Below are 89,935 nucleotides of genomic sequence, written 5' to 3' on the forward strand. Positions count from 1 at the left end.
CCAGAACCTCCGCACCGTCCCCGGCCTCGGCCACGACCTCGATGAGTCCGCTCTGGCCGAGCGCCCGGATGATGCCCTCGCGGTATATCGGGTGGTCGTCGGCGACGACGACCCGTACGCGGGTCTCGTGTGTACGCATGCGGCACACCGTCCTGTCCGCCTGTGGCCCGCTCGGAACCACGGGCCTGGACTCATTGTCCTGCCGCCCCCGGACCGTGGTCCACACCGGCCGGTGGTCGCCCCGGCCCGCTCGGCCGCCGACGGGGACGACCCGTCGTCGACGCGGTACGGGGGCGGAGGCAGGGACATGCACTCCTGGCCGTTGCCGGTCACCGAGAGTGACCCTGTGCGGAGCCCCGCCCGGCATGCGGGTCCTCACCACCGTGGGGCGGGGAGACCGCCGCGTCGTCCCGTCGGCTTCGCCGGTGACGACCGCGCCGACGTGCCCGCGTCGCCGGCCGGTGCACGGCTCCGGGTCCACGTGGCGGGCCGGGGGTACGGTTACCGGCCGCTCGGCATCCTGCCGCTGCCCGAGCCGCGGTCACGGCCGTCTCGCCACCGAACGGCACGAGCAGCGGGCCCGTGCCCCGTCCTCCGGACGCCGGCGTCGTCTCCGACCAGGGCAGGTCGTGTCCCATGCGGTCGCGCTTGGTGCGCAGGTACCGCAGGCTGTGCTCGCCCGCGTGCAGGGACGACGTGGCCGGGGCGGACGGAGTCGGCCGCGTCCGCCGTGCCGCCCGCCGGCAGCCGCAGGGTGGTGGCGCGGTCGGCGGCCGAGATGCCCGTGGTCACCCCGTGCGCGGGCCCGGCGTCGACGGAGACGGTGAACGCCGTGCTCATCGACTCGGTGTTGTGCGCCACCATCTGGGGCAGCTCGAGCCGCTCCAGCTCCTCGCTCTCCATGGGCGCGCAGATCAGTCCGCGACACTCGCTCATCATGAACGCGACGATCTCCGGGGTGGCCTTCTCGGCGGCGATGACGAGGTCGCCCTCGTTCTCGCGGTCCTCGTCGTCGACGACCACGACGGGCCGACCGGCGGCGATGTCGCGAATGGCCCGCTCGACCGGGTCGAGCACACGGCGGTGCGGCCGGACCACGACCACGAGGAACATTCCCACTGCCAGCACAGCGGCGACCGCGGTCGCGGCCAGGACCGTCGTTCCGCTCCTGGTCGGGAGGAACTCCGCATCGTCGATCATCAGCAGCGTGACGAAGGCGAGCCCCGCAGCCAGGGCGACACCGAGCGCCCCGACCGCAACCGCCCGGTCCCGGCGACCGGGACGCGCCCGGATCACCCGCTTCAGGGCCAGAGTCCACAGCGCGGCCGTCACCGCGCACATCACCGTCAGGAAGACGGCGTGGTAGACGCCGGCGGCGTTCAGGTGGTGGGGCTCGGGGTGCGCCCAGGTGAGTTGGTGGGCTTCGTCCATCCACCGGACGAGCTGGGTCATGGCTCCGAGCGTGCCGCCCGCCGTCGCCGCCGCCGTCGCGTGGCGTCGCTCGAGCGCTGCCCGTGGGAGGCAGGCGGCGGCGAAGACCAGCGCGCCCGTCATGACCGGCAGAGCCAGGCCGTCGCCCCACGTTTCGCACAGGTCCGCGAACATCCCCGGCAGCCGGGGATCGACCTCCATGGCCAGGTGGAAGACGAAGAGAGTGCCGAAACCGGCGGCCAGCACGGCCAGCCCGGCGGCCGCAGCCCTCAACGTCGGTGTGCATGTCATCGGCGCGTCCTCACAGTGGCTCGGCGGGCTGCCACCAGGGCCGAGGCGGATCGCTCCACACCCCGCCGACCTGCCCGCGGGAGTTTCCGGGTCCGCCGTCCTGCACCTGCACGGATGCTCTCCGACAGCGGCCCCTTCACGGTTGCCCGGCGCACCGCTCCCCCGCTTCGGCCGATGGGCGGACGGGCCGGTGGAGAGCCCGTTGGCCCGAACCGGCGACACGACCTGACACCGCTGCGCGCGCCCGGCCGCTGAACGTCTCCGCCCTGGGCGGAGAAGGCCCCACACCGCCTCGCGAGAGGCCGACCGACGTCCCGCGCAGGCCCGGGGGAGTGGGCCCGTGGGACTGAAACGCCCTCCCGGGCGGACGAACCGACGGACGGCAGGACGGGACGGCCCACGTCACCGGTGCCGACGACCGGTTCCGGTGGCAGCCCCGGCCCGGAAACGGAGGACGAAGAGCGGAGGAACGCGTACACGTCGCCGGTCGGGTGCCTTCACCGCACGGGAGGGACGCGTACGGCCCGGCCATGCAGCGATCCGGGTGCGGCCGGTGGGCCCGGCCGCACGAGGAGGAGCCCGGCGTACCTTGACGGAACATCAGCTCCCCTGGGTCACCGGACGGTACTCGGCCCAGGTCTTCGGGGTCTCCGACACACGCACGGCGCTGAGTTCGGGAATGCGTGGCGACCACGTCTCGTGCACCCACATCGCTATCTGTTCCGCGGACGGGTTCCGGTCCGGGAGGCAGTCGTTCAGATGGCGATGGTCCAGAGCGGAGTCGATCCAGTCCTTGAACTCGGCCAAGTCCCGGTAGTCGCGGACGAATCCGGCATCCGTCAGCTCGTCCGGCGCGGACGACAGTTCGATGACGAGGATGTAGTTGTGTCCGTGCATCCGGGCACACGGATGTCCCTCCGGCAGCCGATCGAGCTGATGGCTCGCGGAGAAGTGGAATTCCTTGGATATGGTCAGCACGGTGAACTCCTGCCTGGTGCTTGACGGATCATGGGACGGGAGCGAAGTACGGCTACGCCGGCCCGCTCCCCGGGGCCGGGGCCGCTCCTTTCAGTGCGCGCCGACGGCGGACGAAGACCGCGAGAAGGAAGAGCGCGGTCGCGAGGACGGCCAGACCGAGGACTGTGAACGTGGCCTGGTAACCCTCGTGCAGGGCCTGGACCTCGGAGGCGAGAGGGTCGGCCCCGGCGGTCCTGGAAGCGGCCAGGCCGGTCAGCAGCGCGAGGCCGAACACGCCTCCGATCATTTTCGCGGTGGTCACCAGGCCGCTGGCCGACCCCGAGTCCTGATGCGGTACCCCCGCCGTGGCAGCCTGCGTGATCTGCACGAACGCGATGCCCAGCCCACCACCGATCAGGAGTGACGGCACCATGGCCTCCTGGAGGAAGGTCCCCTCCCCCGGCGCTCCTCCCAGCCACAGCAGCCCCGCGGCCAGTGCGGCCAGTCCCATCCCCAGGGCCGTAGGCGGACCTGCGCGTCGCGCGAGCCGGGGCGCCAGGGTGCAACCGAGGACCGCGGCCACCGAGAGGGGGATCTGGCACAGAGCGGCGGCCCTCGGGCCGTCGCCGAGGATCTGCTGCTGGTACAGGGAGAGGAAGAAGAACATTCCCGTGATCACCATGCCCAGGACGGCCATGGCGATGTTCGCGGGACCCACGAGTCCTGTGGAGAACACACGGAGGGGCAGCAGCGGACGATCCCTGCGCTGCTCGGAAGCGGCGAAAGCGGTGAGCAGTACGGTGCCGACGGCCAGGGGCAGCAGTACGGCGGGCCGCGTCCAGCCGGAGCGCCCGGCCTCGGTCATCCCGTAGGCGAGGGCGAGCAGCCCGACCAGCATCAGGGCGGCCGCCTTCAGATCGTGGCGGGACAGCCTGCGGCCGTTCCCGGCGTCGGCCGGTACACCCGCCGCACATGCCAGGGCGAGCAGCAGAGCGAGGGCCGACGTCGCGTAGAAGATGCCCCGCCAGCCCACGGCCTCGGTGAGCAGGCCGCCCAGCAGCACTCCCGTCCCACCGCCGAGCGAGGCACCCGCTCCCAGGATTCCGAGGGCCTTGTTCCTGCGGGGTTCGGGAACGAGGGCCATGAGGAGACAGAGCACCGCGGGCTCCGCCAGGGCGACCCCGGCTCCCTGCAGTGCCCGCGCCGTGATCAGCGTTCCGGCACCGCCCGCCAGGCCGGCCATGACGGACGAGCCGCAGAGCACGGCCAGGCCGGTCAGGAGAAGCCTGCGCCGGCCGGTGATGTCCATGGCCGCTCCGGCCGGGAGCAGCAGGGCGGCGATGGCCAGCACGTAGGCGGTGACGACCCAGGACAGGTCCACGGGCGGCAGGTCCATGGCCTCGCCGATGGCCGGGAGAACGATGTTGATGTTCGACGCACTGAACATCACCAGGAACTGCGCGGCGGCGAGTATCGCCAGCGGCGTCCGCAGCGACGTCGGCCCGGACGACGGCGCCCGTCCTCGCCCGGGCGGAAGGGCGGGTGGGGCCGTGGGCACGGGGAACGCGCGGGCGGGCCGATCCATCTGATGTCTCCTCGGATCATCCGGCACATGCCGGTGAGCCTTTCCGGCCGCGGCACCGGCTCCGTCGGAAGGAGCCGTCGGGGGGGCCGGCGCCTCGTCGCGGTCGGTCGGCACACCGCCCGGGACGCTCGGACCTCTGTGTGGCCGCCGGGCGGTCGGACCGAGCGACGGGCAGCCGGCGTGTCAGCCGTTCACCACGGCGACGGCGTCGTGGCTGTGGATGCTCTCCAGGTTCCTCACCGTGACCCGGTGGGCGAGGTCGCGGCTGCGGCAGGCGGCGGACACCTCTCGCGCCATGTCTTCGACGAAGACCGGGTTGTCGTAGGCCTGCATCGTCAGCACACGCTCGTCGGGGCGCTTCACCAGCGGGACGACGGGCGCCGAGGAACAGGCCGTGGCGAGGCCGACGAGCTCGCGCACCCGGGCCGGGTACGCCGAGTCCCCTTCGCCCGTCACACGCAGTGTCACCTCGCTGCGCTGGTTGTGGGCACCGTAGTCGGAGATGTGCTTCGAGCAGGGGCACAGACTGGTGACTTCACAGGTGACGGCGGTGTCCAGACGCACCCGACCCGCGTCCCAGTGCATCGCGAACAGGACATCGTGCACGGCCCAGGACGGGATTCCGCTGGCGGGCGCCACGACCTCGTGGGCGACGCTCGTCGAGAGATGCATCGAGAGTCCGGGGGTGTCGAGGGCTGCGGCGCCGGCCTTCAGGACGGTGCCGACGGCCCTCGGGTCGAAGTCCTGGAGGAATTCGTGCACGAGCGCGACCATGCGGCTCATGTGCGTGCCTCGGCGGTCGTGCTGCAGCCGTGCGGTGACCATGACGTCCGCTATGCCCTGCTGGCGGAGGTCGCCGTCGTCGAACGTCACGGGGTACCGGAGTCCGCTGATACCGACCTGGTCGATCTCGATGCCGCGCCCGTCTCGTTCGCTCTGGACGTCGTGCAGATCGCCGGCCGCGGCGGCGGGGGCAGGGCAGGGCGAGTGAGAGTCGCCTGCGCGGGTTCGGAGCATCGGCCTGTCCCTTCGTGGGGTCTGGGCGAGGTGCCGGAACCGGACTGCTGTTCCCCTCTCGCCCAGAGGCTTCGGGTGGGTGCCACTCCAGGCTCAGGCCTGGCGTCGGCTCCGCATACCGTCGATCGGCCACCCCGTCACCCGAGACGGCCTTCCCCCGGCCGGAGGACACCGGGCAGGCACGAGCAGGACTCCCACCGGCCCGGGCGGGCCGCGGACGGACCGCGAACGCCGCCCGGCCCCGAGCCGTGGGCTTGAGCCCGCCCGGCCGTGGACCGGGCTCGTACCGTCGGCGGACCGCGCCGTACGGGCAGCAGTTCCCGGCGTCGCCCCCGGTGCCGCGGAGCGCCGGGGCCGGCACGGGAGGACGGGGGACGACGGCGGACGCACGGCCCTGTACATCGCACCCTGGAAGTGCTGTCATGCACGCGACACACCGCACGCCGACGCTCCGCTCGACGTGCACCCGAACCCCGAGGAGGACGGTCATGACTCCGAGACCAGCACACTTACGCCTGCCGATGGCAGGGGCCGCGGCTCTGGCAGTCACATGCCTGGCCATGAGCCCCGCTTCGGCCGCCGGCACCACCCTGGACATGGCCTGCCAGGCCAGCCCGCCGATCGGCTCCGCGCAGACGTTCGACCTCTCCGCCGGTGTCGACGCCAGCGCGCCGGACACCGTCACGCCCGGCGGTTCCCTCTCCGTCACGCTGGCCCCCGAACCGATGACCGTCCCCGGGTCGGTGAGCGGCTACACGGTCAAGTCGATCAAGAACATCACCCTCAAGGCCCCCGTCCCGACCAACGCGACACTGACCGACGCCCGCCTCACCGGCGGCTCCGGAATCGGCTCAGGAACCCCCTCCGTCAGCGTGAGCGGCGGGGAGATCGTCATGTCGGTGCCCGGACCGATCGGCGGCGGGCGATCCTTCACCCTGCCGGCACTGACCATGGACCTGACTGCCGGAACATCCGGCGGGGCCATCGAGACGCGGCTCGCCGGCTCCAGCTACAGCAGTCCCGGCCTCACCTTCACCGCCAGCGTCCCGATCCTCTTCGTCACCGTCAGCGTGCCGACAGCCTGCTACCCCTCCCCCAACCCGGTACTCACCTCCACGGCCATCGGCTGACCCGGGAGGCCACCGGGGCCATCGGCGTTCTCCGCGTCACCAACAGGCCGGGGCGGGCGCACCGGGCGCGGACGGCGCGGGAACCGAGCGCACCGCCGCACACGCCCCCGCGGACCTGACGGTGGCGCGGTTCGACGGTCGGTCCGCGGTGGGGGCGGCCCACCGCATCGGCGGGTGGGCGGCGACGACGCGGCGGAAGAGGCCTTGCACGGCGGTGGTCACGTCGGTGTCGGTCCGGGTGTGGTGGCAGGGGCCGGTGTAGGCGTGGGTGAGGAAGTCGGCGGTGAGTTCGGGGTCGGGAACGTCGAACTCACCTGCCGCATGGCCTTCCGCGAGGAGGGTGACGAGCAGGTCGCGGGCGGCGGTCCCGGGTTCCTCGGTACTGCCACGGGGTTCGTGGAAGAGCCGGCGGTAGGACTCGTGGTGGTCCTGTTCGGCGGCGATCCAGGCGGCGACGAGCCCGTCGAGACGTTCGGTCCACGTCAGCCCGGGCTGCTCCAGGGGGGTGGTGGGCTGCTGGAGCATGCGGTCCCACATCTCGGCCTGGAGCGCGGCCAGGAGTTCCTGCTTGGAGTCGAAGCAGAGGTAGACCGTGCCCTTGGCGACCCCGGCGCGAGCGGCGACCCTGCTGACGGTCAGCGCCTCGCGGCCGTCGTCCAGCAGCAGTGCCGCCGTGGCGTCGAGGATCTGGTGGCGGGCGTCCGGGGGCTGGAAGCGTCCGGTCGGCTGGGCGGGGGCGGACCTCTCCGCGGGCACGGTCCCTCCTACGTCGTCGGTCGGCAGACCGACCGGTGACCGGTCAGCCGGAAGCCTCCAGGGCGTCATGCGGCTTGCGGGCGATGACGATGACCGCGTGGTCCTCACCGGGGTGCTGGATCCTCGGCACGACCTGCCGTTCGGCGCGCACGACGTCCAGGCCGAGTCCGGTGAGGGCTTCGGTCAGCTCGGCGAGGGTGACCAGATCGCCGGGCTCGGCCCAGTCGCAGGCCTCCTCGTCCCATTCGCCGAGGGCCAGGGTCCCGCCAGGAGCGAGTGCGGCGGCCAGGACGGCGAGGGTGGCGGTGCGGGCCGGGCCGCGGGGCGGCAGGGCGTAGGAGCTGAGGACGAATGCGTAGGTGGTTTCGGGTCGCCAGGTGGCGCTGTCGGCGACGGCCAGTTCGACCCGGTCGTCCAGGCCGCGGGCGCAGGCGGCGGCGCGGGTGGAGGCGATGGCGCGGGGAGCGAGGTCCACTCCGGTGACGCGCCAGCCGCGTTCGGCGAGCGCGAGGGCGTTGCCGCCGGAACCGCAGCCCAGGTCCAGGGCCCTGCCCGGGGGGAGGTCGTCGGCGGGGGCGAGGAGCGTGGGGTCGGGATCGGAGGTGTCGCTTCCGTCGCCGGTGTAGAGGTCGTCCCACTCGAAGTCCGGGTACGAGGCCGCCCCGGGCCCGTGGGCATGGCCACTGTCGTGCGTACCGCAAGCGTGGCCGGTGTTGTGGGTCACAGTTCCTCCAGCGGGAATGGGATCAAGCGAATGACCGTTGGTCAGTAGTATGACCATCGGTCATTCGTTTTCGTCAATCCCTTCGGAGGCATCCCGTGGACCCCACAGCCCAGTACGACACCGTGATCATCGGCGGAGGTCCCGCCGGCCTGACCGCCGCGCTGACCCTGACCCGCTACCGGCAGCGCACCCTGGTCGTCGAGTCCCCCGCCCCGCCCCGCAACGCCGCCTCCCGCGGCGTGCACGGCCTGATCGGCCTGGAAGGCGCCACCCCCGACGAACTGCGCTCCCGCGCCTGGGAGGAGCTGCGCCGCTACGGACTGGCCCGGCGGCTCGACGCCACGGTCAGCGAGATCACCCCGCTGAACGGCGACGGATTCCACGTGCGAGCGGACGACGGGAACACGGCGTGGGGCCGGAACGTCATCCTGGCCACCGGCGTCATCGACCAGCGCCCCGACGGCGTGGAGGGCTTCGCCGCATGCTGGGGCCGCACGGTGATCCACTGCCCGTTCTGCATCGGCGAGGAGAACGCCGACCGCACCTGGGCCCTGGTCTCCGACGACCCTCACTACCTCGGCATGGCCGCCACAGCCTTCCGCGCCTGGACCGACGATGCCATCGCCGTCGCCCCGCCCTCGCTGCCCGGCGCCGACGAACTGCGCCGAAGCCTGCGCAAGCAGGGCAGCGACCTCGTCCAGGGCGAGATCACCCGCCTGCACCACACCGACGGCGACCTGCACACCGTGGAGCTGGCCGACGGCAGCCTCCTGGAACGGCGGACCCTGCTCTGGCCGCAGCCGCAGCGGCAGGTGCCGCTGGTGGAGCGCCTCGCCGAAGACCACGGCCTGGCCCTGAACGACGGCTACGTCACCGTCGACGACGGTCGCCAGACCAGCATCTCCGGGCTCTACGCCGCCGGCGACCTGACCGGAAGGACCTGGGAACAGGGAGCGGTTCCCGCCGTCACCGCCGGAAGTGCCGCCGCCGACGCCATCCACTTCGCCCACCTGGCCTGACCTCCCCAGCACCCCGGGCGACCGCAGCGGTCACGCTTGCAGCCGCCTGCGGGACGGTCGGGGACGGGAAGGCCCGCACCGGAAACGGTGCACGGCGTCCCGTCCCCGACCCCACACGTGGAAGGCCGTCGTCGACCGCTCCAGCCGACGGATCTCCGGCGCGGGACACCGGCGGCGAGCCGAGGGCGGGATGTGCGCGTGGGCCCCCGGCGAAGGACGTCGACCACATGTGCGATCGGTCGCTATGATCACGCCTGGCAGGACCGTAGCGCAGTGGTCGTCGCGCCCGAACGTCAAGTAGGAGGACGCCGGTTCGAATCCGGTCGGTCCTGCCGCCCTCTCTCCCTGTGGAGGACGCCGAACGCCGGACACCGGCGACAGACACCGGTGGAGTGGTGATGACGCAGCCGACCCCCGCGCGCCGCCCCTCGATCGAGCACCCCGGCATCCCGCTCACCGCCCTCGCCCCGCTGCCGGCCGGGCCGGCAGCCGGTCAACCGGACTGCTCCCATGAGGCGTTCCCGCTCGGTCCCCTGAGCCCCTACGGCCGTGTCGGCCTGTGGAGGCAGGGTCCCCGCCCGAACGGTGCGACCCGTCCGCTGCCCGTGGCCGCCTCCACCCCGCACGCCCCACAGGTGCCGCTCGGCACCAACGCCATCGGCAGCACCGGCACCCGCACGGTGGCCGGTGCCCTGCCCGGCAGCCCGCTGATCCGCCGGGAACCGCGCCGTACCGGCCCCACCCACCGCGGCGCCGAGGCGCTTCCGGCGGCCGTTCCCGACGGTTCGCCCCGGGAGTGCACGGGGCGCGGCCCCGGTCTCCCCCGCAGGGGGAAGCGCCGCCACCACCAGCGGCTGCGGCCCGTCTCGGCACCCCCCGCACACCGCGACCCGCGTGCGAAAGGAAGTGTCCACCGGTGAGCTCCTTCCCGCCCGAAGCAGCAGCGGCCTGGCGACGGATCCGCCACTTTGCCGTGCCCCCGTGGATGATCGAGCAGGCCACCGCACACCGCCTCGCCGGGGACTGGGCCGCCGCCTGCGCCGCCGCCCGCGTCGACGTCGCCTTCGTCCCGGCGGAGATCGCCGCCCGGCACGGCGCCGAGACCGCCGCCGCGCTCCTGGACGACCTGCGCCACTTCGTGCCCGACCTGCTGCGCTGGCATCTGCCCCGTTACGCACGAGGCGGGCACACCCGGCTCGTCCCAGGCAGGACCGTTCTTCTGGCCCGCTACGGTCCGCCCGCCGAACGGCCGGCCGGACCCCTGCTCTTCGTCACGACCCCGAGCCGGCCGGAAGGCCCCCAACGGCTCGCGCTGCACTGCGCGGTCGCCGGAGTCCAGGAGTTCCTCGGCGACACCGGTCCCCGTGTCCACGACTGGACCTCGGCCCGGCACCTGTGGGACGCCCGGCACACGGCCGCGCTCCGCGAGCGGTGCGGCGGCGGCCGGGACCGGGCGCCGTTCTGCCGCGTCGACGGCACGCCTCTGCCGCCGGAGGAGTTGCCCACGGCCGATCCCGGCTCCCACGATCCCGCGGCCCGAACCGAGTGGATCACCCGGCTGCACGAGCACGGCGAACTGGAAGCAGCGTTCGCCGCCGCGGGCATCGGCCTCGACCTGACCCCGCCCGCCACCAGGAGCTGGTATCGCGTCGACCCCGAGTCCCTGCTGCGTGAGTGCCCCCTCAACCTCCCCCGCCTGACCCCCGAGTTCCGGCGCCTCTCCCAGAGGCGAGGGAGCAGCCGCTTCCAGATCCCGCTGAACTACGGAGCCGCCATCCTGCTGGAGCTCTCCGAGCCCGGTCCGGCCGGAACGCTCCGGGCGAGGCTGGCCGCGCCCGACCGGCTCGCAACCGTGCCGCACGTGCCCGAAGTCTTCTGGCGCCGACTGCCCGACCTCGATCTCGTCCGGAGCGGGCAGGTGGCACCCGCGCGGTTGCACCCACTGGTCGCCCGGGCTCTGTTCCCCGCCCTGGAGATCGCCGACGGCGCCGCGGGACCGCCCGGTCCGAAAGCCCCCGAGCCGGTCCGCGTGCGTTGCCGGGGCGAGTGGCACCGGGTCGCCTGGGCCGACGGCGGCCTCCGGATGCCCCACGCCGAGGAGGAACAGCGCCGGGAACGCGCCCTGCGCGCCCTCGGCGGCGCCGTCACCGGCTGCTTCGCCGTGCAGCCGGCCTGGACGTCCGCCTCCGGCAGGCTGCCGAAGGCACTGCGCGCCCAGCGGGCCGATCTCTTCCGGCACGCCGAGCACGGCGACGCACCGGGCGTACTGGCCCTCCTGGACGCGGGCGTCGACCCGCACGTTCGGGACGGTGCCGGGCGCACCCTGCTGCACGCCCTCCACCTCCTGGACCACGAGGAGTTGCTGCCCCGGCTGCTGGCGGCGGGAGCCGCCCTGGAAGCCACCGACAACTCCGGCCGGACGCCGCTGTTCACGACCGCCTCGGAAGGCGGATCGCGCACCCTGGTGGAGGCGTTGATCGCCGCCGGAGCGAGAATCGACACGGTGGACCCGTCGGGCATGTCCCTGGCCCACGTCGTCAAACTCCGCAGGAGGGGCGACCTGGCCTTCCTCCGCGACCGAGTCCGCGCGGAGCATCCCGGCCTCGGCGACGACAGGTGGGAGGCACGGGCTCGCATCTCGACGACCAGGACGACGAAGACGACCGATGAGGACACGCACACGTGACCGCCGCCACCGGCCTGCCCGGCCCGTCTCACCCGGCCGGTCCGCTCGGGGCTGCCGACGCGCCCGACCGCAGTCCGGGCACCACGCGTACCGAGCCGTCCGCCAATCCCGGGCTGGAGGCCCTCGCCCTCGCAGTGACGGCCAACCAGCCGGTGCTGCTGTGGGGCGAGCCCGGCAGCGGCAAGTCCGCCGGACTTGAACAGCTGGCCGCCGGGCTCGGCCTGCCGCCGTGTGGGTGCACGAGGCGTCCCACCTGCTGCGCGACCACCACGGCCGGGCCGACAGGCTCCCCTTGACCGACCGGCTCGACCGCTACCGCGTCAACGTCGCCCAGGACTGCGAGATCAACGACGACCTCCTCGCCGACGGTCTTCCCCTCCCCGAGGGGCGGATGGAGCCTCGCGGCTTCGGCCTGCCTGAAGGGCAGTTGTTCGAGGCGTACGTTGACCGGCTCCCGCCCGGAGTGCGCGCACCCGACTGCGGGTCCGGCGCCCACGGCCAGACAGTGCCGTGGGAGCCGGGCGGACCGCACGACCCCGCCCGCCTCGGCCCGGCCGAGACGGAGGCCCTGCGCCGCGCCACCGCCGAGGCGATGCGGGCCCACCAGCGAGCCCGGGGGCACCCTTCCCGCGGGCTGGCGGCGCTGGGCGGAACAGATCCTGGAACCCACCGTGGACCGGCGGCAGGCGCGGTACGGGCGGCCGCGGCATGGCCGGGCGGCGCCGTCGACTACACCTACCGGCGCCCGTCCCGCCGCACCCCGGCGCTGCGCGGGGTGATCCGGCCGAGCCTGCGCCGCCCGGTGCCGCTCGTGGCCGTCGTGGTGGACACCTCCGGCTCCATGGGCGAGGACCAACTCGCCGCCGCCATGGCCGAGATCACCGGAGTGCTGCGGGAGGTCGGAGTGCGGGGCAACCGGGTCACGGTGCTGGCGTGCGACGCCGATGTGCACACCGTGTCCCGGGTGACCTCGGCCGACCAGGTCGAACTGGCCGGCGGCGGGGGCACTGACATGCGCGCCGGCATCGGGGCGGCCCTCGCCCGGCCCGACTTCGTCGTCGTCCTGACGGACGGTCAAACACCCTGGCCCGACGCCGAACCGTCCTCCTGCCGGATCGTCGCCGCGCTGGTCGGCTCCGCTGCTCCGGCCCCTCCCTGCTGGGTGAAGACGGTACGGGTCCCACCGGACGGGCTCTGAACTCCGGCGAGACGTCGGGCCGCACGGCCCTGGCGCACGCACAGGTCCACGTCGTCGGCGTCCAGGCGCAGCGTCGGGGACGAGCGTTGGCCGACGACGCGTTACCGGACGACGACCCGGTGGCCGACGTCTGTGCGGCACCCGGGTCCGGACGTGAGCCGTGCAACCACGTGGGGAGACGTTGCGGTCGGGTTCCGTACGCGAGGACGCGGCTGCCGTCGGGCAGCCGCGTCCTCGCCTGTGCCGGTCAGACCCCGGCCGTCTCGGGCTCGCGGGCGGGTTCCGAGGACTCGGCGGTGCCGCCGAGTTCCTTGCGCAGCCTTTCGCCCTCGACGTCGACGTTCGGCAGGATGCGGTCCAGCCACGTGGGGAGCCACCACGCCTTGGTGCCCAGCAGGGCGAGCACGGCGGGCACGATGGCCATGCGCACGACGAAGGCGTCGAAGAGGACCGCGATGGCGAGGCCGAAGCCCATCATCTTGATCATGTCGTCGTTCTCCATGATGAAGCCGGAGAAGACACTGATCATGATGATCGCGGCTGCCGCGACGACCCGACCGCCGTGGGTGAAGCCGGTGGTGACCGACTCGGCGGCGGACGATCCGTGGACGTAGGCCTCGCGCATGCGGGTCACGAGGAAGACCTCGTAGTCCATCGCCAGGCCGAAGACCACGCCGATCATGAAGATGGGCATCATCGACATGATCGGACCCGGCTGGTCCACACCGAACACGTCCGCGAGCCAGCCCCACTGGAACACCGCGACCACCGCGCCGAGCGCCGCCGCCACCGAGAGCAGGAAACCCAGGGCCGCCTTCAGCGGGACGAGGACGGAGCGGAACACCAGCATCAGGAGCAGGAAGGCGAGACCGACGACCAGGGCGAGGTAGGGGATCAGCGCATCGTCCAGGGTCTGCGAGAAGTCGATCGTCATCGCGGTCATGCCCGTGACCAGGATGGTCGCGCCCGTCTCGGACCTGATGCCGTCGGACAGCGAGCGGATGTCCCTGACCAGTTCCTCGGTGGCCGCGTCGCTCGGCCCGGTCTTGGGCACGACGGTGAGGACGGCGGTGTCACCCTGCTCGTTGAAGTTCGCCGGGGTGACAGCGGCGGCCTCGCCCAGGTTGGTGATCTCCTTGACGACGGTCGCGGCGGCGGCCTTCGCGTCGTCGGCGCCCCGCGTGTCGACGGTGACCATCAGCGGGCCGTTGAACCCTGCGCCGAAGGACTCGGACAGCATGTCGTAGGCCTTGCGCCGGGTGGTGTCGGGTGCCGAACTGCCCTCGTCCGGCAGGCCCAGCTCCAGACTGGTGGCCGGCACGGCAACGACGCCGAGGCCGATGACCGCGGTGAGCAGCACGGTCACCGGACGGCGCAGGACGAAGCGGGCCCAGCGAGTGCCGAGCTTGGGCTCGGCGGACGCCGTCCGCTGTCCGGCGGCCGCCTTGCGGTCCCTGCGGCTGAGTGCCCTCTTGCCGGCGAAGCCGAGCAGCGCCGGGGTCATGGTGAGCGCGATCAGCACGGCGATGCCGACCGTGGCGGCGGCGGCCAGGCCCATCTTGGTGAGGATCGGGATGTTGACCACCGCGAGGCCCGCCAGGGCCACGACGACGGTGAGTCCCGCGAAGACCACGGCGGAGCCGGCGGTGCCGACCGCGCGTCCCGCGGCCTCCTCGGGGGTGCGGCCCTCGGCGATCTCGGCGCGGTAGCGCGAGACGATGAACAGGGCGTAGTCGATGGCGACCGCCAGGCCGATCATCATGGCGAGCGTGGAGGTCGTGGCGGACAGTTCCAGTGTGCTGCCGAGCGCCCCGATACCGGAGATGCCGATGCCCACACCGATGATCGCCGAAAGCAGCGGCATTCCGGCCGCAACGAGGGAGCCGAAGGTCAGCAGGAGCACGACGGCAGCAACACCGAGGCCGATCAACTCGGCGGTGCCGCCCATCTCCTGCTCGGCCATGACCGCGTCGCCGCCGGTTTCGACGGTGAAGCCGGCGCTGCGCGCGTCGTCGGCGGCCGCGGTGAGCGACTCGCGGGCCTGGTCGGTCAGCTCCATGGCATTGACCGTGTACGTCACCGAGGCGTACGCGGTCGTGCCGTCCTCGCTGACGGCGCCCGCCTCGAACGGGTCGGCCACCGAGGCGACCTGCGGGCCGTCGCCGAGGGAGGTGACCAGCTCTTCTACGGTGGCTCTGCCGGCCGGGTCGGAGATCTTGCCCCCTCCGGGGGCGCGGATCACCACACGCGCCGTGGCGCCTTCCGCGCCGGCCGCCGGGAAGCGCTCGTCGAGGAGGTCGAACGCCTTCTGGGACTCGGTGCCGGGCATGGAGAAGGAGTCTTCGGGAGGGGCGGGCGCGGCGGACGCTGCAACGCCGGCGCCCACGAGTACGGCCACCCACAGAAGGGCGATGAGACCGCGGCGCCGGAACGCGCGTCGGCCGAGTCGGTAGAGGAACGTAGCCACCTGGGACCAATCCGTCGGATACGGGCAGGACGAGACCCGGCAGATGGGATGGAGGGCTTCTGACCGGGCTACCCGTTCATGCTCGCCCGGGTTCTGCCTCATTTGATCCGCCCCTGGGGCTGGACCGGCGTACTGCATTGGGTGTAGCGCGTCTCCGTGCTCCTCTCCCCCGAGGAGTAGATCCGAGGATGGGTGTACGCCACATTTCGTTCCTTCACCGAACCAGTGCCTGTCAGCCGACCACCGGCCGTCGCGTTCCCCCGGGGCCGCACCGGACGATTCGGAGCGTCCCCGATCAGGTCGGGGCCCTCGTGAACGCGGATGCCCCCTGAGGGCGGCCTCGGCGCCGGACACGGTTCCGTCAACTGCACGGTTCCGGACCGGAGTCGGTGGTGACCACACCGCGTGCCCGTCGGGAGAGGGATGAGGTGGCGGCGGAGGCCGGATCGAACCGCTCCTGCCGGCCGGCCAGCATCTCGAGGGCTCAACGAGGCGTCAGGGTCACCGTGCCGGCCGTGGAAGCGCACTTCCGGCCGGCCCCGCCCCGGCCGCCGGCCGCCTTCCGGGACTTCCCCGACCAGCACGGGGTCTCTCGGTTGAAGTCCCGGCGGACCACCAGTGGTTGACCTCGGCGTCCACCGGATCCCGACGGAGTCGAACTCAGGAGGTCGCTCGAGCGGCGGAGACCGTGCTGGAGGAGGGACCGATGCCCGCGCCCGAACCGGTTCCGGCGGTTGGTCCGGTGCCGCCGGAGGGCAGCGCGACGCAGTGCCGGCGGCCCTTGCTCCCCTCGGCCGATCCAACCTCTCCTCGTTCGTACACTCCAGGCGCGCCGGAGCCCGGGCATGGGTGCACAAGGAGGACGTCGGCGTCATGATCAACGCAGGTGGGAGTCCGCGGCCTCAACCGGCGTTGAGCGCCGCCCAGCGAAGAGAAGGGCACGATCATGAACGATTCCGCCCCGGTCCCGGACGGCTCGGGAGTGCCGTCCCCATCTGTCGGCCGCTCGGCTCTGCGGGTGTTCGTCCTCTCCGGCTCGTCCCGGACCGGCTCCCTCAACGAGCGCCTGGCCGAGCTCGTCGGCAGGCTCGTCGGGCAGACGGGCGCCCTGGTCGATCTCGCCGGCCTGCGCGAGTTCGCCGTTCCCCCGTACGACGGGGACGCCGAGGAGGCGGAAGGGCCGCCCCCGGGCTCCGCCGCCCTGCGACAGCGCATCGAGGCCGCGCAGGCCCTCGTCATCGCATCCCCCGAGTACAACGCCTCGGTACCGGGCACCGTGAAGAACGCCGTCGACTGGGTCTCCCGCTTCCGGCCGCAGCCGTTCAAGAACAAGCAGACGCTGCTGGTCTCGGCGTCGCCGTCCATGGTGGGCGGCAACCGGGGCCTGTGGGCCCTGCGCGTACCACTGGAGCACCTTGGGGCTCGCGTCTACCCCGGGATGTTCAGTCTCGCCGCCGCTCACCAGGCCTTCACCGACAGTGGTGACCTGACCGACGGCGGGCTCCGGGAGCGTCTCGCGGAGACCGTGGACTCCTTCCTGGACCTGGTCGAGGCGGACATCCAGTACCCGTGCCTGCAGCATCGCTGGTACGAGTTCCTCGGCGACCGCAGCAGCGCCCCGGTCACCCAGCGCGCCGAATCCTGAACCCGGATCACTGGTCCCGATCCCCGGGATCCCGGTGTGTCGACGGTGGGCCGCCGCCACACGGTCGGGCTCGGCTGCCGGATCCGCGAGCGACGCGACTGCGCACAGCGGGACCGCCCTCCGGACGGCGGACGGCGGACGGCGGACGGCGGACCATCGCCCCGACCGGCGTACGTGCGTGCGGTATCCGGCGGAGACCCATCGGAGGTCGTGACCGGAGCCGCCGGCACAGGGGCCGAACCCGTCGGCGCGGCCGCGGTTTCCGCCCATCCGAGCCCGCTCATGCTGCTCGCCCACCTGATCGCCGGGCTCGGTGCCGCCTGGTGGCTGCGCCGACTTCTGGGCGCACCCCTGTCGGCGGCGCTGCACGCTCTGTTCCTGCTGCGGCGGTGGTCGCGGTTCGGGGCGTTGCTTGCACGCCGCCGCATTCCGCTGGACCGCGGCGCGGACCGCGAGGTGCCGTACCGCACCCGGGTCCTGGAGCACATGGTCGCCCGACGTGGTCCGCCGGTGCTGTTCGCCCACTGATCCGACCGCGGCGGTGCCGACGCACCGCTCGCCCGGCCGGTGTTCCCACCGCCCGTGAAGCCGGACCATCCGGCCGCACTCGGCGGCTCTCACGCGTACCCCGGCTTCCGGGCGGCTCCGCCCGTCGCACCAAGGACCGATCGCTGGCGCGCGTCCTTCCGGCAGTGAACAGCCCCAGCCCCCTTCTGCGTGCGGGCCGGGCAGGACTTCAGGAGCTGAACCCACTCATGAGCACCACATCCGACGCCTCTCCCAGCGGAACTCCAGCCGCCGACTCCCCGGACGAGGAGCCCACGTCCGACCGGTCCGGCAGGGCCCCGTCCGCCACCCCCGCCAACGGACGCACACGCTCCGGCTGGTGGCCCCTGCTGACCCGGCTGCACTTCTACGCCGGCGTCCTGGTCGCCCCGTTCCTGCTGGTAGCGGCGCTGACCGGGCTGGCGTACACCGCCGTTCCCCAGCTGGACCAGCTCGTCTACGGCAAGGAGCTGCGGGTGGAGGGGATGGGTGGGACGGCGAAGCCGCTGACGGAGCAGATAGCGGCCGCCCGGGAGGCCCACCCCGAGGGCACCGTCCTGTCGGTCATTCCGCCCGAGGCTGCCGACCACACCACCAAGGTCGGGCTCTCCGTCCCCGAGCTCGCCGAGCAGGACAAGCAGCGCACCGTCTACGTCGATCCCTACACAGCCGAGGTACGCGGCACCCTGACGACCTGGTTCGGCTCGACGCCCCTGGCGACCTGGCTGGACGACCTGCACCGCAACCTCCACCTCGGGAAGACGGGCCGGCTGTACTCCGAACTCGCCGCGAGCTGGCTGTGGGTGCTGGTCCTGGGCGGTCTGCTGCTGTGGTTCGGTCGACGCCATGGCCCCACCACCGAGACCGACGACGGAGACGGGCGGCAGGCGTCGTGGCGCGCCCATCCGCCGCAGTCCGGCTCGGCCGACGCCGCCCGGCTGTCCGTCATGCCCCTCGAACGCGAAGGCGGACAAGCGCAGTTCATCGTCCACGACCACCCGACCAGCCCAAGGGCTCCGCTCTCGAACCCCTGCCGACCGGGCTGCAGGACGATCTCGGCCGCGACCGTTTCACCCACGCCACGGCGTCGGCCCTCAGACCTGCCGCCGAAAGCTTCGGCTGACACTTGCGTTCTGTGGGGCGGCGTCCGGTGGGACGGGCCGCCGCCCCGCTCGAGCGAGGCGGCGGCACAGGAGGTCAAGGCAGCAGGACGGCCTTGCCCCGGTTGCGGTGGGCTTCCAGGTCGGCGTGCGCCCGCGCGGCTTCCGCGAGGGGGTAGGTGCGCCAGACCGGGACGCTGAGCCCTCCGCCCGCGGCCAGACCGACCAGCTCTGCCAGGGACTCCCCGGTCCGGCTGCCACCGCCCGCGCTGAAGCGGACACCGTGCCGCGCGGCCGTCATGTCGGCGATGGTGACGACGTGCGCGCTGCTGCCGGTCAGGGCGACGGAGTCGGCGAGCACCCCGGCGCCCGAGGCGTCGAAGACGAAGTCGACTCCGTTCGGAGCCACGGCCTTCACCCGGTCCGCCCAGCCGTCGCCGTAGCGGACGGCTCCGGCTCCGAGCGCGGCGAGACGGTCGATGTCGTGTTCGCCGACCGTTCCGACAACGGTGACGCCCCGGGCGACGGCGAGCTGGACGGCGATGATGCCCACGCTGCCTGCGGCGCCGTGGACGAGCAGGGTCTGCCCGGGCCGCACGTCCAGTTCCGCCAGGACGCGTGCGGCGGTCAGACCGACCGTGACGATCGAGGCGGCGACTTCCCAAGGAACCGCGTCGGGCTTGACCACCGGCAGGTCGAGCAGGGCGTACTCGCCGTAGCTGCCGCCGGTGGTCGCACCGAGCACCGCGTCGCCCACGGACGCGCCGGCTCCCGCGCCGACGGCGTCGACGACACCGGCCGCGTCCAGGCCGGGGGTCACGGGGAAGCGGGCCGGAATGCTGCCGGCCATCAGCCCGGACCGGATCTTCATGTCGAGGGGGTTCACGGAGGCGGCCCGCACGCGGACGCGGACCTGGCCAGGGCCGGGCTCCGGAGTGGTGACCTCCGACAGCCGCAGCACGTCGGGCGTGCCGAACTCGGAGAAGGTGATCGCTTTGGACATCAGGAACTCCCGGGTAGAGGTCTTGCCTGGCAACCGTCTGGGTCGTCAGCCGGTCAGGGCGGGGTAGTCGGTGTAGCCGCGGTGGTCGCCGCCGTAGAAGGTGGACGGGTCCGGAGTGTTGAACGGGCCGCCGGCGGCGAGGCGGTGGGGAAGGTCGGGGTTGGCCAGGAACAGCGCCCCGTAGGCCACCATGTCCGCGCTTCCGTCCTCGACCAGCCTCAGGGCGTCGGGACCGGTGGCGTCCGGGTGGGTGAAGGGATTGAGGACGAACGTGCCGGGCCACGCCTTGCGCAGCCGCGGCGTCAGCTCGGGGTCGGGGCCCTCCATCAGGTGCAGATAGGCCAGGTCCACTCCGGCGAGCCGCGCCAGGAGCGCCTCGTAGACCTCGCCGGGGTTGGTCTCGACCATGTCGTTGTACGGGTTTCCGGGCGAGATCCGCAGGCCTACGCGCTCCGCGCCGATCGCCTCCGCCACGGCGGTGGCGACCTCGGCGGCGAATCGGGTCCGGCCCTCGGCGCCCCCGCCCCAGGCGTCGGTGCGCCGGTTGGTGTGGTCGGAGAGGAACTGGTGGATCAGATAGCCGTTGGCGCCGTGGAGCTCCACACCGTCGAATCCGGCCTCGATCGCGTGCTGCGCCGCGGTGGCGAAGTCGGCGATGGTCTGCCGGATCTCCGTGTCGCTCAGCTCCTTCGGCGTCACGAACTCCTTTGGTCCTTCGTGGGTGAAGACCCGGCCCTTGGCGGCCACCGCCGAGGGCCCCACCGGCACCAGGCCGTCGGGCAGCAGACTCGGATGACCGATCCGCCCGGTGTGCATGAGCTGCGCGAAGATCACGCCGCCCTCGTCGTGCACGGCGTCGGTCACCTTCCGCCACGCCCGCACCTGTCCGGGGGTGTGCAGGCCGGGGGTGTCGGGGTAGCCCTGGCCGATCGGCGAGGGCTGGATGCCCTCGGTCACGATCAACCCGGCCGTGGCGCGCTGCGCGTAGTACGTCGCCATCAGCTCCGTCGGCTCGGCGCCGGGCCCGTAGGCACGGCTCCGGGTCATCGGCGCCATCACGATGCGGCTGGCCAGACGCCTGCCGCCCAGCACGATCGGATCGAACGCGGAGGTCGCTGTGGTCATGGTGAGTTCCCTCGGGGTGGGTGGTGATGCGCGGCACGGGCACGACGGGGTATCCGCACCGACAGAGATACCTGTCCGAACAAGTAAATCACCTGTCCGGACAACCAACCACCCCCAACCTCGCCCTTGAGCTCATCCGTGAAGCGACCAACACCAGCGTGACGACCGAGAGAACATGACCTGACCTGCTCTTATGTGAGACCAGGTCGAGCCGTCCCCCGTCACCCGAAGACGCGGTAGGGTTACCTTGACCAAGCAGTAAAAGGAGCTGAGCCATGAAGGAGAGGGCGAGATGACGCGGCTCACGCCGGACGCGGGAGACGAGCCCGCGGCGATCGAGCGGGAAGCCACCGTTCCCGTCCCGGCGGCGGCCAGCGGCGGGCCCGTCAGTCACGCGATCTTCCGCCTGGCCCGCCTGCACCGCATGTTCGCCGGCCCGTTGCTGCGCCGCATCGGCCTGCACCCGGGCCAGGAACTGGTCATGATGCACCTGTGGGAACTCGGCCCGCAGCGGCAGACCGATCTGGTGCGACTGTTGGACTCCGACGCGGCCACCATGACCCGCACCGTCCGGCGCCTGGAGCAGTCCGGCTTCGTTCGCCGCCGGCCCTCCCCCACCGACAAGCGGGCATCACTCATCGAACCCACGACGGCGAGCCATGCCCTGCGCCGTCAGGTCGAGCAGGTCTGGAGCCAACTCGAGGACATCTCCACGGCCGGCCTCACGGACGACGAACGCACGGCCGCCCTGCACACCCTCGAACGGCTGGAGTGCAACCTCGTACAAGCGGCCACCGGCCCCGGCCGAACGACCGACGCGGAGCAGTGAGGGCCGTCCGGGGACGGTTCGGGGACGTGCCAGCGCTCTTGTGCGAGTCGCCTGGTTTCATCGGATGCCGGGCCGGTCCTCGAAGAACAGTGAGAACTGGTTCAGTGCCCCTTTCCCGTGTGCGGCGGCGGGCCGGGCGGCAGGCGCCCGGCACGCCGCCGCATCGGGCGGGCCGATGTCCGGCACTCGGCGGTGCCGCCGGAGACTCTCCGCGGCGTGCGGTGCGGACCGCTCCGCGAACGGGGACGACAGTACGCCGCCGGCCGGAGGCGGTGGCGAGGGACCGATCAGCCGACGTTCCACATGAAGCGGTGGGTGTGGATGCCGAAGTACGGGAAGGTGTCGACACCGGCCACCCCCTCGATGGGCCGGACGGCGTCGTTGACGAAGTCGAGCAGGTCGGCCGGCCCCGGACTGACGACCTCGGCGAAGAGGGCGTAGTGCCCGGCGGTGAGCACCGCGTAGACGACCTCGTCACGGGCGGAAAGAGCGTCGGCGACGGCCCGCGGGTCGCCGTCGACGCGGATACCGAGCATGGCCATGGCCTGGCCGCCCATGGCCATGGGGTCGGTGACGCCCACGACCTGGACGGCCTTCGTGTCGATGAGCCGCTGCAGGCGCTGCCGTGCGGCGGAGGGGGAGAGCCCCACCTTGGGACCGAGGTCTGCGTAGGGGATGCGGCCGTCCGTCTGGAGTTCGCGGAGAATGGCGCGGTCGATGTCGTCCACGGGCGTCAGCCTGCCAGTTCCGCCAGCGCGCCGGCGAAGAGGGCGGTGTGGGCGTCGACGTCGGCCTCGGTGGTGGCGGGGCACATCAGCGCCATGTTGTGGAACGGCGTCATGAGGACCCCGCGGTTTGCCATCCACAGGTGCAGGAAGTCCTCGAGCTCCGGGTCGGAGGCGGCTGCGGACTCTGTACCGGTGCGCGGCGCGGGCGCGGTGAACCGGTACTCCGTGCGGGCGCCGAGGCGGCTGACCGACCAGGGCAGACCGTGCTTGTCGATGCCGCTCCGGACGCCCTGCTCGAAGCGGGCGGAGAGCGCGGACATGGCCGCGAAGGCGCTGTCCGTGAGCACGTGCTCGAGGGTTGCCCGCATGGCCGCGACGGACAGGGCGTTGCCCGCGAGGGTGCCGCCGACCCCGCCCATGTCGACGAGGTCGAGGTCCCCACGGCGGAGAAGTCGGTCGGCGAGGTCGGCGGACAGGCCGTAGGCGCCGGCCGGGACACCTCCGGCGACGGCCTTGCCGATGGTGAGGATGTCGGGCTCCAAGGCCCAGGCGGCGGTGGCGCCACCGGGGCCGGCGGAGAAGGTGTGGGTCTCGTCGTTGACCAGCAGCACGCCGTGCCTGCGGGTCAGCTCCCGGACCCCCTCGAGGTAACCCGGCTCGGGCAGCACGATGCCGATGTTGGTGAGGGCGGGCTCCATGAGGACCGCGGCCACGTCCCCGTGCGCGAGTTCTCGCTCCAGCCCCTCCAGGTCGTTGAACTCGGCGACGCGACTGGTCAGCGTCACGTCGCACGGAGCGCCGACGTTGCCGGGACGGCTGGTCGCACCTCGCCCTTCCGGACCGGTGACGATGAGGGACTCGTCGACGCTCCCGTGGTAGCAGTAGCTGTTGAAGAGGATCTTCTGGCGGCCGGTGACCGCCCGGGCCAGCCGGATGGCCCACCGGTTGGCGTCCGTGGCGGTGAGCGAGAAGGACCAGCGGGGCAGGCCGAAGCGGCGCGCGAGCTCGGCGCCCACCCACTCGGCGTCCTCCGTGGGCAGCATCGCGGTGGCGCCGCCCTGCTCGCGGAAGCGGCGCTCGACGGCGTCGGCGACGACGACCGGGGAGTGACCGGCCATGGCACCGGTGTCGCCGAGGCAGAAGTCGATGTACTCGTGGCCGTCGATGTCGGTCACCCGTGCACCGTGGGCGCCGGCGAGGTAGCGGGGGAAGGTCCCGGCGTTCTTGTTCATCCACGTCATCGGCACCCGTCCGAACAGGTGGTCGGCTGCCTCGTACGCGGCCTTCGAGCGGGGATTGCGGGCCGTCGCCTCGGCCGCCTCGCGGGAGAGCAGTTGCCGCAGCCGGGTGCGATCGATGGACATGGACATGAATGGGCCTCCTCAATGGCGTCTGCGCTTGACGTTACACGCGAATTCGTCGTCCAGGCTAGCTATCACGCACGAAATGAGTGCGATGACGATCGAATCAGCACCTCCCGCCCCCACGCTGCCCTTTCTGGACGTGGCCCCGAGGACGGATCAGCGGATGCGCGTCAACGGTGTGCCCCGGCAGGACACCGGCACCGCCGACCGGGTCCCCCGTGCCGGTCACAGGCGGCTGTCCGGCACGAAGACCACTGGTCAGCCCGCCACTCGGAGCGCGGCAGGAGGAACGCGCGGGAGCGGGTCCGGCGTCTGGGCGGCCACCGCCGCGGCGCCGGGGAGGCGTCGGAACGGCCCACGGCGCACGGGGAAGGCTCCGACGCCCGGCCCGGAGGCCGCGCCAGCCGGGCCGCGCGTCGGCACGGTGAGCGGTGATGCGTCGGAGCGGGACGCGAAGCAGGCGGCCCGGACCGGCCCGTCGCCGTCTACTCGACCCTCTCGATGATCACCATCGCGACATCATCGGCGAGGCAGCCCGCGGAGTGCCGCGTCAGTGCCTGGTGGAGCTCGTCCAGGAACTCTCCGGGGGCGTCACCGCGCACGGCCTCGAAGGCATCGGGAAGCACGAAGAAGTCGCCGTCGCTGTTGCGTGCCTCGATCACACCGTCGGTGTGCAGCAGCAGGCGGTCGCCGCGGACGAACGGATAGGATTCCGTCTTGCCTTCGGAGGGCTCGGGCAGGAGCTCATCAAGGCCGAGCGGCGGCAGCGGGCACCCCGGTATCAGGGCCTCCGCCCTGCCGTGGTGCAGCATCAGCGGCGGCGGATGGCCGCGGTTGACGATCTCGACCACCGGCCCCTGCGGGACCTGGGCCACCAGCGCCGTGACGAACCCCTCCACGCGGGCGTCGGGGTCCACGCCCGGCGACAGGCGCTCCCGCTCCAGGGCCGCCGCGCAGTGCTCCATGACGTCCACCAGGTTCTCCTGGTAGTGGGCCGCCTCCCGGAAGGCCCCCAGCACGGCAGCGGCGGCGCGCACCGCGGGAAGGCCCTTGCCGCGAACGTCGCCGATGATGAGCCGCACCCCGAAGCGGGTTTGCACGGCCTCGTAGAGATCGCCGCCGATCTGGGCACCGGTCTCGGCCGCGACGTACATGCTGCCCGCGCGCAGCGGGCCGATCCGGTCGGGCACCGGTCGCAGCAGCACCTCCTGTGCTGCGACGGCGATCCTTCGGATCTGGTTGAGCTCGTTCTCGCTGCGCGTGCGGGCGGCGCTACTGGTGGTGATGCTCGCGGCAGACACCAGTGCGAGGGCGAGGAGGTTGGTGTACACCTGCTGGTTCTGCCAGGCCTGGTTGTAGGTGGCGGTGATCACGCTGACGACAAGCGCGAAGCAGGCGGCCGCGACCGTTCCCCTGGGGCCCATGGTCACCGCCGCCAATGCCGGTGTCGCGGTCAGCAGCGGTCCCGTGTACATGACGTGCAGGGGCGTGAGCTCGATGACCACCACCAGGACCGCGATCGCGAAAGGCAGGCATTGCGCGAGCACCCAGAGGACCCGGTGGTGACCGTCCACTCGCGGGCGCACGGATGAGCGGATGACCGACCGCATGCCATCAGCCTGCCTGGTCCGGGCACACCTTTCCACTCTTCACGCTCAGCACGCGGGCGGCCGGGCCGGGGGGACAGCGGTGCGAGAGGGACCGTGACCGGCCGCTCGGGATGCCCCGGGCCCGGTTCCCCTCCCCCGTAGCACCCCGACCCTCGCGAGGGCGTCCGCAACCGGCCGTCATCTTCCGGCATCCACTACAGGGAGGGCTTGATATGCAGCGATACATCCTCACCGGCACGGCGGGTGCAGGCAAGGCGTCGATCCTCCGACGCCTGGCCGGCTCGGCCACGAAGTCGTCGAGGAGGCCGCGACCGACGTCATCGAACGGGCGCAGGCACGGGGTGAGAACGAGCCGTGGCTCCGGCCGTCGTTCATCGACGAGGTCACCCGTGTGCAGAGGCGGCGACAGCTCGATGCCTCATCCGGCGCGCGCGTCCAACTCTTCGACCGATCACCGGTCTGCACGCTCGCTCTCGCCACCTTTCTCGGGCAGCCCGTGTCGCCACTGCTCGCCGCCGAACTCGAACGAATCACCGCGGAGAAGGTCTACGAACAGCGGGTGATCTTCGTTCGCAACCTCGGCTTCTGCGAACGCACCGCAGCCCGTCGGATCAGCTTTGAGGAGGCGCTGGTGTTCGAGCGCATCCACGAGCGCAGCCACCGCGGACTGGGCTACGAACTCGTCGACATCCCCACCGGTGACCTCGACCGCCGCGTCGAGGCGGTCAGGGAGGTGATCCCGTCGCTCTCCGGGAGAGGCGGCCGATCACAGGGCGGCCGTGTTCACAGCGATCTGCGAACACGGCGCGGATCGGGCCGGACAAGCGGATCGGGTCCGACAAGCAGGCCCACGACGGCCTGCGCGGCGGGCAGTCCGGCCCTGGAGGTCCTGGCCGCCCGACTGCGGACTTGCCGGTAGCGTCCCTCCGACACCGACGTCCATGGGCGGGGCTCATGGACCTACGCCTCGGACGGCGGACCCTCGTGCTCTTCCCGGAGGCACGGCCGGCTGCTTCGGCGTCCGGGGTGGGGCCGACGGCTGCGCGCTCCGCGTCGGTGTCGGCCGTCCGCCCCCGTGACCGCCGAGCAACCGGTGGCGGCCGCGCTGCCGGAGAGCGAGCTGTCCGGTCATCGAGGAACTGCCGCGAGTGGCCGCAGGTGCCGGCGGGGCTCGTTGGGTGGTGCGGGGCTGGGATCAGGGCTGTCCGGAGCGGCGCCGGGGCCCGCGGACGCCGTGTCGGTGCCGCCGCGCGGCGCCGGCGTCGTTGTCGGCGCCGGGTGTGCCGGGCGAGGAGAAGCCTCCCGGCACCGCGGTGGCGGTCCGGGCGGTGGGGAGCCGGGGCGCACTCTGCGCGGCCGCGCTGGCGGTGGGGCGGGGCCGTGGGGCGTCGGCGACGACGGTGGCGTGCGGGAGCAGCGGGGCACAGCCGGCGCAGACCTCGGCCGCGGTCCAGACGCGTCCGACGGCGGGGTCGTGGCGGAGGATCATGACAACGGATCCGGCGCACTGCACGCGGGTGTCCTGGTGGGCGCCGCACTGCTCGGCGCGGCAGTGGCAGGAGGCGTTCGGGCGGATGGTGGCGGCGCGGGCGTGGGCGGCGGCGTGCCGGGCGGCGAACGCGCGCAGGCTCGCGAGGTCCTTGGAGCGGCGCGGCATCCGGCACGCGGCGGTACTGCAGGAGACCGTGGCGGAGTGGTCCGCGTGGCCCGTCAGCCGGACCGTCCAGGACCGTCCGGGCACGCGCGCGGTGGAGGATTCGCTGTACGCAGTCGTCACAGACACAGGCCGTCCGTTCGTGTTGATCTTCAGGTGCAGGGCTCCACTATGGGCTACCCGCGCTCGGTGGGGCCCGCACATTTACCCGCGGGGCGCCGGACCGGACGGCGTCGCTCGTGTCCCGCCCGGCAGGAGAACCGTCCTCGTGCAGCGGGGAGATGGGCGGCCCGGTGGTACGCGGGAACCAGGCGCACGGCCGCCTGAGCCGCGCCGCCCTGCCGGGGCGGGCCCCTGTGGCCCTTGCGGGGCCCACGGCCTGCGGCGACCCCGGAGGTCCGAGCGGAGGTGACGCCTCCGTCGTTGACGCGTCGTGGGGACCGCGGGGCCGGCGAATGGCGCTGTGGGCTACGCCGGTTCCACCAGGACGGCAGGCAGGGTGCCGCTGACGATCGGTTCCTGCGGCAGCGAGAGCCCGAAGTACCCCTCCACGACGCCCAGTGCGGTGCGGTGTACCTCCCTGCTGTCCCGCTCCGGGTCCGGGAGGCCGGCGGCGGTCAGCAACTCCTGCAAGGGGGCGGCCGTCGCGGGGTCGCCTTCGACCCCCTGATAGCCCCATGAGCCGTCCAGATGCAGATCGCAGGCACTGAGCAGACGGCCGTCGTGGAAGTACGCGAAGTGAGGCGGGACCGGCTTGCCGTTCTCCTCCTCGAACTCCAGGAGGCAGACGTGCGCCCCACCGCGCGACACCGGGGCCGGCGGGCCGAACTCACCCGGCCAGCCGCCGTACGCGACCGCGTATGCCCAGGCACCGGCACTGCCGAGGCGCAGGCCGATGCCGTCGCAGGAATCACCGTAGGTGTCGTCCATGAACTCCAGAAGAGACTCCCCGGTGTGGTCCCCCACTTCCACGACCACGTGTTCGGCGCCGTACGACACGGTCTTCGCGAGGCGCTCGGCGAGCTCTCGTGGGGAGAGCCCGCGGGCGAGCACCACGCGGTAGCCTCCGAAGGCGATGCATCGGGGAGCAGCGAGCCAGGTCGTTCCGTCGGTCATGCCCCTCATCCTGGCCGATCCCTCCGACATTGACCGTGGTGGGGCCGGTGATCGTGGCTCTCCCCTGCCCGGCCCGCTTCCGCGCTCGCCGGTGCTTCCGCGACCGCGCCTGGCAGGTCCCACCGCCAGATCCGACCGCGGGCCAGGGGCTTGACCACTGCGTCCCGTCCGGGCCGGAGGGCGAACGACTCACCCGCGACCGGCATCGCGCCGGCCCCCTCCGCGGCAACAAGCCACCGCCACCGTCTCGGACGGCACTCGCCGAGGAGAATCGCTCCATGCGTATTCTGATCATCACCGCGGGTTCACGCGGGGACGTGGCTCCCTTCACGGGGCTGGGGCGGCGTCTGCTGGACGCGGGCCATCAGGTCGCCGTGGCCGCTCACCCGCCCTTCGCCGCACTCGTCGGCGGGTGCGGTCTCGACTACCGGCCTGTGCCGGGAGACCCGCAGGGGCTGATCCGGGACTGGGCCGGGGCGGCGTCGCGGGCTGAGGCCCAGGCGCTGACGAGGGTGTACGCGGAGGGGCTCGCCGATGGGGTGGCGGAGGCCGTGGAGGACGGGGCCGACCTACTGCTCACGCCCTTCGGCCCGGCACCGCTCAGCCGGACGGCCGGCGAAGCGCTCGGCGTCCCCGTCATCGGCACCTATCTCGTACCGGCGTTCGCCACCGGAGAGTTCCCGCTGCCCAATGCACGGAGCACCGACGGCCCGGGGCCGGAGGGCAACCTCGCCGCGGGCCGGGATGTGCTGAGGCGTGCGGAAGGGGTCTTCACGGGCGCCGTGACCCGGCTGCGTACCCGCCTCGGGCTGCCCGCCGGCGCGCCCTCGGCACCGGTTGCCGTCCGGCCGGTCGTGCACGGCTTCAGCCCGCTGGTGGTGCCGCGCCCCGACGACTGGCCGTCCTGGGTCGACGTGGCGGGCTACTGGTGGCCCGCACGGCCGGACGGCTGGCAACCCCCGGTCGAGCTGGTCGACTTCCTCCAGGCCGGTCCTCCCCCGGTGTTCGTCGGATTCGGCAGTATGGCGGCAGGGCAGGGGCAACGGCTCACTGAGCTGGTGGCTGCGGCGGTGAAGCGGGCAGGTGTGCGTGCAGTGGTGCAGGCGGGGTGGGCAGACCTCGGAGGGGGCGGCGCCGACGTCCTGGCCATCGGCGACGTCCCGCACGACTGGCTGTTCCCTCGCACGGCCGCCGTCGTCCACCACGCCGGGGCGGGTACCACCGCAGCCGGACTGCGGGCCGCAGTGCCCGCCGTGCCCGTGCCGGTCCTGGCCGACCAGCCGTTCTGGGCGTCTCGGCTGTACGGGCTGGGGGTCGCCCCGCGGCCTGTGCCGTTCCGGGATCTCACCGCCGAAGCCCTCGGCGACGCGATTACGGCCTGCCTGTCCGAGCCGTCCCACCGTCGCCGAGCGGCCGAACTCGCCCGAGGGATCGCCGCAGAGGACGGCGCCGCCTCACTGCTCGCCCGCATCGGCTCGGAGAGCGACGGGTGAAGCCGCTTCGCCGTGCTGCCGTACCGGGCCGCCCGAGACGCACTCCCCCACATCCGGTGCCGCCGAAACGCGCGGGCAACCCGAACGCCGGCAAGGCCGGGACCGTGAGTCCGACGGGCGCATGGGGGAACGCCTCCGGCACAGCCGGGCGAGCGGACGACCCACTGCCGACGCGCGGCGGTGCCCAAGGGCTCGCAGGCAATCAGGGTGCTGCTTCCCCGCAAGCCATGGACTTCGGCACATGGAGTGGACAGTCCTCGCAGGAACGGGAGTTGGAGCAGTCGTAGGGGTGGGCGCGACCCTGCTCGCCGATCGTGTGCGCTGGAGCCGGGACAGCCGGGCGCGGGAACGCGAGACGCTCCGGCTGCTGTACGTCGATTACCTGGAAGCGATCGCCTCCGCTCGCGACGAGATATCCCGGGCCAGCGCGGACGTTGGGCGGCCGCTCGCCGAACGCAGCGAGGCCGCGCATCGGGCGATGCGCGAGCACGAGGTCTTCGCCAAGCAGTACCAGCTCGAACTGTCCGCCCCACCCGACGTGGTGGAGCTGGTCGTTTCCGCCACGCAAGGGCTTGTCGACTACCGAGACGCAGTCGTGGGGGGAGCCACCCGCGAGGACGACACCTGTACTGCTGCCCGCCGTGCCTTCCGGGCCGCTCGGAAGACCCTGACGGAAGGTATGCGGGCCACACTCGTCGCATCGGACTGACCCCCACGGTCGCGATCGCCTCGGGCCCCTGGCGCAGGAGGCGCACCGACGTGCGGCCACGGGTCGCACCCGAGGCGGGGAGAAGCCGAGCGAGACCCGTCAGCGACACAGGCGGGCGTTGAGCCGGGCCGCCTGGCGCGTCAGGTGGTCGCGCTCGGCGAGGTTGGGAGCCTTGTGCGCCGCCTCGGCGTAGAGCCGTGCCGCCGTCGCTAGGTCGCCGTCGCGCTCGTGGAGGTACGCCGCCACCGCGGTGCGGCGGGGCAAGGGGTGTCCCCTGCTCGAAGAGCTCGGGGAAGAGGCGTCCAGCGCCGCGAGCGCAGCCAGGCCGGCGCGCGGTCCGTCGGCCTCCCCGACGGCGACCGCGCGGTTGAGCCGGACGACCGGGTTGTCGGTCAGGCGCGTGAGCTCGTCGTACCACTCGACGATCTGCACCCAGTCGGTCTCCTCGGCGGTGGGCGCGTCGGCGTGGAGTGCCGCGATGGCGGCCTGGGCCTGGAACTCGCCCAGCCGGTCGCGGACGAGGGCGGCCTGGAGGATTCCGACGCCCTCGGCGATCAACGCGGTGTCCCACCGGTCGCGGTCCTGCTCGGCGAGCGGCACCAGGCTGCCGTCGGGCGCGGTCCGGGCGGCACGCCGGGCGTGGTGGAGCAGCATGAGGGCGAGCAGCCCGGCCACCTCGGGGTGGTCGACGGCGGCCGCGAGCTGCCGGGTGAGCCGGATGGCCTCGGCGGCGAGGTCGACGTCGCCCGAGTAGCCCTCGTTGAAGACCAGGTAGAGGACGCGCAGGACGGTGGCGACGTCGCCGGGCCGGTCGAAGCGCACGCCGGAGACGGTGCGCTTGGCCCGGCTGATGCGCTGCGCCATGGTTGCCTCGGGCACCAGGTACGCCTCGGCGATCTGGCGGGTGGTCAGCCCGCCGACAGCGCGCAGCGTGAGGGCGACCGCCGATGCCGGAGTCAGCGACGGGTGGGCGCAGAGGAAGTAGAGCTGGAGCGTGTCGTCCACCCCGGGCGCCGGCCCGGGCGCCGGCCCGGGCGCCGGCTCCTCCCCGACGCGCTCCTCACGCCGCCGACGGGCCGCGTCGGCGCGGGCGGCGTCGAGGAACTTGCGCCAGGCCACGGTGACCAGCCAGCCCTTGGGATCCCGCACGGGGTATCCGCTGCTCGAAGAGCCCGGGGAGGGGTCGGCCGCCCAGACCCGGAGCGCCTCCACCAGAGCGTCCTGCACGGCGTCCTCGGCCGCCGCGAAGTCTGCTCCGCGGCGGACGAGGACGGTGAGCACGCTCGGCGTGAGGCTCCTGAGCAGGACCTCGTCCATCGGCGACGTCACTCCGTGATGGTGGGCGGCGCGGTCAGGAAGGGGCGCACCTCCAGCCACTCGTGGATCGGCCTGCCGCCCGCCCCGGGGGCGGCCGACAACTCACCTGCCAGCTCGACGGCGCGCTCGTAGCTGTCGACGTCGATGATCATCCAGCCGGCGACGAGGTCCTTGGTCTCGGCGAACGGTCCGTCGGTGACCGGCGGGCGGCCTTCGCCGTCGTAGCGGACCCAGGCCCCCTCGGGGGCGAGCGCCTGACCGTCGACGAACTCGCCCGTCTTCTCCAGCCGGGCCGCGAAGTCGTTCATGTACTGCACATGGGCAGAGATCTCCTCCGGGCTCCACTGGGCCATCGGTACGTCGTTGACCGGAGCCGGGGCGCCGCGGTAGTGCTTCAGCAGCAGGTACTTGGCCATCGTGGTTCTCCTCGTGCTCGTGCGACCCATTGTGGCCGCGTTCGCCCCTGGGACGGAGCCGGACGCGGGTTCTCGACATCGCCGTCCGGTGTGTTCTCCCGGGCTCTCGCGGATGAGCCCGAAGCACACCGCCGCCCGGCGGGAACGCAGTCTCCGCCGCCCCTGACGCGGGAGCCCCGCCCTGCTGCCCCAAGCACGAGGGGTACGGGCACCGCCGGTCGTGGGGTGCGCCCCGGCCGTACCGCGTCCCCGTCGCCCGGAAACCGGGGACGGGCACCCAGCGTCACCACCGGCTACGGAACGGACACGGCCGGGCCACGTCCGGTACCGCCTCCCGTCGCACTCCGCCCTTCTGCCCGCGCTCCTCGACCGTGCCCTCGCCTCCTCACCCGACCGCGTCGCCCGGCTCACCGGCCGCCGGACGGCGACGACGCCGAAGCGCTCCCCTGCACCCTCCTCTCCGACCACGGCGACCCCGCTCCCGTGCAGCAGTACCGAGCTGCGGGCCATGGCCGCACACGACAGGGACGCAGCTGCGGCCGTTCGCGCCTTACACGACCGGTACGCCGCCCATGTCGTCAGCGTCGACGCTTCCCCGACGACCGCGCGTCCGGTCTCTCCGCAACCACCGCTCGCCACTGTGCCGAAGCCTTCGTGAAGCCGGTGGGAGGCGCCGCTCTGTTCCGCTCCGGCGTCGCCGGGCGGCGCGACACCGCGACGGACACCCGGCTGCGTCACGTCCTGCGCACCATCCTGACGCACGTGCCCCGGAACTGGGACCCCGCGGCCGCACCCGCCGGAGCAGACACCTTCCCCCGGCCCGGGCGGCCATGGTGGCGAGCGCGCAGCGCCGACGAGGCGGAGCGGGCACGGTGGCCGGGGTCGACATCAGTCTCGACGCCGAACTCGTGGTGGAAGTGATGGTTCTGGCCGGGGTCGGCTCGCCCCAGGACGCCATCGAGGCGGTTGTGCGGGACTCCATCGCCCGGGGCCACCGCACAGAGGCCCGCACCGAGCTCAAGGACGGGAGTCTGCGCGAACGAGACCTCAGGCCGCAGGAGCCGCAGGGCTGATCCTCGGCTTCGAGGCACCGCTCGAGCCGTCGGGACGCGCTTCGAAGGGCTCGCCGGCGCTCGCCGGCACAGAGACCGGTCGGCAGTGCGCAGGGGAGGCCCCGGAAGGAATGCGGAAGCGCCTGCGGAACGACGGCCCCGCCCCGCTGCCCGCTCCTCGCCGCTGTCCGGGTTCCCGCCGGCACCGGTGGTTTCGGAGCGCACGGCGGTCGCGGTTCCGAAGCGGCGCCCCGCTCTGTGCCGAACGCCCGCTGGTCCTGCGCACCCGGAACCGGGTGACGTGCTCACCGCCCGGGCCGTTCACCCCGGCTGCCGCCTCCGCTCGGGAAGTCTCCCGCGGCGGCGCCTGCGACCGCAGGTCCGTGGTGAGCCGGGCGGGCCTCGTGACGTTCTCCGGCCCGTGCACCGCTACTGGTTCCGGCTTCCGGTGCACCGGTCCCGGCGGGCGGGACAGCCCTGACCACCCGTCCGGGCTGTCCCGTCCGGCAGGGCCGCCCCGCGCCCGGGTTTCGGGGAGGGACGTCCGCGATGTCAGCCGTGGGCGCGGCCGGGTCCCCCGCCCGGGCCTCCGGGCAGGACGCCGCTCTCCGCGGCCTTGAGGATGGCGTCGGCCTGCTCCTGGGTGAGTTTCCCTTCGGACACCGCCTTCTCGAGACGCTCCGAGAGACGCTGCTCGCGCTCCTCCTTGTGCTCCTGCTGCCTCTCGCTGCGGATCTTCTCGAGCGCCGCCTTCACCTTGTCCTCGGACACGCCCAGTTCCTTCGCCAGAGCGGCCGCCAGTTCCTCCTGGCGCTCCTCCATGCGGTCCTTCCGGGCCTCCCTGCGCTCCTCCCGCGAATTCGGCGTGTCACCGGAAGGCGCGGTCGACTCCGTCGCAGTGGCCGGAGCGCTGTCCTCCGCGAGCGCCACGGCGGGGAACAGCAGCCCCACGCTCGCGACTCCTGCGATGGCGAGACCCACTCGAGCTCTCTTGGTCACCATGGAACATTCCTCCGCTTCCGGGATCCGTGTCGTCTTCGAAGATCGGACACGAGGCTGTGGCGAAGCTGGGAGCGAGATGAGAATCCCCTTTGAAGCACGCCGCGCCCGCGCCGTCACGGTCCGCCCACCGGCCGGCCGCGCCGCGCGCGAAGGACGTCGGCGACCGGTCGAGGGCAGCTCCCGGGATGCGGGCCTGCCCGACCCCGCAACCGAACGTACGAGCGATGCGGCACACTTGGGGCCGGCATATGGCCAAGGGCGCTGAGGAGGCCGTCAGTGAGGGGGCAGGCAGCATGAGTACACCGGTCTGGGAGCGCAGGCTGCGACGGACCCTCGCATCGGAGACGGCCGAGCCGTTGCTCGTCCTTGCGGCCGGAGCCGCCGGCACCGGAAAGAGCCACCTCGCACGGCGTCTCGCCGATCTGCCCGAGGCCACCGGCGCCGAGGTGCTCACCTGGACCTGCGGCGAAGGCGCCGCCGCGCCCGAGCCGGCAGGCGACGGGCCGGTCCTGCTCCTGGTCGACGACCTGCACCGGGCGGACGCCGCCGAACGCAGCGCACTGCGCCGGTTGCTGGAACGCTCCCGGCCCTCGCGCGCGACCGTGGTGCTCTACCGGCCCGAGGAACTGCCCCACCCCGGTCTGCCGCTGGGCACACCGCCACTGCGCTACCCGCCCGAGATGGCCGTCCTCGAGCACCGGGTCACGCCGTGGACCACCGAGCAGGTGCAGCGGGCCGCGGCGGCCGCCCTCGGCGACCGCTGCTCACCCGAGGCCGTCGCCCGGCTGCACGAACAGTCCGGTGGGGTGGCGCAGGTGGTGGCGGACCTGCTGGTGGTGCTGGGCGAACGGGACCTGCAGCGGTACACCGCGGCCGACGTGGACGCCGCGGGCGTGCCCGTCCGCCTCGCCGAACTGGCGCTGAGCCGAACGGCATCGCTGCCCACGTCGCAGCGGGCCGTGGTGTGGGCCGCCGCGGTGCTGGGAGAGCCGGTGACGCGGGAGGAACTGCTGGCGGTCGCCGAGGGGGCGACGTCCGGCCGGCCGCCCGGCGGCGCCTGCGAGCGCGGACCCGCGCCCGCGGGGAGGGCCGGGCGGAACCCCGTGCTCGACGACGCGCTGGCCGGAGCGCTCGATGCGGCCGTGCTCGCCGAGTACCCGGGCCGCCGGTACGGGTTGCTCGTCCCGCTCGCCGCGCGCGCCGTGCGCCGGGTGCTGCCCGGCCCCGTACGGCAGGAACTGCATGCGAGGGCCGCCGACGTGCTGGTGCGCAGGCAGCCCGTGCCGTGGACGTCGCTCGCGCGGCACCGCCGGGAGGCCGGCCGGGTCAAGGCCTGGTTGCGTGCCGTGGAACGGGCCGCTGCCCTGGCCACCGGGGCCGGAGACCACCAGGCAGCGATCAAGCTGCTGGAGGAGGCCCTCGCGTCGCCGGACATACCCCGTGCCGCCCGGGCCGGGCTGGCGCCGCGACTGGCTGACATCGCTGTCAACGGGCTGCGTTCGGACCAGACCGTCGAGGTGCTCTCGCAGATCGTGGAGGACGAGAGCCTTCCCGCCGTGTTGCGCGGCGAGATCCGTCTCGATCTGGGACTGCTGCTGTGCAATCAGGTCGGGATGGGCGGCACCGGGTGGACCGAGCTGGAGCGGGCCGCCGCCGAACTTCGCAGCGAGCGCCCCGGATTGTCCGCACGCGCCATGTCGGCGCTCGCGATGCCCTACTGGCCCGGCTCCTCCATCGACGTCCACCGCGCCTGGCTCGAGGACGCCGCGGTGGCCGCGGACGACAGCGGCGACGAAGTCGTCCGCACGGCGGTGCGGGCCAACCGCGCCGGGCTGGCGATGAGTTGCGGTGACCCCGAGGGCTGGGACCTGCTGAAGTCGCTGCCCACCGATCACCCCGACCCCGGAATCCGCCGGCACGCCGCCCGCGGGCTGTGCAACGCCGCCGACTCGGCGGTGTGGCTCGGCCACTTCGCAGGAGCCGAGGACCTGCTCCGCGAGGGGCTCGAGCTGTCGGCACGCAGTGGTGCCCCGTACACCGAGCACACCGCCCTGGGGGCGAGACTGCTGCTGGAGTGGTTCACCGGGCGCTGGGCGGGGCTGGCGGAGCGCTGCGAGGAGTTCGTCGCCGCGACCGCCGACATGCCGGTCATCAGTGCGGACGCACGCATGGTCCGCGGGATGCTCGCCCTCGCCCAGGGCGAGTGGGGCGCCGCGCTCTCGTGGCTGGCCGGCCCTGACGCGTCCTCGGCCGAGCATGCCGCCGCGCCGCATGCCGCCACCACGTCCGGAGCCCTGATCCGGTTGGCGCTGGCCCGTCAGGACGTGCCGGCGGCGGCCGAGGAGGCCGGGAGCGCCTGGCGGAAGGCCTCGGCGAAGGGCGTGTGGGTGTGGGCCGCGGAGCTGGCTCCCTGGGCCGTCGAGGCGGTGGCCCGCGCGGGCGAGGTGGCGGCGGCCCGTGCCATGGTCGAGGAGTTGTCGTCCGGCTTGGCCGGGGTGGACGCGCCCTCCGCCACGGCCGCGTTGAGCTGGAGCCGGGCGGCACTGGCCGAGGTGGACGGCCGCCCGCTGGACGCCGTCCCCCTGTACCGTGAGGCCGCCGCGGCCTTCGATCGCGCACCGCGCCCCTACGCGCGGGCACTGGCCGCCGAGGGAGCGGCACGCTGCACACTCGAGGCGTTCGGGGCGAACGGCCGTGATTCGTCCGAGCGGCAGGACGGTCCCGGAGCGGACGCCGCCCTCGCCGTCGACGAACTGACGGCCTGCACGGCTCTGTTCACCGAGCTCGGCGCGGTGTGGGACGCCGCCCGCGCCCGCGCCGTGCTCCGCCGTCACCAGCCGGCCAAGGAGGGCCGTCCGCCGGGACGTCCCGCGTACGGCGGTCAACTCTCCCCGCGCGAACGGGAGGTCGCCGAGCTCGCGTCGGCCGGGCTCACCAACAAGGAGATCGCGGGGATCCTGCATCTGTCACCGCGTACGGTCGAGCAGCACGTCGCCCGGGCCATGCGGAAGCAGGGAACGCCCTCTCGCCAGGAGCTCGCCGAGTGGCGGGGGCCGGCCGCGCCGGAGGGGCCGGAGCGGACGCGGACCGCCCCGGTCGGCGCTCCCGGCGACGCCTGACCGATCCGCTTCGTATCCGTGCGTGGCCGCGGCGTCGCATCCCTGCGTGAGCCCGTGACTCCACCCACCGCTGAAGCGGCGGGCTTCCTGCGTCGGTGGCCGAGCACCGTCGCAGAGGACCGGCCCGGCCCTGATGGGGTAGCCGCATCTCCGCGTATGCGCTTGTGCGCTCGGGTCGATCCGCACCATGACGCGCGCATTCGGTGATCAATCGGACAGGCAAGCGCTTGGTCAGAGGTTAATCACGTATCCGTAGTACCCGGGCCCCGGATATTCGTACGCGGACTCCGGCCGTAGGTTCCTTCCACTTGCCCGGTCGACCTGCATCCGCCGCGAGGTACCACCTGATGCACGCCGGCCGGCCTGCGCCGTGTGCGGGGTCTCCCACGAGGCCCTGCCCGGCTCGTCCAACCCCCACATCACCCTGACGCGGCCAGGGGCCGGCTTGTCATGACCGAACCAACCCATTCGGTTCGACCTGCCGGGAGCAGACCGGAAAGGCAACGCCTTGAACCGTTCCAGACCGTTTCGCATATCCGTGCTCGCGGTGACCACCACCGCACTTCTCGCCACGGGAGCCGCAACCTCCGCCGCCGCAACCCCGTCCCCGCAGCCCGCCGCCCCCGCGGCGAACTCCACCGCGGACACACCCGTCGAACGTCTGATCGTCGGATACAAGTCCCGTGCGGCTGAGGCCGCATCGGACTCCGCCGCGGACAAGGACGCCCGGGCCAAGGGGAAGAAGGCCGGTGAGTCGGTCGGCTTCGACCGCCGCCTCGGCACCGGCGCCGCCCTTCTCGACCTCGGCGGCAAGCTGGACGAGGGCGATGCCTCCGACGTCATGGAAGCCTTCCGCGCCGACCCCGACGTCGCCTACGTCGTCCCGGACACCCGTATGTACGCCACGGCCGTCACCCCGAACGACACGGAGTACAGCCGTCAGTGGGACCTCTTCGAGAGCACCGCGGGCATGAACGTTCCCGCGGCTTGGGACAAGGCCACCGGACAGGGCGTCAAGGTCGCCGTGATCGACACCGGTTACGTCGCGCACTCGGACCTCGCCGCCAACGTCGTCAGCGGCTACGACTTCATCTCCGACCCGTTCATCTCCCAGGACGGAGGAGGCCGGGACAGCAACGCGGCCGACCCCGGCGACTGGATGGACCGCGGCGAGTGCGGTGTCGACGAGGACGGCCTGCCCGTGCCGGGGCAGGACACCGACAACTCCTGGCACGGCACGCACGTCGCGGGCACGATCGCCGCGGCCGCGGACAACGGCAAGGGCGTGGTGGGCATCGCCCACGACGCGACCATCCAGCCGGTGCGCGTGCTCGGCAAGTGCGGCGGGATGACGTCCGACATCATCGACGCCATCACCTGGGCGTCCGGCGGCTCCGTGCAGGGCGTGCCGAGCAACCCGTACCCCGCCGACGTCATCAACATGAGCCTCGGCGGCGAGGGCGGCTGCGACTCCGGCACCCAGAGCGCGATCAACGCGGCCGTGGGCCGAGGGACCACGGTCGTCGTCGCCGCGGGCAACGACGACGCCAACGCCGCCTACTTCAACCCGGCCAGCTGCAGCAACGTCATCACCGTCGCCGCGAGCGACCGCCAGGGCAACCGCGCCTACTACTCCAACTACGGCAGCGTCGTCGACATCACCGCCCCCGGTGGCGAGACCTCGCCGAGCAGTTCCAACGGCATCCTCTCCACGCTCAACAGCGGTGCGCGCAGCATCGGGAGCGAGAACTACGTCGCCTACCAGGGCACCAGCATGGCCGCCCCGCACATCGCGGGCCTCGCCGCGCTGATGGTCGACGCGAACCCGTCCCTGACCCCCGCGCAGATCGAGTCGACGATCAAGAGCACCGCCCGCACGCTGCCGGGTTCCTGCTCCGGTGGCTGCGGCGCCGGCCTCGCCGACGCGGGTGCCGCTCTCGGCGCCGGCGGCGGCACGCCCACGGGCTCGAACGTCTTCCGCAACACCGCCGACGTCAGCATCCCCGACAACGGCAGCTGGGTGACCTCGTCCGTGGCGGTGACCGGGCGCAGCGGAAACGCCCCGTCGAGCCTGAAGATCGACGTGGACATCAAGCACACCTACCGCGGTGACCTGATCATCGAGATCGTCGCCCCGAACGGCTCTTCAGCACGCCTGAAGGAAGCGTCCGGCGACAGCACCGCGAACCTGCTCACCACCTACACCGTCGACGCCTCCGGGGTCGCGGCGAACGGCACCTGGAAGCTGCGGGTGTCCGATGCCTACTCGAGCGACACCGGGTACATCGACTCCTGGGGCCTGACCTTCTGACGGTTCCGCCCACTGATCTGCCGGTGCCCTCGGGGCACCGGCAGATCACGCGTTCCCCCGCTTCCGGTCGAGGTCCCGCGGGGACACGCCGTCGCGGCGCGGGGCCGAATCCCCGACGCCACGCTCGCCCCCTGCCCCGTCCCGCCATTGCGCTCCCGGCCCACCGCGGCAGTCCCGGCCCGTCCACCCGGTCATGCGCGGGCGCACGGCCGGGGCTCAGGGGCGGTCCGCGTCGCCGGGGAACGCCGCGAAGAGCACGGCGAGAACGGCGGCGGCGACGAGCGCCGCGACTCCCAGGCTGACCTGGCCGGCCTGGATGAAGTTCCGCTCCGCGATGTCCGCGAGGCGCGCGTCGAAGTGGCGGATCTGAGCGCCGGGGGCGCTCATCGAAACATGCGTGTGCGGATCCGCGTGCAGAATGATCTCCCGGCTGGCGCCGAGCCTCTCGGCCGGATCGGGAATCACCTGCTCGATGTCCCTGCCGAGGGTGACTCCCAACCACACGGTCATCACCGTGCCGAGTGCGGCGAAGCTCATCGCCCCGCCGAGAGGTTGCTGGGTGTTCACGATTCCGGACGCCATGCCCGACCGGTCCTGCGGCATGACCTCCAGCACCAGTGCCACGACCGGAGTGATGACCAGGGCCGAAGCCATGCCGACGACGGCCATGCCGAGCAGGACCGTGCCTCTGCCTACGGGAAAGCCGAACACCATGGTGAGCAGGCCGAGCAGCAGACCCGCCTGACCGGACAGAAGCAAGCGCCGCAGGCCGAATCGCCTCCGCAGCCTTGCGGCCTTCAGAGCGGCCGCCGCATATCCGGCGGCGAACGGAAGGACGAGGAACCCGACCGCCACTGGGGAATACTCTCGAATACTGCGGTAGTACTGCATCACGACGAAGAACGCGCCTTCGTTGCAGAAGGCGGCGAAAAACACCGTGGCCACGGCGAGCGAGTACAACCGGCTACGGAACAGCGAGACGTCGAGCATGGGATGACGGGCACGGGATTCACGGACCACAAAGGCGAGGAACCCCAGCAAACTCAGCCCGAGCAGCGAGAGTGTGACACTCGAGCGCCATCCGAAGGACGGCCCCTGGATCATAACGAAGGCCAGTGACGCCACTGTCGTGACGAAGAAGAACTGGCCCGTCCAGTCAAATCCACGGATGCACACGTCCTGGGATTCCGACACGCAGCGGAGTGTGATGACCTGCACGACGACGCACAGCGGAACCGTGGCGACGAAGAGGCCGCGCCAGCCCATCAGCTGGATCAGGATTCCCCCCACGGGCGGTCCCATGGCCACTGCCACGCTTCCCACGGCGACCCAGGTTCCGACAGCCTTCGTTCTGGCCTCCCGAGTGGTGCTCACCATGCTCACAAGGGCGAGCGAGGTGACAATGACCGCAGCGGCCGAAACCCCCTGCACCCCTCTCGCCACCACGAGGACGAGCACGCTTGACGTTGTGGCGGCGATCAACGAGCACGCGACGTACACGCTCAGGCTCACCAGGTAGACGATTCTCCTGCCGAAGACGTCCGCCAGTGTCGCGCTGATCATCGTGGCCGACGCCATACCGATGCTGTAAACCCCCACGAGCCATTGCAGGTCGGATTCCCCCATGCCCAGACGACGCTGCATGTCGAAGATCCCGACGTAAGTGATCAGGACGTTGACATTGACGACGAACAGCCCGAGATATGCCGCGAGAAGAGTTCTCGGCCGGCGTTTGCTCCAATAGGGGCGGGCCGGCAGGGAAGGCATTTCGGACGACATGGCCGGAGCGTATCAGCGCGCTTGCTCATTCGATCAGACGCAGCGCTCCGCCGTCGTGAATGGCTGCCGTGGAGGATCGAGGGCGGTACCGGTGCAAAAGAGCCGGGCCGCAGGGGTGTTCAGGATTCGGGTGCCGGCCGGTCCGTCGTACGCCGGACCGGCAGCGATCGCGGAGGGGTCGCGGCCCTGGCTTTCGGCCGGAGCGCCGACGACGACCGCGCCGCTCCGCGCGCCGCCCGGTGCGGCGCGCGGAGCGGGAGGTCAGAGGGCCCGAAGGTAGTACATGGTGCGGAACCCACCACTGGTAGAACACGACAGGGTGTTCTGAGTACTGGTGTAGGTGAAGCCGGGCGGGACCGTGCAGGCCCACAGGCCCGTCTTGGGCGCACGCAGGTAGTACATGGTGCGGAACCCACCGCTGGTGGAACACGACAGGGTGTTCTGGGTGTTGCTGTAGGTGAAGCCGGGCATCGTGGTGCAGGCCCACAGGCCGTCCGCTGGGGGCTGCACGTAGTACATCGTCCGGAACCCGCCACTGGTCGAACACGACAGGGTGTTCTGGGTGTTGCTGTACGTGTAGCCGGGCGGGACCGTGCACGACCAGAACCCGGCGGCAGTCGTCTGGGAGGGGGTGCTTGAAGCACCGGCCGCGGTGTACGACGGGAGCGCCGGGGCAGCGGATGCCGTAGTGGGGGCGAGGGCGACACCCACCATGGCGACGGCCGAGCCGACGCCGACTGACAGGGACCGGAGTTTCGAGCGCAGCATGGAGGCTCTCCTGTGTTGGTCGTCCGACGGGCAGAACCAACGGGTGGGGGGGTCGACCGGGGTCTGTCCCGTGCTCCGGTCGCCGCAGCGCGCGCTCGGATGCTCGCAGCAGGGTCGGCCGGGGGGCAAGTGCGTCCCCCTTACCGGGTCGAAGATCGGACGTACCGCGGACGTCTGTGACCTGCGGTTTGTCCAGGGCCCGTGACGAGCCCACGACCGGTGCCGCTGCCCGTATGTCCGAAAGGCCATCGAGGAGGGAGCCCTTCCGGGAGGGGAGGGCCGTGTCAGCCGAGGTCTCCGAAGATGCCCGCCAGCAGGACACCGGAGGCAAGGAAGACGACGGTCAGCGTCGCCATCGCGGCCTTCTGTTCCCCGGTCACCTCGCTCTGCGGCATGTCCGTTCCGGCGCCGGCCGAAACCGGCGCGGCCGTCGCAGCGGGGACCGCTTCGCCACCCTCGCCCAGTGCCCTTACGGTCCCCATGCCGTGCTTCAGATGGTTGGCCACCAGCCAGACGTTCACCGGGTAGGCGAAGGCCAGCCCCGCCAGGACCGCGACGGAGAACGTGGCCCAGAAGCGGACGCTGCCCGCGTCGTCGGTACCCGGCACATGACTCCGGATGATCACGAGCACGGCCACCATGGCGCCCATCACGCAGTTCATCGACAGCCACTCCGCGAACACGGTGGAACGCACTGCCCGGAGGTAGCTTCCGCCGAGCATGTCCCGCATGAAGAGGGCCTGGAAGATCAGCAGCCCGAAGCCGAAACCCACTACGTACTCGAGCACGCTGTCGCCCCAGGGAGGAAGGCCCAGCATCGACGCGATCACCGCGGCCATCATGATGCCGGTGGCATCTCCGGCCACGCAGTGGATGGTGGACCCGAAAGCCTGTTTCCACAGGGGTGCCACGAACCGCTCATGGGTCCCGGGCCTGGGTTCCTTGCAGGAGAGCACGTAGAGTGCCGCGCCGACCGGACCGATGTAGAGCGTCACCAGGACCCAGCCCCACTTCATCACGGTCAGTTCGGGGTTCTTGGTGAACGCGTCGTAGGCAACGTAGGCCGTGGACAGCACGACCAGGAAGAACCAGAAGTACATCAGTGCGTCAGCCGTGGTCCCGCTGACGCCGCTGCCGGCCACATACATCTACGCCGTGCCCCTCATCATCCAGTCGATGGCCGCTGTATCGGGCTTCACCGCCAATCATGATCCGTGGAGGCACGTCTCGGGCGGGCCGACGCACCGCCGCGCCGTCCCGGCGTTCGCTCTCACCCCGGTGGAGGCGCCGGCACGAGTACGGCGACGGCCCGGCGGGTACCAGGCGTGCGCATGGTGAGCGGAGGCGGCCGGCGCTGGAGGCGCCCCTGGGCCGGCTGGAGCCCGCGGCCGTCACGGGCATCCGGCGGCCGATTCCGGGACGTACCGGACCGGCCGGGCCTCCCTCCCGGGCTGCTCAGGGACCGAGGGCATTCCGGTGCGCGCTTGCGCCACCCCGGCGTTCCGGGGCCCGGCACGCTCACGGGCCGTGCGGGCCGGAACAGGTTCGGCAACCGCCGTCCGTGCGGGCGGCCTTCACCCCATCATGTGCTCCGCGCGGTCGTCACTCGCCGGATGCGGCCTCGCCCCGCTCGCCCCGGACCGTGTCGACGAGGGTCGCCGGGTCCCCTGGGAGATCGTCGCCGCGCCAGGCCACATGGCCGTCGGGGCGTACGAGCACGAAGGAGCGCTCGTAGAGTTTGGCGATCTCCGGGTCGCCGCCCTGATGCACGGTCAGCGGCACGCCCCGCCCGGCGAATGCGTCCTCGAATGCCGGAAGGTCGTCGTGGTCCGCGAAGCGAAGCAGGACGAAGCCGCGGCCGAACAGGTCGAGCGTGGAGGTGGAGGCGTCCCACCAGGCGTGCGCGGCGCGGTGGCCGGGCTCGCTGCCGGGCCGCCAGTCGGCGTCCGGCTGACCGTGGCGCACCGGTACGTCGGGGTCGTCGATGATCGCCGGCGAGCGGTAGCGCAGACCGAAGTGGATCTGCGGGGCGTCGAACTCCCGCTGCGCGCCGCTGCTCTCCAGCCGCCCGGCCATCTCGGTGCGGGCTCGCTCGCCCTCGGGCCCGTCCAGGTGGATCTCTGGCGGTACCTCCCTGCCCATGGTGCGCTGAAGGTTGGTGTTGGCCTCGTTGAGGCTCTCCAGGGCGATCGGCCTGCGCTCGGTGTCGTACGTGTCGAGCAGGTGCCGTCCCGCCCAGCCGTTCAGCGTGGCAGCGAGTTTCCAGCCCAGGTCGGCGGCGTCCGCGATTCCGGTGTTGAGCCCGAAGCCGCCCGAGGGCGACAGGGTGTGCGCCGCGTCGCCGGCGAGGAGGACACGCCCGGCCCGGTACCGGTCGGCGACCCGGTGGGTGAGATGCCACTCGCTGTCGCCGAGCAGTTCCACCGGTGTGTGGAAGGCCAGGGCCTCGTGGATCAGGGTCAGTGCGTCGACGCGGGCCCCACCGTCGCCGTCCGCGCCCACGACCAGGTTGTACAGGTCGCTGCCGTTCAGCGAGCGCATGGGGAAGCGCAGCGTGGACGACAGCATGAGGAAGTACACGAGGGCGGCGCGATCGCCCAGTCGCTCCTTGAGTTCGGGGGCTCGGAAGAGGACGTTGCGGAAGACCTGCGTACGGTGACGGCCCGGTGCCTCGATGCCGCAGGCCCGGCGGATGGGGGAAGAGGCGCCGTCGCAGGCGACCAGGAAGCGTGCCCGGACGGTGCCGGTCGTACCGGTGGCCTGGTCGGTGAGGACGGCGTCGACGTGGTCGTCGGCCGGCAGCACGTGGTCGACGGTGGTGCGGAGCCGCAGCGGGCCGTCCGGGTGGACGCCCACGGCCTGCGCCAGCACCGGGCTCAGCCAGTGCGCGGGACAGATCTGGTCGGGCTCGGGGGTGTGGATGAAGGCCGGTCGGCTCGCGGCGGTGCCACGGCGGTACCGGTACACCTCGTGACCGCCCACCCTGGTGACCCAGGCGATGTCCAGAGGGTGGTCGGCGGGCCAGCCCGCCCCCCGGACGGCGTCCGCGACGCCCCAGCGGCGGAACAGTTCCATCGAGCGCGGACCGATCGTGCTGACCTTGGGATGCCGGACCTGTCCGTCGCCGGCGTCGACGACCATGCAGTCGATCCCGCGGTACGTCAGGTCCAGCGCCAGCGCCATCCCGACCGGGCCGCCGCCCACGATCAGCACATCGGTCCGCTCGCCGGAATGCGTCATCTCGTTCCTGCCTCTCCTCTTGGATCCGTCCCGCTCGTTCGGCTCACGGCCCGTCCGTACCGCGCGGGGAGGGTGCGCGGGTGCACCCTCCCCGCGCGCACCCGATCAGGGGCGTTCGGCAGTGACCAGGAGGCAGCCGAAGTCGTCGGCACCCGCCAGGTCGGACGGCTTGAACGCGTCGTCGCCGAAGTCGAAGTTGCCCTCGTCCATGGCCGCGGGGCGGTCCTCGACGGCNGAAGTCGTCGGCACCCGCCAGGTCGGACGGCTTGAACGCGTCGTCGCCGAAGTCGAAGTTGCCCTCGTCCATGGCCGCGGGGCGGTCCTCGACGGCCGCCAGCCTCCCCAGTTCGTCGGCGAGGCGCAGCGTGGTCTGCTCGGTGACGTCGCGGATCTCGCGCAGCCGCAGACCGGAGCGGTGGAGCAGGGCGACGTAGTCGTCGATGTCCGCCGTGGTCGACATCAGGTCGTGGCAGAACTTGTCGATGCCCGGGTGCCGTACCGCCTTGCGCGGATGACGTTCGAACACGTCGGTCAGGACGATCCGGCCGCCGGGCCGAAGCACCCGGCACACCTCGGTGAACACCTGCTGCCGGTCCGGCATGTGGCAGACGGACTCCAGGGCCATCACGGCGTCGAACGACGCGTCCGCGAAGGGAAGTTGCATCGCGTCGCCGTGCTGGAAGACCGCCCGGTCGGCGAGTCCGGCCTCGGCCGCCAGTCGCCCCGCGGTCTTGATCTGCTCCTCGCTGATGCTGATGCCGGTGACCCGTGCACCCGTGTGCGTCACCACCCGCAGACCGGGGCCGCCCACCCCGCAGCCCAGGTCGAGGACGTGGGAGGAATCGTCCACCCTCATCCGCTCGATGAAGACGTCGGTGAGCCGGTCCATCGCCTCCTCGATCGTGGCCTCGGAGTCCGGTGTGTCCCAGTAGCCGATGTGGACGTTGGGGTTGAAGGTGCCGTCGTTCATCGCACTCAGCGTCAGCCGGTCGTACAGCTTGCCGACGGCCTCCGGCTCGGGCAGGGTCTGGACGGGGTCGGTCATGGAAACGGCCTCTCTGGTTGGCAGGTGACAGGAAGCAGGCGGGCGGGGCGCGGACCCGCCGGCCACAGCATCCCGGCGGGCGGGCCACTGAGCCGGGGCGCCGGTCAGGACCCACTCGTTCGCGTGGGGACGGGCGTCCGCCGCCGGACGGCCGGGTGGGCCGGACGCCGAACAACCCATGCGCTCCCGGGTGCGCCGCGGGATACGAACCGCGCGTGGGTGCGCAGGCGTTACGGCACGGGCCTCGCCGGCGCGAGCCAACCCCTCTCGATCTGCCGACAGCGGGCGTAGTCCGGCAGCAGGCCCTGCCGCTGCGCCTCGGCGAGGGTGATCGCCGCGCGGTCCCGTTCGGAGAGGATCGGTTCGGTGTCCTTGGTGATCGGCAGTGCGAGGGCCGGGTCGAGGACGGAGAGGGAGAGCTCGTTCTCGGCGACGTAGCACTCGGAGAGCATGTACGACATGACGGTGTCGTCCTCCAGTGCCAGGAACGCGTGGCCAACTCCCACGGGAATGTAACTGGCCCGGTGGTCCCGCTGGTCCATCAGTACCGCGTCCCAGCGGCCGAACGTGGGTGAGCCGACCCTGATGTCGACGACGATGTCCAGCGCACTGCCGCGGGAGCAGTGGACGTACTTCGCGGTGCCCGGTGGCGTCACCGTGTAGTGGATGCCGCGTACGACGCCGCGCCGGGACACGCTGTGGTTGGTCTGCGCGACGTGGAAGAGCGGAGCGCCGTGGGCCTCGGTGAACGCCTCCTCCTGGTAAGGCGAGACGAACTTGCCCCTGTCGTCGGGGAAAACGCGGGGGGTGAACTCGATGGCTCCCTCGACGGTGAGTGCGCGTGCTTTCACATCTTCTCCCGTGGCTCGGTGGTCGGCTCGGCGGATCCGGGCGGGCGGCTGGGCGTCACAGCGTCCCCAGTACCTCGCGCACGGCATGGATGACCTTGTCCTGGAGGTCGGGGGCGAGCGAGGGGTACATCGGCAGCGAGAAGATCTCGCCGGCCAGCGCTTCGGTGACCGGGAGCGACCCCTTGGCGTATCCGAGGTGGGCGAATCCGGTCATGGTGTGCACCGGCCACGGGTAGCTGATGTTGAGGTGGATGTCGTATGCCTTGAGGCGCTCGATGATGTCGTCGCGCCGGGGGTGGCGGACCACGTACACGTAGTACACGTGCTCGTTGCCGGGCACGGTGCGCGGCAGGACGAGGTCGGTGTCGGCGAGACCCTCGGCGTAGCGCCGGGCCACGGCGCGGCGGCCGGCGATGTAGCTGTCGAGGCGCCTCAGCTTGCGGCGGAGGATCTCGGCGTGGAGCTCGTCGAGACGGCTGTTGTGGGCGGGGGTCTCCAGGGTGTAGTAGCGCTCGTCCATGCCGTAGTAGCGCAGCCGGCGCAGTCGTTTCGCCACGGAGGGGTCCGAGGTGATCGTGGCGCCGCCGTCGCCGTACGCGCCGAGTACCTTGGTCGGGTAGAAGGAGAAGGCGGCGGCGTCACCGGTGGTGCCGGCCATGGTCTCGCCCTGCCGGGCGCCGTGAGCTTGGGCGCAGTCCTCCAGGACGGCCAGCCCGTGCCGGGCGGCGAGTTCCTTCAATGGGCCCATGTCCACGCACTGGCCGTACAGATGGACGGGGAGGAGGCACCGGGTGCGTTCCGTGATGGCCGCCCCCACCTGGCCGGTGTCCATGAGGTGGTCGTCCTCACGGACGTCGACGAAGACGGGAGTTGCGCCGGTGGAGTCGATGGCCACGACGGTGGGTGCCGCGGTGTTCGACACCGTGATCACCTCGTCGCCGGGACCGATGCCGAGGGCCTGGAGTCCCAGCTTGATCGCGTTCGTCCCGTTGTCGACGCCTACGCAGTGGCCCACCGAGTGGTACGCGGCGAACTCCTCCTCGAAGCCGCTCACGCTCGCGCCGAGCACCAGCCGACCCGAGGCGAAGACCGTCTCAACGGCGTCAAGGATGTCCGGACGCTCGGCCTCGTACTCCGCCAGGTAGTCCCATACACGCGTTGTCATCTTCCAGCCTTTCCAGAACGGCGACGCACGGCCGTGCGCCTGCGGTAGGTGGGTGTCGGGGGTGCCGTCACCGGAGGTCGTCCCGCTCCCGGGCCAGGGCGGTCACGGCGCGGCGCACGCCTTCGGGCAGCGGGATCCGGGGGTGCCAGCCGGTGGCCGCGCGGAACGGTGAGGAGTCGAGGGTCACGCTGCGGAAGTCCGTCGAGGGGGCGTGCGCGGGTGCTTCGACGGACACCACGTCGACCGGGGGCCGTCCCACGGCGTCGGCCACGGTACGGGCGACGAGCCGAAAGACGTCGCCGAGTGCGTCGCCCCGGCCGGCGCCGATCAGCCAGTGGCTGCCCACAAGGGAGTCCGGGTGGTTCAGCGCGGCCCTGAACGCCGCCGCGACGTCGTCGACATGGACCAGGTCGCGGCGCACCGTGCCGTCGTGCCACATGGTGAGCGTCTGACCGTCGAGCGCCCGCCGCACCATCGCGGACACGACACCCCGGTCGCCCGCGCCGGGCGCCGCGCTCTCGCCGAACACCGTGGGCAGGCGCAGGCTGATGCCACGTACCCGGCCCTCGGCCGTGGCCTTCAGCAGGAGTTGTTCGGCGGCCAGCTTCTGCCGGTCGTAGGCGGTTTCGGGGCGGTCGGGTTCGGTGCCGTCCAGCGGCTCCCGCTGCGGAACACCGACCTGCGAGGCGGCACCGCCGTACACGACCAGCGGGGGCGTCCCCTCGCCGGGAGCCGGTCGCAGCACGTCGACGAGGTCCCTCATGACCCCGACGTTGACGCGCTCGGCCCGGGGGTCGCTCTCGGCGGCCCGCCAGCCGCCCTCCGCCAGCAGCAGATGGATCACCGCGTCCGAGCCGGCGACCGCCTCGGCGAGGGCTTCCCGGTCGGTGAGGTCGGCGGTGACGACGGTGGTCTCGGCCGGGCCGGGAGCAGGTGCGCTCGGCCTGCGCGCAACGGCCCGCAGCCGGATCCGGCGGCCCGCCAGTGCACGGATGACGGACGACCCGACGAAGCCGGACGCACCGAGTACGGTGACCAGCGGTGTGCGCTTCATGGCGCTCCTCTTCTTCATGTCAGCGGTGCCCTCCTCCATGGCGCTCCCCTCCCCGGGACCCCGCCACGGCGGCGTTGAGACAGGCCAGCAGCGTGCGGGCCTCCACGTTCACGTAGTGGCCGTGCCGGGTGAGGGCCCTGAGCTGGGCCGGGGTGACCCAGGTGTAGGCGGGGGGCGGGTCGAGCGGGGCGTCATCGGCTTCGACGACGAGATACCGGCTCCTCGCGTTGAGGAAGCGCCCGCCCTCCTCGGAGAGGACGGCCTGGTAGAGGATGTGCGACGGCGGGGCGTCGAGGACGGAGTCGAGGAACGGCGGGCGGTCCGCCGGGGGCAGATGGGTGTAGTTGCCGGGGGTGCACTGGACGGTCGGGGCCAGCTCGACGGTGTCCAGGAATCCGCCCTCGGCCCGGGCGTGCACCAGCACATGGGGTACTCCGTCGATCTCGCGGACGAGGAACGCGGCGATCCCCAGTCCCACGGGTTCGACCAACGGCTGGTCCCAGCTGACCACTTCGCGGTTGCCGGCCCGCACGGAGACGGCGACGACCTTGAAGTAGCGGCCGTCCTCGTGCTCGATCGCCTCGGCGCCGCGCTTCCAGCCGCGCACGTCGGCGAGCGGTATGCGCTCGGCGCACACGTCGTGGCGGGAACGCTCGCCCGTGAACCAGGAAAGGAGTTGCGCGTCCGACAGCAGCGCGCCGGGGGACGTGTCCCGGTACGGCAGGCAGGACAGCACGGTCCTGGCGTTCATGTTGACCAGGTCGTCCTCGTGCAGCAGTTCGGCGATCTGCCCGAGGGTGAGCCAGCGGAAGTCGTCCAGTTCGGGGACGTCGTCGACGGTCTCCACGATCATGTTGCGGTTGGTCTTGCGGTAGAACCACGAGCCCTGTTCGGACTGCAGGACGTCGACGACGACGCGGTCGGGATCAGGCCGGAAGAAGTGGTCGATGAGCTTGACGTCCGTGCCCCGGTGGGCCCCGGTGTAGTTGCTGCGGGTGGCCTGCACCGTCGGGGAGAGCTGGAGCAGATTGGCGTTGCCCGGCTCCATCTTGGCCTGCATCAGGAAGTGCAGCACCCCGTCGAACTCCTTGGCCAGGATCCCGAGGATGCCCACTTCGGGCTGTCTGACGACCGGCTGCTGCCACTCCCGGTACGGGCCGTCGCCGGAAGGCCCGTCGAGCTCCACCACATGCATGCCCTCGACGGTGAAGAACCGCCCGCTGCGGTGCACGAGATTGCCGGTGCCCTGCTCGAACCGCCACTCGCCCAGCTCCGCGAACGGTATCCGTTCCACGTGGAAGACGTGGGCCCGGCGGCGCTCGGCCAGCCAGGCGCGCACGTCCTCGGTCCGCACCCGCGCACCGCGCCCGCTCGCGGCCGACAGGGCGATGCGCTCGGACAACCGCCGGTCCTCGCGCGGACGTACGGCCGGGGCGGCGGGCAGTGGAACGATCCGGGACGACATCGAGGGCTCCTTGCCGGTCAGGACCGCTGCGCGGTGATCAGGACATAGCCGGTGTGCGGGTGCTCCCCGACGCCCTCCATCAGATCGGCCGCCGCGGTCATCTGCTCCGCCGCGCCGGGGTCGAGGGAGTCGGCGAGCCCCCGGAAGGCGGCAGCGGCGTGCCCGTAACTCGCGCGGACCTGCTCGCCGACGTCCGTGAGCTCCAGCAGTTCCCAGCCGGCTGCCGCCAGGTGGGCGCGGTGCTCGTCGGGCGTGTTGATCCGGGCGATCTCGTACATGCGCAGCATCCCGTCCAGCACTGCCTTGTCGTCGCCGGTGAACGGCTCCCGCAGGCACAGGTCGGCGACGGCGAGTCGGCCGCCGGGCTGGACGACTCGGCGGAGTTCCTTCAACGCGCGGGTCTGGTCGGTCACGTGCAGCAGCGACTCGATCGCGAAGGCCCCGTCGAAGGAGCCGTCCTGGAAGGGGAGATCCGTGGCGTCCGCCAGCCGGAAGGAGACCCGGCCGCCGAGGCCGGCCCCGACCGCCCGCTCCGCCGCCTCGGCCACCTGCTGCTGGCTGACGGTGACGCCGGTGACGTGCACGCCGTGCGCGGCGGCGATGCGCAGGGCCGGTACCCCGATGCCGCAGCCGACGTCCAGCAGGTGCCGGCCCGGCCGGAGGGCGAGGCGGTCGGCGACGAGATCGGTGAGACGGTCGGTGGCTGCGGCGAGCGGGAGGCCGGGATCGTCGTCCCAGTAGCCCACGTGGATGTTGCCGCCCATGGCGGTGGTGGCCCCGGCGTCGGCGAACTGGTCGTACACCTCGCCCACGGAGTCGGCGGTGGTGTCGGACTGCTGCGTCATGGTCGTGCCTTCCTGTCGTGCGGTGTCGATGCCTCGCTGCGGGTCACGGGAGGTCGGACAGGTCGAGGACCAGCCGCTTCGGGCCGTGGAAGACCAAGTCGTCGGCGTACTCGACCCGGTGACCGCCGCGGCCGAGCCCGGGGACTCCGTCCAGCAGGGTCCTGAGGCCGATCTCGGCCTCGGCGCGGGCCAGCGTCGCGCCCAGGCAGTAGTGGATGCCGAGGCCGAAGCCCAGGTGCCGGTCGGCGGCACGGTGGACGTCCAGGACGTCCGGGTCCGGGAAGCGCGCGGGGTCCCGGTTCGCAGAGCCCAGCAGGGCGACCACGCGGCTGCCGCGCGGCACGTCGTACCCGCCGAGGCGCGCGTCCTCGTACGCCCAACGCGTCACGGCCTGCACCGGCGGGTCGTAGCGCATGAGTTCCTCGACCGCGAGCGGCGTCGCCTCGGGTGCGCCACGCAGCTCTGCGAGGGTCTCGGGGTGCGCTCGCAGGGCCAGCACGGCCTTGGCCAGGAAGTTGGTGGTGGTCTCGTGTCCGGCGGTGAGCAGATGGACGCACGTGCCGACGATCCCGTCCACGCTCAGCCGTGTGCCGGTGTCACGGGCCCGGACGAGGAGGCTGAGCAGGTCGCCACCGTCGCCCCCGCTCCGTCGGTCCACCTCCCGCCGGAAGTAACGCGCGAACTCCCGGGAGGCCGCCTCGGCCCGGTCGTAGCCGCCGGCGCCTCGTGATCGGGTGGTGCTGGCCTCCTGGAGGGCGACCGCGCCAGCGCGCAGCCAGGCACGGTCCTCCTCGGGCAGGCCGAGCAGTTCGGAGATGACGAGGATGGGGAAGGGTGCGGCGAAGCCCTCGATGAGATCGGCCTCGCGGTACCCTCCCAGCCGCTCCACGAGTTGCTGGGCGAGCCGGGTGATGCGCGGGCGGAGATCGGTGACGATCGAGGGCGAGAACCGGGTGTTGAGCAGGGAGCGCAGCTCGGTGTGGCGCGGCGGGTCCAGGAAGACCAGCCAGTTCTCGACGATGGCCCGCAGGGCCCGGTGTTCGGCGGGGATCGGGACGGGGGCCGTGCGGGTGCCGGCGTCGCCGGAGGCCACGCGCGGGTTCCGTCCGAACCGCCGGTCCGACAGGACACGGACGACGTCGTCGTACGTGAAGACGTAGAAGGTGTCCGGCCTGTCCGGGCCCGATGCGGTGCGATGGACCGGCGCGGCCTCCCGGTAGCGCCGGTACACGGGATACGGGTGGCTGACGTCCTCCCTGTCCCAGCCCATGAGGTCGAACCGCGGCAGCGTCGGACGGGGCATGCGGTCTCCTTCGGTCGGCAGTGCGGCGGGGGGGTGGCTCAGGGCACTCTCCGGCTGCGGGGCGGCCGGTCGCGGTCGGCCCGCTAGTGCTGTGGCCGGAAGGGTTTGCCGGGAAGCTCGCGGCGTACGGTGCGGTGCATCGCAAGGCGGAGGACCGCCCTCGTACCGGGCGTACTCGGGCGACTCCGACAACGCCGCGAGGTGCCGTGCGGGGCGTCGCGAGCCGGTGAACCCTTCCGGTCACGGCACTAGGCGGCCCGGCGGCCGGAAGTGGTCGGCCCAGAACGCGCTCATCTCGCCGACGCGCGCGGGCACGACGGGATGTTTGCCGCATTCCGCGGCGAGGTCGTCGAGACGCCGGGCAATACCGCGCCGGGCCACGTCCGGGCGGGAGACGGCCATCGGCTGCTCGATCAGTTCGAACGACGGTCCGGCGGTCATGCCCCGGCGCCCCGACGGCATGGTCACGAGCAGTTCCGCGAGCGGGCGCATCAGGCCCGTCATCATGTCGATCGCCGCGTTCATCAGGTCGGACCGCCGCAGGGCTGCGTCGGGGCACTCGCCGAAGTGCTGGACCATGAGCTGCAGCGCCATGAAGTAGGCGCGGTTGAACAGTTTCATCACCGCCCGGGCGCCGGCATCGGTGACCGTCTCCATCGCCGGGTTCCCCTGACCGAGGGTCGGGTTCCGTACGACGGGGTAGGCCGGGTTCCACCGTTCGGCGCCCGGGTGCGGCCCGTCGGTCGGCGCGCTGCGGAGCAGCTCGGAGATGCGCAGGAACGCGTGGTAGTGGGACGTCTCCTCGCCTCCCGGGTCGAGCACTCCTCCCTCTCCCTGCTCGGTGATGACGTCGATGGCGAACAACGCGGAGGCGAGGTCGTCGACTTCGAGCTGGTAGTCGGGGTGGGTTCGGTTGAGGGACTCCCGCAGGAACAGGTGGTGCTCCCCGCCTCCTCTGCCCTTGTCCACCATGAAGAGATCCGGGACGTTCTGCAGTCCCTCCCTGAGGTCCGCGTAGAGCTCGCTCAGCGAGCCGTACGGGTGCCGTTCGTCGTACGCGGCGGGGGCCGCCGGTCCGTCGCCGCGCCGTACCTCGTCGACGAGGTCCTCCGGACGCTCGATCTGCACGAAGCGCTCCACGCTGCCGGGTCCCAGCCGCTCCAGGGAGAAGTCCAGCGGGACCGCCAGCTCGTGGTTGACGGTGCCGAAGTCGATGCGGGGCACGTGGAACGGCTCGCCCACCGCCGTGAGGATGTTGTTGACGAGCAGGAAGTGGATCATCTCCTCGCGGGCGATGTTCAGGAGCATGCTGCGGATGCCCTCGTCGAGGGTCTCCCCGCCGTCACCGCAGGCGAGCCGGAGCTGCTCGGGCGTCCACAGCCCCCGCCGCACGTACTCGGCCCCGGCGCCGTGGGTGGGCACCGAGTAGGCGGCGTACAGGTACTGGAGCATGACGGCCAGTTCGATCGCGGCGGCGTCGCGCAGCACCTTGACGAGTTGGTCCCGGGTGGTGATCCTCCGTCTTCTGCGGCCCGTGGCCGGCACCGCCAACAGCACTTCGTCGGGCTTCTGCTGGGCCCGCAGGAACGTCAGCAGCAGCTGCGCCTTCGGTTCGGACAGCTCCCGAGTGGGCGGCATGTAGTACGTCTTCGCCTTGTTGCGCGGGTCGCACATCTGCCAGATCAGCTTGGCGTACGTCTCGACCTTGCAGCGGTCCGCGAGGCTGAAGACCTCCGCCTTCATGAACGAGTACGTGTGCTCGTAGAACGCGAAGACCTCCTCGTACACCAGGTCGAAGGTCACCTCGTCCTGGCCTATCCCGGCCAGCCGCCAGTCGTCGGGCAGCACCCGCACCGTCAGATACCCGGCGCCGGGCCAGTAGCCGAGTGCGTCGTCGTGGTCGTGGCCGAGCGTGGCGGAGCCGGGTCGGTCCGGGTCGCACGGCAGGTCGTCGGGGCCGGTGGACAGCAGGACCCGGGCGGTCCCGGCCGCCGCGCCCCGCAGGGTGAACCAGCCCCGGCCCGCGTCGTCCGTGCCGAGAGCGCACGTGCTCGACCATGCGCCGTCACCGCCCCGTCGTCCCGCACGCACCCGGACGACGTCGATGTCCGAGCACCGCGCGTCGGGGGAAGCCGCGGCCGGGTCACGCGGCATGGCCCGGGGGTTGAAGAACTGCCGTACACCGATCTCGTCGACGGCGGCCGGACGGCCCCGGACGAAGGACCGCACGAGCACCTCGACGTCGTGGTCCGCGTCGTCCGCGTCCCGGGGGTGCTCCAGGATGACGGCCGCGTCGTCGACCTGGACGTTGACCTCCTTCTCGCGCAGGTGTACCACCGGGCCGTCGGGACCGGTTCCGACCAGGTGCAGCGCCTCCTCTGCGGCCTCCCCCGCCGGCATCTCGATGGGGACCGTCACCACGCCGCCGGCGAGGGCGTACGCCTCCCCGAGGTAGGTCTGCCGGGGCACCCGGGCGACCAGTCGATCGCTGTCCGCCGTCCGCAGTTCGAGATCGCCGATGTCGAGTGGCACGGCCACGGACCGACCGTCTCGCACCGAGCCGGAGACGGGCACCGCGGTGATCATGTTGAGCACGGCGTGGCAGTCCGTCAGTTCGACGGTGAGGTTGTGCGGCCCTCCGGGCCCGGGGCGCTCCGGAACCAGCAGGCGGCCCGCCGGGTAGGTACGCGGCTCGCACGGACGCCAGGGAGCGACGGTTCCGCGCAGTCGCCAGCGGCCCGGCCGGTCGGGTGCCTCGGGCGGGGACAGCTGGCTGAGTGCGAACTGCACGACCAGCCCTCCGGCCCGCCCGCCCGCCACCGTGTCCCGCAGGAGCCGTACGGCCGGTGAGACGGCCGCCTCGTCGAGCCAGGTCAGTCCGGCGTCCTCGGTCACGACGAACTGGTGGACCACGGACCGGCGCAGCCGGTCGGCCAGCCAGTGCTCCCCGACGCCGCTCATGTGGTGGGTGTTGTGCCACCTCGGGGGGTGGAAGCCGTGGACGGTGCCGGTGGCCATGTAGCCGACGTCGTGGGAGCGGCCGTCACGCCCGAAGCAGAACTGTCCGACCATGAGGGTCGTCGTCCAGTCGGAGGCCGGGTCGACGTCGAAGACGCGGGCTCGGTTGACCGTGGTGCCGAGGTACTCGTTGTAGTGCCCCCACATGTCGACGGAGCGCCCGATCACCGGATCCTCGGTTTCCAGGTCGCCCGCGCGGCGCTCGACGCCGACGATCCGCGCGTCGACGGCGAAGTGTCCGTTGCCGGCGAAGTCCTCGCCCTTGGCCGCGCTGAAGGGTCCGTCGGACGCCGGGCGGCCGGTGACGTCGTACCTCGGCCCGATCCGGTCGAGGTGGTCGTGGTACTCGCCCGGCGGACGGCGGGCCGGGAAGGGCTGCCCGTCGGCGGTGAGTGCCGTGTTGGTGGCCAGGTCGACGAGGCCGCTACGGGCGCCGGTGGGCGCATGGGTCGTGGCGGTTCCCGAGAAGTGCAGCCGGGGCAGGTCGAAGACACTCACGCCGACCGGTCCGAGCGGCTCGGGCGGGAGGCGGCGAACACGCCCCTGGCGCGCGGCTCGCACCACTCGATCTCGTGCGCGGCGTCGATCGCCGACTCGATGGCGCCCTCGATCCACGCGGGCTTCGACGAGCAGTGCTCGCCGGCGAAGAAGAGACCCCTCTGCGGCCGGGCGGCCTCGCGTCGTTCGGCCTCGCGGAGGGCGGCCTCCTGACCCCACCGGACCGTGGCCGCTCCCCAGGACCATCGGCGTGCGCCCCAGGCCCGGCCCGCCACGCCCAGGACCATGCCCGGCCTGCGCAACTCGGGGTGCATCACGCTCAGTTCCTTGGTGACGAGGGCGTTCCGCTCGGCCTCGCTCAGCCGGGCGAGGGCGTCGGCGTCCGGGCCGATGGTGTAGCTGGCGAGCAGCACCGCACCGAGCGCGGGGTCGCCGTCGGCGGGCGGGTAGTACGTCTGCCGGACGTGGCCGCCGGTGAAGGAGGCACCCCCGCTGATGCCGTCCTTCTCCCAGAATGCCTCGCGGCAGTGGAAGGCTATCTTCGTCGCCGGCCAGTACTTCGTCTGGTGGACGATATCCAGTTTGTCCTGGTCGAAGCCGGTCAGCCGCATCTTCCTGAGTACGGTGAACGGGATGGTGCACACCACGTAGTCACAGGTCCTGGTGACCGTCGTGACGCCCTGCCGGATCCGCAGGACCACCTCGTCGTCCCGCACGTCGATGCCCACGACCTCCTGGCCCAGCGAGATCCTTCCGCGGATCCGGGCGGCGAGCCGCCGGGGCAGCGCGTCCATGCCGTCCCGCAGCCGCACGATGCTGGAGCTGGTCTCGTCGAGCACGTCGTCGAGGAAGCGCTCCAGCCGGAGCGGGCAGGAAGACCGTATTCGGGGGTGGTCGGCGAAGAAGGCGTGCAGGTCGATCCTGTTGTGCGCGGTACCGCACCGGTACGGCGTCAAGTCGATGTGGTCGACGAGATCCAGTAGTTCCACGCCGATGTCGTTGTGCAGCCCGTCGTAGAACTGGCGGGGTGCGATGGCCCTGATGCTGGCATCCAGCCAGGCCCCGAACAGCAGGGTGTCGGGCCGGTAGTGCGCGCTCGGCAGTGCGGCGGCGAAGTTGTCGACCAGGGTGTCGTGCGCCTCGCGCACGCGAAGGTATCCGGCGGAACTGGGCAGGTAGGCGGCGTCGTCGGAGAACAGCGTCCGGAACTCGCGGACCTGGTTCTGCAGACCGAGTTCGGCGATGTAGTGCATGGTCAGCCGGTGCCCGGCGGGGATGCGCATGGCGCCGAGCTCGGCGAACGGCCCGGCCTCACCGGCACCGGCGAAGCGGTGGGTGTGAATCCGGCCGCCCACCTCGCGGCTTCCTTCGATGATCTGGACGTCGTGCCCGAGGCGTTCCAGTTCATAGGCCGTCACCAGACCGGCGATGCCGGCGCCGATGACGGTTACCTTCTTCGGTCCACCGATGGCGCCGTCCGGCCCGTCACTGTCCTGCAAGGGTGCCGTCACAGGTTTCCTCCAGTACGCGATGTCCAAGGCCGGGGGCTGTGTGGGATGAACGCGGCGCCTTTCCGTGTTTCGGAAGGGGCGATGCCGGGGATTGCGCATCGGCAATTCTTCGGGTGGCGGCGGTGCGTCCGTATCCCCCGGCGGGCCTGCGCACGAGTGGTTCGACGGACCGCCCGTCGCCGTGACCGGGGCGGCGCGGCGGCGCCATCCTGCGCGAGTGCGCGGGGTTTTCCCACCGCCGCCGTCCAGGCCCCCGACGGGGTGATGCTGGCGTGCGTGGACGGTCGGCCCGGGCCCGATGGGTGCCCTGGTCACTGACGCAACCCGTGACACGAGACCCCTGAGGAGGCGACGTTGGCGCGCGTGTTGATCGCTACCACACCGGCACAAGGACACGTCGTGAGCATGCTCGAGGTCGCATGCGAACTGGCCCGGCGCGGCCACGAGGTGCGGTGGTACACCGGCCGGGCCTTCCAGCGGCAGGTGGAACAGGCCGGGGCGCACTTCGAACCCATGCACCCCGAGGTCGACTTCGGCGGCAGGAGCCGCGAGGAGGCCTACCCCGACCACGCCGGGCTGACCGGACTCGCGAACTTCAAGACCGGTGTCCGTGACATCTTCTACCGGACCGCACCCCGCCAGATGGACGACCTCCTGGCGGTCCTCGAACGGTTCCCGGCCGACTGCGTCCTCGCCGACGACATGTGCTACGGCGCCTGTTTCGCCAGCGAACGCAGCGGCATCCCGCTGGCGTGGCTGGCCAATTCGGTCTACATCCTCGGCAGCAGGGACACCGCCCCACTCGGCCGGGGGCTGGGACCGAGCACGTCGCCGCTCGGCCGGATACGCAACGCGCTGCTCCGCCTCGTCTCGGACCAGGTGGCGATGCGGGACCTCCGCCGGGAGGCCGACCGGGTCCGTGCCTCCGTGAACCTGCCGAGGCTGAACACCTCCGCCATGGAGAACATCGCCCGCCCGCCGGCGCTCTATCTGCTGGGCACCGTCCCGTCCTTCGAGTTCCCCCGCAGCGACCTGCTCCGGGGCACCCATTTCGTGGGCCCGCTCCTCGGGCTGCCCCCGGAGGACTTCGACCCGCCCACCTGGTGGGATGACCTGCACGGCGGCCGGCCGGTGGTGCTGATCACCCAGGGCACCACCGCCAACGACGTCGAAGGGCTGCTCGTCCCGGCCGTACGTGCCCTGGCCGAACAGGACGTCCTCTTCGTGGTCACCACCGGGACCGACCTGGACGTCGACCGGCTCCGGCCGATTCCGGACAACGTACGGCTGGAGCGGTTCATCCCCTACCACCATCTGCTGCCACACGTGGACGTGATGGTGACCAACGGCGGCTACAACGGTGTCAACGCGGCCCTCGCCCAGGGCGTGCCCCTGGTCGTCGTACCGGGTTCGGAGGAGAAGCCCGACGTGGCCGCGCGGGTCGAGTGGGCCGGCGCCGGTGTCGTCCTCGAGCGGCCCGTGTCGAGGGCAGTCCTGCGCGACGCGGTGGCCACCGTGCTGAACGACGGCGGCCACCGGCGGCGGGCACGCGCACTGGCCCGGGAGCACCAGAGCTGCGACGCCCCGCGACGGGCCGCCGATCTCATCGAGTCCATGGCCGATTCCCAGGGCCAGATCCCCACCGGAGGAGGTATCACACGGTGAACACCACGAAGACCGACCTGAAGGAAGCCCCCGAGACCAGCATGCCCGTGGACCCGGGTCCCTTCGACTGCATGCCGGAACTGCTGGCCGCGGCGCGCGTGGCGCCGGTCGTCCGCATCCCCTACCTCGGCGAGCACGCCTGGGTCGTCTGCGACCCCGAGCTGGTGCGGACCGCGCTCGCCCACCCCAAGATGGCCAAGGACATCACCCTGGTCCCCGACTTCATGCGCCGACCCGGTCTGATGGTGGGATCGCAGCCGCCCCCGGAGTACGCCCGCGCCATGATCATGAGCGACGGCGCGGACCATGCCCGGATCCGGCGGGTGCACCAGCCGGTGCTGAGCCCGCGCAACACCGAGAGGTGGGGCGAACGGGTCGGCGTCAAGGTCGGCGGTTTCCTGACCGAGTTGGAGCAGTCGCGGGCCGGTGCGTCCGCCGAGGTCGATGTGGTCACGGACTACACCCACCGGGTCCCGCTGGCCTTCATCTCCGAGATGCTCGGCCTGCCCCTGGAGGCCGAGCGACGGCTGCGCAGCATCACCGACGTCATGCTCTACTCCTCCGACTACCCCGCACGCCGGGAGGCGGTCGGCGCGCTGTTCGGGGCGGTCGAGGGCTGGGTGAAGGACCCGGCCCCCCTGCGGGAGGGGGTGATCACGGGTTTCCTGGCCGCCGCGGACGGGCCGGACGCGGTCACCGAGGGCGAGGTCGTCGTCTGGACCGTGGGCATGATCATCACCGGCTACGAGACGACGGGGAGCCTGATCTCCGCCTCGCTGTACGAGGCGCTGCGCCGGCCACCGGAGGAGCGGCCGCAGTCCGAGGAGGACATCAAGGGCTGGATCGAGGAGGCTCTCCGGGTCCACCCGCCGTTCCCGCACCCGACATGGCGTTTCCCCACCGAGGACATCGAACTCGGCGGCTACCTGATCCCGAAGGGCGCCCCGGTACAGGTCAGTATCGCGGCGGCGAACCGAAAGCCGGGCGAGGGAGCCGACAGCTTCGAGGCCGCACGCGGCGGCCACGGCCACGTCAGCTTCGGCCTCGGCATGCACTACTGCATCGGCGCCTCGCTGGTCCGGCTGGAGGCACAGATCGCCGTGCGCGAGTTCCTGCGGCGCTTCCCGAGGGCGCGGCTGAGCAGCGAAACCGCCGTCGTGTGGGAGTCGGAGTGGATGATCCGCCGGCTGAGCGCCCTGCCCGCCGTACTGAACTGACGACGAGATGCCCGCCGGCGTTCCCTGCCTCTCGACGCCGGGAGGCGGAGGACGCCCGTACGGGCCGCCCGGAAACCCACCCGTGCCGACCGGCCCCGGAGGCGCGGGCGCCGAGCGCTCACCAGGACGGCTCGGGCACCCAGCCCTTCCATGGACAGTTGGGGAGATGATGGCTCCTACCCTTGCGGCCGACGCACCGACGGGGCGCCGATGAAGGCGCTCGTGCTCGCCGGCGGCTCCGGTTCCCGGCTGCGGCCGATCACCCACACGTCGGCGAAACAGCTCGTGCCCGTCGCCAACAAGCCAGTCCTGTTCTACGGCCTGGAGTCGATCGCCCTGGCGGGCGTCCGCGAGGTCGGCATCGTCGTCGGCGACACGGCCGCCGAGATCGAGTGCGCGGTCGGCGACGGCTCACGGTTCGGTCTGGACGTCACCTACCTCCCGCAGGAGGCGCCGCTGGGGCTCGCCCACGCCGTGGGGATCGCCCGGGACTACCTCGGCGACGACGACTTCGTGATGTACCTGGGCGACAACTTCATCGTCGGCGGCATCGGCGCACTCGTGGACCGCTTCCGGGTGAACCGTCCGGATGCCCAGATCCTGCTGACCCGGGTGTCGGACCCGCGTGCGTTCGGCGTGGTCGAACTCGACGGCAGCGGCCGGGTGATCGGTCTGGAGGAGAAGCCGGAGCACCCGAAGAGCGACCTCGCGCTGGTCGGCGTCTACATGTTCACCGCCCGCGTGCACGACGCGGTGTGCGGGCTCAAGCCGTCGTGGCGGGGCGAGTTGGAGATCACGGACGCGATCCAGGAGCTGATCGACTCGGGCTGCCGTGTGGAGTCGACGCTCGTCACCGGCTACTGGAAGGACACCGGCAACGTCGCCGACATGCTGGAGGTCAACCGTCTGGTCCTGGACGGCGTCGAGACCGACTGCTCCGGCGAGGTCGAGTCCAGCGAGCTGATCGGCCGGGTGGTGATCGAGAAGGGCGCGACCGTCACGGGATCGCGGATCGTCGGTCCCGCGGTCGTCGCGGCGGGTTCACGCATCCACAACTCCTACATCGGCCCGTTCACCTCCATCGACAGCGGCTGCTCGGTCGTCGACAGCGAGGTGGAGTACTCCATCGTGCTGCGCGGGGCGTCGATCACCGGGGTGCGGCGCGTGGAGCGCTCGCTGATCGGACGCGAGGTCGAGGTGACGTCGACGCCCCGCGTCCTGCGGGCCCACCGCCTCGTCCTCGGCGACCACAGCAAGGTGCAGGTGGCGTCATGAGAATCCTCGTGACCGGCGGCGCCGGCTTCATCGGCTCCCACTTCGTACGGTCCTTCGCCGACGAGGACGAGCTGACCGTCGTCGACAAGCTGACCTACGCCGGGAACCTGGCCAGCCTGGAGCCCGTCGAGGACCGTTTCACGTTCGTGCACGGCGACATCTGCGACGCGGCGCTCATGGCCGAGGTGGTGCCCGGCCACGACGCCGTCGTCAATTTCGCCGCCGAGTCGCACGTGGACCGTTCGATAGCCGGAGCCGAGGAGTTCGTCCGCAGCAACATCCTCGGGGTGCAGACCCTCATGCAGGCCTGCCTCGACGCGGGTACCCCGAGAATCGTCCACGTCTCCACCGACGAGGTGTACGGCAGCATCGACAGCGGTTCCTGGGACGAGACCGCCCCGCTCAGCCCCAACTCCCCTTACGCCGCCTCCAAGGCCGGCGGCGATCTGATCGCGCTCGCCTACGCCCGCACCCATGGGCTGCCGGTCAGTATCACCCGCTGCGGCAACAACTACGGGCCGTACCAGTACCCGGAGAAGGTGATCCCGCTCTTCGTCACCAACCTGCTCGACGGCCTGACCGTCCCGCTCTACGGCGACGGCGCCAACGTACGCGACTGGATCCACGTGGCCGACCACTGCCGAGCCGTTCGGCTGGTCGCCGACCGCGGGCAACCGGGTGAGGTCTACCACGTCGCCGGCACCGCCGAGTTGACCAATCTGGAGCTCACGGTCCGGCTGCTCGACGCACTGGGCGCCGACCGGCGACGCGTCGAGCGGGTCCCGGACCGGAAGGCCCACGACTTCCGCTACTCCTTGACCGACGCCAGGTTGCGGGCCCTCGGGCATGCCCCGCGCATCCCCTTCGACCAGGGCCTGGCCGAGACCGTCGAGTGGTACACGGCCAACCGCGAGTGGTGGGAGCCGCTGAGGAAGCGCAGGGCGCCCTGAGGGGCGAAGGCCCGACGGCGGCGCGGGGCTGTGCCGACAGGCGGCTCCGCCGCGGAAGTCCCTCCGGCTCGAGCGCGTTCGGGAGCGGAGGAAGCCGGTGCGCACGACGGCGCTGCCGCCGCCGGGCCGCACGAGGGAGCCGCCACACAGCCCCTGCGCACCGGATGCTGATCGCCGCCGCGTGGCGAAGCGCTACGCCCTCAGACGGATCAGTTCCGTACGGGACCGAATCCCGAGCTTGCGGTAGATCTGCCGCAGATGGAACCCCACCGTGTGCGGGGAGATGAACAGATGGCGGGCGGCCTGCTGGTTGGTGAGACCGCCGGCCACCAGTTCCGCCACCTTGCGCTCGGTCTTGGTGAGGCTCTCCCAGCCGGAGACGGGCCGCTTCGCGTGCGTCCAGTGCCGGCGTCGTACACCGAGCCGGCGCAGGCGGGCCCGGACCCGGGCGGCGTCCCGCTCGCCGCCGAGCGCGCCGTAGGCGCTCATGGCCCGGTCCAGTTCGCTGATCGCGTTCTCGTGGTCCCCGCGGTCGAGCAGGAGAGCGGCGTGGTCCTCGGCCGCGGCGGCCTGTGCCCACGGGTTGCGGTGCAGCCGGCCGGCGCGGGCCAGGGCGTCGGCGTCGCCCTCGGCGAGCGCGCGGGCGTGCATGGCGGTGGCCAGCACCGAGGGGAGGCGACGGTTGCGCGCCAGGAGGTGCTCCGTCGTGTCGATCACCATCCCGACGAGGTCCGGCCGGTCCGCGGCGAGCATGGAGCGCACGCACCAGGCAGCGGCGGCCGGGTCCTCCAGGACCGCTTCGCGGAGCGCACCGGCCCGTGCACCGATCTCCGCGAGCACGTCCGCCGCCAGGGGGTCGGCCTGGGCCTCGGCCAGCTGGGCGGTCAGCAGGAGACGCGCGGCCCACCAGGGGCTGGAGGCGTGCTGGGGGAAGTCCTTCTCCAAGTGCCTGATGTGGTCCTCGGCCTGGGTGAGCTTCCCCCGGCGCAGAGCGACGGAGGCCAGGACCAGCCATGCCTGGGGTGCGAGCATCGGGACGTGGGAGCCGTCGGTACCCACACCGGTCCTGGCCTCCCCCTCGGCTTCGTCCAGCCGGCCCTGGGCGAGATGCAGTTGGGCGCGGAGCACGGCCGGGACGGCGGCGGTCAGCGCTCCGGTCTCCGGTACGGATGTCGCGGCGGAACTCTGGATGACGGCCGCCGCCTGCTCGTACTCGTCGGTCCTGGTGAGGGCGAAGGCGAGGAACCAGCGCGGATCGAGGATCTGCCCCTCCTCGCCCGTGCGGTCGAGCGCGACCGCCTCACGCAGGGTGCTCACCGCCTCTCCCACCTCGCCGTCGCGCCACTGCCCGAAGGCCTGGAAGGTCATCGCACCGACCAGCACGGCCCGTGTGTGGCGGTCGGGGGCGTCGAGGATCTTCCGTGCACGGTCCACCGCGGTACCGTCGCCGGTCAGATAGGAAGCGGCGAGGTGGGCGATCATGGCTTCCCGGTGCTGGCCGCCGCCGTGTCGCGCCGCCAGCGCGTCGCCCGCGGCACGCCGCGCCGACTGCACGTTTCCCAGCAGCAGCAGCGCGGTCGACATCGAGGCCTGCAGCGCGGCCACGTCCTCTGCGAGCTCCGCCGGTAACGGGGGAGCCAGTGGCGCCGTGTCGTCGATCGCGGCCTTGGCCAGGGTGATCGCCCGCTCCAGGTGGCCCGCCCTGGTGCACGCCTCGACCGCGGTGCGCGCCAGACGTACGCGTTCGGCCTGCCCGGGGGGCAGCAGTTCCATGCAGCGGGTCGCCAGCGACGCCGCGGTGGACGGATCGGCGATGAGCAGCTTCCGTGCCCCTTCGGAGATGACGCGGATTTCCTCCGTGTTGCCGGGTTGGGCGATGTGGACCAGTTGGAGGGCGGCGCGTTCCACGCCGTCGGAACGCGGCAGCATCATCTTCGCCGCCTGTCGGCGCAACAGGGCGCACACCGGTGGCGGTACGGAGTCGAGCAGGACACGCCAGATCGGCTCGGTCCGGAAGGCGAGGTCGTGTTCGCCGCAGACCAGGAGCCCCCGGTCGACCGCTTCGTCCACCGCCGCGAGCAGGCCGACGGGTGCTTCGCCGAGCAGGGCCGACAGATCCTCCGGCGCGAACGGTGATCCGAGCACCGCGGCCAGCCTGAGCGCCTTCAGGGTGGGCTCGGAGAGTGACCTGAGATTCTGCTGGATGAGCATGGAGAAGCGTTTCGGCACCGGCGCGGGCACACCGCCGCCGAGGAGGGCTCCGCCGATCCGGCCGAACTGTGGCCGGGAGGTGCCGTCGACCACGCACAGGTCGTCGTCCGCGAGCCCGCGCACGAGCTCGATCACGCAACGGGGCGTGTCGTTGACGCTCTCCGCCAGGGCGAGGAGCGCCGGGCCGGGGGCGGCCCCGGTGCAGTCGGCGACCAGATGCGCCAGCGCCTCGCCCTCGATCGGCCCCAACTCCCGGACCGGTTCGACCGGAAGCATGGCCCGGAGCCTGCCGAGACAGCCCTTCAGCGGCTCGGACGGCACGTCGCCCCGGTCCGTCGTGAAGGCGAGCACCCAGAGGATCGGGAGCCCCCTGAGGGCCACCATGAGGTCGCACAACGTTGTCAGAGCGGGAGGGCTCGCCAGGTGCAGATCGTCGAGCACGACGGCGGTGCGGGCGCCACCGGCATGGCGAAGCCGTGTCCGTGCCGCCTCGATCGCGGCGTCGGAGCCGGCCGGGCTCCCGCCCACGACCACGAAGCCGTCGGCGTCGGCGAGCCTGCCGGCTTCCGCGAGGAGGCGGGTCTTCCCCGCGCCGGGTGCCGCCGCCACCAGGAGGACCGTGCTGCGCCCGCTGCGCGCCACCCGGCGCAGCTGCGCGCTGGTCTGGGCCAGCTGCTTTTCCCGACCGCGCACTTCTGCTCGGGAAATGGGATCCCTCGTGGGAACCGGGCCAGAAATCGCTTTCTCGCTTCTCTCCATTACCGACCACGAAGAGGCGTGCATTTCCCCCCTCATCGACCAACTTCGATCACGCAATTTCACATCCGATCATAAGGCCGCCCGGCAGGCAAGACCACCCATGGCGTCTCTTTACCGCGACGACGCCGTCAGGAAATCGCCCGGAAACCGCCCGGAAAACCAGTCGGTGAAAATGGACAGCGAGCCGGCGGGCGCCGACCCACGAGCCATCCTGCAGGGTCATCACCCCATGCGCGCAAGGGATTCGCCCCTCGGCGCGCCGCGTGGGACCTGATCATTGCGGTGACCGTCTTGTTCGCAAAGCCGTTCACTCCCCCATGGAGTCCTACCGAAGACGCCTCGCAGTGACGACCGTTTTCCCGCCACTCATGGCCAATTTTTGTGCGCCACCCGACTGCGCACCTTCGTCGAACGACACGAGGAATTGGCTCAATTCCGCTCGGTCATCGAAGGCCCGGCGGACTCCTTCGCGGTGCTCTTCCTCACCGCACCCGTTGGCATCGGCAAATCGACGCTGCTGCGGTGCTTCGCGGACGGGGCACGGCCGCGACACGAGCCGGCCGTGGGGACGACGCCCCAGCCGTACGTGGCCGGCAGCGGTCGCCGACCGGTCATGGCCTGCGCAGGGAGTGCCCCGGCAGTGTGCCGGGAACGCCCTCGCACGCGCCCCGGAGCACTGACCGCGACCCGGCCGGACGACCCGAGGGCCTCGCGGCCCGGGTCCTCTGCATCATCGCCGCCGGCGCGTCGGCACCCCTGCTGATTCCCGTCGGCGGTGACGCCTACGCCCAAGGGCTGTCCCGCAGTCCCTGGGGACAGCCCTTACCCGGACATCGCCGAGCAGGCGGCGCGAGCGGAACTCGCCGAGGCCCCTGCGCCTCACCCGGGCCGCGCCCCCAGGCCGACGCGTCACGCCGTGGAGGGTGCGGCCGCCGTGTGTTCCGGGCCGCCGCGCGCGGCGCCGTCATGGCTCTCCGCGCCCTCGGGCCGTCTCAGTCGTGTCCCGGCGGCCTCCCTCCTGCGTGCCGCCGCTCGAATCGCGCCCGCGCGGCGTGGTGGGCTTCGTGGAGAAGCCGTACGACCGTGCTCCGCGTGCGCTCTCCGGGATTGACGACCGACACCCAGCCGTGCGCACCGTAGACCGGGTGCGGCATCACCTGGTCGGCTGCCGCGTGGTCGCGTTCCCGGCCGAGACGGCGCGGGTCCTCCCCGGTCAGTTCACGAAAGGTCGCCCGGTCGACGTGGATGTTCACCCGCCATCGGTGCGGTGGGTCGAGATCGGAGGCGGAGTCGTCGGGCTGGTCCTTGGTGACCACGGTCGCGTACGGCTGCTGGTTCCGAGGCATCCGCCCGTCAGGTGCGTAGTAGAAGAAGGCGTCCCCCCACGCAGGCTCGGGAAAGTCGCTCCCCGGCTCCGGGACGAGGACGAAGGCGCCGTGGAAGCCCCGAACGACGGTGATGATCTGCTGGATACTCATGCTTCGAGCATCACCTTCAAGTGCTTGTGTGGGGTTGGCGATGGACGAGCAGCCGAGCGGCCGGCACCAGGGGCCGCTGCGCACCGTGGACGTCGCGAGAGAGTCCGGCTACTCGCTGCAGCAAGTACGCGACCTGGAGCGGCTGGGGGTCATCCCCCCGGCTGCCCGGTCGGCCAACGGCTACCGCTCCTACACACAGGTCCATGTGCGAGCCCTTCGCGCGTACCGAGGGCTCGCGGCCGCCGTCGGGCCCGTCGAGGCACGCCGGATGCTGCCGGGGCTGTGGACCGCGACCGTCACTGAGGCGGCGGCGGCGGTCGGCGCACTGCACGTGCGGCTCGCGCGGGAACGGGAGGAGGCCCTGCGGGCCCAGGAAGCGCTCGATGCGGTACGGGCCGAGACCGGCACCGCGGGAGTCGAGCGGGACGGCGACGCCATGACGATCACCGAGCTCGCCGGAGCACTCGGCCTACGCCCCTCGACCCTGCGGTTCTGGGAACAGGAAGGGCTGCTCGCGCCCGAGCGGGTGACGTCGCTGCGAGCACGTCGGTACGGTCTTCCTGACATCGGGGCGGCCCGGATCGTCGCGGCCCTCCGTAGCGCCGGCTACGGCGTTCCCGCTGTGCGCGAGTTGCTCGGCACCCTGCACCGGCCCGCCGGTCTGGAGGAGACCCAACGCGTTGTGCGGACACGTCTCGACGGGATCGCCGCGCGGACCGTGGCGCTGCTCAGAGCGGGCTCGGACGTGGCGGCCGTCGTCACGACCGGGCGGGAACCGCCGCCGGACTCGGGACGCGCCGGCGTTGTGTGACCCAGGTGCCGGACCGGGGCGTGCATGCCGGCAGCGCGCCGGCAGCCGCTCCGGGCGGTCACCCCTGACAGGGCGCCGGCGGCGGGCCGGTCCGTGAAAGGCCCGCAGTCGGGCCCGAGGCCTCGCCCGCGGCGGTGCCGCCGGAGCCTGTCGATCGAGTACCCCGTCACGGGCGCGCAGGGGCGGTCACGGGTCCGCCGTACGTCTCGATGACGACCTCGACGCGTGCCCGTAGCACTTGAGTATGACCCGGCCCCCCTATCCAGGCCGATATCGCGGCTTCCGCGGAACCTCCGCTCTCCGTCGACATCTTGATCACCGAGTCGACCGGAGAAGAGAGACAGTTGATGGACAGTCAGGTGAGTGGGACGCAGCGGGCGAGGGCTTCCGCCCCGGAGTACCAAGGAGCTCTTGGGTCGTTGTCGGTCAACGCCTCCCTTCCGGAGGTGCTCGCCCGGGGCACCGAGGAACTGCGGGCAGCGGAGCGGGCCGGTGACCGGCAGGAGGTGGCGCGCTGCGGGCTGGCAGTCGCGGAGGCGAACCGGAGGCTGGGGCGGATCGAGGAGGCCGACCGGGCGTGGAAGGCGAGTTACCGGGCGGCTCGTTCGGCCGGCCACGAGGGCGCGATGGCGTGGGCCCTGTGGAGTGGGGGCACGCTGGCCCGCCAGCGGGGTTCGTTCGCTCTCGCGTACCGGCTGCTGCGGCTGGCGGCCGAGATGGGCGAGCGGGGCGACGATGTCGTCGTACGGGGCTACTCGCTGGCGGGACTCGCCGAAACGGGGCGCATTCAGGGCGACTACGAGGCTGTGGGCCGGCTGCACGAGCAGTTGCTGGCCGAGGCCCGCCGTCGCGGTGAGGCCAGGCACACGGTGTGGGCGCTTGAGGGGATCGCGCAGATGCACCGCAACACCGGCGCCTACGACGCGGCGCTGGCGCTGTTCGAGGAGGCGGCGGACACGGCACTGCGTGCGGAGGACCGGCGCGGGTGGGCGTGGGCTCTGCGCGGCATCGCGGATGTGGTCTCCGTGCGCGACGGTGATGTGGAACGTGCACTGTCGCTGCTCTCGCAGGCGGAGGAGGCCTGCCGGGAGATGCGGTTGTCGAGCGCGCTCGCCTACAACCACAAGATGCGGGGCAACGTGCTGTACCGGGCCGGCCGGTATGCCGAGGCGCGTGAGCTGTACGAGCGGGCGCTCGCGGAGTTCCGCGAGATCGAGGAGCCGCGGGGGACGGCACTGTCGCGGCTGGGGCTGGTCAAGGCGCGCGCCCGGCTCGGCCGGGACGCGGTTCGGAGCGCCGCCGAACTGGCTGAACTGCGCTCGGCCCTGGACCGCATCGGGCTGCGGCACGCCCGGGAGATGGTCGAGAAGGCGGCGGCCGAGCTGGGTGTGGGGCCGCTGCCGGACGGCCACGCGGCCACCGGGGGCGGGGAGCCGGTGCTGCCCGCCGGTGGTGCGGAGGCGCTGCGGACTGCGGACGTCGAAGGACTGCGGACTGCGGACGCGGAGGAGCTGCGGTGAGTTCCTCCCTTTCGCCGGTGTACTCCCCTTCCGGACCGTCGGACATCGCTGCGGCAGGTGTGCCGCACGGCCGAGGCACCGCGGTGGGCGGTGTTCTGCGGCGATGCCGGGAACTGGTGCGGCCCGCGCTGGTGGAGACGGTCGGTCGGCTGCATCCGTGGACCGCTGAGATGGCGGCGTACGCGCTGGGCTGGAGCGATGCGGCGGGGACACCGGATCCGGACGGCTCCGAGGGCAAGGGGGTGCGGCAGGCTCTCGCCGTACTCGGGGCCGAGGCGGTCGGGGCGGACGGTGGTGTGGCCGTCGCGGGGGCGGTCGCCGTGGAGCTGGTGCACACGTTCTCCCTTCTGCACGATGACATCATGGACGGTGACGCACTTCGGCGGCGGCGCCCGGCGGTGTGGAAGGCCTACGGGACGGGTCCGGCCGTCCTCGCCGGGGACGCGCTCCACGCCCTCGCCGTGCAGTGCCTGGCCGGGGCGCCGGGTCCCTGGACGGGGGAGGCGGTCCGGCGGCTGTGCGGGACGCTCAACGCGCTGGTACGCGGCCAGGCGGAGGACCTGCGTTTCGAGCAGCAGCCGTGGAGCGGACCCGGTGCGGTGGGGATGGACCAGTACCGGTCGATGGCGGAGCACAAGACGGGGGCCCTGCTGGGCTGCGCGGTCGCGCTCGGCGCGGTGCTGGGCGGCGGGTCCGCCGCGACGGTGGCGGAGCTGGAGCGGGCCGGGCGGCATCTGGGTGTGGCCTTCCAGGCGGTGGACGACCTGCTGGGCATCTGGGGTGAGCCCGCGGTGACGGGGAAGCCCGTCCACGGCGACCTGCGGCAGCGCAAGAAGACCTTCCCGGTTCTCGCCGCGCTCGCCGGGGAGGGGCCGGCCGCAAGGGAGCTGGCGGCGCTGCTGGAGTCCCCCGAGCCGCCGGACCGCGCCACGGCGGCGCGTGCCGCCGTGCTCGTGGAGGAGGCGGGCGGACGGGCCGCGACTCTCGGCGAGGCCCGCCGGCATCTGGACGCCGCGCGCCTGGGGCTGCGGGGGCCGGCACTGGCGCCGGATGCGGCGGGGGAACTGGACGCGCTGTTCGTCTCCTTGCTGGACCGCAGCCGGTGAATCGGGCGGTCGCGGGGGTGCCGACTGGCGCGACCGCGCAGCCGCCCGCGGGCGCGGGACATGTTCGGGAACGGGCACGCGGACTGGGGCGGCCTGTCGCCGGACGCGCGGCGGAGACGGCGAGGTCACCGCCGGGCTCGGCGCGCACCTTCGTGCCGGTCGGCGCGGTCCCGTTCCCGGCGTCGTACGGGGTCGCGCTGCGGGCCGGGGACGGCCTCCCGGGACGGGGACGGGGCGCGGGTGCCCGTCAGACGTGTGCCAGCAGCCGGTCGAGGGGTGCGGGTACGCGTTCGGGGTCGAGGGCCGCGACCAGAACGCGGCCGTAGTGGATCTTGCGTCCCTTCTTCGTACCGAGGAAGCGCCGCAGCTGCTGCTGTGCGGTGCGGCCCCGCTGTGCGGGCTGGCTCAGGAAGGTCCGCAGGGCGCGCAGGTCGCCCTCGGCCCGGACGAGTTCCTCCACCCGCGTCTCTCCCAGCGCGCGGATGAGTTCGTCCTCCAGGTCCGCCGTGCACACGAAGAACCCCTGTCCCGCTTCGCCGGCCCGCTCCCAGCCGCGCGCGTAGTGGCGACGCTCCCTCTCGTCGCACAGCCCGGCGAGGCGCAGCCGCAGACCGGGGGGCCCGAGGAGGGAGGCGAAGCGACCGACGTTCATCGCGCCGCCCATCGAAAGGACGCAGACCCCCTCGGCCGCAAGGTTTCGGCCGCGGCCGGCGGCGAGCGCGCCGACCGCAGCGACGTCGCTCGGCCCTTCGAGCAGGACGACTGCCCGGACGCGCAGCCGCGCGGCCAGGTCCCGCGCGGGGCCGCCGGGGCCGCCTGCCGCCCACGCCGTGACCGCTTCCCGGAACGCCCCCATGTCAGTCATGGGAAGAGTCTCCGCCGGTTCCGGCCGCCGCGGTAGCGAATTACCGCGGGCGCGTTGTCGGCGGTGAGCGGTCGAGGCCGGGGTCCCCCATCGGCCCTCCGGATTCCGGAACGGGGCGCCGGACCGTCCGCCCGGGAGGTTCTCGCGGTGCCGTGACGGGGTCGGCCCCGTCGTCCGGCACGTCCGGGCGAACGCTGCACGGCCGTCCGGCGGATGAACGGCGCAGACCCCTGCGGGCCCTTGGTCCATGGCTGTTGCGCCGCAGGCGCGGGCCCGCACGGCGTCTCCTCATCACGCCCGGACGGAAGCCGGGTCGCCGCCGACGGAAGGGAGCAGCACGGTGCGGTGTCACCGCCGGCGAGCGAGATCGGGAAGTGCGCCGCGCTCCGTCCGGCGCCACGCCTCGTGCCGGGGCAGTGCCCGCCGCTTCAGCGGCCGGCGCGCGGCGGGCTCGCCGAGTCGGGCCGCCGCCGTCCGCCAGGCGGCTGTCACCACGCCGTGCGCCTCCGCCGTACGGGCGGACCGGTCACCGCTGAGGCGCACCGGTGTCCCGACGTGGACGTGGAGGGCCGGGCGGCGCAGTGGAGCGGTGGCCAGCCCCGCGATCTGTTTGGCGGCGCTCCCCGAGGTGATCCGGCGGGCACCTGCCTGGCCCACGGGTACGACGGGCGCACCGGTGCGCCCGGCGAGGCGCGCCAGGCCGCTGCGGAAGGCGACGGGCGGGGCTTCGGCGGCGTCCGTACGGGGCGGGAGCCCGCCCTCGCCGTAGACGAGGACCAGCCGCCCCTCGGCCAGGGCCGCTGCGGCGAGGTCGAGGCATCGGGCGGCGCGCCGGTCGTTGCGGTGCACGGGGATGTGGCCTCCGCCGGCGAGCGCACGGCCCAGCAGGGGGATGCGCCAGAGCCCCGCGGTCGCCATGACGACGGGCTCGACGCCGAGGTGGTGCAGCGCGGCGAGGACGACGGCCGGGTCGGCGAGCGAGGTGTGGTTGGCGGCGACGATGCTGCCCGGTGCGAGGACGGTACCGGCGTCCGTGGTCACGGTGAGCCGTCCGACGGCCGGCACCAGGACCTTGGCGAGGCTGCTGAGCATGCGGGCTCCCGGTCTCGGCGATGGTGGTCCCCATCGTCGGGCCCGGGACGCCGACGGGCATGAGCACACGTACTCACCGTCACCGGTGCGGGATACCCAGACCAGCGGTGCCGGCACGCGCGCCGGCCCCCGGGGCGCGGTCGTCGAGCGGAACACCCGGCACACGGGCACGGTGCGCGGACCACAGCCCCCCACCACCGTGGGGCGGCGCCCGCGTCGGCCGACGCGGGCGGGACGGGTACCGAGATCGGGACTCGTGCGCCACCACGAGGATTCCGGAACGATCGAGACGGAGCGCACTTCGCCGGTCAGCGGCGCAGGGCCGCGTCGAGCTGGTGGTAGAGCGTGTCCAGGCGGCTGCGGCCCGGGCTGCGCGCCGGCATCCGCCGCAGGAGCGCCCGGACTTCCTCCGGGGCGTGCTCGATCGCCCACCGGAGCTCCTCGTCACCGACCCCGGGGTCGTCGCCCGACGCGAGCTCACGGGCCCGTGCCTGATGGACCGCAGGTCCGAGTGCGTGCTTCGACTGGTGAGGGGTGGCCAGGGGGTGGATGTAGGGGGTCGCCGCCGCGTAGCACGCGGCGCGGGCGGCGGTTGCGGCAGCCGGGTCGTCGACTGCGCGTGCGGCCGCGTGGGCTGCCCAGGCGACGGAGCGCAGCCGCCCGGTCCGCTTCCCATCGCGCACGAAGGCCCGGATGCCCTCGATCGCCTCGCGAGGTCGGGTGTCGCCGGGAGCCCGAGCCTCGAACAGCGGGAGCGCCCGCTCGACGCAGTCGGCTGCCCAGCGGCCGAGAAGCCGCCTGTCTTCGTCACTGATGGCCACTTCATCCATCCGCACATTGTGCCCCGTTCGGGCGTTGTCCGTCTTGCCGGGCTCCATCGGTGACGGTGCCGGCCGCCTCGTCCGGACCCGGGAACCGCGAAGCCCAACCCGCCCCCCGAAGCGGCCCGTTCACCGCAGTGCGGCGCCGGGACGCTCGGGTGACGTTGCCTCAGTTTCGATGTGCGGGGTTGCGCGGGGCGTGGGTGGGGTGCGGGTGGGAGGGTGCGGGTCCGGGACCGGTGCAGCAGGTGCTTCCCTGCCGTCCGGTCAGGGTGTCGGCGTCGGCCTTGACGACGTAGACCTCCCACGGCTCCCGGCCGGGGCCGTGGACCCAGACCTTGTCCTGGAGGGCGTAGCAGCAGGTGGTGTCTTTCTCCTCTTCGGTGGACAGCCCCGCTTCGGCGAGGCGGCCCGTGGCGGCGTGGACGGCGTCGGTGCTGTCCACCTCGACGCCGAGGTGGTCCATGCGGGTCGCCTCCTCCGGGCTCCCCTCGATGAGGACGAGCTTGAGCGGGGGATCGGTGATGGCGAAGTTGGCGTAGCCGTCGCGGAGTTTGGCGGGCTCGGTGGCGAAGAGCCTGGTGTAGAACGCGACCGATGCGGCGAGGTCGGGGACACGGAGGGCAAGCTGTAGACGGGACATGATGGAGCCTCCTGGTTGAGAGGGTGGTCAGCAGCCGCCGGAGGCGGCCGGGGCGCCGGCACCGATCCGAAGAGTGCCGGGCGAGGCGCAGCAGCCGCCGCCGGCCTGGGCGGTTTCGGGCTCGTCGAACAGGCCGGCTCCGCCGCAGACGCCGGTCTCGGGGAGGGCGAGTTCGACGCGGGCGGCGGCCTCGTGGTCACCGGCCAGGGCGGCGGCGATGGAGCGGACCTGCTCGTAGCCGGTCATGGCGAGGAACGTCGGGGCGCGGCCGTAGGACTTCATGCCGACGAGGTAGACGTCCTCCTCCGGGTGCGACAGCTCTCCGACACCGTGGGGGTGGACGGTTCCGCAGGAGTGGACGTTCGGGTCGATCAGCGGTGCCAACGCCACCGGGGCCTGGAGGCGCTCGTCGAGGCCGAGACGCAGCTCGGTCAGGAACGTCAGGTCGGGGCGGAAGCCCGTGAGGACGACGACCTCGTCCACCGGGTCCAGTCGGCGGCCGTCCTCGGCGACGAGCACCAGTTGTTCGCCGTTCTTCTCGATCGCATCGGTCCGGAAGCCGGTGACGGCATCGGCGCAGCCCTCGTCCACGGCGGCCTTCGCCGCCAGGCCGAGCGCACCGCGGGCGGGGAGCTCGTCGGCCGCGCCGCCGCCGAAGGTGGAGCCGGAGATGCCGCGCCGCAGGATCCACACCGCGTGCGTGCCCGGGGCGTCCACGGCGAGGTCCGCGAGCTGGGCGAGGGCGGTGAAGGCCGAGGCGCCGGAGCCGATGACGGCGGTGCGTCTGCCCGCGTACCGGGCGCGTACTGCGTCATCGCGCAGGTCGGGCACACGGTAGGAGATGCGGTCGGCGACTGCCCGTTCGCCGAGGGCCGGCAGGCCGTCGCCGCCGAGGGGCCCGGGAGTCGACCAGGTGCCGGAGGCGTCGATGACGGCGCGGGCGGTGACCCGCTCCTCGGTGCCGTCGGCGTGGACGAGGTGGACGGCAAAGGGCTGCCGCCCGCGGTCGGCGTCCACGACGCGGTCGCGACCGACGCGCGAGACACCGGTGACGCGGGCACCGAACCGGACCCTGTCCCCGAGGGCATCGGCCAGGGGCTGGAGGTAGCGCTGCGCCCAGTCGCCGCCGGTCGGGTAGCCGGTGCCGTCCGGCTTCACCCAGCCCGTGGGTGCCAGGAGCTTCTCGGCGGCCGGATCCACGACCTCGGCCCAGGTGGAGAACAGCCGCACGTGGCTCCACTCCCGCACCGCGCTGCCCGCACCGGCTCCGGCTTCCAGAACCAGGGGCTCCAGACCTCGTCCGACGAGGTGGGCAGCGGCGGCCAGACCGATCGGGCCGGCCCCGATCACCACGACGGGCAGGGTGGCGGTGGGTGCGTTCACGATGACTCCCCATTCTGTTTCGACATCCGTCGATGGCTTGTTTCCGCCAGCATGGCAGCTACTTAGACGTGAGTCAATATAGACAGATGTCGATGTCACTCGGACCCGGACGCCGCTCACGATCCACGCCCCGCACGCGAGGGATCGGAGCGGCACGACAGCCCCGTCACACACGCCCGAGCAGACCGGACCGCGCGAGTGGGGAGCGGGGTGACGCAAGGACGCGATCACCACCCGGGAACGGGGCCGACAAGGCGGGCCACACCTGCCACTGGGCTATTGATTCGACGCATGTCAACATAGACGTATGTCGAACGTGAAGACGCTGCCGCTGGTCGAGCCCACCGACGAGGGCGTCGTGCCGTGCTGCCCCCCTCTGACCGAGCGGCCGATGACGGCCGAGGAGGCAGAGACGGCCGCGCGCATGTTCAAGGCGCTCGGCGATCCGGTCAGGCTGCGGCTGTTCTCCTCGGTCGCCTCGCACGACGGCGGCGAGGCGTGCGTGTGCGACATCTCCGACGTCGGCGTGTCCCAGCCGACGGTGTCCCACCACCTGAAGAAGCTCAAGGAGGCCGGGCTGCTGACCTCGGAGCGGCGCGGTACGTGGGTCTACTACCGCGTGGAGCCGTCGGTCCTTGCGGCCATGGGCAAACTCCTCACGACGGCCACGGCCGCGGCCCCGGCCGTGTGACCGCCGGGCGGGACCCGGGGCCGCCGACCGGCCGAGGGCGCCCCTCGGGCGCTCCGGCCGAACGCGGAGACGCCGCGGAGAACCACCCGCCGCGAGACCGCCGGGCGGCGACGGAGCCCCCCTTGCCCGGTGCGGGCCCTCGCCGGAGCCGGCGCGTCGTTCCCGTCTCGAACCGGCGGCCGCGACGGCGGCCACCGCACGGCATCGGGCCCGACTCCGGCGGACACGCCGCCTTCCTCGCCGACGCACTCCACATGGCGGCCTGCGCGGCGGTGTGCCACGCCGTTTCGGCGAGGGGGACGGGAACGGCCGACTCGGCGGCGGGGTGGGCAGCGGAGCAGCCGGCGGCGGGGCCGGACGGGCACGACCGGGACCTCCGCGCCGGCCGGGATCATGCGGCGGGCTGCGCCTGGGCTGTGCGGCCGGGCACGAAGATGAGCGCGACCAGGGCGAGGCCCACGACGGCACCGGCGAGTTGGGCGCCGACGAACCCGGGGACGGAGGCGGGGGCGATGCCGGCGAAGGTGTCGGTGAACGCCCGTCCGACGGTCACCGCCGGGTTGGCGAAGGACGTCGAGGAGGTGAACCAGTAGGCGGCGCCGATGTAGGACGCGACCGCGGCCGGGGCGAAGCGGAGCCGGTCGGTGCGTGCCAGGCCGAAGATGAGCAGGATCAGTCCGGCCGTCGCCACGACCTCGCCGAGCAGCAGGTTGCCGGCGGACCGGTCGTGTGTGGACCACTTCACCAGCGGCTCGCCGAACATGGCGTCGGCGAGGACGGCCCCCGCGATCGCACCCGTGACCTGGGCCGGTATGTAGACCGCGGCCTCGCGGGCGGTGACGCCCCCGCCGCCTCGACGGGCGGTCCACCACTCGGCGAGCGTCACGGCGGGGTTGAAGTGGGCCCCGGAGACCGGGCCGAGCAGGACGATCAGCACGCCGAGCCCGAAGACCGTGGCGAGCGAGTTGGCCAGGAGCTGGAGGCCGACGTCCCGGCTGAGTTCGGTGGCCTGGATACCGGAGCCGACGACGACGGCCACCAGGGCGGCGGTGCCCACCAGTTCGGCGACCGCCCGGGCGAGGAGGGAGGTGCGGGGCGGCGTGGCACCCGGCGCGGGCTGCGGGTCCGCGGCCGGAGCCATGGCGGAACCGGCCGGGCGGGCGGAGGCGGCCTCGGTGGCGCTCAACGGAACTCCTTGATGCGTGCAGTCGCGGATGCGCGGTGATTCAGGGGCAGGAACGCTTGGTGTTCGCCTCGGCCGTGGCGTGCGCGGCCCTGGCCAGATCGGCGAACTGACCGGCCAGCGAGTCGAGGACGTCGGGCTTCAGCCGGTAGTAGGTGAAGCGCCCGCACGGCTCGGTCTCGACGACGCCTGCCTCGCGCAGCACCTTCAGGTGGTTGGAGAGGTTCGTCTGCCTCGCGCCGGTCTCCTCGACGAGATGGGTGGTGCAGAGCGTCTCCTGGGCGAGGAGGGTCACGATCCGGAGCCTGAGCGGGTCGGCCAGAACCCGAATCAGGTCAGCGTCGACTGACGTCATCATGGGCTGATACTGTCACATCAGTGGCCGCTGACGCCACCAGGTGCCGAATGCACTCGTGCCTGATGCCCCCGCGTGACGTGGCAAGGACCGCGACACGGCAAGACACCGTACGCGAGACAAGAGAGAGACCCGCGATGGCCGAGAAGCCCTCCGTCCTGTTCGTCTGCGTCCACAACGCCGGCCGCTCCCAGATGGCCGCCGGGTGGCTGTCCCACCTCGCCGGCGACCGTATCGAGGTCCGCTCCGCCGGATCCGCTCCCGCCGACCAGGTCAACCCGGCCGCGGTCGAGGTCATGCGCGAGGTCGGCATCGACATCTCCGCCGAGACGCCGAAGATCCTGACCGTGGACGCGGTCAGGGAGTCCGACGTCTGCATCACCATGGGCTGCGGCGACACCTGCCCCGTCTTCCCCGGCAAGCGCTACCTGGACTGGACGCTGGAGGACCCAGCGGGCCAGGGGGTGGGGGCCGTACGCCCGATCCGCGACGAGATCAGGAAGCTCGTCGAGGGACTGATCGAGGAACTCGCACCCGGGAAGACCAGGTGAGCGGAGCCTGGCGCCGTCGCGGCGGGCTCCCGGTACGGTCGACGGCCTCGCCCCGTCCCGGGATGCCGAGTCGGAGTCAGGCGGCGGAACCCCTTCCCGGCGCGCTCACCCCACGCCGCGCGAAGAGCGCGCCGCAGATCTCCCCGGCGCGGACCGCGGTGGCCGACAGCAGGGACGACGTGAGACCGCGGGTGTGTCTGTGCTCAGTGCCGCCCTGGAGGCAGACGGCCGCCGTCACATAGGGCGCGGTCTCCACCCGGTGGTCGCGGTCGACCCGGAGAGCGTCCCCCTCGTCCCCGAGGCAGGGTTTGCCGACCTCCCCGAGGTCGTCCCCGAGGCCCCGCGGCCGGTATCCGGTGAGGTGGACGAGCAGGATGAGGCAAGCCGTACCTCTCAGTGGCTGAGGAGGGCTCACATGCGGATCGTCACGATCGGCTACCGGACCTGGGGACACCGGACGCTGCAGGCACTGCGGGAGTCCGAGCACGAGGTCCCCCTGGTCGTCACGCATCCGAAGAACGACCACGCCTACGAGAGGATCCGGAGCGGCTCGGTGGCCGACCTCGCCGAGAAGCACGGCGTACCGCAGTCCGCGCAAGCGCTCAAGAGCCCGTCACGCCGAGGCCTCGGGTCCTCCTTATCCACGCCATAGCCTGGATCGGCGCATACTCGGTACCGAGGGGTGGGGGAACCATTCGCCTGGAGTGTGAGCGATGCCAGGGACCCGTTCTCATTCACGCTATGCGGCCGACCGGGGACTGACCACCCGCATGGTGACGACCATGTTCCTGATCGGACTGCTGTACGTCGTCTTCGTGGGCGTGCTGCTCGCCGTCCTGCGCGACTCCTGGCCCCTCGTCCTGTTGATCGCGGGCGGCCTGTTCATCGCGCAGTTCTGGTTCAGCGACCGGATCGCCGCGTACAGCATGGGCGCCCGCGAGGTCACCCCCGAGCAGGCGCCCGAGCTGCACGGGGCCGTGGACCGCGTCTGCGCCCTGGCCGACATGCCGAAGCCGCGGGTGGCGGTCGCCGACAGTGACATGCCGAACGCGTTCGCCACCGGGCGCAGCGAGAAGACGGCGCTCGTCTGCGCCACCACCGGCCTCCTCCGCCGCCTGGAGCCGGAGGAACTGGAAGGAGTGATCGCGCACGAGCTGTCGCACGTCGCCCACCGCGATGTCGCGGTGATGACCGTGGCCTCCTTCCTCGGCGTACTCGCGGGGATGATGGCCCGGGTCTGGCTCTACAGCGGGCTCGGCCGCAGCAGCCGCGACAGCAACACGGCCATAGCGGTTCTGGTGATACCCCTGGTGAGCGCCGTGGTCTACGTGATCAGCTTCCTGCTGACCCGGCTGCTGTCGCGCTACCGGGAGCTGTCCGCCGACCGTGCCGCCGCACTCCTCACCGGCCGCCCGTCGGCACTCGCCTCGGCACTCACCAAGGTGACCGGCCAGATGGCGAGGATCCCGACGCAGGACCTGCGCAAGGCGGAGCCGTTCAACGCCTTCTGGTTCGCCCCGGCGTTCTCCTCCAAGGAGAGCCTGGGCCGGCTGCTCTCCTCCCACCCGACGCTGGAGCAGCGCCTCGACCAGCTCAGCAGGATCTCCCTGCGGCTCGGCCGCCCGTGACGGGCCCGGCACCCTCCGGCCCGCACCCGGGGGAAGGGCCCGCGCCCGAGGAAGGGGACACTTTTCCATGGGACTCCTCGACGCCATCCTCGGCCGCACCAAGCCGGTGCGGCCCGACCTCGACCGGCTCTTCGGCCTGCCCGCCGCGGCGATCACCCTCCAGGCGGGAGCCGGCTTCTCCCCGACCGGGGCCGGCTCGGTGTGCTTCGCCGGTGTCGAGGGCGCAGCCTTCGCAAGGATCCAGAACGACGTGCGCGAACTGCTCGACGCCGACACCGGCCGGGGCGGCACGCCCGTGGAGTTCACCCGGGACACGTACGGCTACACGTGGCTCCTGGCCCGCCACCCGGCCGACGACACGGCCTCGCTGGTGAACGACCTGCATGCCGTCAACATCCTCCTCCAGGACGCCGGGTTCGGCCCGCAACTGCTCTGCTCACTGGTGGGGTTCCGCGACACCACCGCGGACCGGGACCTCGCCCTGGTGTACCTCTACAAGCGGGGCACCTTCTATCCCTTCGCCCCTCTTCCCGGAGGCGCCGAGAAGCGCGACAACGCCCTGGAACTCCAGGTCCGGGCCCTGCTCGCGGACGACCTGCCCGTCGAGGACGATCTGAGCCGGTGGTTCCCCCTCTGGGGCGCGCCCGGAATCGCCGCGCAGGCGGAGGACGGCGGAAACGGATGACGGGCGTCCGTGCGCAGTGCGATCGCCGGCGGCGTCCGCGGCGGGGAGGCCGCACGGGCGACGGCTCCCGGCGAAGGTTCCACCGGCACGGGCGATGGCCCCAAGATGACGGCCCCTGTTGCCGGCGTACCAGATCGCCCGGTCCGTATGCGGCCACGCATGGGACGGAATCCCGTCGTCCAGCAGGGCCGTGAGCCGCGGCTCGTCCAGCGACGCGGCGGAGAACCCGTAGAGCACGGTCAGCCGTGAAGCGATCAGACCGTAGTCGAGCGTACGGGCGAGGGCGTGTTCGTCGAGGACGGTCTCCTCGACGGGCGTCGTCACCAGGTACTCGGGGCGGGAAGGACCGGCCGAGGTCAGGGAACATCAGGACGTTGCGGTGGCGCGGGTCGGCCATGAGGCCCCAGCGGAGCGAGCCGGCCGAGCGCGAGGCGCGGCTCCGGCCGAGCAGGTGCTGAACTGGTCGGGCCTGCCCGTGGTGCACATCCGCCCCACGTCCTTCCTGGACAACCCGCTCCACCCCTCCGGCCCGGACGACCCAGGAGAGCGGCACGATCGTGCTGCCCTTCGGCGCGGGACGCACCTCACCGGTCGCCGTGGCCGACGTCGCCCGGGTCGTCCCCACGGTGCTCCGCGGCCCCGCCCCGCACATCGGGCACGCGTACGAACTGACCGGGCCGCGGACGGTCGACATGCACGAGATGGCCGAGGAGTTCTCCAGGGCACTGGCCGTTCGGTGGCCTACGTGGACATCCCCCTGGACCGGTGGCGGGCCGAGGTGCTCGCCGGGGTGGGGCTTCCGCCGCACACCGAGCAGCACATCGTCACGACGGCCCGGCTGCACCGGGAGAACCGCCACGACCGCGCCTCCGACGACGTGGAACGTGTGACCGGCGTCGCCGCCCGCCCGGTCGAGGCGTTCGTGGCCGCCCGCAAGGACTTCTACCTGGGCTGATCCGCTCCGGCCGGCTGTCCGGTCGCCGCCCGGGCAACGGTGGCGGCCCGTGCCCCGGCCGACGGCGATCACGCTCGAGGTGTTCGTTCCGGGCGCCGAGACGCCACCTCGCGCCGGCACACCGCCACGATACGGATAAACGGATAAGAGGCAGCCGTCAGTCGCTCCCGGCCGCGCGCTCGGGCACCCGTCGCCGCACTCCGGACGCGAAGGCGCGGCATCCCTCCGACAGCCGGCTGCAGGGATCCCGGAGCGGGACGCGGCAGCACTCAGTGCATGCGCAGCCCGGAGGGGGTCTCGGTGCGCCCGAACACGGGCGCGAGGATCAGCTGGGCCGCCCCCTCGGCGATGCGGTACGCGCTGCCGCCCGCCGGCGCGACCATCAGGTGCGTCCGGGACCGGAGCTCGGCCCGCACGCCGCGTACGAACTCCGCTTCCGCCGCGGCGACGGCCCGGCCCCCGAGCAGCACCTGGTCGATGTCGAGCAGTTCGGCCAGGTTGGTGACACCGACGGCGAGGACACGGGCGGCTTCGGCGACGTCACCACGGTCGATCGCGGCCAGGCACAGCGCTTCGAGGCACCCTCGCTTGCCGCAGGCGCAGGCGGGTCCGTCGAGTTGGACGACCTGGTGCCCGAACTCCCCGGCCCCGGTCCGCACGCCCCGGTACACGGCCCCCTCCAGTACCAGACCCGCGCCGATGCCGGTGCCGAGGTGCAGGTAGGCGAAGGAGCCGCTCTCGCCCTGCAGCAATATCCCCAGGGCTGCGGCGTTGGTGTCCTTGTCGAGGGCCACCGGCAGGCCCAGCCGGCTCGCCAGTTCGTCGCGCAGCCGGTAGCCGTCCCATTCCGGGTAGCCCGTGACCCGCAGCGGAACGCCCGCGCGGTGGTCGAGAGGCCCCGGCATCGCGACTCCGACTCCCAGCACCCGCGGTGCCTCCTCGCCGCCGGCGTCCGCAGTGCCCTCGGGCCCCTGCCACCCCTGGGCGGACTCCCCTGCCTCCGGAGCTCCGCCGGCGCCCGCCCGGCCGTAGCCGCCTCCGGCCCGGCCGCCCAGCGACTGGTCCAGCAGCGCGCGCACCTGGTCCGCCACCCGGTCGGTGACCACGTCCGGTCCCGCGCCGAGGTCTGCGGACACCGCCCGTGTCGCCACCCGCGCACCGGACAGGTCCACCAGGACCGCTGTCATCTCGTCCCGGTCGAGTTGCACGCCCACGGCGTACGCCGCCGAGGGTTCCAGGCGCAACGCCGTGCGCGGCTTGCCCCCGGTCGACGCGTGCCGTCCGGCCTCCGCCAGGAGCCCCGCCTCCCGGAGCCGGGCCGTGATCTTGCTGACCGCCTGCGGGGTGAGGCCCGTGTAGTCGGCGATCTCGGGACGGCTGATGCCCACCTCCCCGGCCGTCCGCAGCAGATCGAGCACCAGCGACGCGTTGTGGCTCCTGAGCAGGGACAGGTTCCCGCCCTGGCCGCTCACCTGGTCGGCGACCGCCGGGACGGCCGCCTCCTCGCCCGACGGGACGATGGGATCTGCCCAGTGCACACGCACACTCTCATTGTGCGCCCGCCCTCCGGTTCGGCAACGGCGTTGTCTAAGAGTTCCGCTCCTCCAGCGTCGCCGGCGCCCGCTGAACGGTCCGTGCCGGATCGGGCAGGGCCGCCGGTTCCGGCCGGTCACGGCTCCCACCGGGGAGCGGCGTCAGCCACCCTCCCAGCCGTCCTCCCGCACCCTCGCCGCGAGGTCGATCTTGGTGTACGTGGGACGGCCGGCCTGCTGGTACTTGTCCTTCACCCGGTCCAGGTAGTACTTGGCCGTGTGGGGGCTGACACCGGCACGGCGCGCCGTGGTCTTCAGCGTGAGCCCGGAGGCGTACTCCACCAGCACCTGGCGTTCCTTCGGGGACAGGCTCGGCCGGGCGGGCCCGTCGTCGTGCGCCCACGCGAAGGCGAGCTCCGCGGAGTGGGCCGTACCGCCCGAGGCGACCTCCTCGACCGCCCGCACCGGTGTCGGCAGATCATGGTCCTTGGTGAGGTAGCCGTCCGCGCCGGCCGCGATCGCGGCGACGATCCGCCTGCGGTCCGCCACGGTACTGATGACGAGGACCCGTGGTCCGGTGGCCCGGAGCCGCCGGATGTTCTCCGGTGGCTGGGATCCGTCACCGAGCACCAGGTCCAGCATGACGACGTCGTAGGGCAGTCGCGCCGGCGCGCCGCCGACGGGGTGTCCCTGGGCGAGGAGTTGCTCCACCGTGCACGCCGTCGCCGCCAGGCGTACGTCCGTTCTCTCGGGGTGGCCCGGAGCGCCAGCCCATGAAGCACGATGATCGTCCAGTTCAGCGGCATGCGCCGGTGTGGGGTGGCGCTCCAGCCGCAGGGTCGGCTCCGGGGGCCGGATACCGGGCATGCCGAGGGAGACTGTGCGGGTCTTGCGCAGGGTGCGGGTGGCTTCTTGATCTGTTCGCGTTCGTCGTCGGTGAGTCCTTCGAGGTCGGTCTCGACGCGGCGGATCAGAGTGCGGATGCGCTTGATCTCTTCCTCAGACGGGGTCGATTCGGTGCGGGCCCAGTCGTCTAGTTCGGTTGCGGCGGCGAGGCGTTCGCGGTCTCGCAGGAGGGTGTCGCGGTAGGCCCGCAGCTCGGGCAAGTATGACGGGTCGGTGCGGAAGTGATCGCAACCGACGCAGCGGAACCGGAACGGGCAGCCATGGCCGCTGGCCTTGACGTTGGTCGGCTCGACGCAGATGCCGTAGGGGACGGAGACCTGGCCGATGCGCAGGCGGGCGTGTTCGTGCTCCAGGAGCTGGCGGGCCTGGGTCCAGATCCGGTTGCCGTGCCGGTCGAATTGGTGCGAGACGAGCTTGTCGACTGCGGACCGGGTCCGCTTCTCGGTCACCCGATAGTAGGTTTGTGCAGTTTGCAATGATCTGCGCCCCATGAGCTCGCGGAGCACGTCGGGCAGGGTTCCGGCGTCCGCGTGTCGTTGCGCGTAGGAGTGCCGGGAGGAGTAGGGAACGACTTCCAGCTCGGGGAACTCGGTGTCGTCGGTGAGGAGCAGGGGTGGCATGGCGTTGACCCAGCGGCGGTGGACGTTGCCGATGTGCTGCATGCGGAACGGCTTGGTGCCCTCGGAGTCCTGCTGGCCGGGGGAAGAGGACCAGCTTGGACAGGTCGGTGTCCGGGAAGCGGGCGCGGACGGACTTCTTCTGCCTGACGATGATCTCAGCGGTGGAGTCCGGGATCGGCAGGCGGCAGCCGGTGCGGTTGTTCTTGAAGTCGGTGCAGATGAGCACGGACTTGCTGTGTTCGTCCGTCTCCAGGCAGTCCCAGGGCAGGCAGCCGATCTCGTCGGGACGTCGTCCGGTGTCGACGAGGATCTCGATCGCGTTGCGCATGTCGTCGCTGCCGTCGCGGATCTGGTCCAGGGTGGGAAGCCGCTCGCAGAGCTGGCTGAGGATCTCCCTCGGCAGGGCTCGGCCTGGTCCCTCTTCGGTGATGACCGGAGGCATGTCGTGCCTGCGTAGCGCGAAGTCGTCGGGCAGGTCGGCGAGGATCTCGCCGGGGCGGGGCAGGCCCATGTCGCGGATCTCGCGCAGGAACCGGCCGGTGAACCGGGAGACCGTCGTGCGGCGGAAGGAGCTGATCTCGCCGGCGTGTTCCAGGTGGGCGACGTACTGGGTGAACGCCTCGATGTCGCTGCGGCCGAGCGCGGCCATGTTCTCCCCGCGGTCCTCGCGGGAGCGGACCAGGCTCTGCCAGAGGAAGCGGAGGCAGAGGATCATCTCGGAGAGGCTGTTGGGGATGTTCTTGCCGTAGCGGCGGGGAATCTCGTCCAGCACCCACGTCTTGCAGGCCCGCCGCATCCACTCCTGGTGCAGCGGAGTGAAGTCCATCCTGCGCCACTGGCCCAGGCCGAAGACGCCCATGTTCCAGACGCCCTTGATCTGTTCCAGCTCCGGTGTGGAGACGGCCGTGGCGAGCACGCGGCGAATGGTGTTGGCCATGCCGGCGAGGTGAGAAGGTCGGCGATCTCGTCCAGGACAGCGCCGGCGTCGGCGGCGTTACTGGCGAATCCGTGCCTTGTGTCCGCAGAGGCCGTGTGCGAGTGAGTTCGTGTAGTGATTGATCGGGACGTTCGCTGAGACCGGTTTCGCTTCGATAGCCGCGCACGGTGTTGCGATTCCCGGGCGGTCGAGGTGATGCAGATCACTCTTTTGTGGGGTTCCTGCTCCATCTTGACGAGACCTTCTGCGGCCGGGCTGTCCGTGGTGTGAGGCAGAGTGGCCGCCATGGGAACGAGTCTTGGGACTGTGGTGATCACTGGTGCGGCCGGGCGCGTTGGGTCGGCGGTGAGGGTCGGTCTGCGTGGTGAAGCGGAGCGTTTGGTGCTCGTCGATCGTGTCGGGCTTGCCGCGCAATCGCCAGCCGAGGAGGTGCGACAGTTCGATCTGCGCGACGCTGAGGCGGTGACAGCGGCCTTGGAGGGGGCGGATGCGGTGGTGCATCTGGGCGGGGTCCCAGATGAAGCACCATTGCCGGACCTGCTGGACGGCAATGTTCGGGGAACTCATAACGTCCTGGAGAGTGCGCGTCGGCAAGGGGTTGGGCGGGTAGTGCTCGCCAGCAGCAACCGCCTCACCGGGTTCTATCCAGTCTCGGAGAACGTCACGCCCGAGATGCCGCCGCGTCCGGATGGTCTCTACGGGGTGAGCAAGGTAGCGGTCGAGGCGCTGGGGCGCCTGTATGCGGACAAGTTCGGTCTGTCCGTGGTGTGCCTGCGTATCGGGAGCTTTGAAGACGCGCCGACCGAGCGGCGACACCTTGCCACCTGGCTGAGCCCGCGCGACTGCCTCGGCTTCGTCCACGCGGCTCTCACCGCTCCCGGTATCCGGTTCACGACTGTCTATGGCGTTTCTGCCAATACTCGCCGGTTCTGGGACATCGAGGCTGGGTCGGCCCTCGGATACACGCCTGTGGACGACGCGGAAGTCTTCGCGTCGCGTATTCCGCCGGAAGGAAACTGGGCGGATAGTAGTGATCTGCAAGGCGGCGCGTACGCCAACGCGGAATACACACTTCGGCACATCTGAGCGAGAGCTGACCGCCGTTGTGGGGCGTCTCAACTGCAGCTCCCGATCACCGTGGTTCGCGGAGCGGCAAGGCTGCTGACCCGGCCCGTCCCGGCGGCGGACTCTCGAAGATGAACAATCCCCTCGTGCTGTGCGGCGAGCCGGGCCAGGGTCTGGGTGCGGAAGTCGGTGAGCTCGTCGATCGTCTGCTCCGACGTGGCCAGTCGCTCTCTGAGCTTGGCGTTCTCGTCCTTGAGACGGATGATCTGGGCTTCGCGGGGTTCGGGGATCTTGCCGAGCTGCTGCAGGGCCTGGAGGCGTCGCTCGAACTCGGTGCGGAGGTGTGCGTAGGGGCGGGTGCCGTCGAAGGCGGTGCGGTCGACGCCCGCTTCGTGGGCGAGGGTCTTGATGTCGCACTTGCCGCCGGGCGGGATCTCGCCGCGAAGGAGCCGGTCCATGGCGGCCCGGATGCGGTTCTCGTTCTCGGTGCGCTGAGCCTGGGAGATTCTCATGCGGACTCCTCGTCCATGGTGTTGGCGGCGTCGATCTCGGCGACGACGCCGAGGGCCCGGGTCGTGGTCGGCTTGGAGCCGGGTGCGTTCGGTCTTGCGTGTGGTGCCGAGCCGGCCGAGGAAGATCTCGGTGCGTTCGGCGTGCTCGGCCCAGACGGGACGGTGGCAAGGATGATGGGCGGCCTGCGGACAGCGGGCGGAGTCACACATCCCGACCAGCGGACGGTCTGCCGTCGGGGTGCCGGCCAGCTTGAGGCAGAGCGCCCGGGACGGATGCGATGCCGGTCACGCGTACCGGCACGGCGGAACCAGGACGCGGCGATCGGCGTTTGATCCCCTGAGCGGCCGGCCGCGCCGCCCATCCGTGAAGGCGAAGGGGACGGGGACGACGTGATGAGCGACAAGGCCCGCAAGCTGTTCGAGGCGCTCGATCTGGACAGCGACGGAACGCTGACCCGCGAGGAAGTGATCACGGCCCTGCGGACGAAGGGCCCGCACCTGGCCGCGGCGGGGGATCTCCCGTTCTGGGGCGTGGGGGACGCCGATGCCTCCTCGGCGCTGTTCGACGCGGCCGACCAGAACGGGGACGCGGTGCTCACCCTCGAGGAGTTCGCCGCGGTGGTGGACCGCCGTTTCGGCTGGCGGTGACATCCGAACCGGCCCGGCTCGCCGCCAGGGCGGCGAACGGGTCCCCGAGCGACACCGCCACGGTCGCCCGCCGGCTGCGTACCCCACCCGTCGGCCTCACAGGGGAGCCGGAGGAGCCGTCCCGTATCGCGCAGGCATGGCCCGGCCCTCGCGGGCAATGCGGTGAGAGCGACGCGAACGTGGATCGTCCACTGGCCGTTCGTCCGCGCACCGGCGGCGTGCCGACACCCGGAAGACCGGCGTGTCGGCGCCGGAAGAACAGTAGGAGGAGGAGCCCGGTATGGAGTCGGGGGAGCACTGGCGGGAGCGGGCGGCCTGCAGCGGCACTGAGGCGGACGAGCTGTTCGCCGAGGCCACCCAGCAGAACAAGGCGAAGGCCATCTGCGCGACCTGTCCGGTTCAGACCGAGTGCCTGGCCGAAGCACTCGACACCGGGGTCCGGTTCGGCGTGTGGGGCGGCATGACCGAGCGGGAACGTCGCGCACTGCTGCGCCGGTCCCCGCACGTCACCTCCTGGCGTCACGCGCTCGAGGCGGCCCGCCGCGACCACACGCGTCCGCGCGCCGGCTGAGCGAGGGCGCCGGCCGGGCACGGGCGCCTCTCCGGTGCGCGGGGGCCGCCGTTGGGCGACCTCCCGAGCCGGCACCGCGGCGACATCGGCAGGGCTCCCGGAGCATTCCTTGCCTCTGAGGCAAAAGATTTGCCCAGGAGGGAATGACTGTGGCTCAATGGCGATATGCCCGAAGACACCACGGCGAGGATCACCGGGGAGACGAGCGCCGCACTGTCCAGTGTCGCATCACAGCTCCGGGACCTGCGCAAACGCGGCGGCCTCACCGTTGAGGCCGCCGCACTGCGACTGGGGCTGTCCCCGGCGCACCTCTCCCGGCTGGAGACCGGGCAGCGCCAGCCGTCGCTGCCCATGCTGCTGACTCTGGCCCGCACCTACGGCACCACGGTCTCCGATCTGCTCGGCGAGACACCTCCCGAGCGGGACCCCGTCATCCGGGCCTCGGCGACGGGGTCGGTGGGAGCGGACGGGTGGACCTACCGACAGGCCGGCGGCTCCCGGCGCGCGATGCAGGCGCTCCGCGTGCACGTCCCGCCGACCGTCCGGGACGAGCTGGTCCGGGTCCACGCCGGCGAGGAGTGGCTCTACGTACTCACGGGCCGGCTCCGGCTCACGCTCGGCGGCAAGGAGCACACCCTCGAGCCGGGCGACTCCGCCCACTACGACAGCCAAACCCCCCACCGGATCAGCGCCGTGCCGCCGGGGGGCGCGGACCTCCTCTTCGTCCACACCCTCCTGCAGAGCCACGCGAGTGATCTGTGCGTAGGAGGAGGGGATCCGACCTCGCTCGGCACCGGACGGCGCACGAGCTCTCCCGAAGGAGACGACCGTGCCGAGTGAGAAGACGGGTGTCGAACGCGGGGACGGCCGGTTCCCCAAGGGGTTCGCGCTGCGCCTGTTCGCCTACATCGTGGCGGGGCACCTCGTGGCCGGCTTCCTCTACCTGCTGTTCTCCGTCGGCGCGAAGTAGGCGGTCCACGAAGCGGCGTGCGCCGCGGACCCGGCACTCGCCTACCGCCCGGGCGCACGGGCCGGGCACGCTCGCCTGCCGTCACAACACGACGGCGGGAGCGGCCGGATGAGAGTCACGGGCGCTTCCGGGGTCGCCCCGCGCTGCGCCGCCGACCGTCCGGCTGTGACTGAGCACGCTAGTTGTCCAGTGAGTGTGCAATCTGGCCAGTTGAGTGCCTTGCCGCTGAGCCGGGACCGATAGGCCAGGGCAGCTGCAAGTTCCCTGGTCGTGTGGTGAGTTCGGGTAGCCGCCGGTTGGGGCGGATAGAGGTGCAGGCACGGGCTTCGTGATCATCGTGGTGTCTTAAGCCCGTTGATCACGAGGTGGCCCGTGCCTGCCGCTGTAT

General features: G+C 72.1%; 74 protein-coding genes, 1 tRNA gene and 5 pseudogenes (1 of these 80 only partly in view). 35 read left to right on the forward strand and 45 right to left on the reverse strand.

What is annotated here, in order from left to right:
• The 5 genes and pseudogenes from QMZ92_RS09820 to QMZ92_RS09840 form a co-directional block, all read right to left on the reverse strand.
• Window positions 1–139 carry the 5' portion of a response regulator transcription factor gene (locus QMZ92_RS09820; protein ID WP_283296861.1) on the reverse strand. It extends 515 nt beyond the left edge of the window, so 139 of the gene's 654 nt are visible here — the first part of the coding sequence; the start codon lies at window positions 137–139; its stop codon lies off the left edge, out of view.
• Window positions 140–591: 452 nt separating this feature from the next.
• Window positions 592–1,113: pseudogene (locus tag QMZ92_RS09825) on the reverse strand (3,4-dihydroxy-2-butanone-4-phosphate synthase); the annotation flags it as partial.
• 1,209 nt (window positions 1,114–2,322) lie between these two features.
• Window positions 2,323–2,700 (reverse strand): 6-pyruvoyl trahydropterin synthase family protein, encoded by a 378-nt coding sequence (locus QMZ92_RS09830; RefSeq protein ID WP_283296862.1) that lies wholly within the window; start codon window positions 2,698–2,700, stop codon window positions 2,323–2,325.
• 52 nt (window positions 2,701–2,752) lie between these two features.
• A complete protein-coding gene (locus tag QMZ92_RS09835) occupies window positions 2,753–4,264 on the reverse strand; it encodes an MFS transporter (protein ID WP_283296863.1) in 1,512 nt (503 codons plus the stop codon).
• Window positions 4,265–4,447: 183 nt separating this feature from the next.
• Window positions 4,448–5,281, reverse strand: a complete 834-nt coding sequence (locus QMZ92_RS09840; protein WP_283296864.1) for a GTP cyclohydrolase I FolE2 — start codon at window positions 5,279–5,281, stop codon at window positions 4,448–4,450.
• Window positions 5,282–5,841: 560 nt separating this feature from the next.
• Between QMZ92_RS09840 and QMZ92_RS09845 the strand changes: the two genes are divergently transcribed.
• Window positions 5,842–6,411, forward strand: a complete 570-nt coding sequence (locus QMZ92_RS09845; RefSeq protein ID WP_283296865.1) for a cyclase — start codon at window positions 5,842–5,844, stop codon at window positions 6,409–6,411.
• Between the two features lie 36 nt (window positions 6,412–6,447).
• Here QMZ92_RS09845 and QMZ92_RS09850 read toward each other — a convergent pair whose 3' ends face one another.
• Together QMZ92_RS09850 and QMZ92_RS09855 are read right to left on the reverse strand one after the other, a co-directional pair.
• Window positions 6,448–7,167: a TetR/AcrR family transcriptional regulator gene (locus QMZ92_RS09850; RefSeq protein WP_283296866.1), complete on the reverse strand. Its 720-nt coding sequence runs from the start codon at window positions 7,165–7,167 to the stop codon at window positions 6,448–6,450.
• 43 nt (window positions 7,168–7,210) lie between these two features.
• Window positions 7,211–7,891, reverse strand: coding sequence for an SAM-dependent methyltransferase (locus tag QMZ92_RS09855; protein ID WP_283296867.1), 681 nt, complete (start codon window positions 7,889–7,891; stop codon window positions 7,211–7,213).
• A 95-nt stretch (window positions 7,892–7,986) separates the two neighbouring features.
• Between QMZ92_RS09855 and QMZ92_RS09860 the strand changes: the two genes are divergently transcribed.
• From QMZ92_RS09860 to QMZ92_RS09885, 6 genes and pseudogenes are all read left to right on the forward strand, one after another.
• Window positions 7,987–8,910, forward strand: coding sequence for an NAD(P)/FAD-dependent oxidoreductase (locus tag QMZ92_RS09860; protein ID WP_283296868.1), 924 nt, complete (start codon window positions 7,987–7,989; stop codon window positions 8,908–8,910).
• Between the two features lie 259 nt (window positions 8,911–9,169).
• Window positions 9,170–9,242 (forward strand) — tRNA-OTHER (locus QMZ92_RS09865).
• A gap of 66 nt (window positions 9,243–9,308) precedes the next feature.
• Window positions 9,309–9,830 (forward strand): hypothetical protein, encoded by a 522-nt coding sequence (locus tag QMZ92_RS09870; RefSeq protein WP_283296869.1) that lies wholly within the window; start codon window positions 9,309–9,311, stop codon window positions 9,828–9,830.
• On the forward strand, window positions 9,827–11,596 hold the full coding sequence (locus QMZ92_RS09875; RefSeq protein WP_283296870.1) for an ankyrin repeat domain-containing protein: 1,770 nt from the start codon (window positions 9,827–9,829) through the stop codon (window positions 11,594–11,596). Before QMZ92_RS09870 ends, QMZ92_RS09875 begins: the two co-directional genes overlap by 4 nt.
• A pseudogene (locus QMZ92_RS09880) lies at window positions 11,593–11,820 on the forward strand (AAA family ATPase); the annotation flags it as partial. The gene QMZ92_RS09875 and the pseudogene QMZ92_RS09880, both read left to right, overlap by 4 nt.
• A 68-nt stretch (window positions 11,821–11,888) precedes the next feature.
• Window positions 11,889–12,794, forward strand: coding sequence for a vWA domain-containing protein (locus QMZ92_RS09885; RefSeq protein WP_349307714.1), 906 nt, complete (start codon window positions 11,889–11,891; stop codon window positions 12,792–12,794).
• A 247-nt stretch (window positions 12,795–13,041) separates the two neighbouring features.
• On the opposite strand, the gene QMZ92_RS09890 is transcribed toward QMZ92_RS09885, so the two are convergent.
• Window positions 13,042–15,261, reverse strand: a complete 2,220-nt coding sequence (locus QMZ92_RS09890) for an MMPL family transporter (RefSeq protein ID WP_283296871.1) — start codon at window positions 15,259–15,261, stop codon at window positions 13,042–13,044.
• 946 nt (window positions 15,262–16,207) lie between these two features.
• Between QMZ92_RS09890 and QMZ92_RS09895 the strand changes: the two genes are divergently transcribed.
• The 3 genes from QMZ92_RS09895 (at window position 16,208) to QMZ92_RS09905 (ending at window position 18,753) form a co-directional block, all read left to right on the forward strand.
• Window positions 16,208–16,906, forward strand: a complete 699-nt coding sequence (locus QMZ92_RS09895; protein WP_283296872.1) for an NADPH-dependent FMN reductase — start codon at window positions 16,208–16,210, stop codon at window positions 16,904–16,906.
• A gap of 210 nt (window positions 16,907–17,116) precedes the next feature.
• Complete coding sequence (locus QMZ92_RS09900) at window positions 17,117–17,434, forward strand: hypothetical protein (RefSeq protein ID WP_283296873.1); 318 nt, start codon at window positions 17,117–17,119, stop codon at window positions 17,432–17,434.
• Window positions 17,435–17,661: 227 nt separating this feature from the next.
• On the forward strand, window positions 17,662–18,753 hold the full coding sequence (locus QMZ92_RS09905) for a PepSY-associated TM helix domain-containing protein (RefSeq protein ID WP_283296874.1): 1,092 nt from the start codon (window positions 17,662–17,664) through the stop codon (window positions 18,751–18,753).
• Here QMZ92_RS09905 and QMZ92_RS09910 read toward each other — a convergent pair.
• Window positions 18,650–19,555, reverse strand: a complete 906-nt coding sequence (locus tag QMZ92_RS09910; RefSeq protein ID WP_283296875.1) for an NADP-dependent oxidoreductase — start codon at window positions 19,553–19,555, stop codon at window positions 18,650–18,652. The genes QMZ92_RS09905 and QMZ92_RS09910 overlap by 104 nt on opposite strands.
• Before the next feature lie 45 nt (window positions 19,556–19,600).
• Window positions 19,601–20,680 carry an alkene reductase gene (locus QMZ92_RS09915; protein WP_283296876.1) on the reverse strand — a complete coding sequence of 360 codons (1,080 nt, stop codon included), beginning with the start codon at window positions 20,678–20,680 and terminating at the stop codon, window positions 19,601–19,603.
• Between the two features lie 292 nt (window positions 20,681–20,972).
• Between QMZ92_RS09915 and QMZ92_RS09920 the strand changes: the two genes are divergently transcribed.
• Entirely contained in the window at window positions 20,973–21,509 is a 537-nt protein-coding gene (locus QMZ92_RS09920) for a MarR family winged helix-turn-helix transcriptional regulator (RefSeq protein ID WP_283296877.1), read from the forward strand.
• A 287-nt stretch (window positions 21,510–21,796) separates the two neighbouring features.
• On the opposite strand, the gene QMZ92_RS09925 is transcribed toward QMZ92_RS09920, so the two are convergent.
• From QMZ92_RS09925 to QMZ92_RS09935, 3 genes are all read right to left on the reverse strand, one after another.
• The gene (locus QMZ92_RS09925) at window positions 21,797–22,237 is read right to left on the reverse strand and encodes an Lrp/AsnC family transcriptional regulator (RefSeq protein WP_138057044.1); all 441 of its coding nucleotides are present in this window, start codon (window positions 22,235–22,237) and stop codon (window positions 21,797–21,799) included.
• 5 nt (window positions 22,238–22,242) lie between these two features.
• Window positions 22,243–23,607 (reverse strand): transaminase, encoded by a 1,365-nt coding sequence (locus tag QMZ92_RS09930; RefSeq protein WP_283296878.1) that lies wholly within the window; start codon window positions 23,605–23,607, stop codon window positions 22,243–22,245.
• A gap of 479 nt (window positions 23,608–24,086) precedes the next feature.
• Window positions 24,087–25,211 carry a PP2C family protein-serine/threonine phosphatase gene (locus QMZ92_RS09935; protein WP_283296879.1) on the reverse strand — a complete coding sequence of 375 codons (1,125 nt, stop codon included), beginning with the start codon at window positions 25,209–25,211 and terminating at the stop codon, window positions 24,087–24,089.
• A 319-nt stretch (window positions 25,212–25,530) separates the two neighbouring features.
• Here QMZ92_RS09935 and QMZ92_RS09940 point away from each other — a divergent pair, with 319 nt between their 5' ends.
• A complete protein-coding gene (locus QMZ92_RS09940) occupies window positions 25,531–26,130 on the forward strand; it encodes an ATP/GTP-binding protein (protein ID WP_283296929.1) in 600 nt (199 codons plus the stop codon).
• Between the two features lie 276 nt (window positions 26,131–26,406).
• On the opposite strand, the gene QMZ92_RS09945 is transcribed toward QMZ92_RS09940, so the two are convergent.
• Complete coding sequence (locus QMZ92_RS09945; protein WP_283296880.1) at window positions 26,407–26,994, reverse strand: hypothetical protein; 588 nt, start codon at window positions 26,992–26,994, stop codon at window positions 26,407–26,409.
• Between the two features lie 339 nt (window positions 26,995–27,333).
• Entirely contained in the window at window positions 27,334–27,981 is a 648-nt protein-coding gene (locus QMZ92_RS09950) for a hypothetical protein (RefSeq protein WP_283296881.1), read from the reverse strand.
• A gap of 278 nt (window positions 27,982–28,259) precedes the next feature.
• Between QMZ92_RS09950 and QMZ92_RS09955 the strand changes: the two genes are divergently transcribed.
• Together QMZ92_RS09955 and QMZ92_RS09960 are read left to right on the forward strand one after the other, a co-directional pair.
• Window positions 28,260–29,474, forward strand: a complete 1,215-nt coding sequence (locus QMZ92_RS09955; protein WP_283296882.1) for a glycosyltransferase — start codon at window positions 28,260–28,262, stop codon at window positions 29,472–29,474.
• 241 nt (window positions 29,475–29,715) lie between these two features.
• Window positions 29,716–30,183 (forward strand): hypothetical protein, encoded by a 468-nt coding sequence (locus QMZ92_RS09960; protein WP_283296883.1) that lies wholly within the window; start codon window positions 29,716–29,718, stop codon window positions 30,181–30,183.
• Window positions 30,184–30,282: 99 nt separating this feature from the next.
• Here the strand turns inward: QMZ92_RS09960 and QMZ92_RS09965 are convergent, their stop codons facing one another.
• Together QMZ92_RS09965 and QMZ92_RS09970 are read right to left on the reverse strand one after the other, a co-directional pair.
• Window positions 30,283–31,500, reverse strand: a complete 1,218-nt coding sequence (locus QMZ92_RS09965) for an RNA polymerase sigma factor (protein ID WP_283296930.1) — start codon at window positions 31,498–31,500, stop codon at window positions 30,283–30,285.
• Between the two features lie 8 nt (window positions 31,501–31,508).
• A complete protein-coding gene (locus tag QMZ92_RS09970) occupies window positions 31,509–31,916 on the reverse strand; it encodes a YciI family protein (protein ID WP_283296884.1) in 408 nt (135 codons plus the stop codon).
• A gap of 872 nt (window positions 31,917–32,788) precedes the next feature.
• Between QMZ92_RS09970 and QMZ92_RS09975 the strand changes: the two genes are divergently transcribed.
• Window positions 32,789–32,989: a DUF2191 domain-containing protein gene (locus QMZ92_RS09975; RefSeq protein WP_283296885.1), complete on the forward strand. Its 201-nt coding sequence runs from the start codon at window positions 32,789–32,791 to the stop codon at window positions 32,987–32,989.
• A 531-nt stretch (window positions 32,990–33,520) separates the two neighbouring features.
• Here the strand turns inward: QMZ92_RS09975 and QMZ92_RS09980 are convergent.
• A complete protein-coding gene (locus QMZ92_RS09980; protein ID WP_283296886.1) occupies window positions 33,521–33,970 on the reverse strand; it encodes a hypothetical protein in 450 nt (149 codons plus the stop codon).
• Window positions 33,971–34,263: 293 nt separating this feature from the next.
• Between QMZ92_RS09980 and QMZ92_RS09985 the strand changes: the two genes are divergently transcribed.
• Window positions 34,264–37,089 (forward strand): LuxR C-terminal-related transcriptional regulator, encoded by a 2,826-nt coding sequence (locus QMZ92_RS09985; RefSeq protein WP_283296887.1) that lies wholly within the window; start codon window positions 34,264–34,266, stop codon window positions 37,087–37,089.
• 547 nt (window positions 37,090–37,636) lie between these two features.
• Window positions 37,637–39,400: a S8 family serine peptidase gene (locus tag QMZ92_RS09990; RefSeq protein WP_502962028.1), complete on the forward strand. Its 1,764-nt coding sequence runs from the start codon at window positions 37,637–37,639 to the stop codon at window positions 39,398–39,400.
• A gap of 216 nt (window positions 39,401–39,616) precedes the next feature.
• Here the strand turns inward: QMZ92_RS09990 and QMZ92_RS09995 are convergent, their stop codons facing one another.
• From QMZ92_RS09995 to QMZ92_RS10055, 13 genes and pseudogenes are all read right to left on the reverse strand, one after another.
• A complete protein-coding gene (locus tag QMZ92_RS09995) occupies window positions 39,617–41,179 on the reverse strand; it encodes an MFS transporter (protein WP_283296888.1) in 1,563 nt (520 codons plus the stop codon).
• 261 nt (window positions 41,180–41,440) lie between these two features.
• The gene (locus QMZ92_RS10000) at window positions 41,441–41,947 is read right to left on the reverse strand and encodes a hypothetical protein (protein ID WP_283296889.1); all 507 of its coding nucleotides are present in this window, start codon (window positions 41,945–41,947) and stop codon (window positions 41,441–41,443) included.
• Window positions 41,948–42,231: 284 nt separating this feature from the next.
• Complete coding sequence (locus tag QMZ92_RS10005; protein WP_283296890.1) at window positions 42,232–43,095, reverse strand: DUF4396 domain-containing protein; 864 nt, start codon at window positions 43,093–43,095, stop codon at window positions 42,232–42,234.
• Window positions 43,096–43,549: 454 nt separating this feature from the next.
• The gene (locus QMZ92_RS10010) at window positions 43,550–45,187 is read right to left on the reverse strand and encodes an FAD-dependent monooxygenase (RefSeq protein ID WP_283296891.1); all 1,638 of its coding nucleotides are present in this window, start codon (window positions 45,185–45,187) and stop codon (window positions 43,550–43,552) included.
• A gap of 235 nt (window positions 45,188–45,422) precedes the next feature.
• Window positions 45,423–46,232: pseudogene (locus QMZ92_RS10015) on the reverse strand (SAM-dependent methyltransferase); the annotation flags it as partial.
• A 230-nt stretch (window positions 46,233–46,462) separates the two neighbouring features.
• A complete protein-coding gene (locus tag QMZ92_RS10020; protein ID WP_283296892.1) occupies window positions 46,463–47,083 on the reverse strand; it encodes a dTDP-4-dehydrorhamnose 3,5-epimerase family protein in 621 nt (206 codons plus the stop codon).
• A 55-nt stretch (window positions 47,084–47,138) separates the two neighbouring features.
• Window positions 47,139–48,248, reverse strand: coding sequence for a DegT/DnrJ/EryC1/StrS family aminotransferase (locus QMZ92_RS10025; RefSeq protein WP_283296893.1), 1,110 nt, complete (start codon window positions 48,246–48,248; stop codon window positions 47,139–47,141).
• Window positions 48,249–48,315: 67 nt separating this feature from the next.
• The gene (locus QMZ92_RS10030; protein WP_283296894.1) at window positions 48,316–49,320 is read right to left on the reverse strand and encodes an NAD-dependent epimerase/dehydratase family protein; all 1,005 of its coding nucleotides are present in this window, start codon (window positions 49,318–49,320) and stop codon (window positions 48,316–48,318) included.
• A 1-nt stretch (window position 49,321) separates the two neighbouring features.
• Complete coding sequence (locus QMZ92_RS10035) at window positions 49,322–50,767, reverse strand: NDP-hexose 2,3-dehydratase family protein (RefSeq protein WP_283296895.1); 1,446 nt, start codon at window positions 50,765–50,767, stop codon at window positions 49,322–49,324.
• Window positions 50,768–50,784: 17 nt separating this feature from the next.
• Window positions 50,785–51,612, reverse strand: coding sequence for a class I SAM-dependent methyltransferase (locus QMZ92_RS10040; RefSeq protein WP_283296896.1), 828 nt, complete (start codon window positions 51,610–51,612; stop codon window positions 50,785–50,787).
• A gap of 43 nt (window positions 51,613–51,655) precedes the next feature.
• Window positions 51,656–52,915: a cytochrome P450 gene (locus tag QMZ92_RS10045; RefSeq protein ID WP_283296897.1), complete on the reverse strand. Its 1,260-nt coding sequence runs from the start codon at window positions 52,913–52,915 to the stop codon at window positions 51,656–51,658.
• A gap of 240 nt (window positions 52,916–53,155) precedes the next feature.
• On the reverse strand, window positions 53,156–56,431 hold the full coding sequence (locus tag QMZ92_RS10050; RefSeq protein WP_283296898.1) for a ferritin-like domain-containing protein: 3,276 nt from the start codon (window positions 56,429–56,431) through the stop codon (window positions 53,156–53,158).
• Window positions 56,428–57,942 (reverse strand): flavin monoamine oxidase family protein, encoded by a 1,515-nt coding sequence (locus QMZ92_RS10055; protein ID WP_283296899.1) that lies wholly within the window; start codon window positions 57,940–57,942, stop codon window positions 56,428–56,430. Before QMZ92_RS10055 ends, QMZ92_RS10050 begins: the two co-directional genes overlap by 4 nt.
• A gap of 405 nt (window positions 57,943–58,347) precedes the next feature.
• Between QMZ92_RS10055 and QMZ92_RS10060 the strand changes: the two genes are divergently transcribed.
• The 4 genes from QMZ92_RS10060 to rfbB all read left to right on the forward strand — a co-directional run bounded on the left by QMZ92_RS10060 (window position 58,348) and on the right by rfbB (window position 63,049).
• Window positions 58,348–59,607 carry a glycosyltransferase gene (locus tag QMZ92_RS10060; protein WP_349307716.1) on the forward strand — a complete coding sequence of 420 codons (1,260 nt, stop codon included), beginning with the start codon at window positions 58,348–58,350 and terminating at the stop codon, window positions 59,605–59,607.
• Complete coding sequence (locus QMZ92_RS10065; protein ID WP_283296901.1) at window positions 59,604–60,824, forward strand: cytochrome P450; 1,221 nt, start codon at window positions 59,604–59,606, stop codon at window positions 60,822–60,824. Before QMZ92_RS10060 ends, QMZ92_RS10065 begins: the two co-directional genes overlap by 4 nt.
• Window positions 60,825–61,034: 210 nt before the next feature.
• Window positions 61,035–62,099, forward strand: a complete 1,065-nt coding sequence (locus tag QMZ92_RS10070) for a glucose-1-phosphate thymidylyltransferase (protein WP_283296902.1) — start codon at window positions 61,035–61,037, stop codon at window positions 62,097–62,099.
• Window positions 62,096–63,049 carry a dTDP-glucose 4,6-dehydratase gene (gene rfbB / locus QMZ92_RS10075; protein WP_283296903.1) on the forward strand — a complete coding sequence of 318 codons (954 nt, stop codon included), beginning with the start codon at window positions 62,096–62,098 and terminating at the stop codon, window positions 63,047–63,049. Before QMZ92_RS10070 ends, rfbB begins: the two co-directional genes overlap by 4 nt.
• 192 nt (window positions 63,050–63,241) lie before the next feature.
• Here rfbB and QMZ92_RS10080 read toward each other — a convergent pair whose 3' ends face one another.
• Both QMZ92_RS10080 and QMZ92_RS10085 read right to left on the reverse strand, forming a co-directional pair.
• Window positions 63,242–65,953: a helix-turn-helix transcriptional regulator gene (locus QMZ92_RS10080; protein ID WP_283296904.1), complete on the reverse strand. Its 2,712-nt coding sequence runs from the start codon at window positions 65,951–65,953 to the stop codon at window positions 63,242–63,244.
• 1,058 nt (window positions 65,954–67,011) lie between these two features.
• The gene (locus QMZ92_RS10085) at window positions 67,012–67,497 is read right to left on the reverse strand and encodes a DUF6194 family protein (RefSeq protein WP_283296905.1); all 486 of its coding nucleotides are present in this window, start codon (window positions 67,495–67,497) and stop codon (window positions 67,012–67,014) included.
• A gap of 40 nt (window positions 67,498–67,537) precedes the next feature.
• Between QMZ92_RS10085 and QMZ92_RS10090 the strand changes: the two genes are divergently transcribed.
• From QMZ92_RS10090 to QMZ92_RS10100, 3 genes are all read left to right on the forward strand, one after another.
• Window positions 67,538–68,308 carry a MerR family transcriptional regulator gene (locus QMZ92_RS10090; protein ID WP_283296906.1) on the forward strand — a complete coding sequence of 257 codons (771 nt, stop codon included), beginning with the start codon at window positions 67,538–67,540 and terminating at the stop codon, window positions 68,306–68,308.
• 347 nt (window positions 68,309–68,655) lie between these two features.
• Entirely contained in the window at window positions 68,656–69,828 is a 1,173-nt protein-coding gene (locus QMZ92_RS10095) for a tetratricopeptide repeat protein (RefSeq protein ID WP_283296907.1), read from the forward strand.
• Between the two features lie 44 nt (window positions 69,829–69,872).
• Window positions 69,873–70,934, forward strand: coding sequence for a polyprenyl synthetase family protein (locus QMZ92_RS10100; protein ID WP_502962029.1), 1,062 nt, complete (start codon window positions 69,873–69,875; stop codon window positions 70,932–70,934).
• A 247-nt stretch (window positions 70,935–71,181) separates the two neighbouring features.
• On the opposite strand, the gene QMZ92_RS10105 is transcribed toward QMZ92_RS10100, so the two are convergent.
• The 5 genes from QMZ92_RS10105 to QMZ92_RS10125 all read right to left on the reverse strand — a co-directional run bounded on the left by QMZ92_RS10105 (window position 71,182) and on the right by QMZ92_RS10125 (window position 75,738).
• Window positions 71,182–71,799: a TOPRIM nucleotidyl transferase/hydrolase domain-containing protein gene (locus QMZ92_RS10105; RefSeq protein WP_283296908.1), complete on the reverse strand. Its 618-nt coding sequence runs from the start codon at window positions 71,797–71,799 to the stop codon at window positions 71,182–71,184.
• A 348-nt stretch (window positions 71,800–72,147) separates the two neighbouring features.
• Window positions 72,148–72,891: a lysophospholipid acyltransferase family protein gene (locus QMZ92_RS10110; protein ID WP_283296909.1), complete on the reverse strand. Its 744-nt coding sequence runs from the start codon at window positions 72,889–72,891 to the stop codon at window positions 72,148–72,150.
• A gap of 308 nt (window positions 72,892–73,199) precedes the next feature.
• Window positions 73,200–73,721, reverse strand: coding sequence for a putative immunity protein (locus QMZ92_RS10115; RefSeq protein WP_283296910.1), 522 nt, complete (start codon window positions 73,719–73,721; stop codon window positions 73,200–73,202).
• Between the two features lie 160 nt (window positions 73,722–73,881).
• Window positions 73,882–74,355: an ArsI/CadI family heavy metal resistance metalloenzyme gene (locus QMZ92_RS10120; protein WP_283296911.1), complete on the reverse strand. Its 474-nt coding sequence runs from the start codon at window positions 74,353–74,355 to the stop codon at window positions 73,882–73,884.
• A gap of 27 nt (window positions 74,356–74,382) precedes the next feature.
• Window positions 74,383–75,738: an NAD(P)-binding domain-containing protein gene (locus tag QMZ92_RS10125; protein WP_283296912.1), complete on the reverse strand. Its 1,356-nt coding sequence runs from the start codon at window positions 75,736–75,738 to the stop codon at window positions 74,383–74,385.
• A 307-nt stretch (window positions 75,739–76,045) separates the two neighbouring features.
• On the opposite strand from QMZ92_RS10125, the gene QMZ92_RS10130 reads away from it, so the two are divergent.
• Window positions 76,046–76,429 carry an ArsR/SmtB family transcription factor gene (locus QMZ92_RS10130; protein WP_283296913.1) on the forward strand — a complete coding sequence of 128 codons (384 nt, stop codon included), beginning with the start codon at window positions 76,046–76,048 and terminating at the stop codon, window positions 76,427–76,429.
• 391 nt (window positions 76,430–76,820) lie between these two features.
• Here QMZ92_RS10130 and QMZ92_RS10135 read toward each other — a convergent pair whose 3' ends face one another.
• Both QMZ92_RS10135 and QMZ92_RS10140 read right to left on the reverse strand, forming a co-directional pair.
• The gene (locus QMZ92_RS10135) at window positions 76,821–77,615 is read right to left on the reverse strand and encodes an aquaporin (protein WP_283296914.1); all 795 of its coding nucleotides are present in this window, start codon (window positions 77,613–77,615) and stop codon (window positions 76,821–76,823) included.
• Window positions 77,616–77,655: 40 nt separating this feature from the next.
• Entirely contained in the window at window positions 77,656–77,970 is a 315-nt protein-coding gene (locus tag QMZ92_RS10140) for an ArsR/SmtB family transcription factor (RefSeq protein WP_138057011.1), read from the reverse strand.
• A 134-nt stretch (window positions 77,971–78,104) separates the two neighbouring features.
• On the opposite strand from QMZ92_RS10140, the gene QMZ92_RS10145 reads away from it, so the two are divergent.
• Entirely contained in the window at window positions 78,105–78,518 is a 414-nt protein-coding gene (locus QMZ92_RS10145; RefSeq protein ID WP_283296915.1) for an arsenate reductase ArsC, read from the forward strand.
• A 76-nt stretch (window positions 78,519–78,594) separates the two neighbouring features.
• Here the strand turns inward: QMZ92_RS10145 and QMZ92_RS10150 are convergent.
• Window positions 78,595–78,891 (reverse strand): annotated as a pseudogene (locus tag QMZ92_RS10150) (L-lysine 6-monooxygenase); the annotation flags it as partial.
• 42 nt (window positions 78,892–78,933) lie between these two features.
• Here QMZ92_RS10150 and QMZ92_RS10155 point away from each other — a divergent pair.
• The 4 genes and pseudogenes from QMZ92_RS10155 to QMZ92_RS10170 all read left to right on the forward strand — a co-directional run.
• Window positions 78,934–79,104 (forward strand): annotated as a pseudogene (locus QMZ92_RS10155) (methionyl-tRNA formyltransferase); the annotation flags it as partial.
• Window positions 79,105–79,231: 127 nt separating this feature from the next.
• Window positions 79,232–80,146: a zinc metalloprotease HtpX gene (gene htpX, locus QMZ92_RS10160; RefSeq protein WP_283296916.1), complete on the forward strand. Its 915-nt coding sequence runs from the start codon at window positions 79,232–79,234 to the stop codon at window positions 80,144–80,146.
• A 67-nt stretch (window positions 80,147–80,213) separates the two neighbouring features.
• Window positions 80,214–80,831, forward strand: coding sequence for a PspA-associated protein PspAB (gene pspAB / locus QMZ92_RS10165; protein WP_283296917.1), 618 nt, complete (start codon window positions 80,214–80,216; stop codon window positions 80,829–80,831).
• A 745-nt stretch (window positions 80,832–81,576) separates the two neighbouring features.
• A complete protein-coding gene (locus QMZ92_RS10170) occupies window positions 81,577–81,786 on the forward strand; it encodes a hypothetical protein (RefSeq protein ID WP_283296918.1) in 210 nt (69 codons plus the stop codon).
• A gap of 269 nt (window positions 81,787–82,055) precedes the next feature.
• On the opposite strand, the gene QMZ92_RS10175 is transcribed toward QMZ92_RS10170, so the two are convergent.
• The 3 genes from QMZ92_RS10175 to QMZ92_RS10185 form a co-directional block, all read right to left on the reverse strand.
• Window positions 82,056–83,306 (reverse strand): ROK family transcriptional regulator, encoded by a 1,251-nt coding sequence (locus QMZ92_RS10175; RefSeq protein WP_283296933.1) that lies wholly within the window; start codon window positions 83,304–83,306, stop codon window positions 82,056–82,058.
• Window positions 83,307–83,480: 174 nt separating this feature from the next.
• On the reverse strand, window positions 83,481–84,185 hold the full coding sequence (locus QMZ92_RS10180; protein ID WP_283296919.1) for a response regulator transcription factor: 705 nt from the start codon (window positions 84,183–84,185) through the stop codon (window positions 83,481–83,483).
• 132 nt (window positions 84,186–84,317) lie between these two features.
• Window positions 84,318–85,781, reverse strand: a complete 1,464-nt coding sequence (locus QMZ92_RS10185) for a hypothetical protein (RefSeq protein ID WP_283296920.1) — start codon at window positions 85,779–85,781, stop codon at window positions 84,318–84,320.
• 285 nt (window positions 85,782–86,066) lie between these two features.
• Between QMZ92_RS10185 and QMZ92_RS10190 the strand changes: the two genes are divergently transcribed.
• Window positions 86,067–86,867, forward strand: coding sequence for an NAD-dependent epimerase/dehydratase family protein (locus tag QMZ92_RS10190; RefSeq protein WP_283296921.1), 801 nt, complete (start codon window positions 86,067–86,069; stop codon window positions 86,865–86,867).
• A 29-nt stretch (window positions 86,868–86,896) separates the two neighbouring features.
• On the opposite strand, the gene QMZ92_RS10195 is transcribed toward QMZ92_RS10190, so the two are convergent.
• Complete coding sequence (locus QMZ92_RS10195) at window positions 86,897–87,358, reverse strand: hypothetical protein (RefSeq protein WP_283296922.1); 462 nt, start codon at window positions 87,356–87,358, stop codon at window positions 86,897–86,899.
• 393 nt (window positions 87,359–87,751) lie between these two features.
• On the opposite strand from QMZ92_RS10195, the gene QMZ92_RS10200 reads away from it, so the two are divergent.
• From QMZ92_RS10200 to QMZ92_RS10215, 4 genes are all read left to right on the forward strand, one after another.
• Window positions 87,752–88,006, forward strand: coding sequence for an EF-hand domain-containing protein (locus QMZ92_RS10200; protein ID WP_138057004.1), 255 nt, complete (start codon window positions 87,752–87,754; stop codon window positions 88,004–88,006).
• Window positions 88,007–88,286: 280 nt separating this feature from the next.
• On the forward strand, window positions 88,287–88,577 hold the full coding sequence (locus QMZ92_RS10205; RefSeq protein WP_283296923.1) for a WhiB family transcriptional regulator: 291 nt from the start codon (window positions 88,287–88,289) through the stop codon (window positions 88,575–88,577).
• A gap of 165 nt (window positions 88,578–88,742) precedes the next feature.
• On the forward strand, window positions 88,743–89,417 hold the full coding sequence (locus QMZ92_RS10210; protein ID WP_283296924.1) for a helix-turn-helix domain-containing protein: 675 nt from the start codon (window positions 88,743–88,745) through the stop codon (window positions 89,415–89,417).
• Window positions 89,407–89,547 carry a DUF6126 family protein gene (locus tag QMZ92_RS10215; protein WP_171053232.1) on the forward strand — a complete coding sequence of 47 codons (141 nt, stop codon included), beginning with the start codon at window positions 89,407–89,409 and terminating at the stop codon, window positions 89,545–89,547. Before QMZ92_RS10210 ends, QMZ92_RS10215 begins: the two co-directional genes overlap by 11 nt.
• The last annotated feature ends 388 nt before the right edge of the window (window positions 89,548–89,935 follow it).

Source organism: Streptomyces sp. HNM0645 (genome assembly GCF_030056615.1).
Classification (GTDB): Bacteria; Actinomycetota; Actinomycetes; order Streptomycetales; family Streptomycetaceae; genus Streptomyces; species Streptomyces marianii.

What these genes read in the sequence shown, in the direction of transcription:
- QMZ92_RS09995 (WP_283296888.1), bottom strand. Translation starts at nt 41,179, where the DNA reads ATGTCGTCCGAAATGCCTTCCCTGCCGGCCCGCCCCTATTGGAGCAAA.
- QMZ92_RS10180 (WP_283296919.1), bottom strand. Translation starts at nt 84,185, where the DNA reads ATGCCCGGTATCCGGCCCCCGGAGCCGACCCTGCGGCTGGAGCGCCAC.
- htpX (WP_283296916.1), top strand. Translation starts at nt 79,232, where the DNA reads ATGCCAGGGACCCGTTCTCATTCACGCTATGCGGCCGACCGGGGACTG.
- QMZ92_RS10115 (WP_283296910.1), bottom strand. Translation starts at nt 73,721, where the DNA reads ATGGATGAAGTGGCCATCAGTGACGAAGACAGGCGGCTTCTCGGCCGC.
- QMZ92_RS10005 (WP_283296890.1), bottom strand. Translation starts at nt 43,095, where the DNA reads ATGTATGTGGCCGGCAGCGGCGTCAGCGGGACCACGGCTGACGCACTG.
- rfbB (WP_283296903.1), top strand. Translation starts at nt 62,096, where the DNA reads ATGAGAATCCTCGTGACCGGCGGCGCCGGCTTCATCGGCTCCCACTTC.
- QMZ92_RS10040 (WP_283296896.1), bottom strand. Translation starts at nt 51,612, where the DNA reads ATGACGCAGCAGTCCGACACCACCGCCGACTCCGTGGGCGAGGTGTAC.
- QMZ92_RS10030 (WP_283296894.1), bottom strand. Translation starts at nt 49,320, where the DNA reads ATGAAGAAGAGGAGCGCCATGAAGCGCACACCGCTGGTCACCGTACTC.
- QMZ92_RS10035 (WP_283296895.1), bottom strand. Translation starts at nt 50,767, where the DNA reads ATGTCGTCCCGGATCGTTCCACTGCCCGCCGCCCCGGCCGTACGTCCG.
- pspAB (WP_283296917.1), top strand. Translation starts at nt 80,214, where the DNA reads ATGGGACTCCTCGACGCCATCCTCGGCCGCACCAAGCCGGTGCGGCCC.
- QMZ92_RS09835 (WP_283296863.1), bottom strand. Translation starts at nt 4,264, where the DNA reads ATGGATCGGCCCGCCCGCGCGTTCCCCGTGCCCACGGCCCCACCCGCC.
- QMZ92_RS09915 (WP_283296876.1), bottom strand. Translation starts at nt 20,680, where the DNA reads ATGACCACAGCGACCTCCGCGTTCGATCCGATCGTGCTGGGCGGCAGG.
- QMZ92_RS10010 (WP_283296891.1), bottom strand. Translation starts at nt 45,187, where the DNA reads ATGACGCATTCCGGCGAGCGGACCGATGTGCTGATCGTGGGCGGCGGC.
- QMZ92_RS10200 (WP_138057004.1), top strand. Translation starts at nt 87,752, where the DNA reads ATGAGCGACAAGGCCCGCAAGCTGTTCGAGGCGCTCGATCTGGACAGC.
- QMZ92_RS09980 (WP_283296886.1), bottom strand. Translation starts at nt 33,970, where the DNA reads ATGGTGACCAAGAGAGCTCGAGTGGGTCTCGCCATCGCAGGAGTCGCG.
- QMZ92_RS09960 (WP_283296883.1), top strand. Translation starts at nt 29,716, where the DNA reads ATGGAGTGGACAGTCCTCGCAGGAACGGGAGTTGGAGCAGTCGTAGGG.
- QMZ92_RS10210 (WP_283296924.1), top strand. Translation starts at nt 88,743, where the DNA reads ATGCCCGAAGACACCACGGCGAGGATCACCGGGGAGACGAGCGCCGCA.
- QMZ92_RS09920 (WP_283296877.1), top strand. Translation starts at nt 20,973, where the DNA reads ATGACGCGGCTCACGCCGGACGCGGGAGACGAGCCCGCGGCGATCGAG.
- QMZ92_RS10145 (WP_283296915.1), top strand. Translation starts at nt 78,105, where the DNA reads ATGGCCGAGAAGCCCTCCGTCCTGTTCGTCTGCGTCCACAACGCCGGC.
- QMZ92_RS10120 (WP_283296911.1), bottom strand. Translation starts at nt 74,355, where the DNA reads ATGTCCCGTCTACAGCTTGCCCTCCGTGTCCCCGACCTCGCCGCATCG.
- QMZ92_RS09965 (WP_283296930.1), bottom strand. Translation starts at nt 31,500, where the DNA reads ATGGACGAGGTCCTGCTCAGGAGCCTCACGCCGAGCGTGCTCACCGTC.
- QMZ92_RS10205 (WP_283296923.1), top strand. Translation starts at nt 88,287, where the DNA reads ATGGAGTCGGGGGAGCACTGGCGGGAGCGGGCGGCCTGCAGCGGCACT.
- QMZ92_RS09935 (WP_283296879.1), bottom strand. Translation starts at nt 25,211, where the DNA reads ATGCGGTCGGTCATCCGCTCATCCGTGCGCCCGCGAGTGGACGGTCAC.
- QMZ92_RS10045 (WP_283296897.1), bottom strand. Translation starts at nt 52,915, where the DNA reads ATGCCCCGTCCGACGCTGCCGCGGTTCGACCTCATGGGCTGGGACAGG.
- QMZ92_RS10000 (WP_283296889.1), bottom strand. Translation starts at nt 41,947, where the DNA reads ATGCTGCGCTCGAAACTCCGGTCCCTGTCAGTCGGCGTCGGCTCGGCC.
- QMZ92_RS09950 (WP_283296881.1), bottom strand. Translation starts at nt 27,981, where the DNA reads ATGACCGACGGAACGACCTGGCTCGCTGCTCCCCGATGCATCGCCTTC.
- QMZ92_RS09895 (WP_283296872.1), top strand. Translation starts at nt 16,208, where the DNA reads ATGAACGATTCCGCCCCGGTCCCGGACGGCTCGGGAGTGCCGTCCCCA.
- QMZ92_RS10060 (WP_349307716.1), top strand. Translation starts at nt 58,348, where the DNA reads ATGCTCGAGGTCGCATGCGAACTGGCCCGGCGCGGCCACGAGGTGCGG.
- QMZ92_RS09840 (WP_283296864.1), bottom strand. Translation starts at nt 5,281, where the DNA reads ATGCTCCGAACCCGCGCAGGCGACTCTCACTCGCCCTGCCCTGCCCCC.
- QMZ92_RS09985 (WP_283296887.1), top strand. Translation starts at nt 34,264, where the DNA reads ATGAGTACACCGGTCTGGGAGCGCAGGCTGCGACGGACCCTCGCATCG.
- QMZ92_RS10185 (WP_283296920.1), bottom strand. Translation starts at nt 85,781, where the DNA reads ATGGCCAACACCATTCGCCGCGTGCTCGCCACGGCCGTCTCCACACCG.
- QMZ92_RS10095 (WP_283296907.1), top strand. Translation starts at nt 68,656, where the DNA reads ATGGACAGTCAGGTGAGTGGGACGCAGCGGGCGAGGGCTTCCGCCCCG.
- QMZ92_RS10090 (WP_283296906.1), top strand. Translation starts at nt 67,538, where the DNA reads ATGGACGAGCAGCCGAGCGGCCGGCACCAGGGGCCGCTGCGCACCGTG.
- QMZ92_RS09930 (WP_283296878.1), bottom strand. Translation starts at nt 23,607, where the DNA reads ATGTCCATGTCCATCGATCGCACCCGGCTGCGGCAACTGCTCTCCCGC.
- QMZ92_RS10025 (WP_283296893.1), bottom strand. Translation starts at nt 48,248, where the DNA reads ATGACAACGCGTGTATGGGACTACCTGGCGGAGTACGAGGCCGAGCGT.
- QMZ92_RS10190 (WP_283296921.1), top strand. Translation starts at nt 86,067, where the DNA reads ATGGGAACGAGTCTTGGGACTGTGGTGATCACTGGTGCGGCCGGGCGC.
- QMZ92_RS09870 (WP_283296869.1), top strand. Translation starts at nt 9,309, where the DNA reads ATGACGCAGCCGACCCCCGCGCGCCGCCCCTCGATCGAGCACCCCGGC.
- QMZ92_RS10105 (WP_283296908.1), bottom strand. Translation starts at nt 71,799, where the DNA reads ATGACTGACATGGGGGCGTTCCGGGAAGCGGTCACGGCGTGGGCGGCA.
- QMZ92_RS09905 (WP_283296874.1), top strand. Translation starts at nt 17,662, where the DNA reads ATGAGCACCACATCCGACGCCTCTCCCAGCGGAACTCCAGCCGCCGAC.
- QMZ92_RS10070 (WP_283296902.1), top strand. Translation starts at nt 61,035, where the DNA reads ATGAAGGCGCTCGTGCTCGCCGGCGGCTCCGGTTCCCGGCTGCGGCCG.
- QMZ92_RS09910 (WP_283296875.1), bottom strand. Translation starts at nt 19,555, where the DNA reads ATGTCCAAAGCGATCACCTTCTCCGAGTTCGGCACGCCCGACGTGCTG.
- QMZ92_RS09955 (WP_283296882.1), top strand. Translation starts at nt 28,260, where the DNA reads ATGCGTATTCTGATCATCACCGCGGGTTCACGCGGGGACGTGGCTCCC.
- QMZ92_RS10085 (WP_283296905.1), bottom strand. Translation starts at nt 67,497, where the DNA reads ATGAGTATCCAGCAGATCATCACCGTCGTTCGGGGCTTCCACGGCGCC.
- QMZ92_RS10130 (WP_283296913.1), top strand. Translation starts at nt 76,046, where the DNA reads ATGTCGAACGTGAAGACGCTGCCGCTGGTCGAGCCCACCGACGAGGGC.
- QMZ92_RS10140 (WP_138057011.1), bottom strand. Translation starts at nt 77,970, where the DNA reads ATGATGACGTCAGTCGACGCTGACCTGATTCGGGTTCTGGCCGACCCG.
- QMZ92_RS10110 (WP_283296909.1), bottom strand. Translation starts at nt 72,891, where the DNA reads ATGCTCAGCAGCCTCGCCAAGGTCCTGGTGCCGGCCGTCGGACGGCTC.
- QMZ92_RS10195 (WP_283296922.1), bottom strand. Translation starts at nt 87,358, where the DNA reads ATGAGAATCTCCCAGGCTCAGCGCACCGAGAACGAGAACCGCATCCGG.
- QMZ92_RS09845 (WP_283296865.1), top strand. Translation starts at nt 5,842, where the DNA reads ATGAGCCCCGCTTCGGCCGCCGGCACCACCCTGGACATGGCCTGCCAG.
- QMZ92_RS09970 (WP_283296884.1), bottom strand. Translation starts at nt 31,916, where the DNA reads ATGGCCAAGTACCTGCTGCTGAAGCACTACCGCGGCGCCCCGGCTCCG.